The sequence below is a fragment of the Lelliottia sp. F153 genome (genome assembly GCF_002870005.1).
In the GTDB taxonomy this organism is placed as follows: domain Bacteria; phylum Pseudomonadota; class Gammaproteobacteria; order Enterobacterales; family Enterobacteriaceae; genus Enterobacter; species Enterobacter nimipressuralis.
The window spans coordinates 968,831-1,084,173 of the sequence record NZ_PKFT01000001.1; the positions used below are offsets into that span (position 1 = coordinate 968,831).

At 55.9% G+C, this 115,343-nt stretch carries 98 protein-coding genes and 7 tRNA genes (2 of these 105 running past the window's edge); 62 read left to right on the forward strand and 43 right to left on the reverse strand.

Annotation, left to right across the window (positions count from 1 at the left end):
• The 5 genes from hflD to F153LOC_RS04675 all read left to right on the forward strand — a co-directional run.
• Positions 1–482, forward strand: the 3' portion of a protein-coding gene (gene hflD, locus F153LOC_RS04655; protein WP_100780548.1) for a high frequency lysogenization protein HflD. The gene continues 148 nt to the left of window position 1, outside the view; the window shows 482 of its 630 coding nt (coding positions 149–630); its start codon lies off the left edge, out of view; the stop codon is at positions 480–482.
• A gap of 19 nt (positions 483–501) precedes the next feature.
• Positions 502–1,872 carry an adenylosuccinate lyase gene (gene purB / locus F153LOC_RS04660; RefSeq protein ID WP_102103465.1) on the forward strand — a complete coding sequence of 457 codons (1,371 nt, stop codon included), beginning with the start codon at positions 502–504 and terminating at the stop codon, positions 1,870–1,872.
• 125 nt (positions 1,873–1,997) lie between these two features.
• Positions 1,998–2,669, forward strand: coding sequence for a two-component system response regulator PhoP (phoP, locus tag F153LOC_RS04665; RefSeq protein ID WP_100780550.1), 672 nt, complete (start codon positions 1,998–2,000; stop codon positions 2,667–2,669).
• Positions 2,670–4,133 carry a two-component system sensor histidine kinase PhoQ gene (phoQ, locus tag F153LOC_RS04670; protein ID WP_102103464.1) on the forward strand — a complete coding sequence of 488 codons (1,464 nt, stop codon included), beginning with the start codon at positions 2,670–2,672 and terminating at the stop codon, positions 4,131–4,133.
• Positions 4,134–4,223: 90 nt separating this feature from the next.
• A complete protein-coding gene (locus F153LOC_RS04675; protein ID WP_100780552.1) occupies positions 4,224–5,345 on the forward strand; it encodes a cupin domain-containing protein in 1,122 nt (373 codons plus the stop codon).
• A gap of 46 nt (positions 5,346–5,391) precedes the next feature.
• On the opposite strand, the gene pepT is transcribed toward F153LOC_RS04675, so the two are convergent.
• A complete protein-coding gene (gene pepT / locus F153LOC_RS04680; RefSeq protein WP_100780553.1) occupies positions 5,392–6,615 on the reverse strand; it encodes a peptidase T in 1,224 nt (407 codons plus the stop codon).
• A 250-nt stretch (positions 6,616–6,865) separates the two neighbouring features.
• On the opposite strand from pepT, the gene potA reads away from it, so the two are divergent.
• Genes potA through potD form a run of 4 tightly spaced genes read left to right on the forward strand, consistent with a single transcriptional unit; the run spans position 6,866 to position 10,674 of the window.
• On the forward strand, positions 6,866–8,002 hold the full coding sequence (potA, locus tag F153LOC_RS04685; RefSeq protein WP_102103463.1) for a spermidine/putrescine ABC transporter ATP-binding protein PotA: 1,137 nt from the start codon (positions 6,866–6,868) through the stop codon (positions 8,000–8,002).
• Positions 7,986–8,843: a spermidine/putrescine ABC transporter permease PotB gene (gene potB / locus F153LOC_RS04690; protein ID WP_102103462.1), complete on the forward strand. Its 858-nt coding sequence runs from the start codon at positions 7,986–7,988 to the stop codon at positions 8,841–8,843. Before potA ends, potB begins: the two co-directional genes overlap by 17 nt.
• Positions 8,840–9,631 carry a spermidine/putrescine ABC transporter permease PotC gene (potC, locus tag F153LOC_RS04695; protein WP_100780556.1) on the forward strand — a complete coding sequence of 264 codons (792 nt, stop codon included), beginning with the start codon at positions 8,840–8,842 and terminating at the stop codon, positions 9,629–9,631. The genes potB and potC overlap by 4 nt, the downstream gene beginning before the upstream one ends.
• A complete protein-coding gene (gene potD / locus F153LOC_RS04700; protein ID WP_102103461.1) occupies positions 9,628–10,674 on the forward strand; it encodes a spermidine/putrescine ABC transporter substrate-binding protein PotD in 1,047 nt (348 codons plus the stop codon). Before potC ends, potD begins: the two co-directional genes overlap by 4 nt.
• 40 nt (positions 10,675–10,714) lie before the next feature.
• On the opposite strand, the gene cobB is transcribed toward potD, so the two are convergent.
• The 5 genes from cobB to lolC are packed head-to-tail and all read right to left on the reverse strand — an operon-like array spanning position 10,715 to position 15,655.
• Positions 10,715–11,536 (reverse strand): Sir2 family NAD+-dependent deacetylase, encoded by an 822-nt coding sequence (gene cobB / locus F153LOC_RS04705; protein WP_102103460.1) that lies wholly within the window; start codon positions 11,534–11,536, stop codon positions 10,715–10,717.
• A gap of 15 nt (positions 11,537–11,551) precedes the next feature.
• A complete protein-coding gene (gene nagK / locus F153LOC_RS04710; protein WP_102103459.1) occupies positions 11,552–12,463 on the reverse strand; it encodes an N-acetylglucosamine kinase in 912 nt (303 codons plus the stop codon).
• A gap of 54 nt (positions 12,464–12,517) precedes the next feature.
• Positions 12,518–13,762, reverse strand: coding sequence for a lipoprotein-releasing ABC transporter permease subunit LolE (lolE, locus tag F153LOC_RS04715; protein WP_102103458.1), 1,245 nt, complete (start codon positions 13,760–13,762; stop codon positions 12,518–12,520).
• The gene (lolD, locus tag F153LOC_RS04720) at positions 13,762–14,463 is read right to left on the reverse strand and encodes a lipoprotein-releasing ABC transporter ATP-binding protein LolD (RefSeq protein ID WP_100780561.1); all 702 of its coding nucleotides are present in this window, start codon (positions 14,461–14,463) and stop codon (positions 13,762–13,764) included. The genes lolE and lolD overlap by 1 nt, the downstream gene beginning before the upstream one ends.
• Positions 14,456–15,655 (reverse strand): lipoprotein-releasing ABC transporter permease subunit LolC, encoded by a 1,200-nt coding sequence (lolC, locus tag F153LOC_RS04725; protein WP_100780562.1) that lies wholly within the window; start codon positions 15,653–15,655, stop codon positions 14,456–14,458. The genes lolD and lolC overlap by 8 nt, the downstream gene beginning before the upstream one ends.
• A 268-nt stretch (positions 15,656–15,923) precedes the next feature.
• Between lolC and F153LOC_RS04730 the strand changes: the two genes are divergently transcribed.
• The 3 genes from F153LOC_RS04730 (at position 15,924) to F153LOC_RS04740 (ending at position 21,703) form a co-directional block, all read left to right on the forward strand.
• Positions 15,924–16,997: an acyltransferase family protein gene (locus F153LOC_RS04730; RefSeq protein WP_102103457.1), complete on the forward strand. Its 1,074-nt coding sequence runs from the start codon at positions 15,924–15,926 to the stop codon at positions 16,995–16,997.
• A 156-nt stretch (positions 16,998–17,153) separates the two neighbouring features.
• Complete coding sequence (gene mfd, locus F153LOC_RS04735) at positions 17,154–20,600, forward strand: transcription-repair coupling factor (RefSeq protein ID WP_102103456.1); 3,447 nt, start codon at positions 17,154–17,156, stop codon at positions 20,598–20,600.
• Positions 20,601–20,743: 143 nt separating this feature from the next.
• Complete coding sequence (locus F153LOC_RS04740) at positions 20,744–21,703, forward strand: L,D-transpeptidase family protein (RefSeq protein WP_102103455.1); 960 nt, start codon at positions 20,744–20,746, stop codon at positions 21,701–21,703.
• Positions 21,704–21,781: 78 nt separating this feature from the next.
• Here the strand turns inward: F153LOC_RS04740 and bhsA are convergent, their stop codons facing one another.
• A complete protein-coding gene (gene bhsA / locus F153LOC_RS04745; protein WP_100780566.1) occupies positions 21,782–22,039 on the reverse strand; it encodes a multiple stress resistance protein BhsA in 258 nt (85 codons plus the stop codon).
• A 246-nt stretch (positions 22,040–22,285) separates the two neighbouring features.
• Here bhsA and comR point away from each other — a divergent pair, with 246 nt between their 5' ends.
• Positions 22,286–22,921 (forward strand): TetR family copper-responsive transcriptional repressor ComR, encoded by a 636-nt coding sequence (gene comR, locus F153LOC_RS04750; protein WP_100780567.1) that lies wholly within the window; start codon positions 22,286–22,288, stop codon positions 22,919–22,921.
• 207 nt (positions 22,922–23,128) lie between these two features.
• Entirely contained in the window at positions 23,129–25,321 is a 2,193-nt protein-coding gene (locus F153LOC_RS04755; protein WP_102103454.1) for a TonB-dependent siderophore receptor, read from the forward strand.
• 63 nt (positions 25,322–25,384) lie between these two features.
• Here F153LOC_RS04755 and F153LOC_RS04760 read toward each other — a convergent pair whose 3' ends face one another.
• From F153LOC_RS04760 to hinT, 8 genes are all read right to left on the reverse strand, one after another.
• On the reverse strand, positions 25,385–25,924 hold the full coding sequence (locus F153LOC_RS04760) for a glycine zipper 2TM domain-containing protein (protein WP_100780569.1): 540 nt from the start codon (positions 25,922–25,924) through the stop codon (positions 25,385–25,387).
• 191 nt (positions 25,925–26,115) lie between these two features.
• Positions 26,116–27,420 carry an NAD(P)/FAD-dependent oxidoreductase gene (locus F153LOC_RS04765; RefSeq protein WP_100780570.1) on the reverse strand — a complete coding sequence of 435 codons (1,305 nt, stop codon included), beginning with the start codon at positions 27,418–27,420 and terminating at the stop codon, positions 26,116–26,118.
• A gap of 236 nt (positions 27,421–27,656) precedes the next feature.
• A complete protein-coding gene (gene ycfP, locus F153LOC_RS04770) occupies positions 27,657–28,199 on the reverse strand; it encodes an alpha/beta hydrolase YcfP (RefSeq protein ID WP_100780571.1) in 543 nt (180 codons plus the stop codon).
• A gap of 35 nt (positions 28,200–28,234) precedes the next feature.
• Complete coding sequence (gene nagZ / locus F153LOC_RS04775; protein WP_102103453.1) at positions 28,235–29,260, reverse strand: beta-N-acetylhexosaminidase; 1,026 nt, start codon at positions 29,258–29,260, stop codon at positions 28,235–28,237.
• An 11-nt stretch (positions 29,261–29,271) separates the two neighbouring features.
• Complete coding sequence (gene thiK / locus F153LOC_RS04780; RefSeq protein ID WP_102103452.1) at positions 29,272–30,096, reverse strand: thiamine kinase; 825 nt, start codon at positions 30,094–30,096, stop codon at positions 29,272–29,274.
• Positions 30,077–30,727: a penicillin-binding protein activator LpoB gene (gene lpoB / locus F153LOC_RS04785; RefSeq protein WP_100780574.1), complete on the reverse strand. Its 651-nt coding sequence runs from the start codon at positions 30,725–30,727 to the stop codon at positions 30,077–30,079. Before lpoB ends, thiK begins: the two co-directional genes overlap by 20 nt.
• Before the next feature lie 10 nt (positions 30,728–30,737).
• Positions 30,738–31,112 carry a YcfL family protein gene (locus F153LOC_RS04790; RefSeq protein ID WP_100780575.1) on the reverse strand — a complete coding sequence of 125 codons (375 nt, stop codon included), beginning with the start codon at positions 31,110–31,112 and terminating at the stop codon, positions 30,738–30,740.
• Position 31,113: 1 nt separating this feature from the next.
• Complete coding sequence (hinT, locus tag F153LOC_RS04795) at positions 31,114–31,473, reverse strand: purine nucleoside phosphoramidase (RefSeq protein ID WP_006809243.1); 360 nt, start codon at positions 31,471–31,473, stop codon at positions 31,114–31,116.
• Between the two features lie 349 nt (positions 31,474–31,822).
• On the opposite strand from hinT, the gene fhuE reads away from it, so the two are divergent.
• Complete coding sequence (gene fhuE, locus F153LOC_RS04800; protein ID WP_102103451.1) at positions 31,823–34,033, forward strand: ferric-rhodotorulic acid/ferric-coprogen receptor FhuE; 2,211 nt, start codon at positions 31,823–31,825, stop codon at positions 34,031–34,033.
• A 226-nt stretch (positions 34,034–34,259) separates the two neighbouring features.
• On the opposite strand, the gene tnpA is transcribed toward fhuE, so the two are convergent.
• The 9 genes from tnpA to sdhC all read right to left on the reverse strand — a co-directional run bounded on the left by tnpA (position 34,260) and on the right by sdhC (position 44,666).
• Positions 34,260–34,697, reverse strand: coding sequence for an IS200/IS605 family transposase (gene tnpA, locus F153LOC_RS04805; RefSeq protein ID WP_102105814.1), 438 nt, complete (start codon positions 34,695–34,697; stop codon positions 34,260–34,262).
• Between the two features lie 201 nt (positions 34,698–34,898).
• A complete protein-coding gene (gene sucD, locus F153LOC_RS04810) occupies positions 34,899–35,768 on the reverse strand; it encodes a succinate--CoA ligase subunit alpha (protein ID WP_095281274.1) in 870 nt (289 codons plus the stop codon).
• The gene (gene sucC / locus F153LOC_RS04815; RefSeq protein ID WP_059355295.1) at positions 35,768–36,934 is read right to left on the reverse strand and encodes an ADP-forming succinate--CoA ligase subunit beta; all 1,167 of its coding nucleotides are present in this window, start codon (positions 36,932–36,934) and stop codon (positions 35,768–35,770) included. The genes sucD and sucC overlap by 1 nt, the downstream gene beginning before the upstream one ends.
• A 96-nt stretch (positions 36,935–37,030) precedes the next feature.
• Positions 37,031–38,260 (reverse strand): 2-oxoglutarate dehydrogenase complex dihydrolipoyllysine-residue succinyltransferase, encoded by a 1,230-nt coding sequence (gene odhB, locus F153LOC_RS04820; RefSeq protein ID WP_100777173.1) that lies wholly within the window; start codon positions 38,258–38,260, stop codon positions 37,031–37,033.
• Between the two features lie 14 nt (positions 38,261–38,274).
• On the reverse strand, positions 38,275–41,082 hold the full coding sequence (sucA, locus tag F153LOC_RS04825) for a 2-oxoglutarate dehydrogenase E1 component (RefSeq protein WP_100777174.1): 2,808 nt from the start codon (positions 41,080–41,082) through the stop codon (positions 38,275–38,277).
• A 340-nt stretch (positions 41,083–41,422) separates the two neighbouring features.
• The gene (locus tag F153LOC_RS04830; RefSeq protein ID WP_100777175.1) at positions 41,423–42,139 is read right to left on the reverse strand and encodes a succinate dehydrogenase iron-sulfur subunit; all 717 of its coding nucleotides are present in this window, start codon (positions 42,137–42,139) and stop codon (positions 41,423–41,425) included.
• A gap of 15 nt (positions 42,140–42,154) precedes the next feature.
• Positions 42,155–43,921, reverse strand: a complete 1,767-nt coding sequence (gene sdhA, locus F153LOC_RS04835) for a succinate dehydrogenase flavoprotein subunit (protein WP_100777176.1) — start codon at positions 43,919–43,921, stop codon at positions 42,155–42,157.
• Positions 43,921–44,268, reverse strand: coding sequence for a succinate dehydrogenase membrane anchor subunit (gene sdhD, locus F153LOC_RS04840; protein WP_100777177.1), 348 nt, complete (start codon positions 44,266–44,268; stop codon positions 43,921–43,923). The genes sdhA and sdhD overlap by 1 nt, the downstream gene beginning before the upstream one ends.
• Positions 44,262–44,666 (reverse strand): succinate dehydrogenase cytochrome b556 subunit, encoded by a 405-nt coding sequence (gene sdhC, locus F153LOC_RS04845; protein WP_164971833.1) that lies wholly within the window; start codon positions 44,664–44,666, stop codon positions 44,262–44,264. The genes sdhD and sdhC overlap by 7 nt, the downstream gene beginning before the upstream one ends.
• Before the next feature lie 760 nt (positions 44,667–45,426).
• Between sdhC and F153LOC_RS04860 the strand changes: the two genes are divergently transcribed.
• A complete protein-coding gene (locus tag F153LOC_RS04860) occupies positions 45,427–46,713 on the forward strand; it encodes a citrate synthase (protein WP_102104149.1) in 1,287 nt (428 codons plus the stop codon).
• 99 nt (positions 46,714–46,812) lie between these two features.
• Here F153LOC_RS04860 and nei read toward each other — a convergent pair whose 3' ends face one another.
• The 10 genes from nei to F153LOC_RS04910 all read right to left on the reverse strand — a co-directional run bounded on the left by nei (position 46,813) and on the right by F153LOC_RS04910 (position 54,950).
• Entirely contained in the window at positions 46,813–47,604 is a 792-nt protein-coding gene (gene nei, locus F153LOC_RS04865) for an endonuclease VIII (protein ID WP_102104150.1), read from the reverse strand.
• 15 nt (positions 47,605–47,619) lie between these two features.
• Positions 47,620–48,264: a pyroglutamyl-peptidase I gene (pcp, locus tag F153LOC_RS04870; RefSeq protein ID WP_102104151.1), complete on the reverse strand. Its 645-nt coding sequence runs from the start codon at positions 48,262–48,264 to the stop codon at positions 47,620–47,622.
• A gap of 9 nt (positions 48,265–48,273) precedes the next feature.
• On the reverse strand, positions 48,274–49,269 hold the full coding sequence (locus F153LOC_RS04875; RefSeq protein WP_102104152.1) for a DUF979 domain-containing protein: 996 nt from the start codon (positions 49,267–49,269) through the stop codon (positions 48,274–48,276).
• The gene (locus tag F153LOC_RS04880; protein ID WP_102104153.1) at positions 49,266–49,985 is read right to left on the reverse strand and encodes a DUF969 domain-containing protein; all 720 of its coding nucleotides are present in this window, start codon (positions 49,983–49,985) and stop codon (positions 49,266–49,268) included. The genes F153LOC_RS04875 and F153LOC_RS04880 overlap by 4 nt, the downstream gene beginning before the upstream one ends.
• A 51-nt stretch (positions 49,986–50,036) precedes the next feature.
• Positions 50,037–50,771: a 5-oxoprolinase subunit PxpA gene (pxpA, locus tag F153LOC_RS04885; RefSeq protein ID WP_102104403.1), complete on the reverse strand. Its 735-nt coding sequence runs from the start codon at positions 50,769–50,771 to the stop codon at positions 50,037–50,039.
• Entirely contained in the window at positions 50,761–51,693 is a 933-nt protein-coding gene (gene pxpC / locus F153LOC_RS04890; RefSeq protein WP_100777185.1) for a 5-oxoprolinase subunit PxpC, read from the reverse strand. Before pxpC ends, pxpA begins: the two co-directional genes overlap by 11 nt.
• Positions 51,687–52,343 carry a 5-oxoprolinase subunit PxpB gene (pxpB, locus tag F153LOC_RS04895; RefSeq protein ID WP_102104154.1) on the reverse strand — a complete coding sequence of 219 codons (657 nt, stop codon included), beginning with the start codon at positions 52,341–52,343 and terminating at the stop codon, positions 51,687–51,689. Before pxpB ends, pxpC begins: the two co-directional genes overlap by 7 nt.
• A 14-nt stretch (positions 52,344–52,357) precedes the next feature.
• Positions 52,358–53,101: a type 2 GTP cyclohydrolase I gene (locus tag F153LOC_RS04900; protein ID WP_100777187.1), complete on the reverse strand. Its 744-nt coding sequence runs from the start codon at positions 53,099–53,101 to the stop codon at positions 52,358–52,360.
• A 10-nt stretch (positions 53,102–53,111) separates the two neighbouring features.
• Positions 53,112–54,524, reverse strand: coding sequence for a deoxyribodipyrimidine photo-lyase (gene phrB / locus F153LOC_RS04905; protein ID WP_102104155.1), 1,413 nt, complete (start codon positions 54,522–54,524; stop codon positions 53,112–53,114).
• 219 nt (positions 54,525–54,743) lie between these two features.
• Complete coding sequence (locus tag F153LOC_RS04910; protein WP_095281257.1) at positions 54,744–54,950, reverse strand: YbfA family protein; 207 nt, start codon at positions 54,948–54,950, stop codon at positions 54,744–54,746.
• A 308-nt stretch (positions 54,951–55,258) separates the two neighbouring features.
• Between F153LOC_RS04910 and kdpF the strand changes: the two genes are divergently transcribed.
• From kdpF to potE, 9 genes are all read left to right on the forward strand, one after another.
• Positions 55,259–55,348 carry a K(+)-transporting ATPase subunit F gene (kdpF, locus tag F153LOC_RS04915; protein WP_003858638.1) on the forward strand — a complete coding sequence of 30 codons (90 nt, stop codon included), beginning with the start codon at positions 55,259–55,261 and terminating at the stop codon, positions 55,346–55,348.
• Entirely contained in the window at positions 55,348–57,027 is a 1,680-nt protein-coding gene (kdpA, locus tag F153LOC_RS04920) for a potassium-transporting ATPase subunit KdpA (protein WP_102104156.1), read from the forward strand. Before kdpF ends, kdpA begins: the two co-directional genes overlap by 1 nt.
• Positions 57,028–57,046: 19 nt before the next feature.
• Positions 57,047–59,095 (forward strand): potassium-transporting ATPase subunit KdpB, encoded by a 2,049-nt coding sequence (kdpB, locus tag F153LOC_RS04925; protein WP_102104157.1) that lies wholly within the window; start codon positions 57,047–57,049, stop codon positions 59,093–59,095.
• Positions 59,096–59,107: 12 nt separating this feature from the next.
• Positions 59,108–59,683, forward strand: a complete 576-nt coding sequence (gene kdpC / locus F153LOC_RS04930; RefSeq protein WP_102104158.1) for a potassium-transporting ATPase subunit KdpC — start codon at positions 59,108–59,110, stop codon at positions 59,681–59,683.
• Complete coding sequence (kdpD, locus tag F153LOC_RS04935) at positions 59,684–62,371, forward strand: two-component system sensor histidine kinase KdpD (RefSeq protein WP_100777192.1); 2,688 nt, start codon at positions 59,684–59,686, stop codon at positions 62,369–62,371.
• Positions 62,368–63,045 (forward strand): two-component system response regulator KdpE, encoded by a 678-nt coding sequence (gene kdpE / locus F153LOC_RS04940; RefSeq protein WP_102104159.1) that lies wholly within the window; start codon positions 62,368–62,370, stop codon positions 63,043–63,045. Before kdpD ends, kdpE begins: the two co-directional genes overlap by 4 nt.
• A gap of 279 nt (positions 63,046–63,324) precedes the next feature.
• Positions 63,325–63,429 carry a leader peptide SpeFL gene (speFL, locus tag F153LOC_RS21505; protein WP_106875989.1) on the forward strand — a complete coding sequence of 35 codons (105 nt, stop codon included), beginning with the start codon at positions 63,325–63,327 and terminating at the stop codon, positions 63,427–63,429.
• A gap of 256 nt (positions 63,430–63,685) precedes the next feature.
• Entirely contained in the window at positions 63,686–65,884 is a 2,199-nt protein-coding gene (gene speF / locus F153LOC_RS04945; RefSeq protein WP_102104160.1) for an ornithine decarboxylase SpeF, read from the forward strand.
• Positions 65,881–67,197 carry a putrescine-ornithine antiporter gene (potE, locus tag F153LOC_RS04950; protein WP_100777195.1) on the forward strand — a complete coding sequence of 439 codons (1,317 nt, stop codon included), beginning with the start codon at positions 65,881–65,883 and terminating at the stop codon, positions 67,195–67,197. Before speF ends, potE begins: the two co-directional genes overlap by 4 nt.
• 127 nt (positions 67,198–67,324) lie before the next feature.
• Here potE and pgm read toward each other — a convergent pair whose 3' ends face one another.
• The gene (pgm, locus tag F153LOC_RS04955; RefSeq protein ID WP_100777196.1) at positions 67,325–68,965 is read right to left on the reverse strand and encodes a phosphoglucomutase (alpha-D-glucose-1,6-bisphosphate-dependent); all 1,641 of its coding nucleotides are present in this window, start codon (positions 68,963–68,965) and stop codon (positions 67,325–67,327) included.
• A 24-nt stretch (positions 68,966–68,989) separates the two neighbouring features.
• Positions 68,990–69,532: a replication initiation negative regulator SeqA gene (gene seqA, locus F153LOC_RS04960; RefSeq protein ID WP_100777197.1), complete on the reverse strand. Its 543-nt coding sequence runs from the start codon at positions 69,530–69,532 to the stop codon at positions 68,990–68,992.
• A gap of 183 nt (positions 69,533–69,715) precedes the next feature.
• Between seqA and ybfF the strand changes: the two genes are divergently transcribed.
• The 4 genes from ybfF (at position 69,716) to fur (ending at position 72,334) form a co-directional block, all read left to right on the forward strand.
• Complete coding sequence (gene ybfF / locus F153LOC_RS04965) at positions 69,716–70,489, forward strand: esterase (RefSeq protein ID WP_102104161.1); 774 nt, start codon at positions 69,716–69,718, stop codon at positions 70,487–70,489.
• 128 nt (positions 70,490–70,617) lie between these two features.
• Positions 70,618–70,905 (forward strand): LexA regulated protein, encoded by a 288-nt coding sequence (gene ybfE / locus F153LOC_RS04970; protein WP_102104162.1) that lies wholly within the window; start codon positions 70,618–70,620, stop codon positions 70,903–70,905.
• Positions 70,906–71,062: 157 nt separating this feature from the next.
• Positions 71,063–71,593 carry a flavodoxin FldA gene (fldA, locus tag F153LOC_RS04975; RefSeq protein WP_059178645.1) on the forward strand — a complete coding sequence of 177 codons (531 nt, stop codon included), beginning with the start codon at positions 71,063–71,065 and terminating at the stop codon, positions 71,591–71,593.
• 294 nt (positions 71,594–71,887) lie between these two features.
• The gene (gene fur, locus F153LOC_RS04985) at positions 71,888–72,334 is read left to right on the forward strand and encodes a ferric iron uptake transcriptional regulator (RefSeq protein ID WP_064325325.1); all 447 of its coding nucleotides are present in this window, start codon (positions 71,888–71,890) and stop codon (positions 72,332–72,334) included.
• Between the two features lie 105 nt (positions 72,335–72,439).
• Here fur and chiQ read toward each other — a convergent pair whose 3' ends face one another.
• From chiQ to nagE, 4 genes are all read right to left on the reverse strand, one after another.
• Positions 72,440–72,772, reverse strand: a complete 333-nt coding sequence (gene chiQ / locus F153LOC_RS04990) for a ChiQ/YbfN family lipoprotein (RefSeq protein WP_369804789.1) — start codon at positions 72,770–72,772, stop codon at positions 72,440–72,442.
• Between the two features lie 43 nt (positions 72,773–72,815).
• The gene (gene chiP / locus F153LOC_RS04995; protein ID WP_100777201.1) at positions 72,816–74,213 is read right to left on the reverse strand and encodes a chitoporin; all 1,398 of its coding nucleotides are present in this window, start codon (positions 74,211–74,213) and stop codon (positions 72,816–72,818) included.
• A gap of 441 nt (positions 74,214–74,654) precedes the next feature.
• Positions 74,655–76,322: a glutamine--tRNA ligase gene (gene glnS, locus F153LOC_RS05000; RefSeq protein ID WP_100777202.1), complete on the reverse strand. Its 1,668-nt coding sequence runs from the start codon at positions 76,320–76,322 to the stop codon at positions 74,655–74,657.
• 179 nt (positions 76,323–76,501) lie between these two features.
• A complete protein-coding gene (gene nagE, locus F153LOC_RS05005; RefSeq protein WP_102104164.1) occupies positions 76,502–78,520 on the reverse strand; it encodes an N-acetylglucosamine-specific PTS transporter subunit IIBC in 2,019 nt (672 codons plus the stop codon).
• Between the two features lie 331 nt (positions 78,521–78,851).
• Between nagE and nagB the strand changes: the two genes are divergently transcribed.
• From nagB to F153LOC_RS05070, 12 genes are all read left to right on the forward strand, one after another.
• The gene (gene nagB, locus F153LOC_RS05010) at positions 78,852–79,652 is read left to right on the forward strand and encodes a glucosamine-6-phosphate deaminase (RefSeq protein ID WP_100777205.1); all 801 of its coding nucleotides are present in this window, start codon (positions 78,852–78,854) and stop codon (positions 79,650–79,652) included.
• A 55-nt stretch (positions 79,653–79,707) separates the two neighbouring features.
• Positions 79,708–80,856, forward strand: coding sequence for an N-acetylglucosamine-6-phosphate deacetylase (gene nagA / locus F153LOC_RS05015; RefSeq protein WP_102104165.1), 1,149 nt, complete (start codon positions 79,708–79,710; stop codon positions 80,854–80,856).
• An 8-nt stretch (positions 80,857–80,864) separates the two neighbouring features.
• Positions 80,865–82,085 carry an N-acetylglucosamine repressor gene (locus tag F153LOC_RS05020; protein ID WP_100777207.1) on the forward strand — a complete coding sequence of 407 codons (1,221 nt, stop codon included), beginning with the start codon at positions 80,865–80,867 and terminating at the stop codon, positions 82,083–82,085.
• A 46-nt stretch (positions 82,086–82,131) separates the two neighbouring features.
• Positions 82,132–82,884, forward strand: coding sequence for an HAD-IIA family hydrolase (locus tag F153LOC_RS05025; protein ID WP_100777208.1), 753 nt, complete (start codon positions 82,132–82,134; stop codon positions 82,882–82,884).
• A gap of 250 nt (positions 82,885–83,134) precedes the next feature.
• Positions 83,135–84,799: an asparagine synthase B gene (gene asnB / locus F153LOC_RS05030; RefSeq protein ID WP_102104404.1), complete on the forward strand. Its 1,665-nt coding sequence runs from the start codon at positions 83,135–83,137 to the stop codon at positions 84,797–84,799.
• 224 nt (positions 84,800–85,023) lie between these two features.
• Positions 85,024–85,100, forward strand: a tRNA-Met gene (locus F153LOC_RS05040).
• Positions 85,101–85,109: 9 nt separating this feature from the next.
• Positions 85,110–85,194, forward strand: a tRNA-Leu gene (locus tag F153LOC_RS05045).
• A 23-nt stretch (positions 85,195–85,217) separates the two neighbouring features.
• Positions 85,218–85,292 (forward strand) — tRNA-Gln (locus F153LOC_RS05050).
• 32 nt (positions 85,293–85,324) lie between these two features.
• A tRNA-Gln gene (locus F153LOC_RS05055) sits at positions 85,325–85,399 on the forward strand.
• A 16-nt stretch (positions 85,400–85,415) separates the two neighbouring features.
• Positions 85,416–85,492, forward strand: a tRNA-Met gene (locus F153LOC_RS05060).
• Positions 85,493–85,536: 44 nt separating this feature from the next.
• Positions 85,537–85,611 (forward strand) — tRNA-Gln (locus tag F153LOC_RS05065).
• A 43-nt stretch (positions 85,612–85,654) separates the two neighbouring features.
• Positions 85,655–85,729: transfer RNA gene (locus tag F153LOC_RS05070), tRNA-Gln, on the forward strand.
• A gap of 93 nt (positions 85,730–85,822) precedes the next feature.
• Here the strand turns inward: F153LOC_RS05070 and ubiF are convergent.
• Positions 85,823–86,998 (reverse strand): 3-demethoxyubiquinol 3-hydroxylase, encoded by a 1,176-nt coding sequence (ubiF, locus tag F153LOC_RS05075; protein WP_102104166.1) that lies wholly within the window; start codon positions 86,996–86,998, stop codon positions 85,823–85,825.
• 136 nt (positions 86,999–87,134) lie between these two features.
• Between ubiF and miaB the strand changes: the two genes are divergently transcribed.
• The 10 genes from miaB to rihA all read left to right on the forward strand — a co-directional run bounded on the left by miaB (position 87,135) and on the right by rihA (position 97,427).
• Entirely contained in the window at positions 87,135–88,559 is a 1,425-nt protein-coding gene (gene miaB / locus F153LOC_RS05080) for a tRNA (N6-isopentenyl adenosine(37)-C2)-methylthiotransferase MiaB (protein ID WP_100777211.1), read from the forward strand.
• Positions 88,560–88,731: 172 nt separating this feature from the next.
• Positions 88,732–89,778 (forward strand): PhoH family protein, encoded by a 1,047-nt coding sequence (locus F153LOC_RS05085; RefSeq protein ID WP_181827485.1) that lies wholly within the window; start codon positions 88,732–88,734, stop codon positions 89,776–89,778.
• Positions 89,775–90,242 (forward strand): rRNA maturation RNase YbeY, encoded by a 468-nt coding sequence (gene ybeY, locus F153LOC_RS05090; protein ID WP_100777213.1) that lies wholly within the window; start codon positions 89,775–89,777, stop codon positions 90,240–90,242. The genes F153LOC_RS05085 and ybeY overlap by 4 nt, the downstream gene beginning before the upstream one ends.
• A 101-nt stretch (positions 90,243–90,343) precedes the next feature.
• Entirely contained in the window at positions 90,344–91,222 is an 879-nt protein-coding gene (gene corC, locus F153LOC_RS05095) for a CNNM family magnesium/cobalt transport protein CorC (RefSeq protein WP_100777214.1), read from the forward strand.
• 5 nt (positions 91,223–91,227) lie between these two features.
• Positions 91,228–92,766, forward strand: a complete 1,539-nt coding sequence (gene lnt, locus F153LOC_RS05100; protein WP_102104167.1) for an apolipoprotein N-acyltransferase — start codon at positions 91,228–91,230, stop codon at positions 92,764–92,766.
• Between the two features lie 402 nt (positions 92,767–93,168).
• Positions 93,169–94,074 (forward strand): amino acid ABC transporter substrate-binding protein, encoded by a 906-nt coding sequence (locus F153LOC_RS05105; RefSeq protein ID WP_146003453.1) that lies wholly within the window; start codon positions 93,169–93,171, stop codon positions 94,072–94,074.
• Between the two features lie 157 nt (positions 94,075–94,231).
• Positions 94,232–94,972, forward strand: coding sequence for an amino acid ABC transporter permease (locus F153LOC_RS05110; RefSeq protein WP_102104168.1), 741 nt, complete (start codon positions 94,232–94,234; stop codon positions 94,970–94,972).
• Positions 94,972–95,649 carry a glutamate/aspartate ABC transporter permease GltK gene (gene gltK, locus F153LOC_RS05115; RefSeq protein WP_100777217.1) on the forward strand — a complete coding sequence of 226 codons (678 nt, stop codon included), beginning with the start codon at positions 94,972–94,974 and terminating at the stop codon, positions 95,647–95,649. Before F153LOC_RS05110 ends, gltK begins: the two co-directional genes overlap by 1 nt.
• Positions 95,646–96,371 carry an amino acid ABC transporter ATP-binding protein gene (locus F153LOC_RS05120; RefSeq protein ID WP_100777218.1) on the forward strand — a complete coding sequence of 242 codons (726 nt, stop codon included), beginning with the start codon at positions 95,646–95,648 and terminating at the stop codon, positions 96,369–96,371. The genes gltK and F153LOC_RS05120 overlap by 4 nt, the downstream gene beginning before the upstream one ends.
• A gap of 120 nt (positions 96,372–96,491) precedes the next feature.
• On the forward strand, positions 96,492–97,427 hold the full coding sequence (rihA, locus tag F153LOC_RS05125; RefSeq protein ID WP_102104169.1) for a pyrimidine-specific ribonucleoside hydrolase RihA: 936 nt from the start codon (positions 96,492–96,494) through the stop codon (positions 97,425–97,427).
• Between the two features lie 79 nt (positions 97,428–97,506).
• Here rihA and F153LOC_RS05130 read toward each other — a convergent pair whose 3' ends face one another.
• Positions 97,507–97,989, reverse strand: coding sequence for a zinc ribbon-containing protein (locus F153LOC_RS05130; protein ID WP_100777220.1), 483 nt, complete (start codon positions 97,987–97,989; stop codon positions 97,507–97,509).
• A 173-nt stretch (positions 97,990–98,162) separates the two neighbouring features.
• On the opposite strand from F153LOC_RS05130, the gene F153LOC_RS21660 reads away from it, so the two are divergent.
• Entirely contained in the window at positions 98,163–98,327 is a 165-nt protein-coding gene (locus tag F153LOC_RS21660) for a YnfU family zinc-binding protein (RefSeq protein ID WP_164971751.1), read from the forward strand.
• A 157-nt stretch (positions 98,328–98,484) separates the two neighbouring features.
• Positions 98,485–107,061 (forward strand): GH36-type glycosyl hydrolase domain-containing protein, encoded by an 8,577-nt coding sequence (locus F153LOC_RS05135; protein WP_102104170.1) that lies wholly within the window; start codon positions 98,485–98,487, stop codon positions 107,059–107,061.
• 18 nt (positions 107,062–107,079) lie between these two features.
• Here the strand turns inward: F153LOC_RS05135 and F153LOC_RS05140 are convergent, their stop codons facing one another.
• Complete coding sequence (locus tag F153LOC_RS05140; RefSeq protein WP_100777222.1) at positions 107,080–107,313, reverse strand: hypothetical protein; 234 nt, start codon at positions 107,311–107,313, stop codon at positions 107,080–107,082.
• A 145-nt stretch (positions 107,314–107,458) separates the two neighbouring features.
• On the opposite strand from F153LOC_RS05140, the gene F153LOC_RS21865 reads away from it, so the two are divergent.
• The 9 genes from F153LOC_RS21865 to mrdA form a co-directional block, all read left to right on the forward strand.
• Positions 107,459–107,635: a YnfU family zinc-binding protein gene (locus F153LOC_RS21865; protein ID WP_215628780.1), complete on the forward strand. Its 177-nt coding sequence runs from the start codon at positions 107,459–107,461 to the stop codon at positions 107,633–107,635.
• 20 nt (positions 107,636–107,655) lie between these two features.
• On the forward strand, positions 107,656–107,931 hold the full coding sequence (locus F153LOC_RS05145) for a hypothetical protein (RefSeq protein WP_199174660.1): 276 nt from the start codon (positions 107,656–107,658) through the stop codon (positions 107,929–107,931).
• 275 nt (positions 107,932–108,206) lie between these two features.
• Entirely contained in the window at positions 108,207–110,789 is a 2,583-nt protein-coding gene (gene leuS, locus F153LOC_RS05150) for a leucine--tRNA ligase (RefSeq protein WP_149044981.1), read from the forward strand.
• Between the two features lie 14 nt (positions 110,790–110,803).
• Positions 110,804–111,373: an LPS assembly lipoprotein LptE gene (gene lptE / locus F153LOC_RS05155; protein WP_102104171.1), complete on the forward strand. Its 570-nt coding sequence runs from the start codon at positions 110,804–110,806 to the stop codon at positions 111,371–111,373.
• On the forward strand, positions 111,373–112,404 hold the full coding sequence (holA, locus tag F153LOC_RS05160) for a DNA polymerase III subunit delta (RefSeq protein ID WP_102104172.1): 1,032 nt from the start codon (positions 111,373–111,375) through the stop codon (positions 112,402–112,404). The genes lptE and holA overlap by 1 nt, the downstream gene beginning before the upstream one ends.
• Positions 112,397–113,062, forward strand: coding sequence for a nicotinate-nucleotide adenylyltransferase (nadD, locus tag F153LOC_RS05165; RefSeq protein WP_146003454.1), 666 nt, complete (start codon positions 112,397–112,399; stop codon positions 113,060–113,062). Before holA ends, nadD begins: the two co-directional genes overlap by 8 nt.
• 268 nt (positions 113,063–113,330) lie before the next feature.
• Complete coding sequence (gene rsfS / locus F153LOC_RS05170) at positions 113,331–113,648, forward strand: ribosome silencing factor (protein WP_100777226.1); 318 nt, start codon at positions 113,331–113,333, stop codon at positions 113,646–113,648.
• A 3-nt stretch (positions 113,649–113,651) separates the two neighbouring features.
• On the forward strand, positions 113,652–114,119 hold the full coding sequence (rlmH, locus tag F153LOC_RS05175; RefSeq protein WP_014069327.1) for a 23S rRNA (pseudouridine(1915)-N(3))-methyltransferase RlmH: 468 nt from the start codon (positions 113,652–113,654) through the stop codon (positions 114,117–114,119).
• Positions 114,120–114,147: 28 nt separating this feature from the next.
• Positions 114,148–115,343, forward strand: partial view of a peptidoglycan DD-transpeptidase MrdA gene (gene mrdA / locus F153LOC_RS05180; RefSeq protein WP_100777227.1) — the 5' portion only. It continues 706 nt past the right edge of the window; only the first 1,196 of its 1,902 coding nucleotides appear in the window; its start codon is at positions 114,148–114,150; its stop codon lies beyond the right edge, outside the window.

Sequence of the window (115,343 nt, forward strand, 5' to 3'; positions counted from 1 at the left end):
CTACGCTCGGTGTGTTCGGTGGCAGTGAAACGAATCTTCGCCTCGGTCTCGAAACCCTGCTCGGCGTGCTCAATGCCAGCAACCGCCAGGGGCTGAATGCAGAACTGACCCGCTACACGTTGAGCCTGATGGTGCTGGAGCGTAAGCTGAACAGCGCGAAAGGTGCGATGGACACGCTCGGCAACCGCATCGCCGGGCTGCAGCGTCAGCTCGACCATTTTGATTTGCAGTCTGAAACCCTGCTGAGTGCGATGGCCGCGATTTATGTCGATGTCATCAGCCCGCTTGGGCCACGCATCCAGGTCACCGGCTCCCCTGCCGTGCTGCAAAGCCCGCAGGTACAGGCGAAAGTTCGCGCCTCGCTGCTGGCAGGAATTCGTGCCGCCGTGCTGTGGCAACAGGTGGGCGGTGGCCGACTGCAGTTAATGTTCTCTCGTAATCGCCTGACGACTCAGGCAAAACAAATTCTTGCTCATTGTTAACCTCCCGGAGTTGCGAATTATGGAATTATCCTCACTGACCGCCGTTTCCCCTGTCGATGGACGTTACGGCGATAAAGTCAGCGCGCTGCGCGGGATCTTCAGCGAATATGGTCTGCTGAAGTTCCGTGTACAGGTTGAAGTGCGCTGGCTGCAAAAGTTAGCTACCCAGGCAGCAATCAAGGAAGTTCCTGCTTTTGACGCCCAGGCAAACGATTACCTTGATAAAATCGTCGCGGAGTTCAGCGAAGAAGACGCAGCGCGTATTAAAACCATCGAGCGCACCACCAACCACGACGTAAAAGCGGTTGAATACTTCCTGAAAGAGAAAGTAGAAAGCGTTCCGGCGCTGCACGCGGTGTCTGAGTTCATCCACTTCGCCTGCACCTCAGAAGATATCAACAACCTGTCTCACGCGCTGATGCTCTCTACCGCGCGTCAGGACGTGGTGCTGCCTTACTGGCGCAAAATCATCGACGCGGTGAAAGACCTGGCCGTGCAATACCGTGATATTCCACTGCTCTCCCGTACCCACGGTCAGCCAGCCACGCCGTCGACGATGGGTAAAGAGATGGCAAACGTGGCCTACCGCATGGAGCGCCAGTATCGTCAGCTGGAGCAGGTTGAGATCCTCGGTAAAATCAACGGCGCGGTCGGCAACTACAACGCCCACATCGCCGCGTACCCTGAAGTGGACTGGCACCAGTTCAGCGAAGAGTTCGTGACCTCTCTGGGCATTCAGTGGAACCCGTACACCACCCAGATCGAGCCGCACGACTACATCGCCGAGCTGTTTGACTGCATCGCGCGCTTCAACACCATCCTGATAGACTTCGATCGCGATGTGTGGGGCTACGTGGCGCTGAACCACTTCAAACAGAAAACCATCGCGGGCGAAATCGGCTCTTCCACCATGCCGCATAAAGTGAACCCGATTGACTTCGAAAACTCCGAAGGCAACCTGGGTCTGGCGAACGCCCTGCTGCAACACATGGCGAGCAAACTGCCGGTCTCCCGCTGGCAGCGTGACCTGACGGACTCCACCGTGCTGCGTAACCTCGGCGTCGGCATCGGCTATGCGCTGATTGCCTACCAGTCCACCCTGAAAGGTGTGAGCAAACTGGAAGTGAACCGTGACCGTCTGCTGGACGAACTGGATCACAACTGGGAAGTGCTGGCAGAGCCGATTCAGACCGTGATGCGTCGTTACGGCATTGAAAAACCTTACGAAAAACTGAAAGAGCTGACCCGCGGCAAGCGCGTGGACGCCGAAGGCATGAAGCAGTTTATCGACGGTCTGGATGTGCCTGAAGAAGAGAAAACGCGCCTGAAAGCAATGACGCCGGCGAACTACATCGGCCGTGCCATTGCTATGGTTGATGAGCTGAAGTAATTCCCCTTACCCTCTTTCCACCCGGAAAGAGGGTTCCTTCCTCTGCGGTTTACTCAATGTTTATCCCCACAACAACATAATCAGCGTTAAACTATTCATACCATTAATTTTAGGGAGAAGAGATGATGCGCGTATTGGTTGTTGAGGATAATGCATTGCTACGTCATCACCTGAAAGTTCAGCTTCAGGAAATGGGGCATCAGGTCGACGACGCAGAAGACGCAAAAGAGGCGGATTATTATCTCAATGAACACCTGCCCGATATTGCCATCGTGGATCTGGGGCTGCCGGACGAAGATGGTCTGTCGTTAATCCGCCGCTGGCGCAGCCATGATGTCTCCCTCCCGGTGCTGGTTTTAACCGCCCGCGAAGGCTGGCAGGATAAAGTCGAAGTGCTCAGCGCGGGCGCCGACGATTACGTGACCAAGCCGTTCCATATCGAAGAAGTGTCCGCCCGTATGCAGGCCCTGATGCGCCGTAACAGCGGCCTGGCGTCACAGGTGATCTCTCTTCCTCCGTTCCAGGTCGATCTCTCGCGTCGCGAATTCTCTATCAACGATGAAGTCATTAAGCTGACGGCGTTTGAATACACCATTATGGAAACGCTGATCCGCAACAGCGGCAAAGTGGTGAGCAAAGATTCTTTAATGCTCCAGCTCTACCCTGACGCCGAACTGCGCGAGAGCCACACCATTGATGTGCTGATGGGGCGTTTACGTAAAAAAATCCAGGCGCAATATCCGCAGGATGTCATCACCACGGTCAGGGGTCAGGGATACCTGTTTGAACTACGCTAAATGAAGAAAATCCTTCGCCATTTATTGCCCCTGTCGCTGCGGGTCCGCTTTTTACTGGCTACCGCCGCGGTGGTGCTGATCCTCTCCCTCGCCTACGGCATGGTGGCGCTGGTTGGCTACAGCGTCAGCTTTGATAAAACCACCTTCCGCCTGCTGCGCGGCGAGAGCAATCTCTTCTACACCCTGGCCAAATGGGAAAATAATCGCATCAGCGTGGAAATGCCGGAAAACCTGGACCGGCAAAGCCCGACGATGGCGCTGATCTACGACGAGAAAGGCAAACTGCTGTGGGCGCAGCGACATGTCCCGTGGCTGGAAAAAAGTATTCGTCCGGAGTGGCTAAAAACCAACGGCTTCCACGAAATAGAGGCCGACCTGAATTCCACCAGCTCCCTGCTCGGCAACGATGCCTCCATGCAGCGTCAGCTCGACGAAATCCGCGCGGATGACGACGATACGGAGATGACGCACTCGGTGGCGATCAATCTCTATCCGGCGACCATGGATATGCCGCAGCTCACGATTGTGGTGATCGACACCATTCCCGTTGAGCTGAAACGCTCCTATATGGTCTGGAGCTGGTTCGTGTACGTTCTGGCAGCTAACCTGCTGCTGGTGATCCCGCTGCTGTGGATCGCCGCCTGGTGGAGCCTGCGCCCTATTGAATCGCTGGCGAAAGAGGTTCGCGAACTCGAAGAGCACAACCGGGATAAACTCAATCCGCAGACCACCCGCGAGTTGACAAGCCTGGTGCGTAACCTTAACCGCCTGCTGAAAAGTGAGCGTGAGCGTTACGATAAATACCGCACCACGCTTACGGATCTCACCCACAGTCTTAAAACGCCCCTTGCGGTGATGCAGAGCACGCTGCGATCCATGCGCAGCTCAAAGCTCAGCGTGGACGACGCCGAGCCGGTGATGCTGGAGCAGATCAGCCGCATCTCCCAGCAGATTGGGTATTACCTGCACCGCGCCAGTATGCGCTCGGGCAGCCCGTTGCTCAGCCGCGAACTGCACCCCGTCGCCCCCCTGCTGGACAGCCTGACGTCAGCGCTGAATAAGGTCTATCAACGTAAAGGGGTGAACATTAGCCTCGATATTTCGCCTGAGATCAGTTTTGTCGGCGAGAAGAATGACTTTATGGAAGTGATGGGCAACCTGCTGGATAACGCCTGCAAATATTGCCTGGAGTTTGTCGAGGTTTCCGCGCATCAGACCGACGACGAGCTGCACATTATCGTCGAAGATGACGGCCCCGGCATTCCGCAAAACAAACGCGACGTGGTCTTTGATCGTGGCCAACGTGCCGACACGCTGCGTCCTGGTCAGGGCGTGGGGCTATCCGTCGCGCAGGAGATTGTCGACCAGTATGCCGGGCGCATCGAAACCAGCGACAGCCTGCTGGGCGGCGCGCGGATGGTGGCGATTTTTGGGCGTCAGCACCCCTCCTCTGACGATAGTTAGTACTGAATGTGAAAAAAGCGAGATTCTCGCGCGCAGGCTCTTACGCTTCCGTTATAATCCGAGTCAGTAAGAGCCTGCGGAAATATAATTATGGATTATCACTTAACACTTAACTGGCCCGAGTTTATCGAACGCTACTGGCAAAAACGCCCTGTCGTTCTGAAACGCGGGATCAGCAATTTTGTCGACCCAATCTCCCCGGATGAACTGGCCGGACTGGCCATGGAAAACGAAGTCGACAGCCGCCTGGTGAGCCACCAGGATGGAAAATGGCAGGTCAGCCACGGTCCTTTTGAGAGCTACGATCACCTCGGCGAGACCAACTGGTCACTGCTGGTGCAGGCCGTGAACCACTGGCATGAGCCGACCGCAGCCCTGATGCATCCGTTCCGCGCCCTGCCCGACTGGCGCATGGACGATCTGATGATCTCCTTCTCTGTACCAGGCGGTGGCGTTGGCCCACACCTCGATCAGTACGATGTGTTTATCATTCAGGGAACCGGCCGCCGTCGCTGGCGCGTGGGCGAGAAAGTGCCGATGAAACAGCACTGCCCGCACCCGGACCTGCTCCAGGTCGACCCGTTTGAAGGTATCATCGACGAAGAGATGGAGCCGGGCGATATCCTCTATATCCCGCCAGGATTCCCGCACGAAGGGTATTCCCTGGAAAACTCCCTCAACTACTCAGTGGGTTTCCGTGCGCCGAGCGGGCGCGAGATGATCAGCGGTTTTGCTGATTATGTTCTGCAGCGCGAGCTGGGCAGCCATCGCTACAGCGATCCGGATGTTCCTGCGCGCGAGCACCCTGCCGACATTCTGCCGCAGGAGCTGGATAAACTGCGCGAAATGATGCTGGGCCTGATTAACGAGCCGGAGCATTTCCGTCAGTGGTTTGGGGAGTTTGTCAGCCAGTCGCGTCACGAGCTTGATGTCGCTCCTGCCGAGCCACCTTATCAGCCAGATGAGATTTATGATGCCCTGCAACAGGGTGATTCGCTGGTCCGTCTGGGTGGGTTGCGCGTGTTGCGCATTGGCGACGATATCTTCGTCAACGGCGAGAAGCTCGATTCCCCGCACCGTCCTGCGCTGGAAGCGCTGGCGAGCCATATGGTTCTGAATGCTGAGACCTTCGGCGATGCGCTGGAAGATCCGTCATTCCTCGCCATGCTGGCGGCGCTGGTGAACAGCGGGTACTGGTTCTTCGAGGACTGAGTGCACAAGTGCCCGTTAGCACTTTGCTTACCGGGCACTGTTTTTCTCACTGCTTCGCTGTCAGCTCCGCAATTCGCACAATTACTTTTACCGCTTTCTCCATCCCTTCCAGCGTCACAAACTCGTGCTTGCCGTGGTAGTTATAGCCGCCGGTAAACAGGTTCGGGCAGGGCAATCCCATGAAGGAGAGCTGCGAACCGTCGGTGCCGCCGCGAATGGGTTTGAGCTGCGGTTCGATGTCGCAATCGCGCATCGCCTGCTGGGCGATATCCAGGATGTGCGGATGCTCCATCACCTTCTCGCGCATATTGTAGTAGCTGTCCTCGATGATCAGCTCAATGTAGCAATCCGGGTGCAGCCCTTTGCCAACTTTTTTGGCGATCTCCATCATCTTACGCTTACGCGCTTCGAACGCCTTGCGATCAAAATCGCGAACGATGTAGTGCATCTGCGCACTGTCCACCGTGCCTTTGATGCTGGTGAGATGATAGAAACCTTCATAGCCTTCGGTCTGCTCCGGGCTCTCCTCAGCGGGGACTTCCGCATGAATCCGCGAGGCCAGCGACAGCGCGTTGACCATCACCCCTTTCGCCGACCCCGGATGCACGTTGTTGCCGACAATTTTGATGGTCACCGAAGCCGCGTTAAAGTTTTCAAACTCCAGCTCTCCGACGCCGCCGCCGTCAACGGTGTAGGCCCACTTCGCATTGAAAGCCTCAACGTCGAAATGTTTCGCCCCTTTGCCCACCTCTTCGTCTGGCGTAAAGGCCACACGGATATCGCCGTGAGGAATATTTTTGCCTTTCAGCACCGCCAGCGCCGTCATGATCTCCGCGACACCGGCTTTATCGTCGGCGCCCAGCAGCGTTTTACCGTCGGTGGTGATCAGCGTCTGGCCCAGCAGCTGATGGAGCACCGGGAACATCACCGGCGAGAGCACCTCATCGCCGATACCGAGCGCGATATCGCCGCCCCGGTAGTTTTCGACAATCTGCGGATTAACGTTCTTTCCGCTAAAATCAGGTGACGTATCGACGTGAGAAATAAAGCCAATCGCCGGAACCGAACCTTTAACGTTCGACGGCAGCGTCCCCATCACAGTGCCCTTTTCGCTTAAGGTCACATTGACCAGACCAAGCTCTTCCAGCTGATCCTTCAGCAGGTTTAAAAGCTTCCACTGGCCCTCGGTGCTCGGCACCTGTCGGACACCCGCTTTAGATTGGGTATCCAGCGAAACGTACTGTAAAAAACGCTCAAGTAATTTTTCCATGCAGTCACCCTCACTTTTTGTGACAACATTATCAGTAAGCATCAAAACCCAAATATTGCGTCAGGTCACTTTTATCCCGTAAACGAGAATATTTTCGATTTTGTCGTGATTCGTTAATAAATGTAGCTTATCAATCAGTCACAAGGATTGGTGATTTCAGTGGTTTGCCGTAGAATGACCGCCCTCATTAAGAGTCACCAAGGTGGTTACACACAAACCCCGCAGTCGGTAAACCCACCGACGCGTTTATATGGGACAGCGCCAAAAATTGAATACACAACCGGGAACACTGTCACCGCTGGTTCTTCTGTCGGGGATCAGCAAAAGTTTCGATGGTAAAACCGTCATTGACGATCTTAACCTGACTATCAATAACGGTGAGTTTCTCACGCTGCTAGGCCCCTCGGGCTGCGGCAAGACAACCGTTCTGCGCCTGATTGCCGGACTGGAAAGTGTCGACAACGGCCATATTCATCTCGAAAATCAGAACATCACCGATGTTCCCGCTGAACATCGTCACGTTAATACCGTCTTCCAGAGCTACGCCCTTTTCCCGCACATGACCGTGTTCGAAAACGTGGCATTCGGCCTGCGCATGCAGAAAACCCCTGCCGATCAGATTACCCCACGGGTGAACGACGCCCTGCGGATGGTTCAGCTCGACGAGTTTGCCCAGCGCAAACCGCATCAGCTCTCCGGTGGGCAGCAACAGCGCGTCGCCATTGCGCGCGCCGTGGTCAACAAACCCCGCCTGCTGCTGCTGGATGAGTCCCTCTCCGCGCTCGATTACAAGCTGCGCAAACAGATGCAGAATGAGCTGAAAGCGTTGCAGCGTAAGCTCGGCATTACCTTTGTATTCGTCACCCACGATCAGGAAGAGGCTCTGACCATGTCGGACCGTATCGTGGTGATGCGCGACGGCAAGATTGAGCAGGATGGCACGCCGCGTGAAATCTACGAAGAGCCAAAAAACCTGTTTGTGGCGAGCTTCATTGGCGAGATCAATATCTTTGACGCTACGGTCATTGAGCGTCTTGACGAACAGCGCGTGCGCGCCAGCGTCGAAGGCCGCGAGTGCAATATTTACGTTAATTTTGCGGTCGAAAAAGGCCAGAAGCTCAATGTGATGCTGCGCCCGGAAGATCTGCGCGTCGATGAAATCCACGACACCGCCGAGGCGGAAGGCCTTATTGGCTACATCCGCGAGCGTAACTACAAAGGGATGACGCTGGAGTCGGTGGTTGAGCTGGAAAACGGCAAAATGGTGATGGTCAGCGAGTTCTTTAACGAGGACGATCCGGACTTTGACCATCCGCTCGATCAGAAAATGGTCGTTAACTGGGTAGAGAGCTGGGAGGTTGTGCTGGCCGATGAAGAACACCAGTAAATTCCAGAATGTGGTGATCGCCACGATCGTGGGTTGGCTTGTGTTGTTTGTTTTCCTCCCCAACCTGATGATCATTGGCACCAGTTTTTTGACCCGCGACGACGCCAGTTTCGTCAAGCTGGTCTTTACGCTGGATAACTACGCACGCCTGCTGGACCCGCTCTACTTTGAGGTCCTGCTGCATTCACTCAACATGGCGCTGATTGCGACCCTCGCCTGCCTGGTGCTGGGCTATCCCTTCGCCTGGTTTCTGGCGCGACTGCCGCAAAAAGTCCGTCCGCTGCTGCTGTTTCTGCTGATTGTTCCCTTCTGGACCAATTCGCTGATTCGCATCTACGGCCTGAAGATTTTCCTCAGTACCAAAGGCTATCTGAACGAGTTTCTGCTGTGGCTGGGGGTGATTGATACGCCGATCCGCATCATGTTTACCCCGAGCGCGGTGATTATCGGTCTGGTCTATATTCTGCTGCCGTTTATGGTGATGCCGCTCTATTCCAGTATCGAAAAGCTCGACAAACCGCTGCTCGAAGCGGCACGCGATCTGGGTGCCAGCAAACTGCAAACCTTCCTCAGGATCATCATTCCGCTCACCATGCCGGGCATTATTGCCGGCTGTCTGCTGGTGATGCTCCCGGCGATGGGGCTGTTTTACGTCTCCGATCTGATGGGCGGTGCGAAAAATCTGCTGATCGGCAACGTGATAAAAAGTCAGTTCCTGAACATTCGCGACTGGCCGTTCGGCTCTGCCACCAGCATTACGCTGACGGTAGTGATGGGCCTGATGCTGCTCGTCTACTGGCGCGCCTCCCGCTGGCTGAATAAACAGGGAGATCTCGAATGATCGGTCGTCTGCTGCGTGGCGGTTTCATGACCGCCATTTACGCCTATCTTTATATTCCGATTATCATTTTGATCGTGAACTCGTTTAACAGTTCACGTTTCGGGATCAACTGGCAAGGCTTTACCACCAACTGGTATAGCCTGCTGATGAACAACGACAGCCTGCTGCAGGCGGCACAGCACTCACTGACGATGGCGATCGCGTCGGCGACCTTCGCCACGCTGATTGGCTCGCTGACCGCCGTGGCGCTCTATCGCTACCGTTTTCGTGGTAAACCCTTCGTCAGCGGGATGCTGTTTGTGGTGATGATGTCGCCGGATATCGTGATGGCGATTTCACTGCTGGTGCTGTTTATGCTCATCGGCCTGCAGCTTGGCTTCTGGTCGCTGCTCTTTTCGCACATCACCTTCTGCCTGCCCTTCGTGGTGGTGACGGTTTACTCACGTCTGAAGGGCTTTGACGTGCGAATGCTCGAAGCGGCGAAGGATCTGGGGGCGAGTGAGATGACCATTCTGCGCAAAATCATTCTGCCGCTGGCAATGCCTGCGGTCGCTGCCGGATGGCTTTTGAGCTTCACGCTGTCGATGGACGACGTGGTGGTCTCTTCCTTTGTCACCGGGCCGAGCTATGAAATTCTGCCATTGAAAATCTACTCAATGGTGAAAGTCGGTGTGTCACCGGAGGTGAACGCGCTGGCGACGATTCTGTTGGTGTTATCGCTGGTAATGGTGATTGCCAGCCAGATTATTGCTCGTGATACAACGAAATCTCAGGGGACGTTAAAATGAAAAAATGGTCACGCCACCTGCTCGCGGCAGGTGCTCTCGCAATCGGCATGAGCGCCGCGCACGCGGACGACAGTAAGACGCTCTACTTCTACAACTGGACCGAGTATGTGCCGCCAGGCCTGCTTGAACAGTTCACCAAAGAGACGGGGATCAAGGTGATCTATTCGACCTACGAGTCGAATGAAACCATGTACGCCAAACTCAAAACCTACAAAGACGGCGCCTATGATGTAGTGGTACCCTCCACCTATTTCGTCGACAAAATGCGCAAAGAGGGCATGATTCAGAAGATCGATAAGACGAAATTAACCCACTTCGGCAACCTCGATCCGGAGATGCTGAACAAGCCGTTCGACCCGAATAATGACTACTCTATCCCCTACATCTGGGGTGCAACCGCCATCGGTGTAAACAGCGACGAGATCGACCCGAAAACCGTCACCAGCTGGGCCGACCTGTGGAAACCGGAGTACAAAGGCAGCCTGCTGCTGACGGACGATGCGCGTGAAGTGTTCCAGATGGCGCTGCGCAAACTGGGCTATTCCGGTAACAGCACCGACCCGAAAGAGATCGAAGCAGCCTATAACGAGCTGAAAAAGCTGATGCCAAACGTGGCAGCGTTTAACTCCGATAACCCGGCTAACCCGTATATGGAAGGCGAAGTGAATCTGGGGATGGTGTGGAACGGTTCTGCGTACGTCGCGCGTCAGGCCGGTACGCCGCTTCAGGTCGTCTGGCCGAAAGAAGGCGGGATCTTCTGGATGGACAGCCTTTCGATTCCGTCTAACGCTAAAAACGTCGACGGTGCGATGAAGCTGATTAACTTCCTGCTGCGCCCTGAAGTGGCAAAACAGGTGGCGGAAACCATTGGCTATCCGACGCCAAATCTGGCGGCACGCAAGCTGCTCAGCCCTGAAGTGGCGAACGATAAATCACTGTATCCGGATGCGGAAACCGTGAAGAAAGGCGAATGGCAAAACGATGTGGGCGACGCGAGCCGCATTTATGAAGAGTATTATCAGAAGTTAAAAGCAGGCCGTTAACGTTAACCGGCCCTCTTCCCTACGAAGAGGGCCGGGAAAATTACAATCCCTTCAAGAGCTTTTCGACAAAATCTGGCACCACAACGCTCGCCAGACCATATTGCTTCTCTTCAAACTCGCTGCCGACCTGGCTCGGTTCCAGATTCAGCTCAACCGTGTGCGCACCGTGCAGCCGTGCTTCATGCACAAAACCCGCCGCCGGATAGACATGCCCTGACGTGCCAATTGCAATAAATACATCTGCCATCGCCAGCGCGCTGTAGATCTCGTCCATACCCAGCGGCATTTCGCCGAACCACACCACGTGTGGACGCAGAGGTGACGGGAACTGACAGCAATGGCACTTGTCATCAAGCGTGATATCACCGGTCCAGTCGAGAACCTGACCGCTCCACGCGCAGCGCACTTTCAGCAGCTCGCCGTGCATGTGGATGATATTGTGATTCCCGGCGCGTTCATGCAGGTTATCGATATTCTGCGTCACCAGCAGGAAGCGGTCGCCCAGCGCCTCTTCCAGCTTCGCCAGCGCCAGATGCGCTGCATTGGGCGCAATCTCCGGCGACTGTAGCTGACGGCGGCGGTCATTATAGAACGTCTGCACCAGCTCAGGATTACGGGCAAAGCCTTCCGGCGTTGCTACGTCTTCGACGCGATGTTCTTCCCACAATCCATCCGTGGCGCGAAACGTCCGGATCCCGGACTCGGCGGAGATCCCCGCCCCGGTCAGTACCACGACTCTTGGCTTTTCCATACCTTCTGGCATCACCCTGTCTCTGAAAAAAATCCGCTGGCGTAAGCGCTCACGCAGGCGGCGTTTATTTTTGCGAAAACGGCTCAGTCGACCTAACCGACGCGACAGCATAAAAACCTCGTATAACTAGCGGGTGAGATGAAGGAATGCCGCACCGCGCATGCCTCCGGCATCCCCATGACGCGCACGTTCAATACGCGGTACGCGGGCGACCGGCAGCAAATGTCGGGGCAGTCGCCCGGACAAATGCTCCGTGATCGCCGAAAAGTTGGATAACCCGCCACCGATCACCAGTAAATCGGGATCGACAATGGTCAGAATATTGCCCAGACACACCGCCAGCAGATCAAGATAGCGCTCAACGTGTTCGCGGGCCTGTTCATTGCCCTGCTCCCACAAGGTGATGATTTCCGGCGCTTCACGTTTCTGATGATAGAAGTGTTCGTAAAGCCATGCAAACCCACGACCGGAAAGATAATTCTCAATGCAACCGTGCTGCCCACAGCCGCAGCGGGTCAGGGGAAAATCACGCCCGACCACCTCCAGCGCATCCACCGGCAGGCGGATATGGCCGAACTCACCGGTAATATAACTGCGACCGGTAATCGGCTTGCCGTTAATGATAATCCCGCCGCCGACGCCCGTCCCCAGAATCAGCCCCATGACTAACGGGTACTGACGGAACTCATCGTCCCAGGCTTCGGAGAGGGCAAAGCAGTTGGCATCGTTGTCGAGACGCACATCGCGTTCAAGGAGAGCAGAGAGATCGGCGCGCAACGGTTTGCCGCTGGCGGCAGGCACGTTGGCGGCGTAGAGCGTACCGTCGTCGGTTTCCGGCATCCCCGGAATACCAATCCCCACGGAGCCTTTCACGCCAAAACGGGTGTCTGCGTCGGTCACCAGGGCGGCGATCGCGTTCAGAAAGTCGTCGTAACTGTCACGCGGCGTGGGAACACGGGTTTCCCACTGCAATTTGAGCTGTTCATCAAATACGCCGAGCGCAATTTTAGTGCCGCCAATATCAAATCCATAATACATAACGCATTCCTCTTTCTGATTTGGCGGCCCGAAAACCGCTAAATCATGACGTAATTACTGGCCACTTAGCACCCTCGCCGGATCAATTCGGCTTGCGCGACGCGCTGGATACCAGCTTGCCAGCAGACTCAGTAAAAGTGCTGTAACCAGCACATAAATAACGTCCAGCCAGTGCAATTCAGACGGCAGGAAGTCAATAAAATAGATGTCACCCGACAGGAATTGATGTCCAATCAGCTTTTCAATGCCGTTGATAATCGGCGTCAGCTGCAGGGATACCACCACGCCGATCACCACGCCGCAGAGGCTACCAAACAGACCCGCCAGCAGACCATACCAGACGAAAATGGCACGAATAAGACCGTCTTTCGCGCCCAGCGTGCGCAGAACGGCAATGTCGCTGCTCTTGTCTTTAACGGCCATCACCAGCGTCGAGACGATGTTAAAACAGGCCACGCCAATCACCAGCACCATCGCCAGATACATAATGGCGCGGATCATCTGGATATCGCGATACATATAGCCGTAGGTGCCAATCCAGCTTTTGATATAGACATAGTTGTTGGTCACGCCACCGGCGTCGCGCACCAGTTTATTCGCATTGAAGACGTCGTTGACCTTAATGGCGATACCGGTGACGCTGTCCGCCATATCCAGGTACTGACGCGCATCGTCCAGCGGGACCATCGCAAAGCTATGATCGAGCTGTCCGCTCAGGGCTAAAATCCCGGTCACGTGCAGACGCACGCGCTTTGGCTGCTGGAGTTTGTGATCGGCACTGGCGTTCGGGATCATGATCGACACCCAATCGCCCTGCTTCACCTTCAGCGCATCCGCGACACCTTTGCCGATGATAATCTGCTGCTCACCCGCTTTAAAGTTCGCCCACGCGCCGTTCTGCACAAACTGTGGCAACGCGCTCAAACGCGCTTCCTGCTGCGGATTCACCCCTTTCACCTGAATGGCGCGCAGATTCGCACCGCTCTCCACCAGGCCGGTAAAGTTGATGTAAGGTGCTGCGGCCACAATGCCCGGCACCTTTTCCACTTTCGTGAGCGCCTCGCTCCAGTGGGTCCACGGCTGATTCACCGGTTCAATTTCGCCATGCGGAACGACTGCCAGAATGCGATTATTCAGCTCACGTTCAAAGCCGTTCATCGCGCTTAAGCCAACGATCAGCACCGCCACGCCGAGCGCGATACCCACGGTAGAGATCACGGAAATCAGCGACACCATGCCGCCGCGACGGCGGCCACGGCTAAAGCGCATACCGATCAATAAAGATAACGATGACGCCATTACTCGGCTCCCATCAGGGTCAGTTCCGCCGTCAGACGACCGTCACGCATCTCCAGCTGACGGCTCATGCGTCGCGCCAGCTGCAGATCGTGGGTCACCACCAGGAACGCCGTTCCCTGGGAGGCGTTCAGTTCGCCGAGGAGCTGGAAAATGCTGTCTGCGTTGCGCGCATCAAGGTTACCGGTCGGTTCGTCCGCCAGCACCAGACGCGGGTTATTCACCAGCGCACGGGCAATCGCCACACGCTGGCGTTCGCCACCGGAAAGTTCAGACGGACGATGATTCCCGCGATGACCGAGGCCAACGGCTTTCAGCATGTCGCTGGCGCGGGTGTTGATCTCTGCCGGTTTCTTTTTACCAATCAGCAGCGGCATCGCGACGTTTTCCAGCGCGGTGAAATCAGGCAGCAGGTGGTGGAACTGGTAGATAAAGCCAAGAGACTGATTACGCAGATCGGCTTTCGCCGTTGACGTCATTTTGCTCATCGGCTGGCCGGAGAAGATCACATCGCCGGAGGTCGGCGTATCCAGCCCGCCCAGCAGGTGCAGCAAGGTACTTTTGCCCGAGCCGGAGCTACCGACAATCGCCATCATTTCGCCTTCGCCTACGCTGAAACTGACCTCATGCAGGACATCGGTCTGCACGGTGCCTTCCTGATAGCGTTTGGACAGGTTGTCGCATTGCAACAGGATCTTATTCATAACGTAAAGCCTCAGCGGGTTGAGTGGCGGCGGCGCGCCAGGAAGGATAAAGCGTAGAGAGCAGCGCAATGGCCATCGCGACCAGCGCAATACCCACGACCTGCAGCGGCTCGATCGCCACCGGCAGCGCGGCACCGTCGAGCAGAATGCCGATAATCGGCATCAAATTATTGAGCTGGCTGGCGAGCAGCGCACCCAGTACGGCACCCAGCAGCGCCCCGATAATCCCGGCGCTCGCCCCCTGAACCATAAACACCGCCATAATCTGGCGCGGCGTCAGCCCCTGGGTTTGCAGGATCGCCACTTCACCCTGCTTTTCCATCACCATCAGGCCAAGCGACGTGATGATGTTAAACGCGGCCACGGCGACGATCAGGCTTAGCAGCAGGCCCATCATGTTCTTTTCCATGCGCACGGCCTGGAACAGCTCGCCTTTACGCTCGCGCCAGTCCTGCCATTTGGTGCCTTCCGGAAGTTTTTGCTCGCTCAGAACGTCAACTTTCAGCGGTTCGTTGAGCCACAAACGCCAGCCGCTGATGTTACCCAACGGATAACGCATCAGGCGGGACGCGTCCTGAATATTTACCAGCATTTGATAGCCGTCGACTTCGCTGTTAGCGGCGAAGGTGCCGATCACGTTGAACAGGCGCTGGCTCGGCAAGCGCCCCATCGGGGTGAACTGGCTGGCTGACGGCACCATCACGCGCAGCTGATCGCCACGGTTGACGCCAAGCTGTCCGGCGAGCTGCTCGCCGAGAATAACGTTGTATTTGCCCGGCTCAAGATCGGTCTGTTTGACGTTAACCAGATACGGAGTGAGCGGATCTTTCTGCGCCGGATCGATGCCCAGCATCACCCCCACCGACACGCTGCGCGCGCTTTGCAGCACCACGTCACCCGTTGTCAGCGGCGCAATACGGCTGACGCCCTGTAACTTCACGGCGCTTTCGGGCAGCTGTTGCGGATTAATGGAGCCCTGAGAGGAAGAGAGAACCGCCTGCGGCATCAGTCCCAGGATGTTGTTTTGCAGCTCGCGCTCGAAGCCATTCATCACGGACAGAACCGTCACTAAAGCCATCACGCCAAGCGTAATGCCAATAGTGGAAAGCCAGGAGACAAAGCGACCGAAGCGGTCCGCGGCGCGCCCACGCATGTAACGTAAGCCTATAAAGAGTGCGACAGGTTGGTACATGAAATCCGTCTGGTTGCTGATAGCAGACCCACGAGTATATAAGCGAATCCGTTAAGCGTAAATGACTGAAACCGTAAGCTTTGGTAATGATTTTGGCGAAAAAATAAGAAAAATCATCAGGCTACTTGTCGATCGGCCTCCCATTACACCCGCGCCCTTCTCCACCTTTTCTGAAAATCGTCCTGATACAGACTCTTACTGATTACATCCAACGCCGGTTCGCCCAGGATTAACGCCTTCTTTATGGCAAAACAGGTATTAAAGACCGATGAAACAAAAAGCATTATGGATTAATCAGATAAAAGGGCTGTGCATCTGCCTGGTGGTGATTTACCACTCGGTGATCACCTTTTATCCTCATCTAAGCGGGCTACAGCATCCGCTTTCCGGTCTGCTCGCCAAATGCTGGGTCTATTTTAATCTCTATCTCGCACCGTTTCGCATGCCGGTGTTTTTCTTCATTTCGGGCTATTTGATTCGTCGCTACATTGATGATGTCGGCTGGCGGGTCAGCTTCGATAAGCGGATCTGGAGTATCGTCTGGGTACTGGCGCTGTGGGGCGTGTTGCAGTGGCAGGCGCTGAGCCATATCAACGCCTGGCTTGCGCCGGAGCGTGAATTAGCCACCTCTTCCAACGCCGCGTATGCCGGTTCGATAAGCGAATTTATTCGCGGCATGCTCACCGCCAGCACCAGCCTCTGGTATCTGTATGCGCTGATCGTCTATTTCACCCTCTGTAAATTGCTAAGCCGCTGGAAACTGCCGGTACTCGCGGTGCTGGCCCTGGCGAGCGTGGCGATCAACTTCCTGCCGCTGCCCTGGTGGGGAATGAACAGCGTGGTGCGTAACATGATCTACTACAGTCTCGGTGCCTGGTACGGCGCGCAGCTGATGGAGTGGATGAAAGGCATGGTGGTACGCCGCTACTGGCTGCCGATAGTGGCGTTTGGTGGGGTCTCCGTGGTGCTGTGGTTTGCCAACGTTCCCCTGCTGCTGTCGCTTCTGTCGATTCTGCTGATTATGAAACTGTTTTACAGCATCGAGCAGCGTTACGCCGTCCACCCGAATAATCTGCTGAACGTCGTCGGCTCGAACACCATTGCGATCTACACCACGCATCGCATTTTGATCGAAGGTTTTAGCCTGTTCCTGATTGGCGAACTTAACGGTGGAAACTGGCCGGTCTGGGCGGAACTGACCCTGATTCTGGTCTATCCATTCGTCAGCCTGCTGGTCTGTACGCTGTTCGGACTGGGCGCGCGAAAAGTCTCCAGCGCGCTGTTTGGCGACCTTTTCTTTGCCCCTCCCGCCCGTCTCGCACCGGTTGAGGCGACCCGATAATGCTTCCCCTCGCCCTCATTCGAGGGCGAATTCACCCTGTGTGCGGTTCCGGTTTGCTAATGTAAAACGATCAAGGATAATAAAGACATTGCGTATCAGTGATATGCCCCAATACTGTGTTTAGGGTATATATCCATAAGAGATTCTGACAAAGCCATGCCTGAACAATACCGTTATTCCCTGCCCGGCAAAGCGGGTGACCAGCGCCAGCTAGGCGAACTGACGGGCGCCGCCTGCGCCACGCTGGTCGCAGAGATCGCTGAGCGCCACGCGGGCCCGGTGGTGCTGGTTGCCCCCGATATGCAAAACGCGCTTCGTCTGCACGACGAGATCCGCCAGTTTACCGACAGCCTGGTGTTTAACCTGGCCGACTGGGAAACCCTGCCCTACGACAGTTTTTCCCCCCATCAGGAGATTATCTCCTCGCGCCTCTCCACCCTCTATCAGCTGCCGTCGATGCAGCGCGGGGTGTTGATCGTTCCGGTGAATACCCTGATGCAGCGCGTGTGTCCGCACAGCTACCTGCACGGCCACGCGCTGGTGATGAAAAAAGGCCAGCGCCTGTCGCGCGATGCCCTGCGTGCGCAGCTCGACAGCGCAGGCTATCGCCACGTCGACCAGGTGATGGAGCACGGCGAATACGCCACGCGCGGCGCACTGCTTGATCTCTACCCGATGGGCAGCGATCAGCCGTACCGTCTGGATTTCTTTGATGATGAAATCGACAGCCTGCGGGTATTCGACCCGGACACCCAGCGCACGCTGGAAGAGGTTGAGGCGATCAATTTACTGCCTGCCCACGAATTCCCGACGGACAAAACCGCCATCGAACTGTTCCGCAGCCAGTGGCGCGATAAGTTCGATGTGAAGCGTGACGCCGAGCACATCTATCAGCAGGTGAGCAAAGGCACCCTGCCAGCAGGCATTGAATACTGGCAGCCGCTGTTCTTCAGCGAGCCGCTTCCGGCCCTGTTCAGCTATTTCCCGGCCAAAACCCTGATCGTCAATACCGGCGATCTCGACGCCAGCGCCACCCGCTTTGAGAGCGAAACCCGCGCCCGTTTTGAAAACCGTGGCGTCGACCCGATGCGCCCGCTGTTGCCGCCGGAGCAGCTGTGGTTACGCACCGACGAGCTGTTTTCAGAGCTGAAAAAATGGCCGCGCGTACAGCTCAAAACGGAGAGTCTGCCGGACAAAGCCGCGAACACTAACCTGGCGTTTAAGACGCTGCCGGACCTGTCCGTTCAGGCGCAGCAAAAATCGCCGCTGGATAATCTGCGCAAGTTTCTCGAATCCTTTACCGGCCCGGTGATTTTCTCGGTAGAAAGTGAAGGCCGTCGCGAGGCGCTCGGCGAACTGCTGGCGCGCATCAAAGTGTCGCCAAAACGGATCTTGCGTCTCGACGAAGCCGCCGATAACGGCCGCTATCTGATGATTGGCTCTGCCGAGCACGGTTTTATCGATACCCTGAATAATCGGGCGCTGATCTGCGAAAGCGATCTCCTTGGCGAGCGCGTGGCGCGTCGTCGACAGGACAATCGTCGCACCATCAACCCGGACACGCTGATTCGCAACCTGGCCGAGCTGCACGTCGGCCAGCCGATTGTGCATCTCGAGCACGGCGTGGGGCGCTACGCGGGAATGACCACCCTCGAAGCGGGCGGGATCACTGCCGAATATCTGATGATCACCTATCTCGGTGACGCAAAACTCTATGTCCCGGTCTCCTCTCTGCATCTGATCAGCCGCTACGCCGGTGGCGCGGAAGAGAGTGCTCCGCTGCATAAACTGGGCAGCGACGCCTGGACCCGCGCGCGGCAGAAAGCCGCCGAAAAAGTGCGTGATGTGGCGGCCGAGCTGCTGGATATTTACGCCCAGCGCGCAGCGAAATCCGGCTACGCCTTCAAACACGATAAAGATCAGTATCAGCTGTTCTGCGACAGCTTCCCGTTTGAAACCACGCCGGATCAGGCTCAGGCCATCAACGCTGTCCTAAGCGATATGTGTCAGCCGCTGGCGATGGACCGTCTGGTGTGCGGCGACGTCGGCTTCGGCAAAACCGAAGTGGCGATGCGCGCGACCTTCCTCGCCGTCGAAAACAACAAACAGGTTGCTGTGCTGGTGCCCACCACGCTGCTGGCGCAACAGCACTACGACAACTTCCGCGACCGCTTTGCCAACTGGCCGGTGCGTATTGAGATGCTGTCGCGTTTTCGCAGCGCCAAAGAGCAGACGCAGATTCTCGAGCAGGCCAGCGAAGGTAAAATCGACATTCTGATCGGCACCCACAAACTGCTGCAAAGCGACGTGAAGTGGAAAGATTTGGGCCTGCTGATTGTCGATGAAGAGCATCGCTTCGGCGTGCGTCACAAAGAACGGATCAAAGCGATGCGCGCGGATGTCGATATCCTGACCCTCACCGCGACCCCGATCCCGCGTACGCTGAATATGGCGATGAGCGGGATGCGCGATCTGTCGATCATTGCCACTCCACCGGCCCGTCGTCTGGCGGTGAAAACTTTTGTCCGCGAGTACGACAGCCTGGTGGTGCGCGAGGCGATCCTGCGTGAAGTCCTGCGCGGCGGCCAGGTGTACTACCTCTATAACGACGTGGAAAATATTCAGAAAGCGGCGGATAAACTGGCGGAGCTGGTGCCGGAGGCGCGCATTGCCATCGGCCACGGCCAGATGCGCGAGCGCGAGCTGGAGCGGGTGATGAACGATTTCCATCACCAGCGTTTCAACGTGCTGGTCTGTACCACCATTATCGAAACCGGGATCGACATTCCGACGGCGAACACCATCATTATCGAACGGGCCGATCACTTTGGCCTGGCACAGCTCCATCAGTTGCGCGGTCGTGTCGGGCGTTCTCACCATCAGGCCTACGCCTGGCTGCTGACGCCGCCCCCGAAAGCGATGACCACCGACGCGCAAAAACGTCTGGAAGCCATCGCTTCGCTGGAAGATCTGGGTGCAGGTTTTGCACTGGCGACCCACGATCTGGAGATCCGCGGCGCTGGCGAGCTGCTCGGCGAAGACCAGAGCGGATCGATGGAAACCATCGGCTTCTCGCTTTACATGGAGCTGCTGGAAAACGCCGTCGATGCGCTGAAAGAGGGACGCGAACCGTCGCTGGAAGATCTCACCAGCCAGCAAACGGAAGTGGAACTGCGGATGCCATCCCTGCTGCCGGACGATTTTATCCCGGACGTCAACACGCGCCTGTCATTCTACAAACGCATCGCCAGTGCTAAAAATGAGGCGGAGCTGGAGGAGATCAAAGTCGAGCTGATCGACCGCTTTGGCCTGCTGCCGGATGCAGCGCGTAACCTGCTGGATATCGCGCGTCTGCGCCAGCTGGCTCAGAAACTGGGCATTCGCAAGCTGGAAGGTAATGATAAAGGCGGTGTAATTGAGTTTGCCGAGAAGAACCACGTCGACCCGATGTGGCTCATCGGCCTGCTGCAGAAGCAACCGCAACACTTCCGCCTTGATGGCCCGACGCGTCTGAAGTTCATGCAAGAACTGAGCGACCGCAAAACGCGGATGGAATGGGTCCGTAACTTTATGCGCCAGCTCGAAGAGAACGCGGCGGCATAACCTCGTGGCCGGGCGGCGATATCACCGCCCGGCCATTAATTTACAAACTCTTTGCACTTCTCCTGATTTCCCGACACGCCCCCTGGTCATAATCATCAATTAACTTTTGAATAACAATAACCTTAGTATTTCCATGGAATTGAGTGATGATGACTCTGCGTTTTACTCGCTGGATAACCCTGATTGCCCTCGCGGCGACCGTCGCCCTCGCCCTGCCCGCGCGTGCGAATACCTGGCCGCTGCCCCCTGCCGGTAGTCGTCTGGTGGGCGAAAACCGTTTTCACGTCGTAGAAAATGACGGCGGTTCGCTGGAGGCGATAGCCAAAAAATATAACGTCGGTTTTCTGGCGTTACTGCAGGCTAACCCGGGCGTTGATCCCTACGTGCCACGCCCTGGCAGCGTGCTAACTATCCCGCTGCAAACCCTGTTACCTGACGCACCGCGCGAAGGTTTGGTGATTAACCTCGCCGAACTGCGCCTCTACTATTACCCGCCGGGTAAAAATGAGGTGACAGTCTACCCTATCGGAATTGGTCAGTTGGGCGGCGACACCTTAACGCCGACCATGGTGACCACCGTTTCGGATAAACGCGCCAACCCGACCTGGACGCCGACGGCCAATATCCGCGCACGTTATAAAGCCCAGGGCATTGATCTGCCCGCTGTGGTTCCGGCAGGGCCGGATAACCCAATGGGCCATCACGCGATTCGCCTCGCGGCCTACGGCGGCGTCTATTTGCTGCATGGAACCAACGCGGACTTTGGCATCGGCATGCGCGTCAGCTCAGGCTGCATTCGCCTGCGCGACGGCGATATTGAGACTCTGTTCCGCGTGATTACCCCAGGCACGAAGGTCAATATCATCAATACGCCGATAAAAGTGTCGGAAGAGCCGGGCGGAAAACGTCTGGTGGAGGTCCACCAGCCGCTGTCGAAAAACATTGGCGACGATCCGCAAACGCTGCCGATTGTCCTGAACGCAGCAATGCAAAACTTCAAAGCGCGCGCGGACAGCGCGGTGATGGAAAAAGCGATGGACGTACGCTCGGGTATGCCGGTGGATGTGACGCCGCATCACGACGTGGCTCAGCAAGCGCTTTAAAGCACAAGAGACAAAAAAGGCCCTGCGAAATCGCAGGGCCTTTTTTTTAACAGTGGCTTTATGAGGGTTAAGCCAGGCTTATTTGTAGATAACCGCAGTACCGTGCAGGGTGTTCGGACCGGTCACAGAGGTGATACGGAAAGATTTCGCACCCATGGCGTCGGCTTTCTGCGCTAACTGATCTTCCAGTGAGCTCAGGTTAGTCCCTGCGTTGGCAGAGATGGTGCCCACTTTCTGCTGGTCAGCAGGGGTGGATTGCACTTCGACAGCCGCGAAGCTGGCAAATGACAGAGAACTCAGTACAGCAGCAGCGATGAGGGTATTGATGGTTTTCATGATAATTAGCCTTTAACAGATGAATTTGGGAGGTCGTTAGTTATTTACTTAACGATCGATAGGTAAATGATAGTTGTGATCCAGGTCACACGTCAACATAATTTTATAACGACCGTTAAATTAATTTTAAACCTCTTATTTTTCATACCCATATGATTAATTTATTTTTGTGAAATGAGTGCTGGTCGGCGCAGGCTATTATTTTTATAATGATCATTCAACAAACCAACAAAGGTACAACGGCACATGACAACCGACGTCACGAGTTGCGCAAAAAAAAGCCGTGGCCGACCGAAAGTGTTCGACAGGGATGCGGCGCTCGATAAGGCCATGACACTCTTCTGGCAGCATGGGTATGAAGCCACCTCGCTCTCCGACCTGGTCGAAGCGACAGGTGCGAAAGCCCCCACGCTGTATGCAGAATTCACCAATAAAGAAGGCCTGTTCCGCGCAGTGCTGGATCGCTATATCGCGCGCTTTGCGGCAAAACATGAAGCCCAGCTGTTCTGCGAAGAGAAAACCGTTGAACAGGCTTTGCAGGATTATTTCGCGGCTATCTCCGCCTGCTTTACCAGCAAAGACACGCCTGCGGGCTGCTTTATGATTAACACCTCCGCCACGCTTGCCGCCGCGTCGAAAGACATTGCGAATACCGTGAAATCGCGCCACGCCATGCAGGAAGAGACTCTGGGCGCGTTTTTAAGCCAACGCCAAAAGCGGGGTGAAATTCCGGCGCACTGCGACACCGTCGAACTGACGCAATTTTTAAGCTGCGTCCTGCAGGGGATGTCGATCAGCGCGCGTGAAGGCGCAAGCCTTGAAAAGCTGCAAAGTATCTCTCGCACCACGCTACGCCTGTGGCCTGAACTGCTGAAACTCTGATTATCAGGGCGGGCAACCGCCCTTTTCTTTTTCCTTCCCCTTTTCCCCTCTCGTTTTCACGTTCGCGCCTGTAAACCCTCTTATTTCAGCGGGTTGATAATGAGACTCTTTATCGGCAAAATTCGCGTTTACATTTGTTTCACAATGTTTCCATTGTGTGATTTGACCTGCCAATAACAAAGAGCAAAAGCTCAACAAGGAATGATGATGAAAAAGAGCCTCTGGGTGCTCAACCCTGTCCTGCTGGCCATCGCGATGCCGCTGTATGCAGAACAAAAGAGCGAAGAAAATCTGGTTGTCAGCGCCAACCGCAGCCACCGCACCGTCGCCGAAATGGCGCAGACCACGTGGATCATTGAAGGTCAGGAGATTGAACAGCAGGTTCAGGGCGGGAAAGAGTTTAAAGATATTCTCGGCCAGCTAATCCCAGGGATGGACGTCAGCAGCCAGGGGCGCACCAACTATGGCATGAATATGCGTGGTCGCGCGATCGTCGTGCTGATTGACGGCGTACGGCTGAACTCCTCGCGAACCGACAGCCGCCAGCTCGATTCCATTGATCCGTTCAATATTGAGCATATCGAAGTCATCTCCGGCTCGACGTCACTCTACGGCGGCGGCAGTACCGGCGGGCTGATCAATATCGTCACCAAAAAAGGCCAGCCGGAGACCCAGGTTGATCTGGAACTGGGCGGAAAAAGCGGCTTTAACAACAGTGACGATCGCGACGAGCGAGTGGCGGCGGCCGTTAGCGGCGGCAATGATAACGCCTCGGGCCGTCTGTCTGTGGCGTATCAGCGCTTCGGCGGCTGGTACGATGGCAATGGCGATGCGCTGACCTTCGACAACACCCAGACGGGTTTGCAGCACTCCGATCGTCTGGATGTGATGGGAACCGGCACCATTGAAATTGACGAGACCCGTCAGCTGCAGCTGGTGACTCAGTATTACAAAAGCCAGGGTGACGACGATTACGGGCTTTATCTGGATAAAAACATGAGCGCCGTCACCGGGAACGGCACGGCCCGCACGTCCAAAGGCTTTAGCTCAGATCGTATTCCTGGCACCGAGCGTCACCTCGTCAGCCTGCAATATTCCGATACGGATTTCTGGGGTCAGGAGCTGGTCGGGCAGATCTATTATCGCGACGAATCCCTGCGTTTTTACCCGTTCCCGACGGTGGCCAAAGGTGACATCACCAGTTTCTCCGCCTCCGAGCAGAACACGGATCAGTACGGCGCGAAGCTGACCTTAAACAGCACTCCGCTCGACGGCTGGCAGCTCACCTGGGGTATTGATGCCGACCATGAAACCTTTGATTCCAACCAGATGTTCTTCGACCTCGCCGATTCCGTCCCTTCCGGCGGGATGAATAATCAGTCGGCCTACAGCACCGGGCGCTATCCGGGCTACAGCATCACCAATTTCGCTCCGTTCCTGCAAAACAGCTATGACATCAACGAGGTGTTTACCCTCAGCGGCGGCGTGCGCTATCAGTGGACGGAAAACCGCGTCGATGATTTCATCGGCTATACCCAGCAGCAGACCATTGCCAAAGGCGGCGCACTCTCTGCGGATGCTATTCCGGGCGGGAAAACGGATTACGATAATGTCCTGTTTAACGCCGGGATCCTGGCACACCTGACCGAGCGTCAGCAGGTCTGGTTTAACTTCTCTCAGGGCGTGGAACTGCCGGATCCGGGAAAATATTACGGTAACGGTAGCTATAGCAAACCTGATGCCCAGGGCCATCTGGCGCTGCTGAAAAGCGTTAACCCGAACGATGCGAAGCTTGAAGGGATTAAGGTCGACTCCTACGAGCTGGGCTGGCGTTTTACGGGCGACCAGCTGCACACACAGATCGCGGCCTATTACTCCTTGTCGGATAAATCCATTGATATCAACCGCGCTGACATGACTATCGACGTGAATCCGCAGAAGCGGCGCATCTACGGTGTGGAAGGCGCAGTGGATTATTTCATTCCTGAGAGCGACTGGAGTCTCGGCGGGAATGTTAACGTTCTGAAGTCAGAGATTAAAACCAACGGTTCCTGGGAAAAATGGGATGTGACTCAGGCGTCGCCATCCAAAGCGACGGCCTACGTCGGCTGGGCACCGGAGCCGTGGGCGCTGCGCCTGCAAACGCAGCAAGCCTTTGATCTGAGCGATGCGGCGGGCAATAAGCTGAACGGTTATAACACCGTTGATTTCATCGGCAGCTACCAGCTTCCGCTCGGTAAACTGTCGTTTAGCGTCGAAAACCTGCTGGATAAAGAGTACACCACCGTCTGGGGACAGCGCGCTCCACTGCTCTACAGCCCAACTTACGGGAATGCGGGGCTGTACGAGTATAAAGGCCGTGGACGCACCTTCGGTCTGAGCTACGCCCTGACCTTCTGACGGGAAAAAAAAAGGCTCCTCAGCCTGAGCGTTTGAGGAGCCAAATTAATAATACCGCTTTTTTTACACCTTGTTATTCAGAACCAGCTGACCGTTACTGTCGAGTGGGATCTGGGTGCCAGGATCTTTATCCATGCGGATTTTCCCCTGCTGATCGCCAATCTTGTAGGTCACATCGTAGCCAAGCATTTTTTCTGATTTGTCGTACACCGTTTTACAACGCTGCTGCGTCGTGGTGTAGGTGTCGTTGTCCTGCATTGCGCCCTGAACCTGGTGACCGGCATAGCCGCCACCCAGTGCGCCGACGACGGTCGCGACATCTTTCCCGCGTCCCCCACCGAACTGATGACCAATCACACCACCGGCAACCGCACCCAGCACTGAGCCTGCGATACGGTTTTCATCCTGCACCGGACGACGGTGAGTCACCGCCACGTTGCGGCACTCCTGACGAGGGGTTTTCACCGACTCGGTAATCGGGGTGGCAGAAACAACCTGAGCATACTGCGGGCCGCGTTCGAACACGTTAAGACTGGCCACTGCTGCCACGCCCAGCGCTGCAGCCACGCCAATCCCTATACCCGCCAACATAGATTTATTCACGGGGCTTCCTCCTTTGTTGCTATTGGTAACAATTTTGCAATCGAAGAGTGAGTTCGCCAATCGGAATAACGCTCAAAAAGAGAGAGGTAAAATGAAAAGGGACGCGTTTCAGAGAACTCTTAAGTACTCTGACGAAGTTTGTCAGCAGGAAATGCTAAAAAGTCCCTCCGGGAGCCGGAGGGACTGAAAGATTAGTGCAGTTTGAGGCGAGGACGGATCACGCGGTTGATACTGCCCACCAGCATCATCAGCCCGGTTTTGAAGTAACCGTGCAGCGCGACCTGGTGCATACGGTACAGCGAGATGTAAACGAAGCGTGCGATACGCCCTTCAACCATCATCGAGCCGCGCATCAGGTTACCCATCAGACTGCCCACGGTGGAGAAGTTAGACAGGGAGACCAGCGAGCCATGGTCTTTATAGACGTAGGACTTCATCGCTTTGCCTTTGGTCTGCGCCAGAATGTTGTGCAGCGCCAGGCTTGCCATCTGGTGCGCGGCCTGCGCGCGCGGCGGCACGAATCCACCTTCAGGACGTGCGCAGGAGGCGCAGTCGCCAATGGCGAAGATGTCCGGATCGCGTGTGGTCTGAAGCGTTGGCTCCACTACCAGCTGGTTGATACGGTTGGTTTCCAGCCCGCCAATCTCTTTCATGAAATCAGGTGCTTTAATACCCGCCGCCCAGACCATCAGATCGGCCTGAATATACTCGCCGTCTTTGGTGTGCAGGCCGCCGGTATCGGCGCTGGTGACCATGGTTTGCGTCAGAACGCGCACGCCCATTTTGGTCAGCTCGTTATGCGCTGCGCCGGAAATACGCGGTGGCAGCGCAGGCAGAATGCGTTCGCCCGCTTCGACCAGCGTCACGTTCAGCGCTTCGTTGGTCAGCCCTTTGTAACCGTAGCTGTGCAGCTGTTTCACCGCGTTGTGCAGTTCCGCTGAAAGTTCAACGCCCGTCGCCCCGCCGCCGACAATCGCGATATTCACTTTGCCGCTCGCGCCGAGGTTGTTGGAGTATTTCAGGAACAGGTTCAGCATTTCCTGATGGAAACGACGTGCCTGATGCGGGTTATCCAGGAAGATGCAGTTTTCTTTCACGCCTGGCGTGTTGAAGTCGTTCGAGGTGCTTCCCAGCGCCATCACCAGCGTGTCGTACGGCAGCTTGCGCTCAGGCACCAGCAGCTCGCCTTTCTCGTCACGCAGCTCGGCCAGGGTGATGGTTTTGCTTTCGCGGTTGATATCCATCACGGAGCCCAGCTGGAACTGGAAATCGTGATTACGCGCATGCGCCAGATAGCTCAGGGCATCAACACCTTCGTCCAGTGAACCGGTGGCCACTTCATGCAGCAACGGTTTCCACAGATGGCTGTGGTTACGATCGACCAGCGTAATTTTGGCTTTTTTGCCACGGCCCAGCTTTTTGCCGAGTTGCGTAGCCAGCTCCAGCCCACCTGCGCCGCCGCCTACAATTACTATCTTTTTCAATGGCGTAGTCAATGTGACCCCCTCAAATTATTAACCAATTGTTAATTAAAAGTTATGATAATAACCCTTAATTAACAACAGGTTACAGCACTGAAACCATTCAGGTGCATTGAGAATAACACGCCAGGCGCATTGGTCATACCAAAATTGATATGAATCAAGTTTTGATGATTTAAATTTGTACAATTGTAGCAAAAGAGAAAGCCCGGCTCGCTTGCGCGGCCGGGCCTGGAGTCGATCAGAGGGGTTTAGCCCAGGGTCTTGAAGGCTTTGATGCGCTGAAGGTGCGGGGAGATATTTTTGAATTTGTGGGTCTGTTCTTCGTCCCAGACAATTTCATAATAGTGATGCAACAGCTCCGCCGCACGGTGATTATCCAGCGCCTCGTCGTTGCGGGAGAGGATCGCCATGCAGCGGTCGCGGTTCTTCTCGCGGAAGTTACTGACGCATTTGGTGGCGATATCCACGTACTCTTCCGGGCGGTCGATCTTGCCTTCCATGTTCTCGTTAGGGAACAAATTCGGATTGAACACTACCTGGCGAATATCGCAGAGAAAGCCGATCCGCTCTGCCCAGTAGCCGCCGAGGCCCACACCGCAAATCAGCGGGCGATCGTCGACGTTGAGTTGCAGCATCTTGTCCACTTCTTTGAGCAGATGCGCCATATCGTGTTTCGGGTGGCGCGTGCTGTAGCTAATCAGCCGCACGTCCGGGTCGATGAACTGCAGTTGCAGCACTTTCTCATGATTACCAGGACTGTTCGAATCAAAACCGTGCAAATAAATGATCATTGTTTCCTCACCACACGACGCCTTCCAGGAGGGGGTTATTGACCTGCTTTGTGTGCCTGCCAGCGCTCATTGAGTGCTTCAAGCTCAGCGTTCACCGTCTTCCAGCGAGCCGAGCTCATCAGCTCCTGACGGCTAAATGAACCTTTATGATACAATTGTGTAACACGTTCAGCATTGATCGGCGACAGGTTATCTAACACGCTAACCGCCCCTTTACGATTATTGCAGACCAGGATCATATCGCAACCCGCATCCAGCGACGCCTGACCGCGCTCGGCATAGCTGCCCATAATGGCTGCGCCTTCCATCGACAGATCGTCGGAGAAGATCACGCCGTTAAAGCCCAGCTCCTGACGTAATACGGTTTTCAGCCAGTGCGCAGAGCCGCTGGCCGGACGCGGATCGACGTCGCTGTAAATCACGTGCGCGGGCATGATGGCGTCGAGTTTGTTGTCAGTAATGAGCGAACGAAAAACGGACATATCTTTGGCGCGGATCTCCGCCTCAGGGCGCGGATCGCGCGGCGTCTCTTTGTGGGAATCCGCCGTCACAGCGCCGTGCCCCGGGAAGTGTTTCCCGGTGGTTTTCATACCGGCGTCGTGCATTCCGTCGATAAAACGCGTTGCCATCGCCAGGGCGATCTGCGGATCTTCATGATAAGAACGCTCGCCAATCGCCGCGCTGATATGCCCGACATCCAGCACCGGCGCAAAGCTGATATCAATATCCATAGCGATCATTTCGCTCGCCATCAGCCAGCCTGCATCCTGCGCCAGCTTGCCGCCCTGCTCCGTTCCCAGCAGTGCAGCAAAAGATTGCGCCGCCGGCAGACGGGTAAAGCCCTCGCGAAAACGCTGGACGCGTCCGCCTTCCTGATCGACCGCCACCACCAGATGGTTACGGGACGCCGCACGGATCTGACGCACCAGCTCGCGCAGCTGCGCGGGATCGTGATAGTTGCGGGTAAACAGAATGAGCCCACCCACCAGCGGATGCGCCAGAATATCGCGCTCTTCCGCATCCAGTTCATACCCTTCGACATCCAACATTACTGGACCCACACGAACCTCTCTTATCCTTTAGTTTGTAACTGACGCCAGACGTCATCTGCCAGCGCGATAAATTGTTTGTCAGCCGATTGCTGAAAGCGTAATTCGAACCACCCGGCCATCATCATCAGTACCCAGGGCCGCCAGCGCTGCACCTGCTTTTTCAGTTGATGCGCATCAATGTTCGCCGTTTTGGCGTAGACATCGATAAACTCCTGGCGGACATTTTCCGTCGGCATCCATAGGGACGCCAGCTCAAGCCCTACGTCGCCATCACCAGCATATTCCCAGTCGATCAGCCGCTCGCCTGCCGGCGTATGCACAATGTTTCCGGCATGAACGTCCATATGCAGCGGCACCAGCCGCAGGGGCTGCGGTTCGCCGCGCTGACGCAGACGTTTTAGCGTAGCCAGCCAGAACGGCGTGCGTCTGGCAGGATCGGCCCCTTGCCAGTAGGCATCGAGCAGCGGTAACAGGGTAATTCGCCAGCCCAGACGGGATTGTCGGTGCAGATAATACAGCATGCCTGCGAGGGTTTGGGTATCCGGAAGCTCGCTTTTGATCTCGCCCACAAGATACTCCACCGCCATCCAGTCGCGATGAAAGCAGTGCGGCTTTGGCACCAGATCGGCAGGCAGACGGCGCAAGGCGTGGTACTGACGGCGAAAACAGAACGCGGGCCCGCTCGCATCGTGGCGCAGACGTAACACCAGACGGCGCTCGCCCTGTTCAATAATGCAACTCGCGCCGCTAAACCCGGCGTGGGTTTGCGGCGCGACAAGGCGATACTGAGGGAAGTAGCGCGAAACGATCGTTTCGCGCGTGACGTTATTGTTGTGTAACGGCACCTTTACCTGACCAGATAATCTCACCCGTTTGAACCAGCATCAGCTGCATTTGCAGGGCTGGCGTATTGACGTTGCCGGTGGCGTTGGAATAGAGCACATACTGCGCGCCAACGTTACGGGCGATACCAATCGCTTTGCTGCGCGAGCCCAGACTGTCCTGCGGTGACAGGCCCAGTTGCTGCTTCGCAACCGACAGTTGCTGCACGGAGACCAGCGTAAACTTGCCGTTATTCGCCAGCGCATTGCGCAGGGTTTCGGTGGCTTCACCGGCATTCAGCGAACCGTTGGTGCGGTTGTTCACGCTGTCCACCAGCAGCACGCTGCCTGCGGTAACACCCTGTGCCTGCAGCATTTTGCCGACCATCGGCTGCATCGCGCCGTTCCAGTCATAGTGGCGAACGCGTGGCGCAGGCTGCGAGGTTTGATCCGGATGTTCAATCGGGCCTGGCTGTTCAGGAATCGTTGGCACGGACGGCACCGTTGGAACCGGCTCCGTCGGGGTCACTGGCTGTTCAGTGCCCGGTTTGGCCTCATCAACGGGCGCGGGTTGCTGTTCCGTACGGGTGATACATCCCGACAGGAACAGCGCAAAAGCGGTAACGAGCGCGTAACGGCCCAAATTCTTAATCAAGGTTCACCCCTTACAAATAAAGATAAAGTCTGACCTTATGCGCACCCAGATAATTAGCGCTGCCATAAAGCGTGACCGACGAATTCGCCGGAATAACGACGCTGCGCGGCGCTTCAAGTGGATGCATCTCGAGGCCTCTTACGTCATACCAGTAAAACCGATAGTGGACGGTGACAGGCTCATGTCGTTCGTTATAGAGCGTAGAGGACGCCGACGGCTGAATTTCACTGACCGTCAGCGACGGTGCTTCTGCGGTGATGCCCGCCGCCAGTACCGACGACTCCATCACCAGCGTCTGTTCGTCGCTGACCGGGATCGCGGGACGCGAGCTACAGCCCGCCATTACCATCGCCAGGAGCAGAACAGCGATACGCCCTCTTTGCATGTTAAAGACCTTTATGCGCCAGCATCGGACCCAGCGGACGACCGCCCAGCAGATGCATGTGAATATGATAAACTTCCTGCCCACCATGACGATTGCAGTTCATGATCAGACGGTATCCGTCTTCGGCAATCCCTTCCTGCTCAGCAATTTTCGCTGCTACCGTCAGCATACGGCCTAATGCCACTTCATGCTCAGTTTTCACGTCATTAACGGTCGGAATCAGAATATTGGGGATAATAAGGATGTGTGTCGGAGCCTGAGGCGAAATGTCGCGGAAAGCAGTGACCAGTTCATCCTGATACACGATATCCGACGGGATTTCACGGCGGATAATTTTACTGAAAATGGTTTCTTCAGCCATGACGTTTTCCTTTTTGGTTTAATCTGGCGTGGCGTGACCGGCAAAGGCTGACATACGGCAATTGCCCGTGACACAACACAAGAGTATGAGCGAGTTTCTCCTGTCCTTTCAACCTTATCCCGTTATTTCTTTCTTTAACGTCCAATGGATGGTCGCTGATTGACCATTCCCCCCCCGGAATGAACTGAAACATAATTTCAGTGGCAATGGTTACATCTGTTTACACGGTTAAATCAAATGCGTATATTTCGCATTTGCATTTTCATGCGCATTTTCAACATAGAAATGACCTCCGACCGTTATCGGGACTGGGGCAAAAAATTACCATTCACTCAGAAAGGGTTTGATAATGTCTTTCATTAATCACACCAGGGATGGGCAACGTCAGTCTGTCGCAACACCTTCGTTGCTGGCAGCCTGTATTGCTATGGCATTGATGCCGACCGCAAGTTTCGCTGAAACGAATCCAGAAGATACCGTTGTCGTTGACGGGGCTGATAACGCGCAAGACCAAAATAGCGCGCAGGATAAGGATTACAGCGTCAAAACCACCACGACCGGCACCAAATTACTGCTGGTTCCGCGTGATATTCCCCAGTCGGTCAGCGTCATGAGCCAGCAGCGTATGCAGGATCAGGAGCTGAACACCATTGGCGCGGTGCTGGATAATACCGTCGGTGTGAGTGCGTCTCGCATCGATACCAGCCGTACCAACTTCTATTCTCGCGGTTTCTTCATCAGCAACTTTGCCTATGAAGATATGCCCACTTTCCTCGATAACCGCTGGAATTTTGGTGATACCGCAGGCGACACGGCCATTTTCGACAAAATCGAAGTGGTGCGCGGCGCAGCCGGCCTGATGAGCGGAACGGGTAACCCATCCGCCTACGTCAACATGGTGCGTAAACACGCCGACAGCAAAGAGTTCAAAGGCAACGTCTCCGCCACCTATGGCAGCTGGGACAAACAGCGTTACGTGATGGATCTGCAGGCACCGCTGACGGAATCCGGCAATGTGCGCGGGCGCGTGATCGCCGGTTATGAAGACCGCGACTCCTGGGTTGAACGTAACCATTACCGTAAGAAGTTTGTCTCCGGGATCCTCGACGCAGACATTACGGACTCCACCACCCTCTCCCTGGGCTATGACTACCAGGAGAGCGAAGAGGACAGCCCGACCTGGGGCGGTTTCCCGTCCATGTTCAGCGATGGCAGCAAAACCGATTTCCGCCGCGGCTTTAACACGGCGGCCGACTGGACTTACTCCAACAACGACTCTACCAAGGTCTTCGCTAACCTGACGCAGCGCTTTGATAACGGCTGGGAAGCCAAAGTTAACGCCATGCATGCGGAAACCAATTTTGACAGCAAGCTGATGTACATCGACGGTTATCCGGATAAAACAACCGGCCTGTACGATGCCTCCAGCTGGTACGGCGCCTGGGGCGGCTGGAACCGGGGCGAACGTAAACAGGACTCTGTGGATGCGTTCGTGCGCGGCGGCTATGAGCTGCTGGGCCGTCAGCACGAAGTCATGTTTGGCGGCAGCTACAGCCGTCAGCGCAATAACTATGACAACTCCTATCCGGTTAACGATAACTATGGCCTGATGGATGTCGGCAGCATTTACGATTACAACGGCAAACTGGCTGATCCGAGCTGGTCCGGCTTCTCGCTCTATCAGCGTGATGTCATCCGTCAGAAATCAGTCTATGGCGCCACCCGCCTGTCACTGGCCGATCCGCTGCACCTGATTCTGGGCGCGCGTTACACCGAGTGGAGTGCGAAGTACAACCTGGAGCGTCAACCCGACGAAATCCGCAACGCGAAGTTCGATGACGTCACGCCATACGCGGGCCTGATCTATGACATCGACGATACCTGGTCGGTCTACGGGAGCTATACCTCTATCTTCCAGCCAACGGGCCAGCGCGATATCAACAGCAAGTTTATCGACCCGACCACCGGTAAGAGCTATGAAGCCGGTGTAAAAGGCGACTGGTTCAACACCCGTCTGACCGCGACGGTTGCTGTCTTCCGTATCGAGCAGGACAACGTGGCCGTTAATACCGGGACAACGATCCCAGGCTCCGGCGGCCAGTCGGCGTATAAATCTGTGGATGGTACCGTCAGTAAAGGTATCGAATTCGAACTGAACGGCGCGTTGACCGATAACTGGCAGCTGACCTTCGGTGGAAGCCGGTACATTGCAGATGATGAGAATGGCGCCGCAGTAAACCCAGGCCAGCCGCGTACGTCACTGAAACTGTTTACCCGTTACCAGCTGCCAATGCTGCCTGAGCTGACCGTGGGCGGTGGCGCTCGCTGGCAGAACAAAACCTGGCAGGATATCGATAACGGCCCGAACGGCGTGAAGCAGATTACTCAGGATGGCTATACCGTAGTCGATCTCTTTACCCGCTATCAGGTCACCAAAAACTTCTCGGTTCAGGGCAACCTGAACAACGTGTTTGACGAAGAGTATTACGATTACCTGGGCACTTATGGTGTCTATGGCGCACCGCGTAACTTCTCTGTGAGCGGAAGCTACAGTTTCTAAGTTCGCCGTGATTTAGCCGTGAATACGAAGGGAGCCGAAAGGCTCCCTTTTTTTATTGGAGTAAACGCAGGATGGTATTTCCGCTTACCCTCTCTACAAAACCGTATGCCCGGTAAACGCAACGCCAGTGAGCGTATGCTGGCCAGTAAAAAACCACCTGCATAGCAGGTGGCATTGATAACGCCCCATAGGGGCGTACTAAGTCCAGACTCTGAGAGCCTTCCCTTCACACCTCTTTTAGTGGAAGCTGGCTCTCTTCAACTTCATGCTTTTCCTGATATTTCACGTACTTTCTGATCATTTCTTCATTTATACCTACGGTATCCACGCAGTAACCTCGTGCCCAAAAGTGATTTCCCCACAGCTTGTTCTTCCGCAGGTGGGGAAATTTGCTGAACAACCTAAGGGCTGTTTTACCTTTCAAATGACCGATCACATGTGAAATAGAAAGACGTGGCGGGACTTTTACCAGTAGATGGACATGATCTATCTGAACATTCAGCTCTACCACTTCTATCCCGAGCTGCTCGCTTGAGATCCTTATCTGCCTGTAGACCTCTTTACCAACATTGTTCCTAAGGATGCGAAATCGGTACTTGGGTGTCCATACGATATGATATTGACAACACCAGAGCACATGAGATGCTTTCTGGAATCTACTCATGGTTAAATCCTTATCAGTTATGGGGATAACAGATTCGGATTTTCCCATGAGTAGCATTATTGGCAGAGCCAACTTATTGCTGACCACCTCCATAGGAGGTGGTGTTCATGCAGGGATAAAAAAGGCCGCTTTTCAGCGGCCAACCATGTCGAAACGGACATTTATTATGTCAAAGCTCCCCTTGCGGAGAGCAGAGAGGATTTACTTGATGATAGCGCTCAGCGCTTCGCCGATATCGGCCAGGCTGCGAACGGTTTTAACACCTGCGGCTTCCAGAGCGGCGAATTTCTCATCCGCTGTGCCTTTACCACCGGCAATGATGGCGCCTGCGTGGCCCATACGTTTGCCTTTTGGCGCCGTCACACCCGCGATGTAGCCAACAACCGGCTTGGTCACGTGATCTTTGATGTAAGCTGCAGCTTCTTCTTCCGCGCTACCGCCGATTTCACCGATCATCACGATCGCTTCAGTCTGCGGATCTTCCTGGAACAGTTTCAGGATATCGATGAAGTTAGAGCCTGGAATCGGGTCACCGCCGATGCCCACACAGGTGGACTGGCCGAAACCGTAGTCGGTGGTCTGTTTAACCGCTTCATAGGTCAGGGTACCGGAGCGAGACACGATGCCCACTTTGCCTGGCTTGTGAATGTGGCCCGGCATGATGCCGATTTTGCATTCACCTGGGGTGATGACGCCCGGGCAGTTTGGCCCGATCATGCGAACGCCCGCTTCATCCAGCTTCACTTTTACGGTCAGCATGTCCAGCGTCGGGATGCCTTCAGTAATGGTGATGATCAGTTTGATGCCTGCGTCGATCGCTTCCAGAATAGAGTCTTTGCAGAACGGAGCCGGAACGTAGATCACGGTCGCGGTTGCACCCGTCGCTTCGACCGCTTCGCGCACGGTGTTAAACACCGGCAGGCCCAGATGCGTGGTGCCGCCTTTGCCTGGCGTCACGCCGCCAACCATCTGCGTACCGTAAGCAATCGCTTGTTCGGAGTGGAAAGTCCCCTGGCTTCCGGTGAAGCCCTGGCAGATAACTTTAGTGTTCTTATCAATCAAAACGGACATTATTTCCCCTCCACTGCGGCAACAACCTGCTGAGCTGCATCCGTCAGACTTTTCGCTGCAATAATATTCAGGCCACTGTCAGCCAGTTTTTTCGCGCCGAGTTCAGCGTTGTTACCTTCCAGACGAACCACAACCGGGACGTTCACGCCTACTTCTTCCACCGCACCGATGATACCGTCAGCGATCAGGTCGCAACGAACGATACCGCCGAAGATGTTAACCAGAACGGCTTTCACGTTGTCGTCAGAGAGGATGATTTTGAACGCTTCGGTTACGCGCTCTTTGGTCGCGCCGCCGCCCACGTCAAGGAAGTTAGCCGGTTCGCCACCGTGCAGTTTAACGATGTCCATGGTGCCCATTGCCAGGCCCGCACCGTTAACCATGCAGCCGATGTTGCCATCCAGCGCGACGTAGTTCAGTTCCCACTGTGCAGCCTGCGCTTCACGCGGATCTTCCTGAGACTGATCGCGCATTTCACGCAGATCGGACTGGCGGAACAGTGCGTTACCGTCAGCGCCCAGTTTGCCGTCGAGGCAGATCAGATCGCCCTGAGTGGTGATCACCAGCGGGTTGATTTCGATCAGCGCCAGATCGCGCTCCAGGAAGATCGTCGCCAGGCCCATGAAGATCTTGGTGAACTGTTGAACCAGTTTACCTTCCAGACCCAGTTTGAACGCCAGCTCGCGCCCCTGGTAAGGCATAGGGCCAGCCAGTGGATCGATAGCCACTTTGTGGATCAGGTGTGGCGTCTCTTCAGCCACTTTCTCGATTTCCACGCCGCCTTCGGTGGATGCCATGAACACCACGCGACGGGAGCTACGGTCTACGACCGCGCCGAGATACAACTCTTTTGCGATATCAGTCGCTGCTTCAACCAGGATCTGGTTTACCGGCTGGCCGTTCGCATCTGTCTGATAGGTCACCAGGCGTTTGCCCAGCCAGTGTTCAGCAAAGGCACGGATCTCTTCTTTGCTCTTCACAACCTTCACACCGCCCGCTTTACCGCGGCCACCAGCGTGAACCTGACACTTAACTACCCAAGGGCCGGAACCGATTTTAGATGCGGCTTCTTCTGCTTCACGTGGGGTAGTACAGGCATAACCCACCGGAGCCGGTAAGCCATACCGGGCAAACAGCTGTTTGGCCTGATATTCATGTAAGTTCATGTGTTCTATCCATCCTTCAGGTAATCGTTTTTTTCAAACCTGTAGACCGGCAGCGCAACGCTTGCCCGGTCTACAGGGCAGGTGAGGCAAAAACTACTACACGTCCAGCAGCAGACGCGTTGGATCTTCCAGCAGCTCTTTAATCGCCACCAGATAACCCACAGATTCACGACCATCAATCAGACGGTGATCGTAGGAGAGCGCCAGATACATCATCGGCAGAATCTCCACTTTACCGTCAACCGCCATTGGGCGATCTTTGATGGCATGCATACCCAGAATCGCGCTCTGCGGCGGGTTGATGATTGGGGTAGACATCAGGGAACCGAACACACCACCGTTGGTGATGGTGAAGTTACCGCCGGTCAGGTCTTCAACGGTCAGCTTACCGTCACGGCCTTTCAGCGCCAGCTCTTTGATTTTCTTCTCGATATCTGCCATGCCCAGGGTATCAACGTCACGCAGAACCGGGGTCACCAGGCCGCGCGGCGTGGAGACCGCCATGCTGACATCGAAGTAGTTGTGGTAAACCACATCTTCGCCATCGATAGAGGCATTCACTTCCGGATAGCGTTTCAGCGCTTCAACAACCGCTTTCACGTAGAAGGACATAAAGCCCAGACGGATACCGTGACGTTTTTCAAACGCGTCACCGTACTGCTTACGCAGATCCATGATTGGCTTCATGTTGACTTCGTTGAAGGTGGTCAGCATCGCGGTGGAGTTTTTCGCTTCCAGCAGACGCTCAGCCACACGCTTACGCAGACGCGTCATCGGCACGCGTTTTTCACTGCGTGCGCCCAGCGCTGGCTGTGCAGCAGGCGCTGCGGCCGCTGCCGCCGGTGCTTTGGCTTCTTCTTTCGCAGGCGCTTTCGCCAGATGTTTTTCCACATCTTCACGGGTCAGACGACCGCCAACACCGGTGCCTTTAATGGCGCTGGCTTCAAGATTGTGTTCACCCAGCAGGCGACGGATCGCCGGGCTGAGTGCATCGTTAGTTTGCTCTTCCAGAGACGCTTGCTGACGCTGAGCCGGGGTGGACTCTTTGCTTTCAGACTTGGCGCTGGACTCTTTGCCCGCGCTGTTGCCTTCACGCAGGCGACCGAGGATCTGGCGAGAGGTCACCGTGGTGCCTTCGTCTTCCAGCACTGCATCAAGAATGCCATCCGCCGATGCCGGTACTTCCAGTACCACTTTGTCAGTTTCGATTTCTACCAGCACTTCATCGCGCTTAACGCTATCGCCCGGTTTTTTATGCCAGGTCGCAACCGTGGCGTCAGCGACGGATTCAGGCAGGTCGGGAACAAGAATATCTACGCTACTCATTATGTATCCTTAAATTATTCGACGTTCAGCGCGTCATTCACCAGATCTTGCTGTTGCTTCTGGTGAACGGACATATACCCTACCGCCGGAGAGGCGGAGGCCGGGCGACCTGCGTAACGCAGGGCAGACCCAAATGGAATCACATCACGGAAATGATGCTGGCTGCAGTACCAGGCGCCCTGGTTGAGCGGCTCTTCCTGGCACCAGACAAAATCATGCACGTGTGCGTACGGTTTCAACGCTTCCTGCACCGACTGATGCGGGAACGGATAAAGCTGCTCGATACGCACGATGGCGACATCTTTCTGATCTTTCTTGCGGCGCTGTTCCAGCAGGTCGAAATAAACCTTACCAGAACACATCACGACGCGCTTCACGGCCTGCGGATCCAGCTCGTCAATCTCACCAATCGCTGGCTGGAAGGTCCCGTTCGCCAGCTCATCCAGGCTGGAAACTGCCAGCGGATGACGCAGCAGAGATTTCGGTGACATCACCACCAGCGGACGGCGCATACCGCGCAGCGCCTGACGACGCAGCATGTGGTAAACCTGTGCTGGCGTGGATGGCACGCAGACCTGCATGTTCTGCTCAGCGCAGAGCTGCAGATAACGTTCAAGACGCGCGGAGGAGTGCTCCGGACCCTGCCCTTCGTAGCCGTGTGGCAGCAGCATCACCAGGCCACACATACGGCCCCATTTTTGCTCGCCGGAGCTGATGAACTGGTCGATAACAACCTGCGCACCGTTAGCGAAGTCACCGAACTGCGCTTCCCAGATAGTCAGGGTGCGCGGCTCTGCGGTGGCATAGCCGTATTCAAACGCCAGTACCGCTTCTTCGGACAGCACGGAGTCCCAGACCTTGAACTGGCCCTGACCGTTATGCACGTGCTGCAGCGGGGTGTACGTTGAACCGTTGGTCTGGTTGTGAATAACCGCGTGGCGGTGGAAGAAGGTCCCACGGCCCGCATCTTCACCGGACAGACGCACCGGAATGCCTTCGTCGACCAGCGTCGCGTACGCCAGATTCTCAGCGCCGCCCCAGTCGAACAGCTTCTCGCCGGACGCCATTGACTGACGGTCGGAGTAGATTTTCTGCACGCGGGACTGCATTTCAATTGCTTCAGGTACCGTGCTGATGCGTTTAGCCAGCTCCTGCAGACGCTTCATTTCGACCTTGTTCGGGTAGCTCTCATCCCACTCGTGGTTGAGGTACGGCGACCAGGTAAAGGAGTGCATGTTCATCGGACGCAGCTCTTTCACAACGCACTCACCGGCATCCAGCGCATCGCGGTAAAGATTAACCAGCTCGGTCGCATCTTCCAGGGTCGCGATTTTGTCGGCTTCCAGTTTGTCAGCGTAGATCTTACGTGGCGTCGGATGCTTTTTGATTTTCTGGTACATCAGCGGCTGGGTTGCACTCGGCTCGTCCGCTTCGTTATGGCCATGACGGCGATAGCAGAACAGGTCGATGAACACATCGCGTTTGAAGGTGTTACGGAAGTCCAGCGCCAGACGGGTAACGAAAGCAACAGCTTCCGGATCGTCCGCGTTCACGTGGAAGATTGGCGCCTGCACCATTTTACCGATGTCAGTACAGTACGGCGTAGAGCGTGCATCCAGCGGGTTCGAGGTGGTGAAGCCCACCTGGTTGTTGATGACGATGCGAACGGTACCGCCCACTTCGTATCCACGCGCTTTGGACATATTCAGGGTTTCCTGAACGACGCCCTGCCCGGTTACCGCCGCATCACCGTGAATGGTGATTGGCAGCACTTTGTTGCTGCTTGGCTCGTCCAGACGATCCAAACGCGCACGCACGGAACCGATCACCACCGGGCTTACGATTTCCAGGTGCGACGGGTTAAACGCCAGCGCCAGGTGAACCAGACCGCCCTGCGTTTCGATATCCGATGAGAAGCCCATGTGGTACTTCACGTCGCCGGTACCGAGATGTTCTTTATGTTTGCCCGCGAATTCGTCGAACAGGTCCTGCGGTTTTTTACCCAGCACGTTGACCAGCACATTCAGACGCCCACGGTGCGCCATACCCAGCACCACTTCACGGGTGCCGCTGTTGCCCGCATGGCGGATCAGCTCTTTCAGCATCGGCACTAACGCATCGCCGCCTTCCAGGGAGAAGCGTTTTGCACCCGGGAATTTAGCACCGAGGTAACGCTCCAGACCTTCTGCTGCGGTCAGTTCGCTCAGGAAGCGTTTTTTCTCTTCAACGCTAAAGCTGGCGTGGCCTGTCACCGACTCAATGCGCTGCTGGATCCAGCGTTTTTCGTCCGTGGAGGTGATGTGCATGTACTCTGCGCCGATGGAGCCGCAGTAGGTTTGTTTGAGCGCCTCAAGCAGCTCTCCCAGCTTCATCGTGTCTTTGCCGCTGGCAAAAGAGCCGACGTTAAAGCTTTCCTGGAAATCTGCCTCGGTCAGATCGTGATACGCCGGATCGAGATCCGCCACACGTTCTTGTTTCCACAGTCCCAGCGGATCGAGGTTCGCATGCTGGTGACCACGGAAGCGATAAGCATTGATGAGCTGCAGGACTTTAACCTGCTTCACATTGGTGTCAGGGTCAGAGATCGAGGAAGAGTAACGTGAGGCATCCTTCGCCAGACGACGGAAATAATCACGTGTTTTGGAATGGAATTGATCCGGTTTGACCCCAGTGCCAGGTAACTGCTGGAACATGGAACGCCAGTTAGCGTCCACTGAGTCAGGATCGGTTAAGAAGTCTTCATAGAGCTGTTCGATCCAGCTTTGGTTTGCACCAGAGAGGAAAGAAGAGTCCAGCCAGGCTTTCATTGCGCCGTTCTGCATCGTGATCCCTTAAGCATTTTTATGCTTATTTCGCCGTAGAAACTACCACGCACACCTCGTGTACGTGCCGGGGTTCACCTGCGAGCTCTTATGTTGTCTTGGGCTCGCGAAGGAACCTTTAAAAACTGTCTGTATAATCTTCGTCGTTCAGGCGGTGCTGTCGTTGCGGTTTTCACCCACTTCGGTCAACCGCGCCGTGTGTCGTTCTGAACGCCTCAATTATTGCCTGTCAGGGCAGTTTTTAGAGGTTTCCTACAATGTCTCTTTGCCCGGTGGCGTTCCGCTTACTGGCCTACATAAAAGTAGGCCGGATAAGCGGAGCGCCATCCGGCGGTATTACTTAGGCACTGCGCTGCAACAGCATCGACTTAATATGGCCGATGGCGCGCGTCGGGTTCAGCCCCTTAGGACATACACTGACGCAGTTCATGATGCTATGGCAGCGGAATACGCTGAAAGCATCACTTAATCCTTCAAGGCGACTGTCGGTTTCGGTATCGCGGCTGTCAATCAGGAAGCGATACGCGGCCAGCAGGCCAGCCGGGCCGATAAACTTGTCCGGGTTCCACCAGAACGACGGGCAAGAGGTCGAACAGCATGCACAGAGAATACACTCATACAGACCATCGAGTTTTTCACGCTGCTCTGGCGACTGTAAATGCTCGCGAGCGGGTGGATTTTGCCCATTATTCAACAAGTAAGGCTTAATCTTCTCATATTGTGCATAGAATTGCCCCATGTCCACCACCAAATCGCGAACGACCGGCAGGCCAGGCAGAGGACGAATCACAATTTTCTGTCCTGAACGCTGCAGCGCTGAAATCGGGGTGATACAGGCCAGGCCATTTTTGCCGTTCATGTTCACGCCGTCGGAGCCACACACCCCTTCACGGCAGGAACGACGAAACGACAGTGTTGGGTCCTGTTCTTTCAGCTGCATTAACGCATCAAGCAGCATCATGTCGCGACCTTCTTCCGCTTCCAGGGTGTAATCCTGCATATGCGGAGCGTCATCAACATCCGGGTTATAACGATAAACTGAGAATTCGAGTTTCATTATCCTGTCTCCGCATTAATAGGTACGAATCTTCGGCGGGAACGCCGGACGCAGTTTCGGTTCCATGTTGACTTGACGTCGCGTCATAGATTCCGACTCTGGCAGATACAGGGAATGGCACAGCCAGTTTTCGTCGTCACGATCCGGGAAGTCGAAGCGGCTATGGGCGCCACGGCTTTCGGTGCGGAAGTTTGCGGAGACGGCCGTTGCATAGGCAGTTTCCATCAGGTTATCCAGCTCAAGGCATTCGACGCGCTGCGTGTTGAACTCGCTGGAGGTATCGTCCAGACGGGCATTTTTCAGACGCTCACGAATCGCTTTCAGCTGCTCAAGCCCTTTAGCCATCGCATCGCCTTCACGGAATACCGAGAAGTTGTGCTGCATACACTCTTGCAGCGCTTTGCGGATTTCGACCGGATCTTCGCCATCACGGTTGCCGTTCCAGCGGTTGAGACGTTCGAGAGAGGCTTCGATATCCGATTCACGGGCATCGCGCAGATCGCCCTGCTCGGCGATGGACTCTTGCAGATGTAAACCGACCGCACGACCAAACACCACCAGGTCGAGCAGCGAGTTGCCGCCCAGACGGTTAGCACCGTGGACCGATACGCAGGCGATTTCGCCAACCGCGAACAGACCCGGAATTACCACGTCTTCGCCCTGCTCGTTCACGGTCAGCGCCTGACCGGTTACTTTGGTCGGAATACCGCCCATCATATAGTGGCAGGTTGGGATAACCGGAATCGGCTCTTTCACCGGGTCAACGTGCGCGAAGGTGCGCGACAGTTCCAGGATGCCCGGCAGACGGGACTCCAGAACGTCTTTACCGAGGTGATCCAGTTTCAGTTTCGCGTGCGGGCCCCACGGACCGTCGCAGCCGCGACCTTCACGGATTTCGATCATGATGGAACGCGCCACCACATCACGACCCGCCAGGTCTTTCGCATTCGGGGCATAACGCTCCATGAAGCGCTCGCCGTGTTTGTTCAGCAGGTAACCGCCTTCACCACGGCAGCCTTCGGTAACCAGAACGCCCGCACCGGCGATGCCGGTCGGGTGGAACTGCCACATTTCCATATCCTGCACAGGCACACCTGCGCGGATCGCCATACCAACGCCGTCACCGGTGTTGATGTGGGCATTGGTGGTGGACTGGTAAATACGGCCTGCGCCGCCGGTCGCCAGCACGGTCGCGCGGGCTTTGAAGTAGACCACTTCACCGGTTTCGATGCACAGCGCGGTACACCCCACCACTGCGCCATCTTCGTTTTTCACCAGATCCAGCGCATACCACTCGGAGAAAATCGTGGTGTGGTTTTTCAGGTTCTGCTGATACAGGGTGTGCAACAGCGCGTGACCGGTACGGTCAGCCGCTGCCGCAGTACGTGCCGCCTGCTCGCCCCCGAAGTTTTTCGACTGGCCGCCAAACGGACGCTGATAAATCGTGCCATCTTCCAGGCGGGAGAACGGCAGACCCATATGGTCTAGCTCCAGAATCGCTTCCGGGCCGGTTTTACACATATATTCGATGGCGTCCTGGTCACCGATGTAATCGGAGCCTTTCACCGTGTCATACATATGCCATTCCCAGTTATCTTCATGGGTATTACCGAGAGCGACGGTGATACCACCCTGCGCAGACACGGTATGGGAACGGGTCGGGAACACTTTAGAGAGCAGCGCACAGGTCTGGCCGCTCTGGGAAATTTGCAGAGCCGCGCGCATACCTGCGCCACCGGCACCAATCACAACAGCATCAAATTCTCTGACTGGCAGTTTCATCACACACCCCACACCACAACAAATCCATAAATAACGTAAACCACCAGAGCCACAACAATCAGGAGTTGCAGCGGCAAGCGAACGCCTAACGGTTTAACGTAATCGGTCAACACCTGCCACATGCCAATCCAGGCATGAATAAGGATGGAGAACAGAGCCAGCAGGGTGAACACTTTGGTGAAGGCAGATCCGAAGAACCCGCTCCAGATTTCCCACGTCAGCTCGCCGCTGGTCGCAAAGAAACCGATCATGTAGATGATGTAAAGCGTGAGGACGATGGCAGTAGCGCGGACCAGAATGAAGTCATGTACGCCGTTGCGTCCTAATGCGGAGGCGTTGCTTACCATACGAGGACTCCTGCAAGAATTGAAAGCACGACAGTAATCACAAATGAAATATTGGCAGAACGTTTACCTGCTTCGAAGGTTTCTTCCAGATAGCCAAAATCCATCAGCAGATGGCGAACACCCACCACAACGTGGTATGCCAGCGCCGTCAGAATGCCCCACATGATAAATTTCACGAAGAAGCTGCTCATAATGGCAGAGGCCTGGAGGAATCCTTCAGGAGAAGAGAGGCTGGTACCCAGTAACCACAGCAGAATGCCGACCGCCACAAACGTGATCACACCGGACACACGGTGCAGAATGGACGCTATTGCCGTTACGGGGAATCGGATCGTTTTGAGATCCAGATTGACAGGTCTTTGTTTTTTCACATTTCTTATCATGAATAACGCCCACATGCTGTTCTTATAATTCCCTTTGAATTCGCGTTACAGGAAGGCGGCAAGTCCGGGAATCCCCTGCATCACAGTAAACTGTGTGACCGGGGTGACCTGACGCAGCCAACACACCTGTAGCGTGAAAGACGACGGGATTTCCTTCCTCCGGTCTGCGTGCGGGTCAAGCAGCGTCCATATCTATAACTGCGCGTCATGGTAAACATTGCTTCCAAATGCTAAAACGACACGTTACAACGCTGGGTGGCTCGGGATTGCAGGGTGTTCCGGAGACCTGGCGGCAGTATAGGTCGTTCACAAAACCATTACAATTAACCTACATACAGTTTGTCGGGTTTTATGCGGAACAGTGATCAGAGTCACGATAACAACATTATTTTAAATTTTAATCATCGGATTTGACAAAGATTAAACATTATTGTTACAAACTACAGCAGAAAAGGCATATAATGCGCAAAAGTTATGAGGTCTCTCTTTCACCTGAGATTTAGTTATGTAACAGTGTGATGGTATTGACCGAAGTTATCAGGACAGTTATTAGTGGTATACAGGTTTGAATAATTCGGACTGCGAAGACACTGATTTGCTGTTGTTTCTCTGATTTTTCACACGTTTACCTGCAAGGCGCCATAGCTCTGTACCCTGGTTCCTCCTCGCGAGCTGAGCGGTAAGCCAAATAACAAACCGGTAACGATGTGATAAACAGCTGAAAGCAAGTTGGTAAAAACGTGGTCTTAAGCATAAGGCGCTAAGGAGACCGTAAATGGCTGATACAAAGGCAAAGCTCACCCTAAACGGTGACACTGCTATTGAACTGGATGTGCTAAAAGGCACGCTCGGTCAGGATGTTATTGATATCCGTACACTGGGTTCCAAAGGAGTATTCACCTTTGACCCTGGTTTCACCTCTACCGCATCTTGCGAATCCAAAATCACCTACATTGACGGTGACGAAGGTATCCTGCTCCACCGCGGTTTCCCCATCGATCAGTTAGCCACCGAATCCAACTATCTGGAAGTGTGCTACATCCTGCTGAACGGCGAAAAACCGACGCAGGAACAATACGATGAGTTCAGAACCACCGTTACCCGCCACACCATGATCCATGAGCAGATTACCCGTCTGTTCCATGCATTCCGTCGTGATTCACATCCGATGGCCGTCATGTGCGGGATTACCGGCGCACTGGCCGCGTTCTACCACGACTCTCTGGACGTGAATAACCCACGCCATCGCGATATCGCGGCGTTCCGTCTGCTGTCCAAAATGCCAACCATGGCGGCGATGTGTTACAAATACTCCATCGGCCAGCCATTTGTTTACCCGCGTAACGACCTCTCCTATTCAGGCAACTTCCTGAACATGATGTTCTCCACACCGTGCGAAACCTACGAGGTTAACCCGGTGCTTGAGCGCGCCATGGACCGTATTCTGATCCTGCACGCCGATCACGAACAGAACGCATCGACCTCTACCGTCCGTACCGCAGGCTCTTCAGGCGCGAACCCGTTCGCCTGTATCGCTGCCGGTATCGCCTCCCTGTGGGGACCGGCGCACGGTGGTGCTAACGAAGCGGCACTGAAGATGCTGGAAGAGATCAGCTCCGTTGAGCACATTCCAGAGTTCGTGCGTCGTGCGAAAGATAAGAATGACTCCTTCCGCCTGATGGGCTTCGGTCACCGTGTTTACAAAAACTATGACCCGCGCGCCACCGTGATGCGTGAAACCTGCCACGAAGTGCTGAAAGAGCTGGGCACCAAAGATGATCTGCTGGAAGTGGCGATGGAGCTGGAACATATCGCGCTGAACGACCCGTACTTCATCGAGAAGAAACTGTACCCGAACGTCGATTTCTACTCTGGCATTATTCTGAAAGCGATGGGCATTCCGTCTTCCATGTTTACCGTGATCTTCGCGATGGCACGTACCGTCGGCTGGATTGCACACTGGAACGAAATGCACAGCGAAGGCATGAAAATCGCGCGTCCGCGTCAGCTGTATACCGGCTACGACCAGCGTGATTTTAAGTCTGATGTGAAAACCAAATAAGCGCCATGAGGTGCGGCCTGCTGCCCGCACCTTAATCTTCTTCACACTGGAGAGGACGCTAATACCAAAAACGGTAACCTTCGGGTTACCGTTTTGTTTTTATTGCTGGCACGCCGGGCACCAGTAAAACGGTCGCGACGACAACATCGTACGTTCAATCGCCCCGCCGCACCGCTCGCACGGCTTTCCTTCCCGATGAAACACCTTAAAGCGGAACAACGCCCCATGATGTTTTTTATCATCCACCACGCCGCGCGTGTTGTAGGAAAGGCGCGGGATCTCCAGCAAGGCATGAGACAAAGCATCGAGCTGTCTCTCATTGAGCTGCGACGCTTTTCGCTGACCTGCCAACCCCACTTCCCACAGAATTTCAACGCGCAGATAGTTACCTAGCCCGGCGAGAAAAGCCTGATCGAGCAGAAGCCCGGAAAACTGTCGGTTGCGAAAGGCAGGCGATAGCAGCCGCGCTTTGACAGTTTCTGCGGTCAGGCGCATATCCAGCACGTCCGGCCCGACCCGTTGCAGGAACGGGTGAGTGAGCAGTTGCTCCGGCGTTAACATCTCGATATCCGACGCGCTGTAGAGCAAAATAGCCTTCTCCGCCGTCTGCAATCTGACGCGCAAGACACGATTAGTTTGCGGTTGCTCACCCACATTGATCACTCGCCAGACGCCATAAAGCTGGTTGTGGCTATATAACGTCAGGTTATGGCTGAAATGGGTCAGCAACGCTTTACCGCGCGTCTCGATGTGCGTCACGGTTTGCCCAATCAACTGCGTTTCATACGGTTTTAATTGAGGGAAAGCAAACCACGCATCGGTCAGCGGTTTGCCCTTTATCGCCGCCTCCAGGCTATCCGCCGCGCGGCGGATCTCCGGACCTTCTGGCATCTTATCTTCCTTTGTTTAGTGCGTCGCGCCGCCCACGATTTTCACATCAGACGTCTGGCGTAGGGCCACTTCGACCGCCACGATCAGCGCCGCTTTCACCGTGTGCGCCGCCATACTCGGTGCGCCCGGATGGGCTGCGGCCTGTTCAGGCAGGTACGGAATATGGATAAATCCACCCTTCACTGCGGTTTTTCCACTGATTTTATGCAGCAGCCCGTACATGACGTGGTTACAGACGAAGGTGCCCGCCGTCTGCGAAACGGAGGCGGGGATCCCCTTCTCGCGCATCGCCGCCACCATCGCTTTGATCGGCAGCGAACTGAACCACGCCGCCGGACCGTCCGGGACGATCGCCACATCAATCGGCTGCTGGCCGCGGTTATCGGCAATCCTGGCGTCGTCCACGTTAATGGCGACGCGCTCGACGGTCACATCCACACGACCGCCCGCCTGTCCGACCGCGATCACCACCGCTGGTTCAAGTTCATCGATAGCCGCATTTAGCACGCTTAACGACTCGCCAAAAACGCAGGGCAGCTGGCGTGTCACTACGCGGCAGCTGTCGATGATACTCCCCTCAAGCTGCCTGACCACTTCCCACGAAGGGTTAACGGTCTCGCCGCCGAACGGCTCAAAACCGGTGACTAATACGTTACGCATCGTCTCTCCTTACAGGAACATCAGGAAGTACAACAGGAACACGTTGGCAATCAGCAGCAGCACGCCGGTCGGCACTTGCGCTTTGATTACCGCATTTTTATCCGGCAGCTCCAGCAGCGCGGCGGGCACGATGTTGAAGTTCGCCGCCATCGGCGTCATCAGCGTTCCGCAGTAGCCGGAGAACATGCCAATCGCCGCCATCACCGCCGGGTTACCGCCATGCTGCAGCACCAGGATCGGGATGCCGATCCCCGCCGTCACGATCGGGAACGCCGCGAACGCATTGCCCATCACCATCGTGAGCAGCGCCATCCCGATGGTGTACACCGCCACGGCGATAAAGCGGCTGTCCACCGCCAGGTAGCTTTTCGTCAGCCAGGAGATGCCATCACCCACGCCAGCGGCGGTAAAGAGCAGGCCCAGCGTCGCCAGAATCTGCGGCAGGATAAACGCCCAGCCGATGGAATCCAGCAGACGGCGCGCCTCCTGCAACGGCTGATGCACTTTTTCGTGCGTCATTTTGACCGCCATTGCGAGGCCAATCAGCGACCCGGCGGTCATCGAGAACAGTGTCACCAGCGTCGAATGGTTACCCGGTCCGAACAGATTCTCCTGCAATCCTGGCACATGGTTGAACATCAGCACGCCCACCACCGTCACCACAGGAATGGCTAACGCCGGATAGAACAGACGGTTGCCGAGACGCTTCGCGCTGGCCTCCCGCTCTTCGGGTTTACGCTGGTGATAGCTGCCCAGACGCACGCCGCCAAAACCGGCAATCAGCGCCAGCCCAACTACCGCCACACCGACCGCAATATGCACGGTGCGCTTATCGCCCACCAGCTGATATGTCCAGTCACCGAGCAGGAAAATCAGGCCGTACACGCCCCAGAACAGGCCGGTAGTGATGCGACGCGGGTTCGCTTTATCGCGAAACGACATCACGGCGACAATCAGCAGGATTAGCCCTGCCAGCCAGTAAAGATAACTTTGCTGGAAATTCATGAGGCATCTCCCTGCGTGTGCGCGGTTTTCGCCAGCTCGCGCTCAAGATGCTTGTCCAGTCGCCACAGGCGGGTGGCGTGGATAATAAAGGCGCAGACCGCCGTCGGAATGCCCCACAGCGCAATGTGCAGCGGCTCGGTCTGAATTCCGCCGGACTCCAGCATAAAGTTATGCATAAAGATGATCGCCCCGAAGGCGACAAAGATATCTTCACCGAAGAACAGCCCGACGTTGTCCGTCGCCGCCGACATCGCCCTCAGGCGATAGCGCACCGCGCCCGGCAGTTCGCCGTATTTTTTCTCCGCAGCCCCTTCCGCCATTGGAGCCAGCAGCGGTCGCACCATTTGCGGATGCCCGCCCAGACTGGTCAGCCCCATCGCCGCCGTCGCCTCACGTACAAACAGATAGACAATCAGCAGTCGCCCTGCGGTGGCGCTGTGGATTTTGGCAATCCACGCCTGCGCGCGCTCTTTCAAACCGTGACGTTCCAGCAGGCCAATAACGGCCAGCGGGATCAGCAGGATATAAGGCAGGTTACGGGTATTCAGGAACCCTTCGCCCAGCTTTTCGAGGATAGTTGCGACCGGCATATTCGCCGCCACACCGGTGACAATCCCGGCGACAATCACCACCAGCACCGGATTAAAACGTAAGATAAACCCGACCACGATCACCGCAATACCGATGAGTGGCCAGAGCGAAAGCGTCTCTGCCATGTTGTCCTTCCTGTTGTTGTATAGCGTTTTGTTGTGTTTGCGCTTTGTGCTTTAGGCACTGATTTTTATATTGTTTAACTCAAATTCTGCACGCAAGCGACGGGCAAATGCCAGCGCGTGTTCGCCGTCTCCGTGCAGGCAGACCGTCTGCGCGCGCACAGAGGCCCATTCACCGCTCGTACTTTTCACCCGCCCCTGCTGCACCATGTCCAGAGTTTGCGCCAGCGCCTGCTCTTCATCGGCAATCAGCGCCCCCGGCTCGCTGCGCGGCACCAGGCTGCCGTCGGCCCGATAGCCGCGATCGGCAAACACCTCTTCGCGGGTCACCAGGCTATAACGCGCACCGGCGCGGATCAGTTCACTCCCCGCCAGCCCGACCAGGATCAGATTGCCGTCCACCGCATGCACCGCGCGGGCGATAGCGTCAGCCAGCTGCGCGTCTTTCGCCGCCTGGTTGTAGAGCATCCCGTGAGGTTTCACATGACGCAGTTGCCCCCCTTCGGCGCGGGCAATCGCCGCCAGCGCACCAATCTGGTACAGCATTTGGGCGTAAACCGTATCCGGCGGCAGATTCATGGCCGTGCGCCCGAAGTTCTCCCGATCGGGAAAGCTCGGGTGGGCACCTATCGCCACGCCGTTTTTTAACGCGCCTCGCACGCTTTCGCGCATGGTCTGCGCGTCCCCGGCGTGAAAGCCACAGGCAATATTGGCCGACGACACCAGCGTCAGTAGCTCCGCATCGCTCCCGCAGCCTTCACCCAGATCCGCATTTAAATCAACGACGATCATTCAACCTCCATGCCAGTTGTTCGATGAATTGCCGCTGCACACGGCGCGCGTCGAGGGCCTCTTCCAGCGTACAGGGCACAAAGTGGATCGGCTGTCCGAGCGGGATTTGCGCCAGATGGTACATATCGGCTTCGATGATGCAGGCGATACGCGGATAACCGCCGGTGGTCTGAGCATCATTCATCAGCACAATCGGCTGGCCGTTGTGCGGCACCTGAACAACGCCCGGTAGCAGGCCGTGGGAGACCATTTCACGATCGGTGGTACGCGCCAGCTGTTGGCCCTGCAAACGGTAGCCCATGCGGTTACTCTGCGGGCTGAGCCGCCACGGCAGTCGCCAGAAGGCATCCTGCGAGGCCTGGTCAAACTCATGGTACTCCGGCCCCGGCAGGGCGCGAATGCGGTTACTCCACAGGAGCTGTTTCACCCCCTGCGCGTCGGTAAACTGACGTGATTCGCTGCCCAGCGGCAGGTTATCGCCATCCTTCAGCAGGCGCCCTTCAAAGCCGCCAATACCCGTTTTGAGATCGGTGCTGAACGAGTTCATTACTTCCGGTACGTCAATCCCGCCGCCGACCGCCAGATAGCTGCGCATGCCGTGAGTCGGGCGATGAAGCGTCAGACGCTGCCCCGCTTTCACCTGCAGCCGCCAGCCGGTCCACACCGCCGCGCCGTCAAGCGTCGCGTCACAGCCCGCGCCCGTCAGGGCAAACCAGCCGTCACGTTCAAATTCAAAGCTGCACTGTCCAAGGGTGATCTCCAGCGCTGCGGCATTCGGATCGTTGCCCACCAGCAGGTTGGCGATCTGCAACGCCGGTTTGTCCAGCGCGCCACAGTAGCTGACCCCGGACTGGCGCAGCCCGGTGCGTCCGCCGTCCTGTACCGAGGTGTATAACCCCGCGCGAATCACCTTCAACATACCCCCTCCTTCTGCGGCACGAACCGTACGGTATCGCCCGGTCGCAACAGCACCGGCTCTTCGCGTTTAGCATCAAACAGCATCTGGGGGGTATGGCCGATAAGCTGCCAGCCCCCCGGCGAGGCGAGCGGATAAACCCCGGTCTGCGACCCGCCAATTCCCACGGAACCGGCAGGGACCATCAGGCGCGGCTCGCCCCGGCGGGGCGTGTGGAGTGGCTCTGGCAATCCGCCGAGATACGGGAAACCAGGCTGGAACCCTAAGAACCACACCACGTAGTCCACCGAGGCATGCAGCTCGACGACCTGCTTTTCCGACAGCCCCGCATGACGCGCCACGTCGCCCAGATCCGGGCCAGCCGCGTTGCCGTACACCACCGGGATCTCGATAAATCGCGACTCCGGCTCCAGCGCCTCGCTCTCCTCCCACCAGCGCTGCAACCGCTCGATGGCGTCCAGCGCCACCGACTGCGGATTGCGCAGCACCACGGTAATGTTGTTCATCCCCGGAATGGCCTCGACCACTTCAGGGATTTCGCCCAGCCGCTGGGTTAAGCGCCAGATCCTTTTTTGCGTCGTCATCGTGACCGGAGGCTCTAACTCCAGTACCACTGCCGTTTCGCCTAATAAATAACAACGCGCTCGCTGCACTTACGCACCTCTCATCAGGCAGGATTAGGGATATCGATAAAGGTCACGTCGAGATCGGTATTTTCCGTCAGCCATTCGCTCAGGGCGCGGATGCCGCCGCGCTCGGTGGCATGGTGCCCTGCCGCGTAGAAATGCAGCCCCTGCTCGCGGGCAGAGTGAATGGTCTGCTCGGACACTTCACCGGTAATAAAAGCGTCGACGCCAAAGCGCGCCGCATTGTCGATAAAGCCCTGGCCGCCGCCGGTACACCACGCCACGCGCTTCACCAGATCCGGGCCGGTATCACCGCTCCACAGTGGACGGCGGCCCAGACGCGCCTCAATCCAGGAAGCAAGTTCCAGGCCAGGAACCGGCATGGACAGCTCACCCCACGGCAGCAGCTCTTCGATTTCGCCCATCACGGTGATGCCGAGCAGTTGAGCGAGCTGAACGTTATTGCCCAGCTCCGGATGTGCATCCAGCGGCAAGTGCCAGCCGTACAGATTGATGTCGTTCGCCAGCAAGGTTTTCAGGCGGTTGCGCTTCATGCCGCGAATAATCGGTGCTTCGTTTTTCCAGAAATAGCCGTGATGCACGATCACCGCATCCGCTTGCAGGCGCACCGCTTCATCCAGCAGGGCCTGGCTCGCCGTGACGCCGGTGACAATCTTTTGCACCGTTTCACGCCCTTCCACCTGCAGGCCGTTAGGGCCGTAGTCGCTGAAGCTGGCGCTGTTCAGCTTTTCATTGATTAAGGTTTCCAGTTCGCTGTTTTTCATCATTACTCTCTTACGCTTTGCGGGCGGCTTCATAGGCCGCCAGTGTGGCGACTCGCGCCTGTTTATGGTCGACAATCGGGCGCGGATAATCGAGGGTTTCACCCGTTTTATCCGCCCACACCCAGGGTTCATGGATCGATTTTCCCGGCACGTCGGCCAGTTCAGGTAGCCACTGGCGGATAAACTCGCCCGTAGCGTCAAATCGTTGTCCCTGGGTTGTCGGGTTAAAAATACGAAAATAGGGAGCGGCATCCGTTCCGGTCGACGCCGCCCACTGCCAGCCGCCGTTATTGGCCGCCAGATCGCCGTCGATCAGCTGAGAAATAAAATATCGCTCTCCGGCGCGCCAGTCGATCAGCAGGTCTTTCACCAGGAAGCTGGCTACGATCATCCGCAGGCGGTTATGCATCCACCCCGTTTCGTTTAGCTGACGCATGGCCGCATCGACTATTGGATAGCCCGTCTGCCCGTTTTGCCACGCCTGTAGCTGGGCGTCATCCTGCTGCCACTGCACCTTGTCCGTCCAGCGGATGAAGGGACGATGTTTACATAAATCAGGATGATACGTCATCAGATGACGGTAGAATTCGCGCCAGATCAGCTCATTAAGCCATACCGCCCCCGGCCCGCCGTCAAGGGCCTGCGGCTGTTCGGCCAGCAGGCGGTGCAAGCACTGACGCGGGGAGAGCACGCCCAACGCCAGACAGGCGGATAAACGGCTGGTGCCTTCGATGGCGGGAAAATCGCGCTGTGCTTCATACTCAGCGGCCTGCTGTTTGCAGAACTGGCGCAGCTGCGCAATCGCGGCCTTTTCGGTCGGTGGGAAGTGGTCCGGGTCGAAATCACGCTGAGGGTAGTCAACGCTGATCTCCGCAGAAACGGTCAGTGCCTCTCCTCGGGCCGCTGGCGCGGCGACGCACTCCGGTAGCCCCTCTTTCAGGCGTTTCAGGTAGGCATTTTTGAACGGGGTGAAGACTTTATACATCTCATGATTGCCGGTCATGACGCTGCCCGGCGCTAACATCACGCTGTCGTCAAAGCCCTGGCACACAACCGTAGTAAGCCGGTTTTCAAGCTGTCGGTCGCGCTTCTGCTCGTTGAATTCGTACTGATAGTTGTAAAAAAGATGGGTGACGTTGTGCGCGTCACAGACCTGCTGCACTTTGTCGATCTGCGCGGCAAAGTCGCTCACTTCCTCATAAATCAGTGGAATGCCTTTCTCCGCCAGCCCCTGCTGCAGGGCATTGAGATGCGCACGCAGGTATGCCGCCTGTCGCGGAGCCATGCCGTGCTCACGCCACTGTTCGGGCGTGGCGATAAACAGGGCCAGCACGCGGGCGTCTTGAGAGCGGCAGGCGGCCGCGAGCGCGATGTTGTCATGAAGGCGCAGATCCGCGCGAAACCAGACCAGATGCGTGGTCATAACACTCCTGAATAATTGTCCATAACCTAAGCGTAGCGTTTCTGACCGCAGGCCGAAACCGCGTCGTCTATCCCTAAACGTGGGATATCTGACTCTATAATGTTTAAGTTATGTTACAGGAGCAAGTGTAACCTTTGCCCGGCGGGCGAGCGGAAAGCGACAGACACAAAAAAACCGCCACATCGCTGTGGCGGTTCGACATTGCTGTGTGACTATTTGTTAGTAAAAATCGCAGGTCGCTTTTTCGGCCTGATCCATCCATACCGGTTTCTCGCTGGTTTTCGCCCAGACGCGGTGCAGATAGCTGTAAAAACGTGCACGGTCTTTCCAGAACAACATCACTGGCAGCGCCACAATCCCGGCCACTACGGCGAAGGTGCGACGTAAAAAGACAACATGTGCTGGAAACTCTTTATACAGGTCCATGATTTTCTCCCCTATAGCTGGCCGGAAACGTTATCCGGAAATTTCAAAAGTGGTTATCTGGCTAAAATAGTACCGCTTTGTTTGTAATTTTACTACTCATCCGACCACTTATTTTCATCCATTTAGTGAATATTTACACTCCACCTGTAATTAAGTTACATAAAAGTTAACAAAATACTTACCATTAGTTAAATCAGGGTCTTATCATTTTTATACTTTTTTTACACCCACCCCGCTGATTTTTGCGAAATCTTTGCGCCATAAATCCTACCTTTTGCACAACGACAAAAGTCACCCGGAGGTGAATTGTGAGTGCAGGTCTGATTGCTGGCATCGTGCTGGTGTTCCTGTTGTTGGGCTATCTGATTTATGCCCTGATTAATGCGGAGGCGTTCTGATGGTGGCCCAGGCATTTTTACTGATCGCCAGCTTCCTGCTGGTGCTTTTCCTGCTCGCAAGGCCGCTGGGAAGCTGGCTGGCACGGATGATTAACGGCGGCGCGCTGCCGGTGATTGGGGGCGTCGAAAACGGGATCTGGCGCGTACTTGGTATCAACACCCAGGAGATGAACTGGTGGCAGTATCTGATCGCAATTGTATTGCTGAATATCGTCGGGCTGGTGGTGCTGTTCGCGATGCTGATGCTGCAAGGCATTCTGCCCCTCAACCCGCAGCAGCTGCCGGGCCTGTCGTGGCACCTGGCGCTCAATACTGCCGTCAGCTTTGTCAGTAACACCAACTGGCAGTCGTATGCCGGTGAAACCACCCTCAGCTATTTCAGCCAGATGGTGGGGTTAACGGTGCAGAACTTCCTCTCTGCCGCCAGCGGCATTGCGGTGATCTTCGCTCTTATCCGCGCCTTCTCCCGCCAGAAAATCAGCACCCTGGGCAACGCCTGGGTCGATCTCACGCGCATTACCCTGTGGCTACTGCTGCCGATTGCTCTGCTGATCGCCCTGTTCTTTATTCAGCAAGGCACCCTGCAAAATCTGCTGCCCTACTCGTCTTACACCTCTATTGAAGGCGTGAAACAGATGCTGCCGATGGGGCCAGTGGCATCGCAGGAAGCGATCAAAATGCTGGGCACCAACGGCGGGGGTTTCTTTAACGCCAACTCCTCGCATCCGTTCGAGAACCCGACCGCGCTGACCAACATCGTGCAGATGCTGGCGATCTTCCTGATCCCCGCCGCGCTCTGTTTCGCCTTTGGTGATGTGGTAAATGACCGCCGTCAGGGCCGGACGTTGCTGTGGGCGATGTCGATTATCTTTGTGGTCTGCGCGGCGCTGGTGATGTGGGCGGAGTGGCACGGCAACAGCCATTTCCTGCAGCTGGGTGCTGACAGCAGTATCAATATGGAAGGCAAAGAGAGCCGCTTCGGCATCCTCGCCACCAGCCTGTACGCGGTGGTGACAACGGCTGCCTCCTGCGGCGCCGTCAACGGGATGCATGACTCCTTCACGGCCCTCGGCGGGATGATCCCTCTGTGGCTGATGCAGATTGGCGAAGTGGTCTTCGGCGGCGTCGGTGCCGGTCTGTACGGCATGCTGCTGTTCGTTCTGCTGGCGGTGTTTATCGCCGGGCTGATGATTGGCCGCACGCCGGAGTATCTGGGTAAAAAAATCGACGTGCGCGAAATGAAACTGACCGCCCTCGCCATCCTGGTAACCCCTGCGCTGGTGCTGATGGGCACCGCGCTGGCGCTGATGACCGAGGCCGGGCGCAGCGGCATTTTCAACCCAGGTATCCACGGCTTTAGCGAAGTGCTTTACGCCGTGTCGTCTGCGGCCAATAACAACGGCAGCGCCTTTGCCGGGTTAAGTGCCAACTCTCCGTTCTGGAACTGCCTGCTGGCGTTCTGCATGTTCGTGGGCCGCTTTGGGGTGATCGTGCCGGTACTGGCTATCGCCGGATCGCTGGTGAGTAAAAAAATTCAGCCCACCTCAACCGGTACGCTCCCGACACACGGCACGCTGTTTATTGGCCTGCTGATTGGCACCATCCTGCTGGTCGGTGCCCTGACCTTTATCCCCGCCCTCGCGTTAGGCCCGGTCGCGGAACATCTTTCTTTACGCTAACAGAGCGGAGATATCAGTCATGAGTCGTAAACAACTGGCCCTCTTAGAACCGACACTGGTTCGCCAGGCGTTGATGGATGCGGTGAAAAAACTCAGCCCGCGCGTGCAGTGGCACAACCCGGTGATGTTTATCGTCTGGATTGGCAGCGTGGTCACGACCGCACTTGCCATCGCCATGAGTACCGGACACCTGACGGGCGACGCCCTGTTTACCGGGGCCATCAGCCTGTGGTTGTGGTTTACGGTGCTGTTCGCCAACTTCGCCGAAGCGCTGGCGGAAGGCCGCAGCAAAGCGCAGGCCAACAGCCTGAAAGGGGTCAAAAAGACCGCGTTTGCCCGCAAATTGCGCGAACCGAAATATGGCGCACAGATGGATCACGTCCCGGCCGATGAACTGCGCAAAGGCGACGTGGTGCTGGTGGAAGCGGGCGATATTATCCCCTGCGACGGGGAGGTGATCGAAGGCGGCGCGTCAGTGGACGAAAGCGCCATCACCGGGGAGTCCGCGCCGGTGATCCGTGAGTCCGGCGGCGATTTTGCCTCGGTCACGGGCGGGACGCGCATTCTCTCTGACTGGCTGGTGATCCAGTGCAGCGTCAATCCGGGCGAAACCTTCCTCGACCGGATGATCGCCATGGTCGAAGGCGCGCAGCGTCGCAAAACGCCAAATGAAATCGCGCTCACCATTCTGCTGGTAGCCCTGACCATCGTCTTCCTGCTGGCGACCGCCACCCTGTGGCCGTTCTCCGCTTACGGCGGCACGGCGGTGAGCGTCACGGTGCTGGTGGCCCTGCTGGTCTGCCTGATTCCGACCACCATTGGCGGTCTGCTGTCGGCCATCGGCGTGGCCGGGATGAGCCGGATGCTCGGCGCGAACGTGATTGCCACCAGCGGCCGCGCGGTCGAAGCAGCGGGCGACGTGGACGTGCTGCTGCTGGATAAAACCGGGACCATTACTCTCGGCAACCGTCAGGCGTCGGACTTCCTGCCTGCGCCGGGTGTCGATGAGAAAACGCTGGCCGATGCGGCGCAGCTCTCCTCGCTGGCGGATGAAACGCCGGAAGGCCGCAGCATCGTGATTCTGGCTAAACAGCGCTTCAATCTGCGTCAGCGCGATGTGCAGAGCCTGCACGCCACCTTTGTGCCCTTCACAGCACAAACGCGGATGAGCGGGATTAACATTCAGGATCGCATGATCCGTAAAGGCTCCGTGGACGCCATTCGTCGCCACATCGAAGCCAATAACGGCCACTTCCCTCCGCAGGTCGATCAGCTGGTGGAAAGCGTGGCGCGTCAGGGTGCCACCCCGCTGGTGGTCGCTGAAGGGGCTAACGTGCTGGGGGTGATCGCCCTGAAAGATATCGTCAAAGGCGGCATCAAAGAACGCTTTGCCCAGCTGCGCAAAATGGGGATCAAAACGGTGATGATCACCGGGGATAACCGTCTTACCGCCGCCGCCATTGCCGCCGAAGCGGGGGTGGACGATTTCCTCTCCGAAGCGACGCCGGAAGCGAAGCTGGCGCTGATCCGCCAGTACCAGGCGGAAGGCCGTCTGGTGGCGATGACCGGCGACGGCACCAACGACGCCCCGGCGCTGGCGCAGGCTGACGTGGCGGTGGCGATGAACTCCGGCACCCAGTCGGCAAAAGAAGCGGGGAACATGGTCGATCTGGACTCTAACCCAACCAAGCTTATCGAGGTGGTCCATATCGGTAAACAGATGCTGATGACGCGCGGGTCGCTCACCACCTTCAGTATCGCCAACGATGTGGCGAAATATTTCGCCATTATCCCGGCCGCGTTTGCTGCCACCTATCCGCAACTCAACGCGCTGAACGTGATGCATCTGCACTCGCCCGCGTCGGCGATTCTCAGCGCCGTGATCTTCAACGCCCTGATCATTGTCTTCCTGATCCCGCTGGCGCTGAAAGGGGTGAGCTATAAACCGCTGACGGCGGCCGCGATGCTGCGCCGTAACCTGTGGATTTATGGTCTTGGTGGATTAGTGGTGCCCTTTATCGGGATCAAAATTATCGACCTGTTACTGACCCTGTTCGGGCTGGTTTAAGAGAGAAATCAAATGACTATGTTACGTCCCGCTATACTTCTGTTTATTCTGCTGTCGCTGATTACCGGTGGGCTTTACCCGCTGGTGACCACCGCGCTGGGCCAGTGGTGGTTTAAGGATCAGGCCAACGGCTCGCTGATTATGCAAAACGGTGAGAGCCGCGGTTCGCGCCTGATTGGGCAGAACTTTACCGATGCCCGTTACTTTCAGGGGCGTCCTTCCGCCACCGCTGAAACCCCGTATAATCCAATGGCATCGGGTGGCAGCAACCTGGCAGGAAGTAATCCTGAACTGGATAAAGCCGTGAGTGAACGCGTCAGCGCCCTGCGCGCGGCTAACCCGCAGGCGAACCCGACGGTGCCCGTTGAACTGGTCACCGCTTCGGCCAGCGGGCTGGATTATAGCCTGACGCCCGCCGCTGTGACGTGGCAAATCCCGCGCGTGGCGGCCGCGCGCGGGCTGACCACTGACCAGGTCAGCAAACTGGTTGCTGAACATACGCAAAAACCGCTGGTCAGCTTTATTGGCATGCCGGTCGTGAATATTGTTGAGCTGAATCTGGCGCTGGACGCGCTAAGGAAAAACTAAATGACCGACGAGCCCCTGCGCCCGAATCCGGATCGGCTGCTTGAGCAGACCGCTGAAGCGCATCGCGGCAAATTAAAAGTGTTTTTCGGCGCCTGTGCGGGCGTCGGGAAAACCTACGCCATGCTAACCGAGGCGCAGCGTTTGCGGGCGCAGGGGCTGGATATTCTCATCGGCGTGGTGGAAACCCACGGGCGTAAAGAGACAGCGGCGCTGCTGGAGGGGCTGGCGACGCAGCCGGCCCGTCGCATCAGCCATCGCAGCCGTCTGGTCTCCGAGTTTGATCTCGACGCCGCCCTCGCCCGCCGTCCGGCATTAATTCTGATGGACGAACTGGCGCACAGTAATGCGCCAGGCTCGCGTCATCCCAAGCGCTGGCAGGATGTCGAAGAGCTGCTGGAAGCGGGTATCGACGTCTTTACCACCGTTAACGTGCAGCATCTGGAAAGCCTGAACGACGTGGTCAGCGGCGTCACCGGCATTCAGGTGCGTGAAACCGTCCCCGATCCCTTTTTTGATTCCGCCGATGAAGTGGTGCTGGTCGATCTCCCCCCGGACGATCTGCGCCAGCGCCTGCACGAGGGCAAAGTCTATATCGCCGGACAGGCCGAACGCGCTATCGAGCACTTTTTCCGTAAAGGGAACCTGATTGCCCTGCGCGAACTGGCGCTGCGGCGCACCGCCGATCGGGTGGACGATCAGATGCGCGCCTGGCGCGACCGACAGGGGCAGGACCGCGTCTGGCATACCCGCGACGCTATTTTGCTCTGCATCGGGCACAGCGGCGGCAACGAGAAACTGGTGCGTACCGCCGCGCGGCTGGCGGCAAAATTCGGCAGCGCCTGGCATGCGGTTTACGTCGAAACCCCACACCTGCACGCCCTGCCGGAAAATCAGCGGCGCGCTATCCTTAGCGCCCTGCGCCTTGCCCAGGAGTTAGGCGCGGAGACCGCTACCTTGTCCGATCCAGCAGAAGATAAAGCCATCCTGCGCTACGCCAGGGAACATAATCTCGGCAAAATCGTCATCGGGCGTCGTCAGCATCGCCGCTGGTTCAGCCGCGAATCTTTCGCTGACAAACTGGCGAAACGCGCGCCGGATCTGGATCTGGTGATTGTCGCGCTCGACGAAAAACCAGCCCCCCTTCCCAGCCGCACGCCTGACGCCCGCAGCTTTGGCGATAAATGGCGCATCCAGCTCAGAGGCTGCTTGGTGGCGACGGTGCTTTGCGCCCTGATCACCATTGTCGCCAGCCAATGGCTGATTGCCTTTGACGCCGCCAACCTGGTGATGGTCTATCTGCTGGGTGTGGTGGTGGTGGCTTTGCTCTACGGGCGCTGGCCGTCGGTACTGGCGACGATCATTAACGTCGCCAGCTTTGACCTCTTCTTCATCGCCCCGCGCGGTACGCTGGCGGTGTCGGATGTGCAGTACATTCTGACGTTTGCCGTGATGCTGACCGTCGGGCTGGTGATTGGTAATCTCACCGCGGGCGTGCGCTACCAGGCGCGTATCGCCCGCTACCGCGAACAGCGCACGCGCCATCTGTATGAGATGTCGAAATCGCTCGCCGTCGGGCGCACGCCGCTGGATATCGTCCAGACCAGCGAGCAGTTTATTCGCTCCACGTTCCAGGCCAGCAGCCTGATTTTGCTCCCGGACGAGCACGGAAAACTGCGCCCGCTCACCTCGGCCAACGGCATGACGCCGTGGGATGAAGCCATCGCCCGCTGGAGTTTTGACAAAGGGCTGCCCGCCGGAGCCGGAACCGATACGCTACCCGGCGTGCCCTATCTGATTCTCCCCCTGCGCAGCGCCGATAAAACCTTGGGGCTGGTGATTGTTGAGCCGTCGAACCTGCGACAGCTGATGATCCCGGAACAGCAGCGTCTGCTGGAAACCTTTACCCTGCTGGTTGCCAGCGCGCTGGAGCGTCTGGCCCTCACCACCAGCGAAGAGCAAGCGCGGCTGGCGAGCGAGCGCGAAAGTATTCGCAACTCCCTGCTGGCGGCGCTCTCTCACGATCTGCGCACGCCGCTGACGGTGCTGTTTGGCCAGTCGGAGATCCTGACCCTCGACCTGGCGGCGGAAAATTCCCCTCACGCTCTGCAGGCCAGCGAGATCCGCCAGCACGTGCTGAACACCACCCGGCTGGTGAATAATTTGCTCGATATGGCGCGTATTCAGTCCGGTGGGTTTAACCTTAAAAAAGAGTGGCTGACGCTGGAAGAGGTGGTCGGCAGCGCGTTACAAATGCTGGAGCCAGGGCTGGGCGGTCGCCATATCACCCTCGACATGCCTGAACCGCTCACGCTGATCCACGTCGACGGGCCGCTGTTCGAGCGCGTGCTGATCAATCTTCTGGAGAATGCGGCGAAATACGCGGGCGCAAAAGCGGAAATTGGTTTAACGGCGGGCGTCGCGCATCAGGCACTGCGCCTTGAAGTGTGGGACGACGGGCCGGGCATTCCGTCCGGTCAGGAAAGCGCGATTTTTGAGAAGTTTGCGCGCGGGAATAAAGAGTCGGCCATTCCCGGTGTCGGGCTGGGGCTGGCCATCTGTCAGGCGATTGTCGATGTGCACGGCGGAACCATTACCGCTCACAACCGACCGGAAGGAGGAGCCTGTTTTTGTGTTACACTTCCGCTGGATGTCCCGCCAGAAATGAATGAATTACCCGAGGATTTGTGATTAACGTCCTGATTGTTGAAGACGAACTCGCCATTAGCCGTTTCCTGCGCGCTGCGCTGGAGGGAGACGGCTTGCGCGTGTATGACGCCGGGACATTACAGCGCGGACTTATCGAAGCGGCCACCCGCAAACCCGACCTGGTGATCCTCGATTTAGGCCTCCCCGACGGCGACGGTCTCGATTTTATCCGCGAAGTGCGCCAGTGGAGCCAAATGCCCATCATTGTGCTCTCTGCCCGCGCCGAAGAGACGGATAAAATTGCGGCGCTGGACGCCGGGGCCGATGACTATCTCAGCAAACCTTTTGGTATTGGTGAACTTCAGGCGCGCCTGCGCGTGGCGCTGCGCCGCCACAGTGCGACGACGCCGTCCGATCCGGTGTTTACCTTTTCAGATATCCATGTCGATCTGCCTGCCCGTCGAATTCTGCGCGGTACCCAAGAGATCCACCTCACCCCGATTGAGTTTCGCCTGCTGGCCGTGCTGCTTAACAATCACGGCAAAGTGCTGACCCAACGTCAGCTGCTTAATCAGGTCTGGGGACCGAACGCCGTTGAGCATAGTCATTATTTACGCATATATATGGGCCACCTTCGTCAAAAACTTGAGACTGACCCCGCACGCCCCCGCCATTTATTAACTGAAACCGGTATCGGTTATCGGTTTATGCTTTGAATAATTATTCAGAATTAACTCAATTAAATTAGCTCAACATATTTCTGCGTTTTTAATTATTACGAAAACACGTATTCCCGCCCTCTTTAAATTAAATAAACACACCAGTAATACATTGTATTAACATTAGTAATACAAAGCAGCGTTATGCACTGCTCTATTCACGCAAAACGAATATTTATTTCTGATTTGATCGGTTATTGGTGATCTCCTTCACGGTTTGCTGCCTTTTCATGGATAAAATGGCCTTGCTTTCAATTACTGAAAGGAAAAACAGTCATGGAAAACAATAATCGTTTAATGCCGCATATAAGGCGAACAACGCATATTATGATGTTCGCCCACCGCAATAGCTTTGACTTTCACTTCTTCAACGCCCGGTAGTCCTTCGACCCAGGGCGCGTCTGCTTACAGGTTCTCCTGAAACACCCTGACTTACAGGCATTTGCCTGTGGGCACTGCGCTCCTTTTCCTTAAATCCTGTCTATTCCGTTTCCGGACGGCCTGGGATTTAACTCATCAAAAAGCAATTCACTGATTTTTTATCAGCGGCTCCTCTTTGCTTTTTTTTCCGGACTATTTCGATTTCTTATTTATACGAAGTCGAAGGACAAATATTGCCTAAAATAAAGAGATAAATATGAAAATGCTAAAAATCGCTGCCAGCCGCGCTTGCCCGGACTGCTTCACCACTACTCGGGAAATGGTCGACGCCAGTGCGACCGATTATATTGATGTGGCAGCCGTAGTACTGGCCGTCGGCGATATTTTTAATGGCACCATTGAAGAAATAGAAGCCACCGGTTTTGGGATCCCGGTATTTATCGCGACGCACAAAGAAGAGATGGTTCCGGCCGAATATTTGCCGCGCATTCACGGCGTATTTGAGTGCAACGACACCAGCAACGATTTCTACGGACGCCAGCTGGAAGCCGCCGCGCTGAAGTATGAAACTCAGCTGCGCCCGCCGTTCTTCCGCGCGCTGGTAGATTACGTCAAACAGGGTAACAGCGCCTTTGATTGCCCGGGGCATCAGGGCGGTCAGTTCTTCCGCCGTCACCCTGCCGGTAATCAGTTTGTCGATTTCTTTGGCGAGACGCTGTTCCGCTCTGACCTGTGCAATGCCGACGTGGCGATGGGCGATCTGCTCATTCACGAAGGTGCACCCTGTACGGCACAAAAACATGCGGCGAAAGTGTTTAACGCCGATAAGACCTACTTCGTGCTGAACGGCACGTCGTCGTCCAACAAAGTGGTGCTGAACGCCCTGCTGACGCCGGGCGATCTGGTGCTGTTTGACCGTAACAACCATAAATCTAACCATCACGGCGCGCTGCTGCAGGCCGGTGCAACGCCGGTCTATCTGGAAACCGCTCGCAACCCGTACGGCTTTATCGGCGGGATTGACGCCCATTGCTTCGAAGAGAATTATCTGCGCGAACTGGTGGCCGAAGTGGCTCCGGGCCGGATGCGCGATCAGCGTCCGTTCCGCCTGGCAGTCATTCAGCTCGGCACCTACGATGGCACCATCTACAACGCCCGTCAGGTGGTCGATAAGATTGGTCATCTGTGCGACTACATCCTGTTTGACTCGGCGTGGGTCGGCTACGAGCAGTTTATTCCCATGATGGCAGATTGTTCCCCGCTGCTGCTGGAGCTGAACGAGAACGATCCGGGAATTCTGGTCACTCAGTCGGTGCATAAGCAGCAGGCAGGCTTCTCTCAGACTTCGCAGATCCACAAAAAAGACAGCCATATCAAAGGCCAGCAGCGCTACGTTCCGCACAAACGTCTGAACAACGCGTTCATGATGCACGCCTCTACCAGCCCGTTCTATCCGCTGTTTGCCGCGCTGGACATCAACGCCCGCATGCATGAGGGCCAGAGCGGACGCAACATGTGGATGGACTGCGTGGTGAACGGTATCGAAGCGCGCAAGCTGATCCTGCAAAACTGCCAGTTCATCCGCCCGTTTGTGCCTGAAACGGTAGATGGCAAGCCGTGGGAAAGCTGGCCGACGGCAGAGATCTCCACGGATCTGCGCTTCTTCCACTTTGTGCCGGGTGAAAACTGGCATGCCTTCGAAGGTTACGCTGAGCATCAGTATTTTATCGATCCGTGCAAACTCCTGCTGACCACGCCCGGCATCAACGCCCGTACCGGGGAATACGACGATTTCGGCGTACCGGCTACCATCCTCGCTAACTTCCTGCGCGAAAACGGCATCGTCCCGGAAAAATGCGATCTCAACTCCATCCTGTTCCTGCTGACGCCTGCCGAAGACATGGGCAAGTTGCAGCAACTGATCGCTCAACTGGTGCGTTTCGAGAAACTGCTGGAAACTGATGCGCCGCTGAAAGAGGTGCTGCCGTCCCTCTACAAGCAGCATCCTGAGCGCTACGCCGGTTATTCTCTGCGCCAAATTTGCCAGGAGATGCATGACCTTTACGCCCGTCACAACGTGAAACAGCTGCAAAAAGAGATGTTCCGCAAGGCGCATTTCCCGCAAGTGAAAATGAACCCGCAGGCGGCGAACTACGCCTATCTGCGCGGCGAAGTGGAGCTGGTCTCTCTGCGCGATGCAGAAGGCCGTATTGCCGCGGAAGGCGCGCTCCCTTACCCACCGGGCGTGCTGTGCGTGGTGCCGGGTGAAGTGTGGGGCGACGCGGTTCTGCGCTATTTCACAGCGCTGGAAGAAGGGATTAACCTTCTGCCGGGCTTCGCGCCAGAACTCCAGGGTGTGTACGTCGAAGAGTGCGACGGACGCAAACAGGTTCGCTGTTACGTGATTAAGCAGCCAGCCGCCCAGCCCGCGCTGCTGAAAGGGGAAACACTATGAGTAAAAAATCCAACAAGATGGGCGTGGTGCAGCTCACCGTCCTGACCATGGTCAATATGATGGGCTCGGGGATTATTATGCTCCCGACCAAACTCGCCGAAGTCGGTACCATCTCAATTATCTCCTGGCTAGTGACCGCCGTTGGCTCGATGGCACTGGCGTGGGCTTTCGCCAAATGCGGGATGTTCAGCCGTAAGTCCGGCGGGATGGGCGGTTACGCGGAGTATGCCTTCGGCAAGTCGGGCAACTTTATGGCCAACTATACCTACGGTGTGTCGCTGCTGATCGCTAACGTCGCGATTGCGATTTCGGCGGTCGGGTACGGCACCGAGCTGTTCGGCGTCGCCCTGAGCCCGGTGCAGATCGGTATCGCGACCATCGGCGTGCTGTGGCTTTGTACCGTCGCTAACTTCGGCGGCGCGCGCATCACCGGGCAGATCAGCAGTATCACCGTCTGGGGGGTGATCATCCCGGTGGTGGGTCTGTGCATTATCGGCTGGTTCTGGTTTAGTCCGACGCTGTACGCCAACTCCTGGAACCCGCACCACGTGCCGTTCTTCGCGGCGGTCGGTTCCTCAATCGCCATGACGCTGTGGGCTTTCCTTGGGCTGGAATCGGCCTGTGCGAACGCCGAGGTGGTGGAAAACCCGGAACGCAACGTGCCGATCGCGGTACTGGGCGGGACGCTGGGGGCTGCGGTGATTTACATCGTCTCCACCAACGTGATTGCCGGGATTGTGCCGAACATGGATCTGGCGAATTCGACCGCGCCGTTTGGCCTGGCGTTTGCGCAGATGTTCACGCCGGAAGTCGGGAAAGTGATCATGGGCCTGATGGTGATGTCCTGCTGCGGTTCGCTGCTCGGCTGGCAGTTCACCATTGCCCAGGTGTTTAAATCCTCAGCCGACTCCGGATATTTCCCGAAAATCTTCTCCCGCGTCAGCAAGTCCGACGCACCGATTCAGGGGATGCTGGCGATTGTTATTTTCCAGAGTGGGTTGTCGCTGATGACCATTAGCCCGTCGCTGAACAGCCAGTTCAACGTGCTGGTGAACCTGGCGGTGGTGACCAACATTATTCCGTATATTCTGTCGATGGCCGCACTGGTGATTATCCAGAAAATGGCGAATGTCGATCCCCGAAAAGCGAAGATTGCGAATTTCGTGGCGCTGGTTGGGGCGATATACAGCTTCTATGCGCTCTACTCTTCCGGCCAGGAAGCGATGCTGTACGGGGCGATGGTGACGTTTATGGGCTGGACGTTGTACGGTCTGGTGTCGCCAAGATTTGAGCTGAAGAATAAGCACAGCTAAGAGCGACAAAAAAGCCCGGGGGCATTACTGCCCACCGGGCCTGCGAGGTAAAAGCAAAACGGCAACCGAGGTTGCCGCTTTTAATGTTTCCCTCACGCCTGTCGGCTGAGGGTATCAGACCGCAGACTTACGCGTTCTTCAGCACTTCACTCACAATCTCAACCGCTTCTTTCTCGATCAGCTTACGGTGTTCGTCGCCGAGGAAGCTTTCGCAGTAGATTTTGTACGCATCTTCCGTACCGGACGGACGCGCGGCGAACCAGCCGTTATCTGTCATCACTTTCAGACCGCCGATTGACGCACCGTTACCGGGTGCCGCCGTCAGACGTGCGGTGATCGGGTCGCCTGCCAGCGTGTTAGCGCTCACCATCTCTGGAGAGAGCTTAGACAGCGCGGCTTTCTGAGCGGATGTCGCACCGGCCTGAATACGGTTATAGCTTGGCGCACCAAAGCGAGCCGCCAGCTCGTTGTAGTGTTCCTGAGGGTTTTTGCCGGTGACGGCGGTGATTTCCGCGGCCAGCAGGCACATGATGATCCCGTCTTTGTCCGTCGACCACGGCGTACCGTCGAAACGCAGGAAGGATGCACCCGCGCTCTCTTCGCCGCCAAAACCAAAGCTGCCGTCGTGCAGACCGTCAACGAACCATTTGAAGCCCACTGGCACTTCTACCAGCTTGCGGCCTAAATCATTCACCACGCGGTCAATCATCGCGGAAGAGACCAGCGTTTTACCGACAGCCACCTCTTTGCCCCACTGTGGGCGATGCTGGAACAGATAGTTAATCGCCACAGCCAGGTAGTGGTTCGGATTCATCAGGCCCGCAGGAGTAACGATACCGTGGCGGTCGTAGTCCGGGTCGTTGGCAAAGGCCAGATCGAATTTATCGCGCAGGGCCAGCAGACCCGCCATTGCGCACTCGGAGGAGCAGTCCATGCGGATTGCGCCATCTTTATCGAGGTGCATAAAGCGGAACGTCTGATCGACCTGATCGTTAACGATAGTCAGATCCAGCTTGTAGAATTCGGCAATGCGTTTCCAGTATTCGATACCGGAACCGCCGAGCGGATCCACGCCCAGCTTCAGGCCCGCTTTTTGAATCGCGGCGATATCAACAATATCGGCCAGCCCTTCGATGAACGGCTGAACCAGATCCAGCTCTTTCACGTGACCCGAAGCCATCGCCGCATCCAGAGAGATACGTTTTACGCCTTTCAGGCCGTCAGCCAGCAGCGCGTTGGCGCGGTCTTCGACCACTTTGGTGACATTGGTATCAGCCGGGCCACCGTTCGGTGGATTGTATTTGATACCGCCATCGTCCGGCGGGTTGTGCGAAGGGGTGATGACGATACCGTCAGCCTGCGCGCCACCTTTTTTGTTGTGCACCAGAATCGCGTTTGAGACCGCAGGCGTCGGGGTGAAGCCGTTGTCTTCCTGCACGATGACATCCACACCGTTCGCTGCCAGCACTTCCAGCACGGAAATGAACGCCGGTTCGGACAGCGCGTGGGTGTCTTTCCCGACATAGCACGGACCGGTCACGCCATTTTTAGCGCGCTCTTCCGCGATGGCCTGAGCAATGGCCAGAATATGCGGTTCGTTAAAGCTATGGCGCGCCGCGCTGCCGCGGTGGCCAGACGTACCAAACTTCACTGCGTGTTCTGCGTTGCCCACTTCCGGCTTCAGTACGTAATACTGCGCGGTGAGTTGAGCGACGTTAATCAAATCGCTTTGTTGTGCAGGCTGACCCGCACGATCGTGATTTGCCATTGCCTGGTCCTTCCTGTGCAAGGGTTAAATGGTACCGCAAACCTTTTCAATCAATTCCGCCGGGAATTGCATCGACTGCATGATGTGTTCGACCATGCTGCATTTGCGTCCGGTGTTGGTATTGGTGATGACCCAGTACGGCGTACCAGGGACATGTTTAGGTTTGGTTTGATTGCCGTTGGCAAGCAGCGTCTGTTCGTCGCCCGCGAAGTAAACGCGGGTACGGCCATGAAGCGAATCAGTGGCTTCAGCAAACGCTTTGTTATCCAGTGAATAGAGTGTAGACAGCACCAGCATAAAGCGGTTAACCGCTTTTTTCTGCTCGGCGTATTCGTCGGAAAGCAGCAGTTCACGCACCGCGCGGACTTTGTCTTTCACCGGTGCCACTGTTTTCGCTTCTGCGACCACATTTGGCTGACGAACCTCTTTAGAAACCGGAGTTGCAGGCTGTGAGGCGGCGGAAAATTTCAGCATGCGCCGTAAAATGTCTGATGCACTCTCGCCAATATGTCGCGTGTGGCTGGCAATATACTGATAGAGCTCATCATCAACTTCGATTGTTTTCATCTTAATCCAGTGCAATATCTTATCTGAATACAAGTCGTTGGGATTATAAGGGCTAATCCCAACCGCGGATAGGGTCAAACCTGGGTGGCGGCAAAAGTCAGATTAAACTGGAACCTTGCAGCCGGGCGGCAGAATGGTCAACATAATACCCTAACCTGACATACGTAAAAAAAGAACTTTGCCATGAAATTGAATAGCCGAGCGCAATCTGCACAATCGCCGAACAATAATTCTCCCATCGTACTGGTTCATGGCCTCTTTGGCAGCCTGGATAATCTGGGCGTGCTGGCCCGCGATCTGGTGACCGATCGCGATATTTTGCAGGTGGATATGCGTAACCACGGGCTTTCCGAGCGCAGCCCGGAGATGACTTACAGCGCGATGGCCCAGGATCTGCTGGATACTCTCGATGCGAATCAGATTGAAAAAGCGACGCTGATTGGCCATTCCATGGGCGGCAAAGCGGTGATGGCCCTGACGGCGCTGGCACCGGAGCGTATCGATCAGCTGGTGGTGATTGATGTCGCCCCGGTGGATTACGACGTGCGTCGCCACGACGAAATCTTTGCGGCGATTAATGCCGTGACCGAGGCCGGCGTGTCTACACGTCAGCAGGCCGCAGCCATCATGCGTGAACATCTGGATGAAGAAGGCGTGGTGCAGTTCCTGCTGAAATCTTTCGTCGATGGCGCTTGGCGTTTTAATGTGCCGGTGCTGTGGGATCAGTATCCTCAGATTGTCGGCTGGCAGACCGTTCCAGCCTGGCCACACCCTACCCTGTTTATTCGCGGCGGCAATTCTCCGTATGTCACCGATGCCTATCGCGATACGCTGCTGGCGCAATTCCCGCAGGCGCGTGCGCATGTGATTGCCGGAGCCGGGCACTGGGTTCACGCTGAAAAACCCGAACCCGTGCTGCGGGCGATCCGTCGCTATCTCTCTGATAAAGCGATTTGATTAAAAAGCCAGCGACCGGTTGCCCGCAGGCCACCAGTCGTTGGCGTGCAGGTATCCGTGATGTATGATGTCGCGCTCATCGCCCCGGCAATAGCAGGGCCGCTCGTTTTCCCCGAAGTCTCTGAATCATGGCCAAAGAACAAACGGACCGCACGACACTAGATCTGTTCGCGACTGAACGTCGACCGGGACGACCAAAAACCAATCCGCTTTCGCGTGATGAACAGTTGCGCATCAATAAGCGCAATCAGCTGAAACGCGACAAAAGTCGTGGGCTTAAACGCGTCGAGCTGAAACTCAACGCGGAGGCCGCCGACGCCTTAAGTGAACTGGCCGATGCCCGCGAGATCAGCCGCAGCGAGCTGATTGAAGAGATGCTGATGGCACAGCTTCAGGCATGGCGCAGCACCAGGTGATCGTCTGAAAATCCCCTCAATTGTCCCTTTCATGTAGCACAGAGTGCAGTCCCGCGTGATAGCTGTTTCCGCAGACTTCCCTGTTCTGCTATGATTGCCCTTATCCGTGGACAATTTGCGCCACCATACCATTAAGTTTCAAGAGGTTATTTCACTCATGGCAATCATCGGCATTTTCTTCGGCAGCGATACCGGTAATACCGAAAACATCGCAAAAAACATTCAAAAACAGCTTGGTAAAGACGTTGCCGACGTACATGACATTGCTAAGAGCAGCAAAGAGGATCTCGAAGGTTACGATATTCTGCTGCTTGGCATTCCAACCTGGTACTACGGCGAAGCACAGTGTGACTGGGATGATTTCTTCCCGACGCTGGAAGAAGTGGATTTCAACGGTAAACTCGTTGCCCTCTTCGGCTGCGGCGACCAGGAAGACTACGCGGAATACTTCTGTGATGCACTGGGCACTATCCGCGACATCATTGAACCGCGCGGCGCGGCAATCGTCGGTCACTGGCCAACGGCGGGTTATCATTTCGAAGCCTCTAAAGGCCTGGCGGATGACGACCACTTTGTCGGCCTGGCTATCGACGAAGACCGCCAGCCAGAACTGACCGCTGAGCGCGTCGACAAGTGGGTAAAACAGATCCGCGAAGAGCTGCACCTCGACGACATCCTGAACGCGTAATGCAGTGATGAGGTGCAACTGACTACGTTGCACCTCATTGATAGATAATAGCGATTAAAATAATTGCTACAAATTTTTAACTTTCGTGTTCATACCTGTACAATGTCCCCGGGTTAAAGTGGATGCCATCCAACAAGTTTGTTGGTGATACCACGTTTTTATAAGCATACTTTGCTTGAGACTTGCAGTTTTCATTTAGGCATGGCAGTTCTATAATGAGACGCATTATCCCAACTGCATTTTCTGTCACTTCTTCTAAGGAAGTGAATCGTTTAGCAACAGGACAGATTCCGCATGACTGACAACAATACCGCATTAAAGAAGGCTGGCCTGAAAGTTACGCTTCCTCGTTTAAAAATCCTGGAAGTTCTGCAAGGGCCGGACAACCATCACGTCAGTGCGGAAGACTTATACAAACGTCTGATCGACATGGGCGAAGAGATTGGACTGGCGACCGTATACCGCGTTCTGAACCAGTTCGATGACGCCGGGATTGTCACCCGACATAATTTCGAAGGCGGTAAATCCGTTTTTGAACTGACGCAACAGCATCATCACGATCACCTGATCTGCCTCGACTGTGGCAAGGTGATTGAATTCAGCGATGACTCTATCGAAGCACGTCAACGTGAAATCGCCACCCGACATGGCATCCGTCTGACCAACCACAGCCTGTACCTGTATGGTCATTGTGCTGAAGGCGATTGCCGCGAAAACGAGCATGCACACGATACCAAATAATCGTGTTACAAACTCTGAGCCAACCTGACGGTTGGCTTTTTTTTGCCTGCAATAAACGCAAAAACGCCCGGCAAGCTTTCGCGGCCGGGCGCTGAATACAACGAATTACTGTGCGTTGTTACTGCGAATCTCTTTCCAGATCTGATCGCAACGTTTTGCCACTTCCTGATCGTTACCGGTTTTACGCGCCTGAATGCAGGCCTGGTAATCCATCACGCGGATGTTTTCCTGCGTCGCGAACTGCTCATGGGCTTTCTCTTTCTTTAGCACCGTCAGTACGCTCTGACAGGCTTCGATTTTTTCCGGCGAGCCTTCAGCGGTGTTAATGCAGGTGCTGTAGGCCTCTTTCAGGCGAGAATCTTCTTTCTGTGCCTGAGGTTGTGCGCAAGCGGTCAGCCCTGCGGCCAGCACAGCAACGAATGCGATTTTCTTCAACATGTCGGTCTCCATTCCGGCGGGAGTGATCCCGCCAGATCGTTCATCAGAAGATGGTGAAAGGTGCGATAACCATGAATTTCACGTCACGCTCATCCTGGAAGATGTTGCCGTAACCGCCCGAGTAGCTCGGAATATCGGAGTGGTTGTCGTATTGCGTGAAGTGCAGTTTGAACATGGTGCCTTTGGCGCGACCATCCTGCAGGGTGTACATCGCATCCAGGCTGTATGAAGACTCTTTCAGACGATAGTTTGGATCGTAGTAAGCATCTGGCGTCGCCATGTCAGCTGGCTTCGCGTCCCATGCGTAGGCGTAAGATGCGCCCACCGCCCAGCCCGGCAGATTCCAGTTTTTAAGGTCATACATCGCGCCGAAGAAGAGCGCTTTTTCGCCGTCGGCGTTGAAATCAGAACGGTTATCCCACCAGATATCCAGACGACCGTTAGACGAGGCATACGTTGGCGTCATACGCTGCAGGAAGTAGCCCTGCTGCCCTTCCGCTTTAACGTAAGTTCCTTCGAGGCGTAAATCTACCTGACCAATTTTGTAGCCGAAGGTCAGTGCCTGCAGCCATGCGGTGCCGTCATACAGATCGTTTACGCCGCCATCGCTGACTTTGTCGCGCGTACCGTAGAACTGATAGCTGGTGGTCAGCGGGCCGCCAACGATATCGAATTTGTAGCTGGCTTTGGCGAAGTACTGATCGACGTAACCTTCTGCCTGACCGAATGCCGCTTCCAGTACCAGATCATTTTTGAAGTCATATTTCGCGCCGAGTGAGTGCAGATATTCCACCCGCGTCTTTTTATCGTTCTGGTAGAACTTGTCCATCTCGATGTGCCACGGCGCTTTGTACTCGTTGGTCCACATGTACGAGAAGCTCAACGCACCAGCGTCGCCATAATCAAAGTTCGCCCCGGCTTCTGCGCCCTGGTAAGTACCCGGCATGAAGCTCCAGTGCGGTGCTAACAGAGTCTGGCCGGTTGGCTGAATATAACCGCCGCGCGCCCATACCGGACCGTATTTAAATTTGGCCGCCGCTTTATACAGGCTGATACCACTCTTATCGCCCGACCAGTCTTCTTTGTAAGCTTTATTACTGGAGGAGAATGCGATTTCGTTCGGGTGTGCGCTATCGCCGTTTTCCGCCATTTCAATGGCAGTAAACGCGGCAATATCCAGGCCAAACATATCAGCGGCATAACCGGACTGGAAATCCAGGTTGGCGTTCCAGGTGGAGTGAGAAAGGTTTGTTTTATATTTGTCTTCGGTGACGTCTTTACGGTCACGTTCACGTTGCCAGTAATAGATACCGCCCGTGAGCGTTGAATCATCAATAAAGCCTGCTGCCTGAGCCTGCGGAGCCGCGATAAATCCCGACACTGCTGTCACACCGGCGATAGCCAGCGCCAGCGCACTACGTTTGCCACTGAACGTACGCATAGATTGTTCCTCTTTGACGAATAAAAGCGCCTTAAACGGCGAAAAATCTAAAAGACCAAATGGTCAGGGGTAGTCTGTAATACCCTCGAATTAACTACCGCCTTTAGACTATTTTTCGCGACGCGAATTATCAACGCTTTTCAGTGGGCAAAATGCAGGATTATGACGAAGTGCACATAATTGGTAGTGATTTGAAACATATCACTCGGGACAAGGCTTAATCAAAAAAAAATGGTTAAATTCAGTAGGTAATGATAATTGATAGCGCTTACATACTTTAATTTCGCTTATTTCACGTTACGCGAAACTTTATTAAAAAAAATAAGTAGCAGCTCATTGACGTGTAATTTGAATGTTAAAAATAGACGTAAAAAGTAAAAGCATGATCGATAAGCAAAAAAAACGCCGCGTTATGCGGCGTTTGTCTCTCATTGACCAGTCTTACTCGCCAATCTTGGCCCAGGTATCACGCAAACCGACGGTACGGTTAAATACCAGTTTGGTAGCGGTTGCATAACGGCTGTCGAGGCAGAAGTAACCTTCACGCTCGAACTGATATGCTTTGCCTGCTTCGGCCGTTTTCAGGGAAGGTTCTGCATAGCCCTGTTTGATGACCAATGATTCCTGGTTGATGGTCGCCAGGAAATCCTCTGCTGCGCCTGGATTAGGAACGCTGAACAGACGATCGTAAAGACGAATTTCAACCGGCAGTGCGTGTGCCGCGCTGACCCAGTGAATGACGCCCTTCACTTTGCGTCCGTCCGCCGGATCCTTGCTCAGGGTCTCGGCGTCGTAAGTGCAGAAGATGGTCGTGATGTTGCCTTCCGCGTCTTTTTCTACGCGCTCAGCTTTGATCACGTAGGCGTTGCGCAGGCGAACTTCTTTGCCCAGCACCAGACGTTTGTACTGCTTGTTCGCTTCTTCACGGAAGTCGGCGCGATCGATCCAGATCTCCGCGCTGAACGGCACTTCACGGCTGCCCATTTCCGGCTTGCTCGGATGATTAGGCATAGTGACCTGCTCGCTTTCACCCTGCGGGTAGTTTTCGATGACCAGTTTAACGGGATCGATAACCGCCATTGCGCGCGGGGCGTTTTCGTTCAGATCTTCGCGAATACAGGACTCCAGAGAGGCCATCTCAATGGTGTTGTCCTGCTTGGTCACGCCGATACGTTTGATGAACTCGCGAATAGAGGCCGCCGTGTAGCCGCGACGACGCAGACCGGAGATGGTCGGCATACGCGGGTCATCCCAGCCTTCAACGTGCTTGTCGGTCACCAGCAGGTTCAGCTTACGCTTGGACATCACGGTGTACTCCAGATTCAGACGAGAGAACTCGTACTGACGCGGATGCACAGGAATGGTGATGTTATCCAGCACCCAGTCGTACAAGCGACGGTTGTCCTGGAATTCCAGCGTACACAGAGAGTGCGTAATGCCTTCCAGCGCATCGCTGATGCAGTGGGTGAAGTCGTACATCGGGTAGATGCACCACTTATTGCCGGTCTGGTGGTGTTCGGCAAATTTAATGCGATACAGCACCGGATCGCGCATCACGATGAACGGAGACGCCATATCGATTTTCGCACGCAGACAGGCTTTACCTTCCTCGAAGCCACCGGCACGCATTTTTTCGAACAGTGCGAGGTTCTCTTCGACGCTGCGATCGCGGAACGGGCTGTTTTTGCCGGGTGCAGTCAGCGAGCCACGGTATTCGCGGATTTCATCTGCAGACAGCTCATCAACATAGGCCAGGCCTTTGTTGATCAGTTCAATCGCGTAAGCGTGCAGCTGATCAAAGTAGTCCGAGGAGTAGCAGATATCGCCAGACCAGCTGAAGCCTAACCATTGCACGTCGTTCTTAATGGACTCAACGTATTCGATGTCTTCTTTTACCGGGTTGGTGTCATCGAAACGCAGGTTGCACTGGCCCTGGTAATCTTGCGCAATGCCGAAGTTCAGACAGATAGATTTCGCATGCCCAATATGCAGGTAGCCGTTTGGCTCCGGCGGGAAACGGGTATGAACTGTGGTGTGCTTACCACTGGCCAGATCTTCATCGATGATCTGGCGAATAAAGTTACTCGGGCGGGCTTCAGCCTCACTCATCGTGGATTCCTCAAAGCGTAAACAACGTATAACGGCATATGATCTTATAAGCAGGACGTAGTGACAACCTTTAGTTATGCAAAAAACGGCTTTGAGGTGAATATTGGGGAGGATTGCTGCAAAAAAAAGCGGCGGAGGATATCCCCCGCCGCTTAAGGCATGACTCTACTCAGGAGCGATTACTTGCCTTTAATCTCATACAGTGGCGTTTGACCGGCAACAACCTGACCTTTCGCCTGGAGAACCAGACCGCTAAAGTCGTCGATATTGCTGCAAACAACCGGGCTGATCATGGAGCGCGCATTGGCGTTCAGGAAGTCCAGATCCATTTCCAGAATCGGCTGACCTGCCACCACTTCGGCACCCTCTTCGACCAGACGCGTGAAGCCTTTACCGCCCAGGGCAACGGTGTCGATACCCATGTGGACCACGATCTCAGCGCCTTTCTCGGTTTCGAGGCAGAACGCATGGTTCGTGTTGAAGATTTTCACGATGGTACCGGCTGCTGGAGAGACCACGGTTTTTTCCGTTGGCTTCACGGCTACGCCGTCGCCGACAGCTTTGCTGGCGAATGCTTCGTCAGGAACCTGCTCCAGGGCAACCACTTCACCGGTGACTGGAGAAACCAGCGCGGCGATGGTGGTGGCGTTAGGAACAGCCTGCGGTTTAGCAGCAGCGGGGGCAGCGGCGACAGGTGCAGCTTCAGAAGCGGCTACCGGGCCAGTGGTTTTCATGGCGTTAGCGATTTTTTCTGCCACGAAGCCCACAATAATCTGCACGCTGGTTTTGTTCAGACGAATCACACCGGATGCGCCGAGACGTTTTGCCAGTGCTTCGTTAACCAGAGAAGAATCTTTGACGCTCAGGCGCAGACGCGTGATACAGGCGTCGATACCGGTCAGGTTGTCAGAACCGCCCACAGCGGCGATGTACTGACGCGCCAGACCTGCAACATCCTGCTCTTTGTCACCGCTCACATTCACGTCCTGACCATCTGCTTCGCTACCGGCAACAGCCAGTTCGCGACCCGGAGTCATCAGGTTGAATTTGGTGATAGTGAAGCGGAACACCACGTAGTAAATCACGAAGAACACCAGACCCTGAGGGATCAGCATCCACCAGTGAGTGGCCAGCGGGTTACGGGAAGAGAGAACCATATCCACCAGACCCGCACTGAAGCCGAAGCCTGCAATCCAGTGCATTGATGCGGCGATGAATACGGAGATACCGGTCAGCACTGCGTGGATCACGTACAGAACCGGTGCCACGAACATGAAGGAGAATTCCAGCGGCTCGGTGATACCTGTGAAGAAGGCCGCGAATGCGCCCGCCATCATGATACCCAGAACTTTTGCTTTGTTCTCTGGACGTGCGCAGTGGTAGATGGCCAGCGCTGCACCCGGCAGACCGAACATCATAATCGGGAAGAAGCCCGCCTGGTAACGACCTGTGATACCGACAACCGCTTTACCTGCTTCGATGGACTGTGCGCCGCCGAGGAAGTTAGGGATATCGTTAATACCTGCAACGTCAAACCAGAACACAGAGTTCAGCGCGTGGTGCAGACCGACCGGAATCAGCAGACGGTTGAAGAACGCGTAGATACCCGCCCCTGCAGAGCCGAGTTTCTGAATGTGTTCACCGAAGTTCACCAGACCGTCAAAGATCACCGGCCAGACGTACATCAGAATGAACGCCACGGCGATCATCACGAAGGAGGTCAGAATCGGCACCAGACGACGACCGCTGAAGAACGACAGCGCCTTCGGCAGCTCAACGCCGCTGAAGCGGTTGTACAGTTCCGCAGAGATGATACCCACCAGGATACCGACGAACTGGTTGCTGATCTTACCGAACGCGGCAGGCACCTGGTCCACCGGGATCTTCTGAATCATGGCAACCGCGGCCGGAGAACAGAGTGTGGTCAACACGAGGAAGCCCACAAAACCGGTCAATGCTGCTGCACCGTCTTTATCTTTGGACATACCATAAGCGACACCAATCGCGAACAGTACAGACATATTGTCGATGATGGCGGAACCGGACTTGATGAACAGCGCCGCAAGCGCGTTATCACCCCCCCAGCTAACCGGGTCAATCCAGTAACCCACACCCATCAGAATTGCTGCCGCCGGCAGCGTGGCGACCGGCACCATCAGTGCGCGGCCAACCTTTTGTAAATAACCTAGAATACTCACTTGTGCTTCCCCCTATGAGACCCCGTTTAAGGCACGTTCTCAGCTGTTTTTTATTGTGTCACTAACTTATCAATACAGTTGATGAATCACTGGCATTCTGAGTGTGTGAAAAATTAATTCGTATCGCAAATTAAATGCATACTTTTTGTGAGTTTTGTCACCAAATATCGTTATTAACCCTCCCTTTTGCTGGCTAACAGTGAAAACTTATTTTATCATTCAAAAAATCAAGTCGGATTGCCCCCTGCCTCGCGTGATCCAGGTTACGCTTATTTCAGGTCAAGGCGCGCCATCCGCCCACTTTTTTTAACTTTAACTTTAGAGGTGAACAATGAGACTGATTCCCCTGGCGACTGCTGAACAAGTCGGTAAATGGGCTGCACGCCATATCGTTAACCGCATCAACGCGTTCAAACCGACTGCCGATCGTCCTTTCGTTCTGGGTCTGCCAACCGGTGGCACACCACTGACCGCGTATAAAGCTCTGGTCGAAATGCATAAATCAGGCCAGGTTAGCTTCAAACACGTTGTCACCTTCAACATGGACGAATACGTCGGCCTGCCGAAGGAGCACCCGGAGAGCTACCATAGCTTCATGCACCGTAATTTCTTTGATCACGTTGATATCCCAGCTGAAAATATTAACCTGCTGAATGGCAACGCGCCTGATATTGACGCAGAATGCCGCCAGTACGAAGAAAAAATCCGCTCTTATGGCAAAATCAACCTGTTCATGGGCGGCGTGGGCAACGACGGTCACATCGCGTTCAACGAACCGGCCTCTTCTCTGGCGTCTCGCACCCGTATTAAAACCCTGACCCATGACACCCGCGTGGCAAACTCTCGCTTCTTTGATGGCGACGTAAGCCAGGTGCCAAAATACGCCCTGACCGTTGGCGTGGGCACCCTGCTGGATGCCGAAGAAGTGATGATTCTGGTGCTGGGTAATGTGAAAGCGCAGGCGCTGCAAGCTGCCGTTGAAGGCAACGTTAACCACATGTGGACCATCAGCTGCCTGCAGCTGCATCCGAAAGCCGTTGTGGTGTGCGATGAGCCGTCTACCATGGAACTGAAAGTGAAGACGCTGAAATACTTCAACGAGTTAGAAGCTGAAAACATTAAAGGTCTGTAATTGATGAGCCGCCTCTTCCCTGAGAGGCGGTCGATTTTTTAAACCGGGGGTCGTTATGTACGCTTTAACCCACGGTCGGATTTATACCGGCCATGAAATTCTGGATGACCATGCGATTGTTATCGCCAATGGCCTGATTGAACGTGTCTGCCCACAGGCTGAATTACCGCCAGAGATCGAACAGCGCTCACTCAATGGAGCAATCATCTCCCCCGGTTTTATCGACGTCCAGCTTAACGGCTGCGGCGGCGTGCAGTTCAATGACACGCCAGAGGCGGTCACGGTTGAAACGCTGGAGATCATGCAGAAAGCCAATGAGAAATCAGGCTGCACCAGCTATCTGCCAACGCTGATTACTTCCGATGACAACCTGATGAAGCAAGGTATCCGCGTGATGCGTGAATACCTGGCAAAATATCCGCATCAGGCGCTGGGTCTGCACCTTGAAGGCCCCTGGCTGAACATTGTGAAGAAAGGCACCCACAACCCGAATTACGTGCGCAAGCCAGACCCCGAGCTGGTCGACTTCATGTGCGCTAATGCCGATGTGATCACCAAAGTCACGCTGGCACCGGAAATGACCGGGCCGGATGTGATCAGCAAACTGGCGGCGGCAGGCATCGTCGTCTCTGCGGGTCACTCCAATGCGACCCTCGCCGAAGCGAAAACCGGTTTCCGCGCAGGTATAACCTTTGCGACCCACCTTTATAATGCCATGCCGTACATAACGGGCCGCGAACCAGGGCTGGTCGGTGCGATTCTTGATGAGCCGGACGTTTACTGTGGCATTATTGCTGATGGCCTGCATGTGGATTACACCAACATCCGCAACGCGAAACGCCTGAAAGGCGATAAGCTGTGCCTGGTTACCGACGCTACCGCACCGGCAGGGGCAAATATTGAACAGTTCATTTTTGCTGGTAAAACAATATACTACCGCAACGGACTGTGCGTAGATGAGAACGGAACGCTGAGCGGCTCTGCGCTGACGATGATCGAAGGGGTTCGTAACCTGGTTGAACATTGCGGCATTGCGCTGGATGAAGTGCTGCGTATGGCAACACTCTACCCGGCTCGCGCGATCGGCGTGGACAAACAGCTGGGCGGTATCGCACCGGGCATGGTGGCTAACCTCACCGCCTTCACGCGCGATTATAAAATTATTAAGACCATCGTTAATGGTAACGAGGTCGTCACTGAGTAAGTAAAAGTATGACATCTGGCGGACAAGCTCAAATTGGTAATGTTGACCTCGTAAAACAACTCAACAGTGCGGCTGTTTATCGCCTGATTGACCAGCATGGTCCAATCTCGCGTATTCAGATCGCCGAACAGAGCCAGCTTGCCCCCGCCAGTGTGACCAAAATCACGCGTCAGCTGATTGAGCGTGGATTGATCAAAGAAGTTGATCAGCAGGCCTCCACCGGGGGCCGCCGCGCCATCTCCATCATTACCGAAACCCGCAATTTCCACGCCATTGGCGTGCGTCTTGGCCGTCACGACACCACGCTCACCCTGTACGATCTGAGCAGTAAAGTGGTGGCGGAAGAGCACTATCCCCTGCCCGAACGAACTCAGGAGACGCTGGAACACGCGCTGCTGAATACCATCGCGCAGTTTATTGACAGCTGCCAGCGTAAAATCCGCGAGCTGATCGCCATTTCAGTGATCCTGCCAGGTCTGGTCGACCCGGAGAGCGGCGTGATTCGCTATATGCCCCATATCCCGGTCGAAAACTGGGGGCTGGTCGGCGCGCTGGAAAAACGTTTCAACGTCACCTGTTATGTCGGCCACGATATTCGTAGCCTGGCGCTGGCGGAGCACTACTTTGGTGCGAGTCAGGATTGCGAAGACTCTATTCTGGTGCGCGTACACCGCGGTACCGGGGCCGGGATCATCTCCAACGGCCGCATTTTCATTGGCCGTAACGGCAACGTCGGTGAGATAGGCCATATTCAGGTCGATCCCCTTGGCGAACGCTGCCACTGCGGTAATTTCGGTTGTCTGGAAACGGTCGCGGCCAATGCAGCGATTGAACACCGGGTGCGTCATCTGCTTGAACAGGGCTACCAGAGCCGTATCACCCTGGACGATTGCAAGATCAACACTATCTGCAAAGCGGCCAACAAAGGCGATGCGCTTGCGTGCGAAGTGATTGAGCAGGTTGGCCGCCATCTGGGTAAAACCATCGCCATCGCAATCAACCTGTTCAATCCGCAGAAAGTGGTGATTGCCGGTGAAATTACCGAAGCGGAAAAAGTGCTGCTTCCGGCCATCGAAGGCTGCATTAATACTCAGGCGCTGAAAGCCTTCCGCCAGAACCTGCCGGTCGTGCGCTCGACGCTCGATCACCGCTCCGCCATTGGTGCTTTTGCGCTGGTGAAACGCGCCATGCTTAACGGTCTGCTGCTCCAGCGTTTGCTGGAAAGCTAACAGCCCTTTATAGTTACGCCTTCTTTTTTGAGATGCCAGGTAGTCCATGACCATTCAGAATGTGATTTGTGATATTGACGGCGTGCTGATGCACGATAACGTTGCGGTGCCCGGTGCCGCTGAGTTTCTGAACCGTATTCTGGAAAAGGGAATGCCGCTGGTTCTGCTGACTAACTATCCGTCGCAGACCGGCCAGGATCTGGCCAACCGCTTCGCCACCGCCGGTGTCGACGTGCCGGACAGCGTGTTTTACACCTCCGCCATGGCGACCGCCGACTTCCTGAAACGTCAGGAAGGGAAAAAGGCTTACGTGGTCGGGGAAGGCGCGCTGATCCATGAGCTGTATAAAGCCGGATTCACCATCACCGATGTCAACCCGGATTTTGTCATCGTGGGTGAAACCCGTTCATTTAACTGGGAAATGATGCACAAAGCCGCCTATTTCGTGGCAACAGGCGCGCGCTTTATTGCCACCAACCCGGATACCCATGGGCGCGGATATTACCCGGCGTGCGGCGCGCTCTGCGCGGGCATCGAGAAAATCTCTGGCCGTAAACCTTTCGTGGTAGGCAAACCTAGCCCGTGGATTGTGCGCGCGGCGCTCAACAAAATGCAGGCCCACTCCGAGCAAACGGTGATTGTCGGCGATAACCTGCGTACAGATATTCTGGCCGGTTTCCAGGCCGGGCTTGAAACGATCCTTGTGCTCTCGGGCGTCTCCACCCTGGATGACATTGACGCCATGCCGTTCAGGCCGAGCTGGATTTACCCGTCGGTTGCTGAAATCGACGTTATATGACGAGAAACCACGCCGCTGAGCGTGGTTTCTCATTTTCAGGCCTTAAAAACGCAACGCCATCTAATAAAAAACGCCATTCATTGCATAATCATCAATAAAACTGCTCACGACATACTCTTTTTTCAACATTCAGCAATGACTGTTGCGTTATTTGCGTTTTCGCCCGTAAAAGTCTTGCGCACGCACCGTGTTTTGCGGCATTTTCATAAGCAAGCAACATCACACTGCAACAGGGTTAACGGAGAAGGTTATGTGTTCAATTTTTGGCGTACTGGATATCAAGACTGACGCGGGCGAACTGCGTAAAAAAGCACTGGAGCTTTCTCGCCTGATGCGTCACCGCGGCCCGGACTGGTCCGGCGTGTACGCAAGCGATAAAGCAATTCTGGCTCACGAACGTCTGTCGATTGTTGATGTCAACGCCGGTGCCCAGCCGCTGTATAACGAGAAAAAAACTCACGCGCTGGCCGTTAACGGTGAAATCTACAACCATCAGGCGCTGCGCGCAGAATATGGCGATCGCTACGCGTTCCAGACGGGTTCCGACTGCGAAGTCATCCTTGCCCTGTATCAGGAAAAAGGACCCGAATTCCTGGACGATCTGCAGGGCATGTTTGCCTTCGCACTGTATGACAGCGAAAAAGACGCCTATCTGATTGGCCGCGACCACATCGGTATTATCCCGCTGTATATGGGTCACGACGAACACGGCAACTTCTACGTCGCCTCTGAAATGAAAGCGCTGGTCCCGGTGTGCCGCACCATTAAAGAGTTCCCGGCAGGCAGCTACCTGTGGAGCAAAGACGGCGAAATCCGTCAGTATTACCAGCGCGACTGGTTCGATTTCGACGCGGTGAAAGATAACGTCACCGACAAAAACGCGCTGCGTCAGGCGCTGGAAGATTCCGTAAAAAGCCACCTGATGTCTGACGTGCCTTACGGCGTGCTACTTTCTGGCGGTCTGGACTCTTCCGTGATTTCCGCGATCACCAAAAAATTCGCTGCGCGCCGCGTGGAAGACGGAGAGCGCTCTGAGGCCTGGTGGCCGCAGCTGCACTCCTTCGCCGTAGGCCTGGAAGGCGCACCGGATCTGAAAGCCGCGCAGGAAGTGGCAAACCATCTGGGTACCGTACACCATGAAATTCACTTCACCGTGCAGGAAGGTTTAGACGCGATCCGCGACGTGATTTATCACATCGAAACCTACGACGTGACCACCATTCGCGCATCCACCCCGATGTACCTGATGTCGCGCAAAATCAAAGCGATGGGCATTAAAATGGTGCTGTCGGGCGAAGGGTCTGACGAAGTGTTTGGCGGTTATCTGTACTTCCACAAAGCGCCAAACGCCAAAGAGTTGCATGAAGAGACGGTGCGTAAACTGCAGGCGCTGCATATGTTTGACTGCGCACGCGCCAACAAAGCGATGTCCGCCTGGGGCGTGGAGGCCCGCGTGCCGTTCCTCGATAAATCGTTCCTCGACGTGGCCATGCGCATCAACCCGCAGGACAAAATGTGCGGCAACGGTAAAATGGAGAAACATATCCTGCGTGAATGTTTCGAATCTTACCTGCCGGCAAGCGTCGCATGGCGTCAGAAAGAGCAGTTCTCCGACGGCGTGGGCTACAGCTGGATCGACACCCTGAAAGAGGTGGCGGCGAAGCAGGTTTCCGATCAACAACTGGAAACTGCCAGCTTCCGCTTCCCGTACAACACGCCTGGCTCGAAAGAAGCGTATCTGTACCGTGAAATCTTCGAAGAACTTTTCCCGGTCGCAAGCGCGGCAGAGTGTGTGCCTGGCGGCCCGTCAGTGGCCTGCTCTTCAGCGAAAGCCATCGAGTGGGATGAATCGTTCAAATCCATGAACGATCCATCAGGACGCGCGGTAGGGGTTCACCAGTCGGCCTATAAGTAATCGCCAGAATCGTACTCAGGCCCTTCGGGGCCTTTTTTATGCCTCGCGTTTTGCAGAACAAAAACGATTAATAACCAATAATTGCCGATTATTCGGCCACGCTGTTCGCAACCTAACCAAACAGTCACAATCCGGCCATTTTCGTTGAAAAAGGTATTGACGCTGCAAAGCTCTATACGCATAATGCGCCCCGCAACGCCGATAAGGTAACGCGAAAAAAAGATGGCTACGTAGCTCAGTTGGTTAGAGCACATCACTCATAATGATGGGGTCACAGGTTCGAATCCCGTCGTAGCCACCATCTTTTTTTGCGGGAGTGGCGAAATTGGTAGACGCACCAGATTTAGGTTCTGGCGCCGCAAGGTGTGCGAGTTCAAGTCTCGCCTCCCGCACCATTTCCAGTTCCGCGTTGCACGGATGGGGTATCGCCAAGCGGTAAGGCACCGGTTTTTGATACCGGCATTCCCTGGTTCGAATCCAGGTACCCCAGCCATCTTCTTCGATTTAGCGGTTCTCCGCGGTTATTGGGGTATCGCCAAGCGGTAAGGCACCGGTTTTTGATACCGGCATTCCCTGGTTCGAATCCAGGTACCCCAGCCATCGAAGAAAGCAGTCTGGCTACGTAGCTCAGTTGGTTAGAGCACATCACTCATAATGATGGGGTCACAGGTTCGAATCCCGTCGTAGCCACCAAATTAGGAATTTATCGATTATTTCGATAAACTAGAAAAAATTGTTGGGGTATCGCCAAGCGGTAAGGCTCTGGTTTCTGATACCAGCATTCCGAGGTTCGAATCCTCGTACCCCAGCCAATTTCAAAAGTCGTTAGATTGTTGTTTGTTTAACGCACCCTGTTGGGGTATCGCCAAGCGGTAAGGCTCTGGTTTCTGATACCAGCATTCCGAGGTTCGAATCCTCGTACCCCAGCCACTTAATAGCAAAAAAGCCCGCTCTGCGGGCTTTTTTGTTTTTGTGCTCTGGAGATATCCCCCTCCCTCAAAACAACGAGGGAGGAGACAGAACCTACAGACCTAACGCGTACTTCAATGCCTGACGCTTCAATCCGCCCGCACGCTCGGCCGCCATCAGACCCACATTGCGCAGAATCCGCACCGGGCCGAGATCGTTGTTGAATCCCGCATAAAACAGATCCATCCCCGACTGCATTAAAAAGTTATCCGCCATGCGACGCGTCTGGTAGCGCTTCAGCACAGCCGCACTCGCCCAGGGTTCCGCATGGTCACGCGCGCTGCTCATCACCGATAACAATGCTTCGACGTCACGATATCCCAGGTTAACACCCTGCCCGGCCAGCGGATGAATGGTATGCGCGGCATCCCCCACCAGCGCCAGCCCTTCTTGTGCATATTGCAGGGCGTGGCGACGGGTTAACGGGAATCCCCCCGCCGCCACCGGCGTCACCGCGCCGAGACGCGGCGGGAAGTGTTTTTCGATTTCGCGCTGCAGCTGATCCATCGACAAACTTTGCAGCTGGCGAATGCGCGCCGGCGTGTCGTACCACACCAGTGACGCCCAGTGTCCAAAGAGCGGTAAAAAGGCGTGCGGGCCGTTGGGGGTAAAGTGCTGCCAGGTACTGTCGCCCGGCTCATTTTCACATTTAACGGTAATCAGCATACAAGATTGCTGATACTGCCAGGCGTGAATACCAATCCCGGCCATCTGACGCACCTGTGAATTCGCACCGTCGGCCCCCACGACCAGCTTCACGGCCAGTTCATTGCCGTTAGCCAGCTCCAGCAAATAACCGCCCTCATGGCGATGCAGCGCTTTCAGAGAATCCGGAACGCGCAGCGTCACGTTCTCATGCGCCTCCAGCGCCTGCCACAGGGCTAGCTGCAGAACGTTATTCTCCACCATGTAGCCCAGCAGCGGCAGCTTCAGTTCAGCGGCGTCAAAGGTCACATGCGCGGTTTCCCACTCCCACGTCTCCAGTCGACGATACGGATGGGCGCGCATCGCGAGGATCGCCTCCCACACGCCCAGCCCGCGCAGCAGATCGACCGACGCGGCGCTGATCGCTGAGATCCGCACGTCCGGCTGCTGAGCCTCGTCAAATTCGGGGGGCGCGGCCTGCTCGATCACCGTTACCTGGAATCCCTGTTGTGCCAGTCCCAGCGCCAGTGCGCCGCCGACCATCCCGCCGCCGACCACGGCGATTTCGGTTTTCTGGAGTGTCATGGTCAATAATCCTTTGAAGAGAATCCCTTAAGTTTACCGGATTTTTTCTCCCTTGAGGCAGCCAACCTTCATACTGGTCACAACCCCACCAAAGCATTACAATACGCGGCTTGCAATCCTGAGCCTGAGCAAGTCGATGACTAAAAAACTCCATATAAAAACCTGGGGCTGTCAGATGAACGAATACGATTCATCGAAGATGGCCGATCTGCTGAATGCCACCCACGGGTACCAACTGACTGAAGTGGCAGAAGAAGCCGATGTGCTGCTGCTTAACACCTGCTCAATCCGTGAAAAAGCGCAGGAAAAAGTCTTCCACCTGTTAGGTCGCTGGAAACTCCTCAAAAAGAAAAATCCGGACCTGATTATCGGCGTCGGCGGCTGCGTGGCCTCGCAAGAGGGCAAGCTGATCCGTCAACGTGCCCATTACGTCGATATTGTGTTTGGCCCGCAGACTCTCCACCGCCTGCCGGAGATGATCAACTCAGTGCGCGGCGATCGCAGCCCGGTGGTTGACGTCAGTTTCCCGGAAATCGAGAAATTTGATCGTCTGCCGGAGCCGCGTGCCGATGGCCCAAGCGCCTACGTCTCCATCATGGAAGGCTGCAACAAATACTGCACCTACTGCGTCGTGCCTTACACGCGCGGTGAAGAGGTCAGCCGCCCTTGCGACGATATTCTGTTTGAAGTGGCCCAGCTGGCGGCCCAGGGCGTGCGTGAAGTAAACCTGCTCGGCCAGAACGTGAACGCCTGGCGTGGCGCAAACTACGACGGCTCCACCGGCACCTTCGCCGAGCTGCTGCGTCTGGTTGCCGCCATTGACGGTATCGACCGCGTGCGTTTCACCACTAGCCATCCGATCGAATTTACCGATGACATCATTGATGTCTATCGCGATACGCCAGAGCTGGTGAGCTTCCTGCACCTGCCGGTTCAGTGCGGTTCTGACCGCGTGCTGAACCTGATGGGCCGCACGCATACGGTGCTGGAGTACAAAGCGATCATCCGCAAGCTGCGTGAAGCGCGCCCGGATATCCAGATTAGCTCCGACTTTATCGTCGGCTTCCCTGGCGAAACCACCGACGACTTCGCGCGTACTATGAAGCTGATTGGCGAAGTCAATTTCGACACCAGCTTTAGCTTTATCTTCTCTGCGCGTCCGGGCACGCCAGCCGCCGATATGGTGGACGATGTACCGGAAGAGGAGAAAAAACAGCGTCTCTATATTCTGCAGGAGCGTATCAACCAGCAGGTCAACGCCTGGAGCCGCCGTATGCTCGGCACCACGCAGCGTATTCTGGTGGAAGGCACGTCGCGTAAGAGCCTGATGCAGCTATCTGGACGTACCGAGAACAACCGCGTGGTGAACTTCGAAGGCACTCCGGACATGATCGGTAAGTTTGTCGATATCGAAATCCAGGAAGTGCTCACCAACTCCATGCGCGGCAAACTGGTACGCACGGAAGCGGAAATGGGCCTGCGCGTCGCCGAAACGCCAGCGTCAGTTATTGCCCGCACGCGTAAAGAAAACGATTTGGGTGTCGGTGTTTACCAGCCTTGATCCATTCAGGCCTGTCGCTCTGGCAGGCCTTGTATTTCCCCTCTGCGTCCCCAATATGCAACCATAAGCTTGCGCCTTTAAACTGTGGCGTGAATAATTTCGTAAAGACGACTCGTCTGTAAGTCAGTTCGGCACGTTGCTCTCTGACCCTACACACATTAAGAGGAACAGTTTGAATACAGAAACGCGTGAACTTACCCTGGAGCCAGCAGACAACGCTCGCCTGCTGAGCCTGTGCGGGCCGTTTGATGACAACATCAAACAACTGGAGCGACGTCTGGGTATCGAAATCAATCGTCGCGATAATCACTTCAAACTCACCGGACGCGCCATCTGCGTCAACGCCGCTGCGGACATTCTGCGCAGCCTGTATGTCGATACCGCCCCGATGCGCGGCGAAACTCAGGATATCGAGCCTGAGCATATCCACCTCGCCATTAAAGAAGCGCGAGTGCTTGAGCAGAGCGCGGAAAGCGTGCCGGACTACGGCAAGGCCATCAATATCAAAACCAAGCGTGGCGTCATCAAGCCGCGTACGCCAAACCAGGCGCAGTACATCGCCAATATTCTCGACCATGACATCACTTTCGGCGTCGGCCCGGCGGGGACGGGTAAAACCTATCTGGCCGTTGCCGCCGCCGTCGATGCACTGGAGCGTCAGGATATTCGTCGTATCCTGCTGACGCGCCCGGCGGTTGAAGCCGGTGAGAAACTGGGCTTCCTGCCCGGCGATCTGAGCCAGAAGGTAGACCCGTATCTGCGCCCGCTGTATGACGCCCTGTTTGAAATGCTCGGCTTCGAGAAAGTGGAAAAGCTGATCGAGCGTAACGTCATCGAAGTCGCCCCGCTCGCCTATATGCGCGGCCGTACGCTGAACGATGCATTTATCATTCTCGATGAGAGCCAGAACACCACCATCGAACAGATGAAGATGTTCCTGACGCGTATCGGCTTCAACTCTAAAGCGGTCATTACCGGCGATATCACCCAGATCGACCTGCCGCGCAGCACCAAATCCGGTCTGCGTCACGCCATCGAAGTGCTGGCGGAAGTAGACGAAATTAGCTTCAACTTCTTCAACAGTGAAGACGTGGTGCGCCATCCGGTGGTCGCCCGCATCGTCAACGCCTATGAAGCGTGGGAAGAAGCAGAACAAAAACGTAAAGCAGAACAGGCCGCGGAACGAAAACGCGAAGCCCAGGAGCATGAGAACAAATGAGTCAGGTGATCCTCGATTTACAGCTAGCCTGTGAAGACAATTCCGGTTTGCCGGAAGAGCGTCAGTTTCAAACATGGCTGGATGCGGTGATCCCGCAGTTTCAGGAAGAGTCAGAAGTCACGATTCGCCTGGTCGACGAAGCGGAGAGCCACGAGCTGAACCTGACCTATCGCGGGAAAGATAAGCCGACCAACGTGCTCTCTTTCCCGTTTGAAGCGCCGCCGGGCATCGAAATGCCGCTGCTCGGCGACCTGATCATCTGCCGTCAGGTGGTTGAACAGGAAGCCAAAGAGCAGCAAAAGCCGCTCGACGCACACTGGGCGCATATGGTTATCCACGGCAGTCTGCATCTGCTGGGTTATGATCATATTGAAGACGAAGAAGCGGAAGAGATGGAATCCCTCGAGACAGAGATAATGCTTGCTCTGGGCTATGAGGATCCGTACATTGCCGAGAAAGAATAGTCAGTTAAGCATCAGGCTTTATTGACCGATCAGGCCGCCGCATCAGGACCTTTCCTGCGGCGGCGCGCATTAAACTCACAAGAGAACCCTTAACAAACGCCATGAGCGACGACAATTCACACAGTAGCGACACGACAACCAGTAAGAAGGGATTTTTCTCCCTCATTCTGAGCCAGCTGTTCCACGGCGAACCGAAAAACCGTGATGAACTCCTGGAGCTGATTCGTGATTCCGGGCAGAACGATCTTATCGACGAAGATACGCGCGAAATGCTCGAAGGGGTCATGGACATCGCCGACCAGCGCGTTCGCGATATTATGATCCCCCGCTCGCAGATGATTACCCTGAAACGCAACCAGACTCTGGACGAGTGCCTCGATGTGATCATCGAATCGGCCCACTCGCGTTTCCCGGTGATTAGCGAAGACAAAGATCACATTGAAGGGATTCTGATGGCCAAGGATCTGCTGCCGTTTATGCGCAGCGATGCCGAAGCTTTCAGCATGGAAAAAGTGTTACGCCAGGCGGTGGTGGTTCCGGAAAGCAAGCGCGTTGACCGCATGCTGAAAGAGTTCCGCTCCCAGCGCTACCATATGGCGATTGTTATCGATGAATTTGGCGGTGTTTCCGGCCTTGTGACTATCGAAGATATTCTCGAACTGATCGTCGGTGAAATCGAAGATGAGTACGACGAAGAAGACGATATCGAATTCCGTCAGCTGAGCCGCCATACCTGGACCGTGCGCGCACTGGCCTCCATCGAAGAGTTCAACGACACCTTTGGCACCCACTTCAGCGATGAAGAGGTGGATACCATTGGCGGGCTGGTGATGCAGGCCTTTGGCCATCTCCCGGCGCGCGGCGAGTCCGTTGACATCGATGGTTACCAGTTCAAGGTCGCTATGGCCGACAGCCGACGTATTATTCAGGTTCACGTCAGAATGCCGGACGACTCCCCGGTGCCAAAACTGGAAGATTAATGTAAATGGCATTTGCCCCACTGCTTGAACGCCAGCGCGTCCGTTTGCTGCTGGCGCTGTTGCTCGGAGCCAGCGGAACGCTGGCTTTTTCTCCTTATGACATCTGGCCTGCCGCCCTCCTCTCACTGATGGGGTTACAAGGGCTGACGCTGAATCGTCGCCCGATTCAGGCTGCGGCCATCGGCTACTTCTGGGGTCTGGGCCTGTTTGGCTCTGGCATTAACTGGGTTTACGTCAGTATCGCGCAGTTCGGCGGTATGCCTGGCCCGGTTAACGTCTTCCTGGTGGTGCTGCTGGCGGCGTATCTCTCGCTGTATACCGGTCTCTTCGCGGGGATTTTGTCGCGCCTGTGGCCGAAAACCAGCTGGCTGCGCGTGGCGATTGCGGCACCCGTGGTCTGGCAAATCACCGAGTTTTTACGCGGCTGGGTGCTGACCGGCTTCCCGTGGCTGCAGTTTGGCTACAGCCAGATCGATGGCCCGCTAAAAGGCCTGGCGCCGGTGATGGGCGTGGAGGCGATCAACTTCCTGCTGATGGTGGTGAGTGGTCTGCTGGTGCTGGCCCTGGTGCAGCGCAACTGGAAACCGCTGGTCGCGGCAGTAGTGCTGTTCGCCCTTCCCTTCCCGCTGCGCTTTATCCAGTGGTTCACCCTGGAGCCCGCGCGCGTAACTCAGGTGTCGATGGTACAGGGCAATATTCCGCAGTCGCTGAAGTGGGATGAGAACCAGCTGATCAATACGCTGAAAATCTATCTCGATGCGACGCAGAAAGAGATGGGCAAATCTGACCTGATTATCTGGCCGGAGTCTGCGATTCCCGATCTGGAGATCAACCAGCAGCGTTTCCTGAGCATGATGGACGATCTGCTGCGCGCGAAGAACAGCACGCTGATCACCGGGATTGTCGACGCGCGTCTGAACAAACAGAACCGTTACGACACCTACAACACCATTATCACGCTCGGCAAAGACAACCCGTACAGCTACGAATCGGCGAATCGTTACAACAAAAACCACCTGGTGCCGTTTGGTGAGTTTGTGCCGCTGGAAACGATTCTGCGCCCGCTGGCACCGTTCTTCGATCTGCCAATGTCGTCCTTCAGCCGCGGGCCTTATGTCCAGCCTCAGCTTCATGCGCATGGCCTGGCGCTGACCCCGGCGATCTGTTACGAAATCATCCTTGGCGAACAGGTGCGCGATAACTTCCGTCCCGATACGGATTATCTGCTGACCATCTCCAACGACGCCTGGTTTGGTAAGTCGATTGGCCCGTGGCAGCACTTCCAGATGGCGCGCATGCGCTCCCTGGAGCTGGCCCGTCCGCTGCTGCGCAGCACCAATAACGGCATTACCGCCGTGATTGGTCCGCAGGGTGAAATCCAGGCGATGATCCCGCAATTCACACGCGCCGTGCTGACAACCAACGTCACGCCAACCTCCGGCCTCACACCGTATGCTCGCACCGGCAACTGGCCGCTGTGGATCCTGACGGTTCTGTTTGGTTTTGGCGCTGTGTTAATGAGTTTGCGTCAGCGTCGTAAGTAATCCCCCAGTGCCCGGCGGCGTTTCGCTTGCCGGGCCTTCATCTCCTCATTTCCAGGCCTGGCCTGGCACGACACATCTGATACCCGGCAAATCCCCCTCGACTCCCATTTCTGGCACGCCTATTGCTTTATTAAATCACAGATTCAGTGGTTTGGCTTAACGTGCAACGTTGGCGCACCACCGCAGTTCATCGGTAGCACCGAAACGGTGCAGGCAGATATTTTTGCCTCTGAATGGTGCGGCGCGCTTCGCAAAAATAAACAATAACGCAGCAAAATCTTTACATTAAGCCAGACTAAATGTTAACAAGCTTGCATAACACTGCACTCGCATCGCGCGAGATATAACAACATCACAATGGGTATCAATGCGTCATTGGCGCAGATAATAAAGGAGTTGGGTATGCAATTACGTAAACTGGCCACAGCAATGCTGGTAATGGGGATGTCTGCAGGCGTCGTTCACGCTGAAGACGCTCCGGCTGCCGGGAGCACTCTCGACAAGATTGCCAAAAATGGCGTGATCGTGGTCGGCCACCGTGAATCTTCCGTCCCGTTCTCATACTACGACAACACGCAAAAAGTCGTAGGCTACTCTCAGGACTACTCCAACGCGATCGTAGAAGCGGTCAAGAAAAAGCTCAACAAACCTGACCTGCAGGTGAAGCTGATTCCAATTACGTCGCAAAACCGTATTCCTCTGCTGCAAAACGGCACCTTCGATTTTGAGTGTGGTTCCACCACCAACAACCTCGAACGTCAGAAACAAGCGGCCTTCTCCGACACTATCTTCGTGGTCGGTACGCGTCTGCTGACCAAAAAAGGCGGCGAGATTAAAGACTTCGCAGACCTGAAAGGCAAAGCGGTTGTTGTGACTTCCGGTACCACCTCTGAAGTGCTGCTGCATAAGCTCAACGACGAGAAGAAACTGGATATGCGCATCATCAGCGCGAAAGACCACGGTGACTCTTTCCGTACGCTGGAGAGCGGTCGCGCGGTGGCATTCATGATGGATGACGCGCTGCTGGCGGGCGAACGTGCAAAAGCGAAGAAACCAGACAACTGGGACATCGTCGGCACGGCGCAGTCGAAAGAGGCATACGGCTGTATGCTGCGTAAAGACGACGCGGGCTTCAAAAAGCTGATCGATGACACCATCGCTCAGGTTCAGACCTCCGGCGAAGCGGAAAAATGGTTCGATAAGTGGTTCAAGAACCCGATTCCACCAAAAAATCTCAACATGAACTTTGAACTGTCTGACGACATGAAAGCCCTGTTCAAAGAACCAAACGACAAAGCACTTAACTAATTAGAACCATTAAGGGGCGGGATCTCCTGCCCTCTCGATTGTCGGGAAGCGCGGACAGACTATACGTTGAGTGGTCGTTCCCCACTCAGCGCGAACATTGAGCTTCTCACCAATCTTCGAGGGTAGCGCTGCTACCCTTTTTTTTCTGGAGTTTATTATGTCAATAGACTGGAACTGGGGCATTTTTCTGCAACAAGCCCCGTTCGGCAACACCACCTATCTTGGCTGGCTGTGGAGCGGCTTTCAGGTTACCGTTGCGTTATCGATAACGGCCTGGATAATCGCTTTCCTGGTCGGTTCCCTGTTCGGTATTTTACGTACCGTTCCGAACCGTTTTCTCTCTTCCCTGGGTACCCTGTACGTCGAACTGTTCCGTAACGTTCCGCTCATCGTGCAGTTCTTTACCTGGTATCTGGTCGTGCCTGAACTGCTGCCGGAAAATCTCGGCATGTGGTTTAAATCTGAGCTGGACCCGAATATTCAGTTCTTTGTCTCCTCGATGCTCTGCCTTGGCCTGTTCACTGCTGCGCGCGTGTGCGAGCAGGTGCGTGCCGCGATTCAGTCGCTGCCGCGCGGGCAAAAGAACGCCGCACTGGCGATGGGCCTGACGCTGCCGCAAAGCTACCGCTACGTGCTGCTGCCAAACGCTTATCGCGTAATCGTTCCGCCAATGACCTCCGAGATGATGAACCTGGTGAAAAACTCGGCCATCGCCTCCACCATTGGTCTGGTCGATATGGCGGCACAGGCGGGCAAGCTGCTGGATTACTCCGCCCACGCGTGGGAATCTTTCACCGCCATTACCGTGGCCTATGTGCTGATTAATGCTTTCATCATGCTGGTGATGAACCTGGTTGAACGTAAAACTCGCCTGCCGGGCAATCTGGGGGGCAAATAATGTACGAGTTTGACTGGAGTTCCATTGTTCCCGCCATGCCCTATCTGCTCGACGGGCTGGTTATTACCTTAAAAATCACCGCCATTGCGATCGTGGTTGGTATTGTCTGGGGCACGATTTTGGCAGTCATGCGCCTGTCGAGCTTCAAGCCTTTCGCCTGGTTCGCCACCGCCTACGTCAACGTCTTCCGCTCCATTCCGCTGGTGATGGTGCTGCTGTGGTTTTATCTCATCGTCCCCGGCCTGCTGCAAAACGTGCTGGGGCTATCGCCGAAAACCGATATCCGCCTGATCTCTGCCATGGTCGCGTTCTCAATGTTTGAGGCGGCGTACTATTCGGAAATTATTCGCGCGGGTATTCAGAGCATCTCTCGCGGACAATCGAGCGCAGCACTGGCACTGGGGATGACCCACTGGCAGTCCATGAAGCTCATTATTCTGCCACAGGCGTTTCGCGCCATGGTCCCGCTGCTGCTGACGCAGGGCATCGTTCTCTTCCAGGATACCTCGCTTGTGTATGTGCTGAGCCTCGCGGACTTCTTCCGTACGGCCTCCACTATCGGCGAACGCGACGGTACGCAGGTTGAGATGATCCTGTTCGCAGGTGCAGTTTATTTTGCAATTAGTTTAAGCGCGTCGCTGTTGGTTACCTGGCTGAAGAAAAGGACAGTCTCATGATTTCCCTGAAAAATGTTTCTAAATGGTATGGGCACTTTCAGGTGCTGACCGACTGCTCCACCGAAGTGAAAAAAGGCGAAGTGGTTGTGGTATGCGGGCCGTCTGGCTCCGGTAAATCGACGTTGATTAAAACCGTCAACGGCCTGGAACCGGTGCAGAAAGGCGAGATTGTCGTCGATGGCACGAAGGTGAACGACAAAAATACCAATCTGGCGAAACTGCGTTCCCACGTCGGGATGGTGTTTCAGCACTTTGAGCTGTTCCCGCACCTGTCGATTATCGAGAACCTGACGCTGGCGCAGGTAAAAGTGCTGAAACGCGACAAAAAAGCGGCGCGTGAAAAAGGCTTAAAACTGCTGGAACGCGTGGGGCTGTCTGCTCACGCCGATAAGTTCCCGGCCCAGCTCTCCGGTGGTCAGCAACAGCGAGTGGCGATTGCGCGCGCGCTGTGCATGGACCCTATCGCCATGCTGTTTGATGAACCAACCTCCGCGCTTGATCCGGAAATGATCAACGAAGTGCTGGATGTGATGGTGGAGCTGGCGCACGAAGGGATGACCATGATGGTGGTGACCCACGAGATGGGCTTTGCCCGCAAAGTGGCCAACCGCGTGATCTTTATGGACGAAGGGAAAATTGTCGAAGATTCGCCGAAAGAGGACTTCTTCGCTAACCCGCAATCCGATCGCGCCAAAGATTTCCTCGCCAAAATCCTGCACTGATCAACCGGGTGCGCAATCTTCGGATTGCGCACCACTTCACGCTTTAGGTCTCTTCTTCTCGTCTGCTTCATCTTGCGGCGTTAACCTTGTCACAAAATAACGCCAAAAATGGAGCACCCTATGCCACTGCCGATCATTCTCGATTGCGATCCTGGTCATGATGACGCTATCGCGCTTGTCCTTGCCCTCGCCTCACCGGAATTAGCCCTCAAAGCCGTCACCTCCTCCGCCGGCAATCAGACACCGGACAAAACCCTGCGCAATGTGTTACGCATGCTGACCCTGCTCAATCGCATGGATATCCCGGTGGCGGGCGGCGCGGTGAAACCGCTGATGCGCGATCTGATCATCGCTGATAACGTTCACGGCGAGAGTGGGCTGGACGGCCCGGCGCTGCCTGAGCCAGGCTTTGAGCCGCAAAACTGCACGGCGGTTGAGCTGATGGCGAACGTGCTGCGAGAAAGTGATGAGCCGGTGACGCTGGTGGCGACAGGCCCGCAAACCAACGTGGCGCTGCTGCTCAACAGCCACCCGGAACTGCACGCCAAAATCGCGCGGATTGTGATCATGGGTGGAGCGATGGGGCTGGGGAACTGGACGCCCGCGGCAGAGTTCAACATCTTCGTCGATCCGGAAGCCGCAGAAATTGTCTTCCAGTCGGGCATCCCGATTGTGATGGCCGGTCTGGATGTCACCCACCGGGCGCAGATCATGGCAGAAGATATCGCGCGTTTTCGCGCAATTGGCAATCCTGTTGCCACCACGGTCGCTGAGCTGCTCGACTTCTTTATGGAGTACCACAAAACCGAGAAATGGGGCTTCCAGGGCGCGCCGCTGCACGATCCGTGCACCATCGCCTGGCTGCTGAAACCGGAGATTTTCACGACCGTTGATCGTTGGGTAGGAGTTGAAACCCAGGGGAAATACACTCAGGGCATGACGGTGGTGGATTATTATTTCCTGACGGGCAATACGCCGAATACCACGCTGATGGTGGATATCAACCGGGAAGCGTTTGTCGATTTGCTGGCGGAAAGACTGAAGTTTTACGCCTAATCAGTGCGCCGGGCGGCGCTGCGCTTTTCCGGCCTACGGTTTTGCAGGCCAGGTAAACGTCGCGCCACCGGCGTTGAGGTTACGGCTCGAAAGGCCGTCTCTGGAACTGGTCATGGCCGCATTTCGGGCAGCGCGGCAGAACGTCCGGGGTATACACCGCCAGATGGAAATGACAGTTTTCACAGACCAGATTGCCCAGCCCAACCACCTCGCCGCTGTGGTACACGCCGTGATGATTCAGATCCTGAAACACTTCGCGCCACTCCAGCTGGGTTTTATCGGTGATATCTGCCAGTTCCTGCCACAGACTCTCTTTAATCACCCGCATAAATACGCTGTCGGTAACGTCGTTTTGACTCTCTTCATAGCTTCGCGCGAACTCCTCAAGGTCGCGGCGCACGGCTCGCGTCACCTCTTCCACTTCGGTGCGCGTCAACTCACCCGTCTGTACAACCCGAACACGCGCCTGCTCGACAAGAGCATCAATATCACGTTCGCCGTTACGCAGGCGTTCCGTCAGTGTGGCAACCAGTTCGCGGTAAAATTGAGCAACCTTGTTCATCCTTTCGCCTCCCGGGTAAGTAACTGTCTCTAATAATAGACCTTATTTTGCCGCTGCTTTGTCAGGTCGACCACAGACCGGGTAAATTCCTGCAAAGGCGGGATGCGATACCGTGCACAGTATTTGAACAGTTCGTGCTAGGATGAAGCTCATTCATTGAAAGGTTAATCATCATGTCTCTTCTCGATTACGCAATGAAGCTTATCGGTGGCGCATCAACCACCACAGTGACTTGCCCGCACTGCGGCCTCAAGTCCTCCCACCCGACCTCCAAAATTCGTCTCAAACAGGCCATGCTGTGCCCCGGCTGTAAAGCCCTGTTTGTTGCTCCACGCTGATTGCACGCGCGCCCTTTGGCGCAACATCGGTGTTCTATACTGAAGTAAGAGTCCAGCAGCTGTTAAATCCAAGATGCCCCACACCCATCCTGAGAGAACGTTTCTGATCTGATTTCACAACTGCTCCTGCGCGTTCATGTCGCACCAGAGCAATCCTATGAAAATGAGCCTTAAATCGTGGCGGAGTCGTTCCCGTTCACTTCCGCCTGTCAACGTCTCTGCCCTGAAGGGGCACGAGCCTGTGCCGGAAAATAGTCTGCAGGCCGAGCTTTTTTCGACGGCGCAGATGGCGCGCTACGGTCAAAAACTGGCGCGTTCGCACAAGCTGTCGCCCGACAAACTGCCCTATTACCTGCTCAAACGCCTCGATGATAACGAGGCAGTCATTACGCAAAACTGCTACGACCTCAATGCCGGTAAAAAAGCGACGATTATGCCCGCCGGTGAGTGGCTGCTCGACAACTACTACCTGATCGAGGAGCAGATCCGCATCGTGCGCCAGCATCTGCCGAAGAATTTCGGCAAAGGGCTTCCGGCGCTGGCCTCCCCTCATGACTGCCCGCGAATTTATGCCATTGCCGCCGAGGCGATTGCCCATGGCGACGGGCGCTGGGACGCCACCAGCCTCACCAGCTATATCAGCGCCTATCAGCAGGAAACGCCGCTGACGCTGGGCGAAGTCTGGGCGCTGCCCGGCATGCTGCGCCTGGCGCTGATCGAGAATCTGCGCCGGGTCAGTATCGACGTGGTTAAAGCCCAGCAGGAGCGCAATCTGGCGGATAGCTGGGTCACCCGCATTTTCGAATGTGCGGAGAACACGCCCGCCGATCTGATCATGGTGATCGCCGATCTGGCGCGCTCCAGCCCACCGCTGACCAGCGCGTTTGTCGCCGAGCTGGTGCGCCGCCTGCAGGGACGCGGCAATATGCTGGCGTTACCGCTGACCTGGGTCGAACAGCGTCTGGCAGAACAGGGAGTCACCACCGATACCCTGATCCACCGCTTCAACCAGCAGTTAGCCGCCAGCCAGCTGTCCGTGAGCAACAGCATCGCGGGCTTGCGTTTGCTGAGTGAAACCAACTGGGCCGATTTTGCCGAAGCCATGAGCGTCGTCGAGCAGACGTTGCGCCAGGACCCGGCAGGCATTTACCCGCTGATGCACTTCGATACGCGCGATCACTATCGTCACGTCATTGAGGTTCTGGCGCGAGACAGCCGCTTTAGCGAGCCGGAAGTTGCCCGCCGCGTGCTGGCGCTTGCCAGTGAAAATGCGCCCGAGACACCCGGCGCCCATATTGGCTATTACCTGAAGGGCGAAGGCCGCCAGCAGCTGGAGATCCTGCTTACGGCAGATGCGTCGCGGCTGATTCGCCTGCGGCACAGCTTCAACCAGATCCCGCTGATGTCATGGCTCGGCAGCCTGAGCCTGTTGACCACCGCCGCGACGGCTGAAATCCTGCACCGCACGGCGCAGCAGGGGATGGGCTGGCTGCTGATCCTCCTCGCACTGCCGCTGATTATTGTGCTCAGCCAGCTTGCCAGCGACCTGCTGAGTGAAGCGACGACCCGTTTTCGTACGCCGCGCCCGTTGCCGCGCATGGACTTTTCCAGCGGTATTCCGGCAGAGTCGGCCACGATGGTGGTCATTCCCTGCCTGCTCACCAGCGCCGACGGAATCATCAAGCTCATCACCCGTCTGGAAGTGTGCTGGCTGGGCAATCAGAGCGATCATCTCTGTTTCGCGCTCCTGACCGATTTTGCCGATTCAGCAGAAGAATACTCACCGCAAAACAGTGCCCTGCTCGACCAGGCGATGTCACACGTTCAGGATCTCAACCGCCGCTATCCGGCCAGCCGCCCGCTGTTTTATCTGCTCCACCGGAACCCAGAATGGAACCCGCAGCAGGGCGTGTGGATGGGTTATGAACGCAAACGGGGAAAACTGGCGCTGCTGAACAGCTGGTTACGCCATCCCGATAAACAGTTTTCCAGCGTCGCCGATCTGCCAGCCCACCAGCGACCGGCGCCGATCAAATACGTGATCACGCTCGACAGCGACACTCTTCTGCCGCGCGATACCGCCCATAAGCTGGCCGCAACCATGGCCCATCCACTCAACCGGCCAGAGTATGACGCCGCGCGCCAGCGGGTAGTCAAAGGCTACGGCATTCTGCAACCGGGCATGGCGGAAGAGATGCCCCGCAACGGGCAAGGGCGCTATGCCGCCATGTGCAGCAGCATTGCGGGGAATAACCCCTATTCAATGATGTCTTCCGATATCTATCAGGACCTTTTCAACGAAGGCTCTTTCGTCGGGAAAGGTATTTACGACGTCGATATTTTTGTGCGGGCCACGCAAAACACCTGCCCGGAAAACCTGGTGCTTAGCCACGATTTGCTGGAAGGGTGTTATGCCCGCTCGGGGCTGTTAAGCGAAGTGCTGCTCTACGAGCAGTACCCGAATAATTATCTCTCAGATGTCGCGCGCCGCACCCGTTGGATCCGCGGCGACTGGCAACTGCTGAACTGGCTTAAACCGCGCGTCAGAAAAGCCGATGGCACGCGCGATAAAAACCCGCTGTCAGCCCTGTCGTACTGGAAATTATTCGACAACCTGCGCCGTAGCCTGGTTGCCCCATCCCTGTTGACGCTGCTGTTTTGCACCCTGCTGTGGGTGCCGAATCCCCTGTACTGGCTGGGCGTGCTCGCGCTGGTGTGGCTCTTGCCCACCGGGCTGGCGGTCGCCTGGGATCTGATCAATAAACCTGCCCGGCGCCATACTGTGCAGCATCTGCTGCTGGTCGCCTCCGGCGCCCTGAAGCGGCTTTCCCGAATCGGGCTGACTGTGGCGACGCTGCCTCATGAGGCCGGGTATTCACTGTATGCCATTGCCGTCACGTTCTGGCGTCTGGGATTCAGCCACCGCAATCTGAGCCAGTGGGCCAGCTTCAGCCCAGACGACGATGTGGCAAAAACCTCACCGCTCCGCTTTTATCGCGCGATGTGGATGAATGTCGCCTGCGGCGTGGCTCTCAACGTCCTGACCGCCCATATTGCGCCGATGTTTTCCTTTATCGCGCTGCCTTTAAGCCTGCTGTGGTGCCTGACACCGCTGCTGCTGAGCTGGATGAGCCGCCAGCCTGCGCGCCGGACATTTTCCCCCAACAAGGAACAGAAGCTGCTGCTGCGCCAGACGAGCCGCGAAATCTGGGCCTTTTTTGAAACCTTTGCCACCGCGAAAGAAAACGGGCTGCCGCCGGATAACTATCAGGAGATCCCCCACCCTGTTATTGCCCATCGAACGTCGCCGACCAATATTGGCCTTTCGTTGATGGCAAACCTGACGGCGTGGGATTTTGGCTATCTGCCGATTGGCGAGGTGTTGCAGCGCGTGACGCTGACCTTGGACACGCTGGATAAAATGGAGCATTTCCGCGGGCATTTGTATAACTGGTACGACACCCAGACCCTCGCGCCCCTTAGCCCGCGCTACGTATCCAGCGTCGACAGCGGCAATATGGCGGGCCACCTGCTGACCCTGCGCGAAGGGCTGACCGCCATGCGAAATCAGCCCGTGTTAAATTGCACGCAGGTGCTGGCCGGGCTGAACGATACCCTGGGTATCCTCGAAAAACACTGGGGACAACACGCCCCAACCGGGCTGCGGCTGTTGCGTAAACACTGTCTGAACGCTAACGCCCTGTCTCCGGCGCAGGTTTACCTCGAACTGAAGCAGATGCGTACCCAAAGCAACCATTTGACGGCGCTGTGCCATCAGGATGACAAACTGGTTCTGCGCTGGATCGAGCATTTGCAGCGCCAGTTGGTGCAGCTGTGCCATGAATGGTCGCATCTTCTGGGCTGGATAACGCCCGCCTATGACTCCCCGACGCTGCCGTCTTTGAGCGAGCTTGCTCAGGCGACGCACCGCGGTGAAGGCACGCCCTCCACTTCGGCGATTACCCTGGCACGCATGCGCCTGAATATCATTACCGAGCTGGAACAGCGGCTGAACGAGCATGCGCGGATGGATTTCACGTTCCTCTACAGCGAAGTGACCAGCCTGCTCAGCATCGGCTACAACTGCGACAGCAATATGCTGGATAAAAGCCACTACGATCTGCTGCCCTCCGAAATTCGCCTGACCAGTTTCCTCGCTATCGCCACTAACCAGTTGCCGCAGAAGAGCTGGTACGCGCTCGGCAGGCTGTTTACCACCATTGAGAACGAAACCGCCCTGATGTCCTGGAGCGGTTCGATGTTTGAATATCTGATGCCGAATCTGGTGATGCCCACCTGGCCCGGCAGCCTGCTGGACGAGATGAGCCAGTCGGCGGTGATGCGCCAGATCCATTGGGGAAAAGAGCGCGGCGTTCCCTGGGGCGTGTCGGAGTCGGGCTATCACGCCTTTGATGTGCAGCAGAACTATCAGTATCAGGCCTTCGGTGTGCCGGGTCTCGGCCTGCGTCGTGGGCTGGCGGACGATATGGTCGTCGCCCCTTACGCCACGCTGCTGGCGCTGATGATTGCGCCGCAAAAAGCCTGTGACAACCTGCTCCGTCTGGAAAAAAACGGCGCGCGCGGGGAGTTCGGTTTTTATGAAGCGCTGGATTACACCCCGTCGCGTCTCGCCTCCGGACAGTTGTACGCGGTGGTGCAGTCGTGGATGGCGCACCATCAGGGGATGGCGTTTCAGGCGCTGGCGCACGTCCTGCTGGATGCGCCGATGGCCGACCGGTTTATGGCCAGCACCGCCTTCCAGTCTGCCAGCCTGCTGTTGCAGGAGCGAGTACCGGATGCGGTCGATCTCTATAGCCCGCGTCGTCATTTTGAGTCTCACGAAGGACGCGTTAAACCGGTGCACTACGAGCCGAGGATTTTCACTACGCCGGACAACCTGATCCCTGAAGTTCAGCTGCTCTCAAACAGTCATTACCATCTGATGATGACCCACACTGGCGGCAGTTACAGCCGCTGGAACGATCTGGCCCTCACCCGCTGGCGCAGCGATACCACCCGCGATAACTGGGGTGCGTTCTGCTATATCCGCGATCTGCAGTCGGGCGAAACCTGGAGCAATACCTGGCAGCCGATGGGTGATGCGGACAGCAGCGACGAAGTGATCTTTACCGATGCGGGCGCGGAGTTCCGGCGCACGCTCGGCTCCCTGAGTGTGAAAACTCAGGTGGTTGTGTCGCCGGAAGATGATATCGAACTGCGGCGCGTAACGCTGCTGCACCGCGGCCGCCAGCCGCGCACCATCGAGCTGACAACCTACGCCGAAGTGGTGCTGGCACCGGCCACCAGCGATCTGGCGCATCCGTCGTTCAGCAAACTGTTTATCCAGACTGAGCTGGTCCCTGCTCAGAACGCCATTCTGTGCCACCGACGTCCACGCGCGCCGGATGAAAAAAGTCCCTGGCTGTTCCACATGATGGTGGTACAGGGTAGTAGTCAACCTCACGCCTCGTTTGAAACCGACCGCGCGGCGTTTCTTGGCCGCGGCAGGCATCCGGCAGATGCGCAGGCAATCGGACAAAGCGGGCCGCTCAGTAACTCCTCTGGCTCGGTGCTGGACCCGGTGCTGGCCATTCGCCAGTCGATCACCCTGCAACCCGGCCAGCCGGTCACCGTCGATATCCTGTATGGCGTGAGCGAAAATCGCCAGCAGAGCCTGACGCTGCTGGAGAAATATCGCGATCATCCGATCGCCGACCGCGTCTTTGAGCTTGCCTGGTCGCACAGCCTGGTGGTGTTGCGCCAGATTAACGCCAACGAAGATGACGCCGCCCTGTTTAACCGGCTCGCCGGTGCGATTCTGTATCCGTGCCAGGAGTTGCGCGCCGACAGCCAGACCCTCAGCCGCAATCGACGCGGCCAGTCGGGCCTTTGGGGCTGGGCGATTTCCGGCGATCTGCCGATTGTGCTGCTCAGTATCAGCAGCGAAGAGAGCATTCTGTCGATTACCACCCTGATTCAGGCGCACCGTTACTGGCGGCTGAAAGGGCTGGCGGTGGATCTGGTGATCCTGAATGAAAGCCCCGGCGGTTATCAGCAAGCGCTGCAAAATCAGATCATGGACCTGATTTATGCCGGCTCAGAAGCAAGCCTGCTGGATAAATCGGGCGGGATTTTTGTCCGTAACGGCGAACACCTCTCCACCGAGGACAAACTGCTGCTGATGAGCGTCGCGCACCTGTATCTCGACGATCGCGCAGGCGGATTGAACGAACAGCTGGATCAACGTATTCATAGCCTTAAAACCGTGCCTGCGCCCTTTATTGCGCACGGAGGATCAGGCGTTATTCAGCATATTCCCTGGACGCCGGAAACGGGACAACTGCTGCATTTCAACGGCCACGGCGGTTTTTCTCAGGATGGCCGCGAGTACCAGATTGTCCTTCGGGAAAATGCCCCGACGCCCGCCCCCTGGTCGAATGTGCTGGCCAATGCCCGTTTCGGCAGCGTGCTGTCGGAGGCCGGGCAAGCCTACAGCTGGTATGAAAATGCCCATGAATACCGCATCACGCCGTGGGAAAACGATCCCGTCAGTGACCCTGGCGGAGAGGTGTTTTACCTGCGCGACGAAGAGAGCGGCGCGTGCTGGTCGCCGACCACCTTGCCGCTTCGCGGTGAAGGGGATTACCTCTCTCGCCACGGGTTCGGCTATAGCGTCTTTGGCCACCGGGAGAGCGGCATCGACAGCGAGCTGACGGTGCTGGTCGCCGAGCATGAGCCGGTCAAACTGGCAATCCTGACGCTCAGCAACAACTCCGGGCGGACACGAAAACTCTCCGTCACCGGATACGTGGCCTGGACGCTGGGTGAATCACGCTCGCAGTCGGCCCACCATATAGTGACCCATGCGGCCAGCGTCAACGGCGGCTGCGGCGTGCTGGCGAACAACTTTTACGGCGGCAACGGCAGCGGCCGTACGGCATTTTTCGCCGTCAGCGGTGCCCACTGCTCCCTGACGGGCGATCGACGTGAGTTTCTGGGTCGCAACGGCTCCCTGCACGATCCGCTGGCGATGCGCTTGCAAAGGCTGTCGGATAAAACCGGAGCCGGGCTGGACCCTTGCGGCGCGGTGCAATCGGCTGCCACGGTGATCGACGGCGATCACAAGACCTTTATTTTTGTGCTGGGAGTGGGCGACGATCCGGCGCAAGCGCAGACGCTACTCAATCGGTATCTCAACGAAGAGGCCGCCCGCGAGGAGCTGAACAACGTTCACCGTTACTGGCACAGCGTGCTCGATAACATCGTGGTTAACACCCCGGACAGTGCCGTCAATCTACTGACCAACGGCTGGCTGCTGTATCAGACGGTGGCCTGTCGTCTGATGGCGCGCAGCGGGTACTATCAGTCCGGCGGCGCGTTTGGTTTCCGCGATCAGCTCCAGGATACGCTGGCCCTGAGCCACGCCGCGCCTGAACGCCTGCGGGACCAGATTGTGCTCTGCGCTTCCCGGCAGTTTATCGAGGGCGACGTGCAACACTGGTGGCATCCACCGCACGGCAACGGCGTGCGCACGCGCTGCTCGGACGATTATCTCTGGCTGCCGCTGGCGGTTTGTCACTATGTTGAGACTACCGGGGATAACGGCGTGCTTGAGCAACAGATTCCTTATCTTGAAGGCCGTCTGCTTCAGCCCGGCGAAGAGTCGGTTTACGACACACCGATAGTGAGCGCCGTCGAAGAGACGCTGTGGCAGCACTGCGTGAAAGCCCTGCGTCATGGTTTACAGTTCGGACAGCATGGTCTGCCGCTGATGGGCGCGGGCGACTGGAATGACGGCATGAACCGGGTCGGGATCGAGGGGAAAGGGGAAAGCGTCTGGCTCGGGTTCTTCCTGTACGACATTTTGCAGCGCTTCGCGGATCTGGCTGAACAGCGTCAGGACGGGACGATAGCGGAACTGTGCCGCACCCAGGCGTCACGTTTGCAGAAAAACCTGGAGGCTTCCGGCTGGGACGGAGAGTGGTATCGTCGCGGCTATTTTGACGGCGGCGAACCGCTGGGGTCGAAGGCCTCTCAGGACTGCCGAATTGATGCCATCGCCCAAAGCTGGTCGGTGCTCTCCGGAGCCGCCGATCCGGTGCGCAGCGCGCGGGCGATGCAATCGCTGGATAAGCTGCTGGTGGATAACGACGCCGGGCTTATCAAACTGCTGACGCCACCGTTCGATGGCCACGGCCCGAATCCGGGCTACATTCAAGGCTATCTGCCCGGCGTACGGGAAAACGGCGGGCAGTATACCCACGGTGCGATCTGGGCGGTGATGGCCTTTGCCCGAATGGGCAATACGGAGCGGGCGTGGCAGCTGTGGTCGATGATCAATCCTATCAACCACGCCTTAACGGCCGATGACGTTGAACGGTATAAAACCGAGCCTTACGTCATGAGTGCTGACGTCTACAGCGTCGCGCCGCATAGCGGACGTGGGGGCTGGAGCTGGTATACCGGTTCAGCGGGATGGGCCTATCGCCTGCTCACAGAGGAGTTGCTGGGGATAAAACGCTACGGTGAAACGTTTGTCGTACATGCGCAGTTACCGCATGACTGGCCGTCACTCAACATGACCTATCAGCAAGGAAGTAGTCAGTATCACATTACGGTTTCGCGGGGTGGTGAAGCCTACCAGGTACGACTTGATGGCGTTATGCTGCCTGATGACCGCATTCCGCTGATGAAGGATGGGCAATCTCATACGGTTGAGATTGTTCAGAATTAATTTCTGAAAACAGGCGCATTAACACCTGCCGTTAATGCGCTGATTGTCGCGGAGGACATCAATTGCCGTTTGCATCGCAATTTTATTATCCCGCTTTTTTTGCTGCGCTTGCATCACTTGCAAATATTCGAGCAACGTTCGAGTATTGATCGGCCTTCCCTGCTTACCCACAGCCAGGACAGCTTCACCTAAAATAATTTTGACGGGCGGTAATTGTGCGGGGTACCAGTCGAGAGTGTCTTCTGATTTCATTATAAAATTCTCACGGAAGGGTATTATATCATAAATCCTGTCTGAATTCCCGGTCCCCTTTTACGCCATGAATGCGCGAAAACATTACCCGTAAACGTCAGCATAAAAGCGTATAATTAATAACCACCCTTAAGAGTATTCATTTATGTCCTATACCAGTGGCCTTCGGGAATTTAAAGAGCGGCCCGTACACGTGGCCTGCCCGGTCTGTTCCCACAGGGCCGATCAAAAAGCGGGGAAGATGCGAAAGGATGCGGTGCTTGAATGCCCCTCATGCGGATTACTTTTCCGCCCCTCCGAATGCTGGTGCATTGGAGGATAACCTTAACCGAGGCCATCATCATGAAAACCAGGAAAGCAGTTTTTATTGAAGGTCATATTGTTGCTAATCGACGGCTTGGCGAATCCTGCCAGCCTTTTTGTATTCACAGCGTCATGTTCAGTAATGGAAAATATGCCATTGTGCGCGCTGATTCCGGGATCTGTTTTAACCCTGGAGAAATTATTCAACGCTACGATTGCGAATGGTTTTTCCACGAGCAGAAAATTCATCTACTGCCTTTTCAGTACATTAAAGAAAATGAATCTCTGCGGCAATTATCTGAATATGAAACCTGATACCCACTCACACCGGGTTACTGTCAGTTATATTGTCAACGCCAGTGACGCTCGTTATATGAATAATAAAACGCGCGCCGAGCCTGTTGCCTAAAAATGGATGCCCCTCACTTTTGGGTGGACGAACCGGTCGCCAGGGCCACATCCCGTGACGTTAACGCATTTGCGTGAAAGGCTGTTTTGACGCAGGCGTTTGGGCTATGCTATGCGGATCTGAAATACCACATCCATTGGCTACGTTTGTAGCTGTATTGAGAACAGGACCACTGGCTGCCATGCAAGAGCAATACCGCCCGGAAGAGATAGAATCAAAAGTCCAGCAACACTGGGACGAGAAGCGTACCTTTGAAGTCACTGAAGACGAGAGCAAAGAGAAGTATTACTGCCTGTCGATGCTTCCCTATCCTTCTGGTCGACTACACATGGGCCACGTGCGTAACTACACCATCGGTGATGTGATTGCACGCTACCAGCGTATGCTGGGCAAAAACGTGCTGCAGCCCATCGGCTGGGATGCGTTTGGTCTGCCAGCCGAAGGCGCGGCCGTCAAAAACAACACGGCTCCTGCGCCGTGGACTTACGACAACATCGCCTACATGAAAAACCAGCTCAAAATGCTGGGCTTTGGTTACGACTGGAGCCGCGAGCTGGCGACCTGCACCCCGGAATACTACCGCTGGGAGCAAAAATTCTTCACCGAGCTGTATAAAAAAGGCCTGGTGTACAAGAAAACTTCTGCCGTTAACTGGTGCCCGAACGACCAAACCGTTCTCGCGAACGAACAGGTTATCGACGGCTGCTGCTGGCGCTGCGACACCAAAGTTGAGCGTAAAGAGATCCCTCAGTGGTTTATCAAAATCACCGCTTACGCCGACGAACTGCTGCGCGACCTGGATACTCTGGATCACTGGCCAGATACCGTTAAAACCATGCAGCGCAACTGGATTGGCCGTTCTGAAGGCGTCGAGATCACCTTTGACGTGCAGAACAGCGATCAAAAACTGACGGTTTACACCACGCGCCCTGACACCTTCATGGGGTCCACCTACCTGGCCGTGGCTGCCGGTCACCCGCTGGCACAGCAGGCGGCGGCGACCAATCCTGAACTGGCTGCTTTCATCGACGAATGCCGCAACACCAAAGTGGCCGAAGCCGAAATGGCAACCATGGAGAAACGTGGCGTCGCGACGGGCTTTAACGCCATTCACCCGCTGACCGGTGAAGCAATCCCGGTCTGGGCGGCTAACTTCGTGCTGATGGAATACGGCACCGGTGCCGTGATGGCGGTGCCAGGCCACGATCAGCGCGATTACGAATTTGCGACCAAATACGGCCTGACTATTAAGCCGGTAATCCTGGCCGCCGACGGTTCTGAACCGGATCTGTCCGAGCAGGCGCTGACTGAAAAAGGCACCCTGTTCAACTCCGGCGAATTTAGCGGCCTGAGCTTCGAAGAGGGCTTCAACGCTATCGCTGACAAACTTGCTGCGCTGGGCGTGGGCGAGCGTAAAGTGAACTATCGTCTGCGCGACTGGGGTGTTTCCCGTCAGCGTTACTGGGGCGCACCGATTCCTATGGTGACGCTGGAAGACGGTACTGTAATCCCAACGCCTGAAGATCAGCTGCCGGTGATCCTGCCGGAAGATGTGGTGATGGATGGGATCAGCAGCCCAATCAAAGCCGATCCTGAGTGGGCAAAAACCACCGTCAACGGCCAGCCAGCCCTGCGTGAAACCGACACCTTCGATACCTTTATGGAATCGTCCTGGTACTACGCGCGCTACACTTGCCCGCAGTATCAGGAAGGGATGCTGGACGCCAAAGCGGCCAACTACTGGCTGCCGGTTGACATCTACATCGGCGGTATCGAACACGCCATCATGCACCTGCTCTACTTCCGCTTCTTCCACAAACTGATGCGCGATGCGGGCCTGGTGAACTCTGATGAGCCAGCCAAACAGCTGCTGTGTCAGGGTATGGTTCTGGCAGATGCGTTCTACTATCTCGGCGAAAACGGCGAGCGTAACTGGGTTTCCCCGGTTGACGCCATCGTTGAGCGCGACGAGAAAGGCCGTATCGTGAAAGCCAAAGACGCGGCAGGCCACGAGCTGGTGTATACCGGCATGAGCAAAATGTCGAAGTCCAAAAACAACGGCATCGACCCGCAGGTCATGGTAGAGCGCTACGGCGCGGATACCGTGCGTCTGTTCATGATGTTTGCGTCTCCGGCGGATATGACTCTGGAGTGGCAGGAATCCGGCGTTGAAGGCGCGAACCGCTTCCTGAAACGCGTCTGGAAACTGGTTTACGAGCACACCTCACAGGGTGAGGCTCCGGCACTGAATGTGGCAGCACTGAGCGAAGATCAGCAGGCGCTGCGTCGTGATGTTCACAAAACTATCGCAAAAGTGACCGATGATATTGGTCGTCGTCAGACCTTCAATACCGCAATTGCGGCTATTATGGAACTGATGAACAAGCTGGCGAGAGCCCCGCAGGAAGGCGAGCAGGATCGTGCCTTGATGCGTGAAGCGCTGCTGGCTATCGTTCGCATGCTGAACCCGTTCACGCCTCACGCCAGCTTTACCCTGTGGCAGGAGCTGAAAGGTGAAGGCGATATCGATAACGCACCGTGGCCGGTTGCTGATGAAGCCGCTATGGTTGAGAACACCACGCTGGTGGTGGTTCAGGTTAACGGTAAAGTGCGCGGTAAAATTACTGTTGCCGTCGATGCAACGGAAGAACAGGTTCGTGAACGCGCAGGCCAGGAACATCTGGTTGCGAAGTACCTTGATGGCGTTACCGTACGTAAAGTGATCTATGTACCGGGTAAACTGCTGAATCTGGTCGTTGGCTAAGCGCGGGAGGAAACGTGCGACAACTGGCAACAATACTCTTATCTCTGGCGGTGCTTGTCACCGCAGGTTGTGGCTGGCATCTGCGCAATACCACGGCAGTGCCGCCTCAGATGAAAACGATGATCTTCGATTCCGGGGATCCGAATGGTCCATTGAGCCGCGCCATTCGTAACCAGCTGCGTCTTAACGGCGTTGAGCTGATCGAAAAAGGCACATTGCGTCAGGATGTTCCATCGTTCCGTGTACTGAGCTCCGTGCTGAGCAAAGACACGGCGTCCATCTTCCAGGATGGCCGTACGGCGGAATACCAGATGGTGATGTCGGTGAGTGCTGCCGTGCTGGTGCCGGGTAAAGACATTTATCCGATCAGTACCAAAGTCTACCGTTCGTTCTTTGATAACCCACAAACTGCGCTGGCAAAAGATGCCGAGCAGCAAATTATCATCAACGAAATGTACGACAAGGCGGCGGAACAGCTGATCCGTAAACTGCCAAGCATTCAGATGGCGTCAAAAGACACCAGCACGGAACACTCTGTGCCACTGGATACCACGCCGCAAGTTACCGGAACGCTGGGTAACTAATGGTTCGGTTGTATCCTGAACAACTCCGCGCGCAGCTCAATGAAGGGCTGCGCGCGGCGTATCTGCTCCTCGGAAACGATCCCCTTTTACTTCAGGAAAGCCAGGATGCCGTGCGCCAGGTCGCCGCGTCTCAGGGCTTCGATGAACATCACGCTTTCCAGATAGACAACAGCACCGACTGGCAGACACTCTTTTCCCTGTGCCAGGCGATGAGCCTGTTTGCCTCGCGCCAGACGATCCTGGTCCAGCTACCGGAAAATGGCCCGAATGCGGCGATTAACGAACAGCTCGCCACGCTGGTCAGCCTGCTGCACAACGATTTACTGCTGATTGTTCGCGGGAATAAACTCACCAAAGCGCAGGAAAATGCGGCCTGGTTTACCCAGCTCGCGGCCCATTCTGTGCAGGTGACCTGCCAAACCCCTGAACAGGCGCAGCTGCCGAAGTGGGTGGCAGTCCGGGCCAAACAGCTCAATTTGCAGCTAGATGACGCGGCCAATCAGCTGCTGTGCTATTGCTATGAAGGCAATCTGCTGGCGCTGGCGCAGGCGCTGGATCGCCTGTCACTGCTGTGGCCGGACGGCAAACTGACGTTACCGCGTGTTGAACAGGCGGTGAATGATGCGGCGCACTTCACCCCTTTCCACTGGGTCGATGCGTTGCTGGCGGCCAAGAGCAAACGCGCACTGCACATTTTGCAGCAGCTGCGGCTCGAGGGCAGTGAGCCGGTGATTTTGCTGCGCACGCTGCAGCGTGAACTGTTATTGCTCAACACCCTGAAACGCCAGTCGGCCAACATGCCGCTGCGTGCCCTGTTCGATAAACATCGCGTCTGGCAAAACCGCCGCGCCATGACCACCGAGGCAGTTAATCGCCTCAGCACTGAACAGCTTCGTCAGGCGGTGCATCTGCTGACACGCGCCGAACTGACGCTAAAGCAGGATTACGGTCAGTCGGTCTGGGCGGAGCTGGAAAGTCTTTCCCTTCTGCTGTGCCATAAGGCGCTGGCAGACGTCTTTATTGATGGTTGATATGAGTTCTTTACAGGCGTTGTATGGCGGCACCTTCGATCCGGTCCATTATGGGCATCTGAAGCCGGTCGAAATTCTGGCGAATCTGATTGGCCTGCAGCGCGTGATCATCATGCCGAATAATGTTCCCCCGCACCGCCCGCAGCCTGAAGCGACCAGTGAACAGCGCAAAGAGATGCTGGCGCTGGCCATCGCCGATAAGCCGCTGTTTCAGCTTGATGAGCGCGAACTGCGCCGGGATACGCCCTCCTATACTTCGCAAACGTTGCAGGAGTGGCGCGCTGAGCGCGGCCCGACGCAACCGCTGGGATTTATCATCGGCCAGGACTCATTGCTCAATTTCCCCTCCTGGCATCAATATGAAACCATTCTGCAAAACAGCCATCTTATCGTCTGCCGCCGTCCAGGTTATCCGCTGACCATGAAGGAAGAGCAGCATCAGGCCTGGCTGGACGCCCATCTGACGAACGATGTGGAAGATCTGCACACCCTGCCTGCCGGTAAAATTTATCTGGCCGAGACGCCGTGGTTTGATATCTCCGCCACCCTGATTCGCGAACGGCTTCAGCAGGATTTATCCTGCGACGATATGCTGCCCGCGCCAGTACTCAACTATATCCATCAACACGGGTTGTATCAGAAAAGCGCAGATGAATGAGGGGAAGCGCGAAAATTCGCGTTATTCACCGCCGTGCCATTGACAGCCCTCTTCAGGCTGATATCCTCCGCAACCTGACTTCCTGCCAGTCGTTGCCAAATAGAAATTGTTTTACAAAAATGGCGATGCATTGTCAGGCCGGGGATGGGATGATACCCGCCTTTAAAAGTCCGTCAGGTGACATTTGTCCCGACACAGCCGCCAGTTAAGGTATACTGCCAGGCTATCCATTTAATCGTTGCTCAACTTCACTCACCAGGGGGAAAACTTGCAGGGTAAAGAACTCCAGGATTTTGTTATCGACAAAATTGATGACCTGAAAGGTCAGGACATCATCACTATCGACGTTCAAGGTAAATCCAGTATCACCGACTGCATGATCATTTGCACCGGCACATCCACACGTCATGTTGCTTCTATTGCCGATCATGTGGTTCAGGAATCGCGTGCAGCTGGCCTGATGCCGCTGGGCGTAGAAGGCGAAGCCATTGCTGACTGGGTTGTTGTGGACCTTGGCGATGTGATCGTCCACGTCATGCAGGAAGAGAGCCGTCGTCTGTATGAGCTGGAAAAACTCTGGGGTTAATGCGTGAAGTTGCAACTGGTAGCCGTCGGCACGAAAATGCCGGACTGGGTACAGACGGGTTTTACTGAATATCTGCGCCGTTTTCCCAAAGACATGCCGTTCGAACTGGTGGAGATCCCAGCAGGAAAGCGCGGTAAGAACGCGGATATCAAACGTATTCTCGAAAAAGAGGGTGAGTTAATGCTGGCAGCGGCTGGCAAGAACCGCATTGTAACCCTCGATATCCCAGGCAAACCCTGGGATACGCCGCAGCTGGCGCACGAATTAGAGCGCTGGAAGCAGGATGGCCGCGACGTCAGTCTGTTGATTGGTGGTCCGGAAGGGTTGTCCCCCGCCTGCAAAGCGGCCGCAGAACAAAGTTGGTCCCTCTCCGCGCTGACGCTGCCCCACCCGCTTGTTCGGGTGCTGGTCGCAGAAAGCCTCTATCGCGCGTGGAGCATTACTACCAACCACCCTTATCACCGTGAGTAATGATTGACCAGGGCAAATTAAGCAGCGGATGAAACTACAGAATTCTTTTCGCGACTATTCGGCTGAGTCCGCGCTGTTTGTGCGCCGGGCGCTGGTCGCTTTTACCGGGATTTTGCTGCTGTCTGGCGTACTCGTCGCCAACCTCTACAATCTGCAAATCGTCCGCTTCACCGATTATCAAACGCGCTCCAACGAAAACCGCATCAAGCTGGTGCCCATCGCACCGAGCCGCGGCATTATCTACGACCGTAACGGCACGCCGCTGGCGTTAAACCGCACCATCTACCAAATCGAGATGATGCCGGAAAAAGTCGATAACGTGCAGGACACGCTGGATGCGCTGAAAGGCGTGGTCGATCTCACGGATGACGATATCGCCGCCTTCAAGAAAGAGCGTTCGCGTTCGCACCGCTTTACCTCCATCGCCGTGAAAACCAATCTGACGGAAGTCCAGGTCGCCCGCTTTGCGGTGAACCAGTACCGCTTCCCTGGTGTTGAGGTCAAAGGCTATAAGCGTCGATTCTACCCTTACGGCTCCGCGCTGACTCACGTCATCGGCTACGTTTCCAAAATTAACGATAAAGACGTCGATCGTCTCGACAAAGACGGCAAACTGGCAAACTACGCCGCTACCCATGATATCGGTAAGCTTGGCATTGAGCGCTTCTACGAAGACGTGCTGCATGGACAAACGGGCTATGAAGAGGTTGAAGTGAACAACCGTGGCCGCGTGATCCGCCAGCTAAAAGAGGTGCCGCCGCAAGCCGGTCACGACGTCTATCTGACGCTGGATCTTAAGCTCCAGCAGTATATCGAAACCCTGCTGGCAGGCAGCCGTGCGGCAGTGGTGGTCACCGATCCGCGTACCGGCGGCATTCTGGCGCTGGTATCTATGCCAAGCTACGATCCGAACCTGTTCGTCGATGGCATCTCCAGCAAAGACTATTCCGGTCTGTTGAACGATCCGAACACTCCGCTGGTGAACCGCGCCACCCAGGGCGTCTATCCGCCCGCATCTACGGTCAAACCGTATGTCGCCGTCTCCGCCCTGAGCGCCGGCGTTATCAACCGCAATACCAGCCTGTTTGACCCCGGCTGGTGGCAACTGCCCGGCTCAGAAAAACGCTATCGTGACTGGAAAAAATGGGGCCACGGCCACCTGAATGTCACCAAATCACTGGAAGAGTCGGCGGATACCTTCTTCTATCAGGTCGCCTACGACAT

What these genes read in the sequence shown, in the direction of transcription:
- F153LOC_RS04675 (WP_100780552.1), top strand. Translation starts at nt 4,224, where the DNA reads ATGGATTATCACTTAACACTTAACTGGCCCGAGTTTATCGAACGCTAC.
- F153LOC_RS04875 (WP_102104152.1), bottom strand. Translation starts at nt 49,269, where the DNA reads ATGAATTTCCAGCAAAGTTATCTTTACTGGCTGGCAGGGCTAATCCTG.
- chiQ (WP_369804789.1), bottom strand. Translation starts at nt 72,772, where the DNA reads ATGTTGAAGAAAATCGCATTCGTTGCTGTGCTGGCCGCAGGGCTGACC.
- kdpB (WP_102104157.1), top strand. Translation starts at nt 57,047, where the DNA reads ATGAGTCGTAAACAACTGGCCCTCTTAGAACCGACACTGGTTCGCCAG.
- F153LOC_RS21660 (WP_164971751.1), top strand. Translation starts at nt 98,163, where the DNA reads ATGTCTCTTCTCGATTACGCAATGAAGCTTATCGGTGGCGCATCAACC.
- odhB (WP_100777173.1), bottom strand. Translation starts at nt 38,260, where the DNA reads ATGAGTAGCGTAGATATTCTTGTTCCCGACCTGCCTGAATCCGTCGCT.
- phoP (WP_100780550.1), top strand. Translation starts at nt 1,998, where the DNA reads ATGCGCGTATTGGTTGTTGAGGATAATGCATTGCTACGTCATCACCTG.
- F153LOC_RS05105 (WP_146003453.1), top strand. Translation starts at nt 93,169, where the DNA reads ATGCAATTACGTAAACTGGCCACAGCAATGCTGGTAATGGGGATGTCT.
- ybeY (WP_100777213.1), top strand. Translation starts at nt 89,775, where the DNA reads ATGAGTCAGGTGATCCTCGATTTACAGCTAGCCTGTGAAGACAATTCC.
- F153LOC_RS04910 (WP_095281257.1), bottom strand. Translation starts at nt 54,950, where the DNA reads ATGGACCTGTATAAAGAGTTTCCAGCACATGTTGTCTTTTTACGTCGC.
- F153LOC_RS04880 (WP_102104153.1), bottom strand. Translation starts at nt 49,985, where the DNA reads ATGGCAGAGACGCTTTCGCTCTGGCCACTCATCGGTATTGCGGTGATC.
- fldA (WP_059178645.1), top strand. Translation starts at nt 71,063, where the DNA reads ATGGCAATCATCGGCATTTTCTTCGGCAGCGATACCGGTAATACCGAA.
- phoQ (WP_102103464.1), top strand. Translation starts at nt 2,670, where the DNA reads ATGAAGAAAATCCTTCGCCATTTATTGCCCCTGTCGCTGCGGGTCCGC.
- F153LOC_RS05140 (WP_100777222.1), bottom strand. Translation starts at nt 107,313, where the DNA reads ATGAAATCAGAAGACACTCTCGACTGGTACCCCGCACAATTACCGCCC.
- potB (WP_102103462.1), top strand. Translation starts at nt 7,986, where the DNA reads ATGAAGAACACCAGTAAATTCCAGAATGTGGTGATCGCCACGATCGTG.
- F153LOC_RS05110 (WP_102104168.1), top strand. Translation starts at nt 94,232, where the DNA reads ATGTCAATAGACTGGAACTGGGGCATTTTTCTGCAACAAGCCCCGTTC.
- potC (WP_100780556.1), top strand. Translation starts at nt 8,840, where the DNA reads ATGATCGGTCGTCTGCTGCGTGGCGGTTTCATGACCGCCATTTACGCC.
- sucD (WP_095281274.1), bottom strand. Translation starts at nt 35,768, where the DNA reads ATGTCCGTTTTGATTGATAAGAACACTAAAGTTATCTGCCAGGGCTTC.
- F153LOC_RS04860 (WP_102104149.1), top strand. Translation starts at nt 45,427, where the DNA reads ATGGCTGATACAAAGGCAAAGCTCACCCTAAACGGTGACACTGCTATT.
- bhsA (WP_100780566.1), bottom strand. Translation starts at nt 22,039, where the DNA reads ATGAAAACCATCAATACCCTCATCGCTGCTGCTGTACTGAGTTCTCTG.
- nei (WP_102104150.1), bottom strand. Translation starts at nt 47,604, where the DNA reads ATGCCAGAAGGTCCGGAGATCCGCCGCGCGGCGGATAGCCTGGAGGCG.
- seqA (WP_100777197.1), bottom strand. Translation starts at nt 69,532, where the DNA reads ATGAAAACAATCGAAGTTGATGATGAGCTCTATCAGTATATTGCCAGC.
- potD (WP_102103461.1), top strand. Translation starts at nt 9,628, where the DNA reads ATGAAAAAATGGTCACGCCACCTGCTCGCGGCAGGTGCTCTCGCAATC.
- potA (WP_102103463.1), top strand. Translation starts at nt 6,866, where the DNA reads ATGGGACAGCGCCAAAAATTGAATACACAACCGGGAACACTGTCACCG.
- holA (WP_102104172.1), top strand. Translation starts at nt 111,373, where the DNA reads ATGGTTCGGTTGTATCCTGAACAACTCCGCGCGCAGCTCAATGAAGGG.
- nadD (WP_146003454.1), top strand. Translation starts at nt 112,397, where the DNA reads ATGGTTGATATGAGTTCTTTACAGGCGTTGTATGGCGGCACCTTCGAT.
- kdpC (WP_102104158.1), top strand. Translation starts at nt 59,108, where the DNA reads ATGACTATGTTACGTCCCGCTATACTTCTGTTTATTCTGCTGTCGCTG.
- rihA (WP_102104169.1), top strand. Translation starts at nt 96,492, where the DNA reads ATGCCACTGCCGATCATTCTCGATTGCGATCCTGGTCATGATGACGCT.
- asnB (WP_102104404.1), top strand. Translation starts at nt 83,135, where the DNA reads ATGTGTTCAATTTTTGGCGTACTGGATATCAAGACTGACGCGGGCGAA.
- miaB (WP_100777211.1), top strand. Translation starts at nt 87,135, where the DNA reads ATGACTAAAAAACTCCATATAAAAACCTGGGGCTGTCAGATGAACGAA.
- cobB (WP_102103460.1), bottom strand. Translation starts at nt 11,536, where the DNA reads ATGCTGTCGCGTCGGTTAGGTCGACTGAGCCGTTTTCGCAAAAATAAA.
- ybfF (WP_102104161.1), top strand. Translation starts at nt 69,716, where the DNA reads ATGAAATTGAATAGCCGAGCGCAATCTGCACAATCGCCGAACAATAAT.
- lnt (WP_102104167.1), top strand. Translation starts at nt 91,228, where the DNA reads ATGGCATTTGCCCCACTGCTTGAACGCCAGCGCGTCCGTTTGCTGCTG.
- corC (WP_100777214.1), top strand. Translation starts at nt 90,344, where the DNA reads ATGAGCGACGACAATTCACACAGTAGCGACACGACAACCAGTAAGAAG.
- purB (WP_102103465.1), top strand. Translation starts at nt 502, where the DNA reads ATGGAATTATCCTCACTGACCGCCGTTTCCCCTGTCGATGGACGTTAC.
- F153LOC_RS21865 (WP_215628780.1), top strand. Translation starts at nt 107,459, where the DNA reads ATGTCCTATACCAGTGGCCTTCGGGAATTTAAAGAGCGGCCCGTACAC.
- F153LOC_RS04790 (WP_100780575.1), bottom strand. Translation starts at nt 31,112, where the DNA reads ATGCAAAGAGGGCGTATCGCTGTTCTGCTCCTGGCGATGGTAATGGCG.
- pcp (WP_102104151.1), bottom strand. Translation starts at nt 48,264, where the DNA reads ATGCGTAACGTATTAGTCACCGGTTTTGAGCCGTTCGGCGGCGAGACC.
- sdhC (WP_164971833.1), bottom strand. Translation starts at nt 44,666, where the DNA reads ATGTGGGCGTTATTCATGATAAGAAATGTGAAAAAACAAAGACCTGTC.
- nagA (WP_102104165.1), top strand. Translation starts at nt 79,708, where the DNA reads ATGTACGCTTTAACCCACGGTCGGATTTATACCGGCCATGAAATTCTG.
- potE (WP_100777195.1), top strand. Translation starts at nt 65,881, where the DNA reads ATGAGTAAAAAATCCAACAAGATGGGCGTGGTGCAGCTCACCGTCCTG.
- phrB (WP_102104155.1), bottom strand. Translation starts at nt 54,524, where the DNA reads ATGACCACGCATCTGGTCTGGTTTCGCGCGGATCTGCGCCTTCATGAC.
- F153LOC_RS05130 (WP_100777220.1), bottom strand. Translation starts at nt 97,989, where the DNA reads ATGAACAAGGTTGCTCAATTTTACCGCGAACTGGTTGCCACACTGACG.
- fhuE (WP_102103451.1), top strand. Translation starts at nt 31,823, where the DNA reads ATGTCTTTCATTAATCACACCAGGGATGGGCAACGTCAGTCTGTCGCA.
- sdhA (WP_100777176.1), bottom strand. Translation starts at nt 43,921, where the DNA reads ATGAAACTGCCAGTCAGAGAATTTGATGCTGTTGTGATTGGTGCCGGT.
- gltK (WP_100777217.1), top strand. Translation starts at nt 94,972, where the DNA reads ATGTACGAGTTTGACTGGAGTTCCATTGTTCCCGCCATGCCCTATCTG.
- nagB (WP_100777205.1), top strand. Translation starts at nt 78,852, where the DNA reads ATGAGACTGATTCCCCTGGCGACTGCTGAACAAGTCGGTAAATGGGCT.
- pxpC (WP_100777185.1), bottom strand. Translation starts at nt 51,693, where the DNA reads ATGTTGAAGGTGATTCGCGCGGGGTTATACACCTCGGTACAGGACGGC.
- F153LOC_RS04830 (WP_100777175.1), bottom strand. Translation starts at nt 42,139, where the DNA reads ATGAAACTCGAATTCTCAGTTTATCGTTATAACCCGGATGTTGATGAC.
- lolE (WP_102103458.1), bottom strand. Translation starts at nt 13,762, where the DNA reads ATGGCGTCATCGTTATCTTTATTGATCGGTATGCGCTTTAGCCGTGGC.
- F153LOC_RS05025 (WP_100777208.1), top strand. Translation starts at nt 82,132, where the DNA reads ATGACCATTCAGAATGTGATTTGTGATATTGACGGCGTGCTGATGCAC.
- mfd (WP_102103456.1), top strand. Translation starts at nt 17,154, where the DNA reads ATGCCTGAACAATACCGTTATTCCCTGCCCGGCAAAGCGGGTGACCAG.
- tnpA (WP_102105814.1), bottom strand. Translation starts at nt 34,697, where the DNA reads ATGAGTAGATTCCAGAAAGCATCTCATGTGCTCTGGTGTTGTCAATAT.
- ubiF (WP_102104166.1), bottom strand. Translation starts at nt 86,998, where the DNA reads ATGACACTCCAGAAAACCGAAATCGCCGTGGTCGGCGGCGGGATGGTC.
- F153LOC_RS05120 (WP_100777218.1), top strand. Translation starts at nt 95,646, where the DNA reads ATGATTTCCCTGAAAAATGTTTCTAAATGGTATGGGCACTTTCAGGTG.
- ybfE (WP_102104162.1), top strand. Translation starts at nt 70,618, where the DNA reads ATGGCCAAAGAACAAACGGACCGCACGACACTAGATCTGTTCGCGACT.
- kdpD (WP_100777192.1), top strand. Translation starts at nt 59,684, where the DNA reads ATGACCGACGAGCCCCTGCGCCCGAATCCGGATCGGCTGCTTGAGCAG.
- kdpA (WP_102104156.1), top strand. Translation starts at nt 55,348, where the DNA reads ATGGTGGCCCAGGCATTTTTACTGATCGCCAGCTTCCTGCTGGTGCTT.
- F153LOC_RS05020 (WP_100777207.1), top strand. Translation starts at nt 80,865, where the DNA reads ATGACATCTGGCGGACAAGCTCAAATTGGTAATGTTGACCTCGTAAAA.
- speF (WP_102104160.1), top strand. Translation starts at nt 63,686, where the DNA reads ATGAAAATGCTAAAAATCGCTGCCAGCCGCGCTTGCCCGGACTGCTTC.
- comR (WP_100780567.1), top strand. Translation starts at nt 22,286, where the DNA reads ATGACAACCGACGTCACGAGTTGCGCAAAAAAAAGCCGTGGCCGACCG.
- ycfP (WP_100780571.1), bottom strand. Translation starts at nt 28,199, where the DNA reads ATGATCATTTATTTGCACGGTTTTGATTCGAACAGTCCTGGTAATCAT.
- sdhD (WP_100777177.1), bottom strand. Translation starts at nt 44,268, where the DNA reads ATGGTAAGCAACGCCTCCGCATTAGGACGCAACGGCGTACATGACTTC.
- fur (WP_064325325.1), top strand. Translation starts at nt 71,888, where the DNA reads ATGACTGACAACAATACCGCATTAAAGAAGGCTGGCCTGAAAGTTACG.
- pepT (WP_100780553.1), bottom strand. Translation starts at nt 6,615, where the DNA reads ATGGAAAAATTACTTGAGCGTTTTTTACAGTACGTTTCGCTGGATACC.
- sucC (WP_059355295.1), bottom strand. Translation starts at nt 36,934, where the DNA reads ATGAACTTACATGAATATCAGGCCAAACAGCTGTTTGCCCGGTATGGC.
- F153LOC_RS04730 (WP_102103457.1), top strand. Translation starts at nt 15,924, where the DNA reads ATGAAACAAAAAGCATTATGGATTAATCAGATAAAAGGGCTGTGCATC.
- F153LOC_RS04755 (WP_102103454.1), top strand. Translation starts at nt 23,129, where the DNA reads ATGAAAAAGAGCCTCTGGGTGCTCAACCCTGTCCTGCTGGCCATCGCG.
- sucA (WP_100777174.1), bottom strand. Translation starts at nt 41,082, where the DNA reads ATGCAGAACGGCGCAATGAAAGCCTGGCTGGACTCTTCTTTCCTCTCT.
- lolD (WP_100780561.1), bottom strand. Translation starts at nt 14,463, where the DNA reads ATGAATAAGATCCTGTTGCAATGCGACAACCTGTCCAAACGCTATCAG.
- pgm (WP_100777196.1), bottom strand. Translation starts at nt 68,965, where the DNA reads ATGGCAAATCACGATCGTGCGGGTCAGCCTGCACAACAAAGCGATTTG.
- F153LOC_RS05135 (WP_102104170.1), top strand. Translation starts at nt 98,485, where the DNA reads ATGAAAATGAGCCTTAAATCGTGGCGGAGTCGTTCCCGTTCACTTCCG.
- F153LOC_RS04900 (WP_100777187.1), bottom strand. Translation starts at nt 53,101, where the DNA reads ATGAAAAACAGCGAACTGGAAACCTTAATCAATGAAAAGCTGAACAGC.
- chiP (WP_100777201.1), bottom strand. Translation starts at nt 74,213, where the DNA reads ATGCGTACGTTCAGTGGCAAACGTAGTGCGCTGGCGCTGGCTATCGCC.
- leuS (WP_149044981.1), top strand. Translation starts at nt 108,207, where the DNA reads ATGCAAGAGCAATACCGCCCGGAAGAGATAGAATCAAAAGTCCAGCAA.
- speFL (WP_106875989.1), top strand. Translation starts at nt 63,325, where the DNA reads ATGGAAAACAATAATCGTTTAATGCCGCATATAAGGCGAACAACGCAT.
- hinT (WP_006809243.1), bottom strand. Translation starts at nt 31,473, where the DNA reads ATGGCTGAAGAAACCATTTTCAGTAAAATTATCCGCCGTGAAATCCCG.
- F153LOC_RS05145 (WP_199174660.1), top strand. Translation starts at nt 107,656, where the DNA reads ATGAAAACCAGGAAAGCAGTTTTTATTGAAGGTCATATTGTTGCTAAT.
- lolC (WP_100780562.1), bottom strand. Translation starts at nt 15,655, where the DNA reads ATGTACCAACCTGTCGCACTCTTTATAGGCTTACGTTACATGCGTGGG.
- nagK (WP_102103459.1), bottom strand. Translation starts at nt 12,463, where the DNA reads ATGTATTATGGATTTGATATTGGCGGCACTAAAATTGCGCTCGGCGTA.
- glnS (WP_100777202.1), bottom strand. Translation starts at nt 76,322, where the DNA reads ATGAGTGAGGCTGAAGCCCGCCCGAGTAACTTTATTCGCCAGATCATC.